The sequence below is a fragment of the Acinetobacter sp. NIOH-H-8 genome, assembly GCF_046635365.1.
Classification (GTDB): Bacteria; Pseudomonadota; Gammaproteobacteria; order Pseudomonadales; family Moraxellaceae; genus Acinetobacter.
This window is the reverse complement of the sequence record NZ_JBHDVN010000004.1, coordinates 1-115,343: the sequence shown is the minus strand read 5'-3', so window position 1 is coordinate 115,343 and position 115,343 is coordinate 1. Positions and strand designations below refer to the sequence as shown.

89 protein-coding genes and 3 pseudogenes (1 of these 92 running past the window's edge) are annotated in these 115,343 nt (G+C 37.0%); 45 read left to right on the top strand and 47 right to left on the bottom strand.

Going from position 1 to position 115,343, the window contains the following annotated elements:
• From ACEWB7_RS03550 to ACEWB7_RS03500, 11 genes are all read right to left on the bottom strand, one after another.
• Positions 1–245, bottom strand: the 5' end (the start) of a protein-coding gene (locus ACEWB7_RS03550) for a hypothetical protein (protein ID WP_033917407.1). It extends 2,938 nt beyond the left edge of the window; only the first 245 of its 3,183 coding nucleotides appear in the window; its start codon is at positions 243–245; its stop codon lies off the left edge, out of view.
• A 57-nt stretch (positions 246–302) separates the two neighbouring features.
• Entirely contained in the window at positions 303–1,505 is a 1,203-nt protein-coding gene (locus tag ACEWB7_RS03545) for a hypothetical protein (protein ID WP_024160951.1), read from the bottom strand.
• Positions 1,506–1,515: 10 nt separating this feature from the next.
• A complete protein-coding gene (locus ACEWB7_RS03540; protein ID WP_024160797.1) occupies positions 1,516–2,403 on the bottom strand; it encodes an HNH endonuclease in 888 nt (295 codons plus the stop codon).
• Between the two features lie 110 nt (positions 2,404–2,513).
• Positions 2,514–2,927, bottom strand: a complete 414-nt coding sequence (locus ACEWB7_RS03535) for a hypothetical protein (protein ID WP_024160796.1) — start codon at positions 2,925–2,927, stop codon at positions 2,514–2,516.
• 167 nt (positions 2,928–3,094) lie between these two features.
• Positions 3,095–3,670, bottom strand: a complete 576-nt coding sequence (locus tag ACEWB7_RS03530) for a hypothetical protein (protein WP_024160795.1) — start codon at positions 3,668–3,670, stop codon at positions 3,095–3,097.
• A gap of 10 nt (positions 3,671–3,680) precedes the next feature.
• A complete protein-coding gene (locus ACEWB7_RS03525) occupies positions 3,681–4,562 on the bottom strand; it encodes a hypothetical protein (RefSeq protein WP_024160794.1) in 882 nt (293 codons plus the stop codon).
• 5 nt (positions 4,563–4,567) lie between these two features.
• Positions 4,568–6,079, bottom strand: a complete 1,512-nt coding sequence (locus ACEWB7_RS03520) for a DotG/IcmE/VirB10 family protein (protein WP_411580438.1) — start codon at positions 6,077–6,079, stop codon at positions 4,568–4,570.
• 21 nt (positions 6,080–6,100) lie between these two features.
• A complete protein-coding gene (locus tag ACEWB7_RS03515; protein WP_005005900.1) occupies positions 6,101–7,048 on the bottom strand; it encodes a DotH/IcmK family type IV secretion protein in 948 nt (315 codons plus the stop codon).
• Positions 7,049–7,061: 13 nt separating this feature from the next.
• Complete coding sequence (locus ACEWB7_RS03510) at positions 7,062–7,745, bottom strand: DotI/IcmL family type IV secretion protein (RefSeq protein WP_005005897.1); 684 nt, start codon at positions 7,743–7,745, stop codon at positions 7,062–7,064.
• Between the two features lie 10 nt (positions 7,746–7,755).
• Entirely contained in the window at positions 7,756–8,043 is a 288-nt protein-coding gene (locus tag ACEWB7_RS03505; protein WP_024160792.1) for a hypothetical protein, read from the bottom strand.
• Complete coding sequence (locus tag ACEWB7_RS03500; protein ID WP_228199015.1) at positions 8,044–9,264, bottom strand: hypothetical protein; 1,221 nt, start codon at positions 9,262–9,264, stop codon at positions 8,044–8,046.
• A gap of 1,087 nt (positions 9,265–10,351) precedes the next feature.
• Between ACEWB7_RS03500 and ACEWB7_RS03495 the strand changes: the two genes are divergently transcribed.
• From ACEWB7_RS03495 to ACEWB7_RS03475, 5 genes are all read left to right on the top strand, one after another.
• Positions 10,352–10,798, top strand: a complete 447-nt coding sequence (locus ACEWB7_RS03495) for a DotD/TraH family lipoprotein (protein WP_411580437.1) — start codon at positions 10,352–10,354, stop codon at positions 10,796–10,798.
• Between the two features lie 37 nt (positions 10,799–10,835).
• The gene (locus ACEWB7_RS03490; protein WP_024160789.1) at positions 10,836–11,645 is read left to right on the top strand and encodes a type IV secretory system conjugative DNA transfer family protein; all 810 of its coding nucleotides are present in this window, start codon (positions 10,836–10,838) and stop codon (positions 11,643–11,645) included.
• 27 nt (positions 11,646–11,672) lie between these two features.
• Entirely contained in the window at positions 11,673–12,968 is a 1,296-nt protein-coding gene (locus ACEWB7_RS03485; RefSeq protein ID WP_024160788.1) for an ATPase, T2SS/T4P/T4SS family, read from the top strand.
• Positions 12,969–13,273: 305 nt separating this feature from the next.
• The gene (locus tag ACEWB7_RS03480) at positions 13,274–14,380 is read left to right on the top strand and encodes a ParM/StbA family protein (RefSeq protein ID WP_024160787.1); all 1,107 of its coding nucleotides are present in this window, start codon (positions 13,274–13,276) and stop codon (positions 14,378–14,380) included.
• Complete coding sequence (locus tag ACEWB7_RS03475) at positions 14,377–15,204, top strand: hypothetical protein (RefSeq protein ID WP_024160786.1); 828 nt, start codon at positions 14,377–14,379, stop codon at positions 15,202–15,204. The genes ACEWB7_RS03480 and ACEWB7_RS03475 overlap by 4 nt, the downstream gene beginning before the upstream one ends.
• Positions 15,205–15,249: 45 nt before the next feature.
• Here the strand turns inward: ACEWB7_RS03475 and ACEWB7_RS03470 are convergent, their stop codons facing one another.
• Together ACEWB7_RS03470 and ACEWB7_RS03465 are read right to left on the bottom strand one after the other, a co-directional pair.
• A complete protein-coding gene (locus tag ACEWB7_RS03470; RefSeq protein WP_024160785.1) occupies positions 15,250–16,311 on the bottom strand; it encodes a ParB/RepB/Spo0J family partition protein in 1,062 nt (353 codons plus the stop codon).
• A 9-nt stretch (positions 16,312–16,320) separates the two neighbouring features.
• Entirely contained in the window at positions 16,321–17,157 is an 837-nt protein-coding gene (locus ACEWB7_RS03465) for a ParA family protein (protein WP_005028640.1), read from the bottom strand.
• Positions 17,158–18,238: 1,081 nt separating this feature from the next.
• On the opposite strand from ACEWB7_RS03465, the gene ACEWB7_RS03460 reads away from it, so the two are divergent.
• The 7 genes from ACEWB7_RS03460 (at position 18,239) to ACEWB7_RS03430 (ending at position 24,819) form a co-directional block, all read left to right on the top strand.
• Positions 18,239–19,768 carry a Type IV secretion system protein IcmP/DotM gene (locus ACEWB7_RS03460; RefSeq protein ID WP_024160802.1) on the top strand — a complete coding sequence of 510 codons (1,530 nt, stop codon included), beginning with the start codon at positions 18,239–18,241 and terminating at the stop codon, positions 19,766–19,768.
• Positions 19,769–19,890: 122 nt separating this feature from the next.
• A complete protein-coding gene (locus ACEWB7_RS03455; protein WP_005028646.1) occupies positions 19,891–20,796 on the top strand; it encodes a hypothetical protein in 906 nt (301 codons plus the stop codon).
• A 12-nt stretch (positions 20,797–20,808) separates the two neighbouring features.
• Complete coding sequence (locus ACEWB7_RS03450) at positions 20,809–21,483, top strand: hypothetical protein (protein ID WP_005028648.1); 675 nt, start codon at positions 20,809–20,811, stop codon at positions 21,481–21,483.
• A gap of 12 nt (positions 21,484–21,495) precedes the next feature.
• A complete protein-coding gene (locus tag ACEWB7_RS03445; protein ID WP_005028650.1) occupies positions 21,496–22,065 on the top strand; it encodes a hypothetical protein in 570 nt (189 codons plus the stop codon).
• The gene (locus ACEWB7_RS03440; RefSeq protein WP_005028652.1) at positions 22,065–22,622 is read left to right on the top strand and encodes a hypothetical protein; all 558 of its coding nucleotides are present in this window, start codon (positions 22,065–22,067) and stop codon (positions 22,620–22,622) included. The genes ACEWB7_RS03445 and ACEWB7_RS03440 overlap by 1 nt, the downstream gene beginning before the upstream one ends.
• 3 nt (positions 22,623–22,625) lie before the next feature.
• The gene (locus tag ACEWB7_RS03435) at positions 22,626–24,182 is read left to right on the top strand and encodes a UvrD-helicase domain-containing protein (RefSeq protein ID WP_005028656.1); all 1,557 of its coding nucleotides are present in this window, start codon (positions 22,626–22,628) and stop codon (positions 24,180–24,182) included.
• Positions 24,175–24,819, top strand: coding sequence for a hypothetical protein (locus ACEWB7_RS03430; protein ID WP_005028658.1), 645 nt, complete (start codon positions 24,175–24,177; stop codon positions 24,817–24,819). The genes ACEWB7_RS03435 and ACEWB7_RS03430 overlap by 8 nt, the downstream gene beginning before the upstream one ends.
• Positions 24,820–24,871: 52 nt before the next feature.
• On the opposite strand, the gene ACEWB7_RS03425 is transcribed toward ACEWB7_RS03430, so the two are convergent.
• The 3 genes from ACEWB7_RS03425 to ACEWB7_RS03415 are packed head-to-tail and all read right to left on the bottom strand — an operon-like array spanning position 24,872 to position 27,757.
• Positions 24,872–25,297: a hypothetical protein gene (locus tag ACEWB7_RS03425; protein WP_005028662.1), complete on the bottom strand. Its 426-nt coding sequence runs from the start codon at positions 25,295–25,297 to the stop codon at positions 24,872–24,874.
• A 14-nt stretch (positions 25,298–25,311) separates the two neighbouring features.
• Entirely contained in the window at positions 25,312–25,722 is a 411-nt protein-coding gene (locus ACEWB7_RS03420; RefSeq protein ID WP_005005820.1) for a hypothetical protein, read from the bottom strand.
• A gap of 22 nt (positions 25,723–25,744) precedes the next feature.
• On the bottom strand, positions 25,745–27,757 hold the full coding sequence (locus tag ACEWB7_RS03415) for a peptidoglycan DD-metalloendopeptidase family protein (RefSeq protein ID WP_099143561.1): 2,013 nt from the start codon (positions 27,755–27,757) through the stop codon (positions 25,745–25,747).
• A gap of 243 nt (positions 27,758–28,000) precedes the next feature.
• Between ACEWB7_RS03415 and ACEWB7_RS03410 the strand changes: the two genes are divergently transcribed.
• Positions 28,001–28,495 (top strand): hypothetical protein, encoded by a 495-nt coding sequence (locus ACEWB7_RS03410; RefSeq protein WP_042893415.1) that lies wholly within the window; start codon positions 28,001–28,003, stop codon positions 28,493–28,495.
• A gap of 61 nt (positions 28,496–28,556) precedes the next feature.
• Here ACEWB7_RS03410 and ACEWB7_RS03405 read toward each other — a convergent pair whose 3' ends face one another.
• Positions 28,557–31,562, bottom strand: a complete 3,006-nt coding sequence (locus ACEWB7_RS03405; protein ID WP_005028667.1) for a DotA/TraY family protein — start codon at positions 31,560–31,562, stop codon at positions 28,557–28,559.
• A 266-nt stretch (positions 31,563–31,828) separates the two neighbouring features.
• Between ACEWB7_RS03405 and ACEWB7_RS03400 the strand changes: the two genes are divergently transcribed.
• Complete coding sequence (locus tag ACEWB7_RS03400) at positions 31,829–32,242, top strand: hypothetical protein (protein WP_005028668.1); 414 nt, start codon at positions 31,829–31,831, stop codon at positions 32,240–32,242.
• 49 nt (positions 32,243–32,291) lie between these two features.
• Positions 32,292–32,693: a hypothetical protein gene (locus ACEWB7_RS03395; RefSeq protein ID WP_005028669.1), complete on the top strand. Its 402-nt coding sequence runs from the start codon at positions 32,292–32,294 to the stop codon at positions 32,691–32,693.
• A gap of 48 nt (positions 32,694–32,741) precedes the next feature.
• On the opposite strand, the gene ACEWB7_RS03390 is transcribed toward ACEWB7_RS03395, so the two are convergent.
• From ACEWB7_RS03390 to ACEWB7_RS03305, 18 genes are all read right to left on the bottom strand, one after another.
• Positions 32,742–34,598, bottom strand: a complete 1,857-nt coding sequence (locus ACEWB7_RS03390; RefSeq protein ID WP_005028670.1) for a hypothetical protein — start codon at positions 34,596–34,598, stop codon at positions 32,742–32,744.
• 97 nt (positions 34,599–34,695) lie between these two features.
• Entirely contained in the window at positions 34,696–35,178 is a 483-nt protein-coding gene (locus ACEWB7_RS03385; RefSeq protein ID WP_005028671.1) for a hypothetical protein, read from the bottom strand.
• A gap of 8 nt (positions 35,179–35,186) precedes the next feature.
• Positions 35,187–35,975, bottom strand: a complete 789-nt coding sequence (locus ACEWB7_RS03380) for a hypothetical protein (RefSeq protein WP_005028672.1) — start codon at positions 35,973–35,975, stop codon at positions 35,187–35,189.
• The gene (locus ACEWB7_RS03375) at positions 35,929–36,501 is read right to left on the bottom strand and encodes a hypothetical protein (protein WP_005028673.1); all 573 of its coding nucleotides are present in this window, start codon (positions 36,499–36,501) and stop codon (positions 35,929–35,931) included. Before ACEWB7_RS03375 ends, ACEWB7_RS03380 begins: the two co-directional genes overlap by 47 nt.
• Before the next feature lie 272 nt (positions 36,502–36,773).
• A complete protein-coding gene (locus ACEWB7_RS03370) occupies positions 36,774–37,205 on the bottom strand; it encodes a hypothetical protein (RefSeq protein ID WP_005005806.1) in 432 nt (143 codons plus the stop codon).
• A 9-nt stretch (positions 37,206–37,214) separates the two neighbouring features.
• On the bottom strand, positions 37,215–44,441 hold the full coding sequence (locus tag ACEWB7_RS03365) for an LPD1 domain-containing protein (protein ID WP_227504984.1): 7,227 nt from the start codon (positions 44,439–44,441) through the stop codon (positions 37,215–37,217).
• Between the two features lie 265 nt (positions 44,442–44,706).
• The gene (locus ACEWB7_RS03360) at positions 44,707–45,366 is read right to left on the bottom strand and encodes a hypothetical protein (protein WP_005028677.1); all 660 of its coding nucleotides are present in this window, start codon (positions 45,364–45,366) and stop codon (positions 44,707–44,709) included.
• An 83-nt stretch (positions 45,367–45,449) separates the two neighbouring features.
• Positions 45,450–52,736 (bottom strand): LPD1 domain-containing protein, encoded by a 7,287-nt coding sequence (locus ACEWB7_RS03355; RefSeq protein WP_044431655.1) that lies wholly within the window; start codon positions 52,734–52,736, stop codon positions 45,450–45,452.
• Between the two features lie 208 nt (positions 52,737–52,944).
• The gene (locus tag ACEWB7_RS03350; protein WP_005028681.1) at positions 52,945–54,186 is read right to left on the bottom strand and encodes a hypothetical protein; all 1,242 of its coding nucleotides are present in this window, start codon (positions 54,184–54,186) and stop codon (positions 52,945–52,947) included.
• A gap of 12 nt (positions 54,187–54,198) precedes the next feature.
• Positions 54,199–55,389, bottom strand: a complete 1,191-nt coding sequence (locus tag ACEWB7_RS03345) for a hypothetical protein (protein WP_005028684.1) — start codon at positions 55,387–55,389, stop codon at positions 54,199–54,201.
• Positions 55,390–55,394: 5 nt separating this feature from the next.
• Entirely contained in the window at positions 55,395–56,231 is an 837-nt protein-coding gene (locus ACEWB7_RS03340) for a hypothetical protein (protein ID WP_099143557.1), read from the bottom strand.
• Between the two features lie 12 nt (positions 56,232–56,243).
• The gene (locus ACEWB7_RS03335) at positions 56,244–57,002 is read right to left on the bottom strand and encodes a hypothetical protein (RefSeq protein ID WP_240904284.1); all 759 of its coding nucleotides are present in this window, start codon (positions 57,000–57,002) and stop codon (positions 56,244–56,246) included.
• A gap of 229 nt (positions 57,003–57,231) precedes the next feature.
• Positions 57,232–58,032 carry a hypothetical protein gene (locus tag ACEWB7_RS03330; protein ID WP_024160804.1) on the bottom strand — a complete coding sequence of 267 codons (801 nt, stop codon included), beginning with the start codon at positions 58,030–58,032 and terminating at the stop codon, positions 57,232–57,234.
• A gap of 9 nt (positions 58,033–58,041) precedes the next feature.
• Positions 58,042–58,470 (bottom strand): hypothetical protein, encoded by a 429-nt coding sequence (locus ACEWB7_RS03325; protein WP_005028693.1) that lies wholly within the window; start codon positions 58,468–58,470, stop codon positions 58,042–58,044.
• Between the two features lie 68 nt (positions 58,471–58,538).
• Positions 58,539–59,432 carry a hypothetical protein gene (locus tag ACEWB7_RS03320; protein WP_125272079.1) on the bottom strand — a complete coding sequence of 298 codons (894 nt, stop codon included), beginning with the start codon at positions 59,430–59,432 and terminating at the stop codon, positions 58,539–58,541.
• 2 nt (positions 59,433–59,434) lie between these two features.
• A complete protein-coding gene (locus ACEWB7_RS03315; protein WP_099143554.1) occupies positions 59,435–63,868 on the bottom strand; it encodes a hypothetical protein in 4,434 nt (1,477 codons plus the stop codon).
• Positions 63,869–64,180: 312 nt separating this feature from the next.
• On the bottom strand, positions 64,181–70,816 hold the full coding sequence (locus ACEWB7_RS03310) for a strawberry notch C-terminal domain-containing protein (RefSeq protein WP_099143553.1): 6,636 nt from the start codon (positions 70,814–70,816) through the stop codon (positions 64,181–64,183).
• A 31-nt stretch (positions 70,817–70,847) separates the two neighbouring features.
• Positions 70,848–72,482, bottom strand: coding sequence for a hypothetical protein (locus ACEWB7_RS03305; protein ID WP_005005782.1), 1,635 nt, complete (start codon positions 72,480–72,482; stop codon positions 70,848–70,850).
• Positions 72,483–74,174: 1,692 nt separating this feature from the next.
• On the opposite strand from ACEWB7_RS03305, the gene ACEWB7_RS03300 reads away from it, so the two are divergent.
• The 6 genes from ACEWB7_RS03300 to ACEWB7_RS03275 all read left to right on the top strand — a co-directional run bounded on the left by ACEWB7_RS03300 (position 74,175) and on the right by ACEWB7_RS03275 (position 80,510).
• Positions 74,175–74,651, top strand: a complete 477-nt coding sequence (locus ACEWB7_RS03300; protein ID WP_005005780.1) for a hypothetical protein — start codon at positions 74,175–74,177, stop codon at positions 74,649–74,651.
• A gap of 167 nt (positions 74,652–74,818) precedes the next feature.
• Positions 74,819–76,609: a hypothetical protein gene (locus tag ACEWB7_RS03295; protein ID WP_005005779.1), complete on the top strand. Its 1,791-nt coding sequence runs from the start codon at positions 74,819–74,821 to the stop codon at positions 76,607–76,609.
• Positions 76,602–77,204, top strand: a complete 603-nt coding sequence (locus ACEWB7_RS03290; protein ID WP_005005776.1) for a hypothetical protein — start codon at positions 76,602–76,604, stop codon at positions 77,202–77,204. The genes ACEWB7_RS03295 and ACEWB7_RS03290 overlap by 8 nt, the downstream gene beginning before the upstream one ends.
• A gap of 124 nt (positions 77,205–77,328) precedes the next feature.
• Positions 77,329–78,174, top strand: a complete 846-nt coding sequence (locus ACEWB7_RS03285; protein WP_024160863.1) for a hypothetical protein — start codon at positions 77,329–77,331, stop codon at positions 78,172–78,174.
• 685 nt (positions 78,175–78,859) lie between these two features.
• The gene (locus tag ACEWB7_RS03280; RefSeq protein WP_005005771.1) at positions 78,860–79,990 is read left to right on the top strand and encodes a hypothetical protein; all 1,131 of its coding nucleotides are present in this window, start codon (positions 78,860–78,862) and stop codon (positions 79,988–79,990) included.
• A gap of 7 nt (positions 79,991–79,997) precedes the next feature.
• The gene (locus ACEWB7_RS03275) at positions 79,998–80,510 is read left to right on the top strand and encodes a hypothetical protein (protein WP_005005767.1); all 513 of its coding nucleotides are present in this window, start codon (positions 79,998–80,000) and stop codon (positions 80,508–80,510) included.
• Between the two features lie 65 nt (positions 80,511–80,575).
• Here the strand turns inward: ACEWB7_RS03275 and ACEWB7_RS03270 are convergent, their stop codons facing one another.
• On the bottom strand, positions 80,576–81,229 hold the full coding sequence (locus tag ACEWB7_RS03270; protein ID WP_005005764.1) for a hypothetical protein: 654 nt from the start codon (positions 81,227–81,229) through the stop codon (positions 80,576–80,578).
• A gap of 164 nt (positions 81,230–81,393) precedes the next feature.
• On the opposite strand from ACEWB7_RS03270, the gene ACEWB7_RS03265 reads away from it, so the two are divergent.
• The 6 genes from ACEWB7_RS03265 (at position 81,394) to ACEWB7_RS03240 (ending at position 85,003) form a co-directional block, all read left to right on the top strand.
• Entirely contained in the window at positions 81,394–81,816 is a 423-nt protein-coding gene (locus tag ACEWB7_RS03265; RefSeq protein WP_099143551.1) for a hypothetical protein, read from the top strand.
• Between the two features lie 5 nt (positions 81,817–81,821).
• Positions 81,822–82,331, top strand: a complete 510-nt coding sequence (locus ACEWB7_RS03260) for a hypothetical protein (RefSeq protein WP_005005759.1) — start codon at positions 81,822–81,824, stop codon at positions 82,329–82,331.
• A 9-nt stretch (positions 82,332–82,340) separates the two neighbouring features.
• Positions 82,341–82,829: a hypothetical protein gene (locus tag ACEWB7_RS03255; protein WP_005005757.1), complete on the top strand. Its 489-nt coding sequence runs from the start codon at positions 82,341–82,343 to the stop codon at positions 82,827–82,829.
• The gene (locus ACEWB7_RS03250) at positions 82,822–83,601 is read left to right on the top strand and encodes a M48 family metallopeptidase (protein WP_099143550.1); all 780 of its coding nucleotides are present in this window, start codon (positions 82,822–82,824) and stop codon (positions 83,599–83,601) included. Before ACEWB7_RS03255 ends, ACEWB7_RS03250 begins: the two co-directional genes overlap by 8 nt.
• Before the next feature lie 15 nt (positions 83,602–83,616).
• On the top strand, positions 83,617–84,516 hold the full coding sequence (locus tag ACEWB7_RS03245; RefSeq protein ID WP_005005753.1) for a hypothetical protein: 900 nt from the start codon (positions 83,617–83,619) through the stop codon (positions 84,514–84,516).
• A 187-nt stretch (positions 84,517–84,703) separates the two neighbouring features.
• Positions 84,704–85,003 (top strand): hypothetical protein, encoded by a 300-nt coding sequence (locus ACEWB7_RS03240; RefSeq protein WP_005005752.1) that lies wholly within the window; start codon positions 84,704–84,706, stop codon positions 85,001–85,003.
• Positions 85,004–85,178: 175 nt separating this feature from the next.
• Here ACEWB7_RS03240 and ACEWB7_RS03235 read toward each other — a convergent pair whose 3' ends face one another.
• Entirely contained in the window at positions 85,179–85,541 is a 363-nt protein-coding gene (locus ACEWB7_RS03235; protein WP_005005750.1) for a hypothetical protein, read from the bottom strand.
• A gap of 60 nt (positions 85,542–85,601) precedes the next feature.
• Here ACEWB7_RS03235 and ACEWB7_RS03230 point away from each other — a divergent pair, with 60 nt between their 5' ends.
• Positions 85,602–86,348 carry a hypothetical protein gene (locus ACEWB7_RS03230; RefSeq protein WP_005005749.1) on the top strand — a complete coding sequence of 249 codons (747 nt, stop codon included), beginning with the start codon at positions 85,602–85,604 and terminating at the stop codon, positions 86,346–86,348.
• Between the two features lie 99 nt (positions 86,349–86,447).
• On the opposite strand, the gene ACEWB7_RS03225 is transcribed toward ACEWB7_RS03230, so the two are convergent.
• Positions 86,448–86,801 carry a hypothetical protein gene (locus ACEWB7_RS03225; protein ID WP_005005748.1) on the bottom strand — a complete coding sequence of 118 codons (354 nt, stop codon included), beginning with the start codon at positions 86,799–86,801 and terminating at the stop codon, positions 86,448–86,450.
• Positions 86,802–86,875: 74 nt separating this feature from the next.
• Between ACEWB7_RS03225 and ACEWB7_RS03220 the strand changes: the two genes are divergently transcribed.
• The 5 genes from ACEWB7_RS03220 to ACEWB7_RS03200 all read left to right on the top strand — a co-directional run bounded on the left by ACEWB7_RS03220 (position 86,876) and on the right by ACEWB7_RS03200 (position 90,341).
• Positions 86,876–87,394, top strand: a complete 519-nt coding sequence (locus ACEWB7_RS03220) for a hypothetical protein (protein WP_005005747.1) — start codon at positions 86,876–86,878, stop codon at positions 87,392–87,394.
• 90 nt (positions 87,395–87,484) lie between these two features.
• Positions 87,485–88,807: a hypothetical protein gene (locus ACEWB7_RS03215; RefSeq protein WP_005005746.1), complete on the top strand. Its 1,323-nt coding sequence runs from the start codon at positions 87,485–87,487 to the stop codon at positions 88,805–88,807.
• A gap of 1 nt (position 88,808) precedes the next feature.
• The gene (locus ACEWB7_RS03210) at positions 88,809–89,576 is read left to right on the top strand and encodes a hypothetical protein (RefSeq protein ID WP_005005745.1); all 768 of its coding nucleotides are present in this window, start codon (positions 88,809–88,811) and stop codon (positions 89,574–89,576) included.
• A gap of 6 nt (positions 89,577–89,582) precedes the next feature.
• Complete coding sequence (locus tag ACEWB7_RS03205) at positions 89,583–89,966, top strand: hypothetical protein (protein WP_005005744.1); 384 nt, start codon at positions 89,583–89,585, stop codon at positions 89,964–89,966.
• A gap of 18 nt (positions 89,967–89,984) precedes the next feature.
• Complete coding sequence (locus ACEWB7_RS03200) at positions 89,985–90,341, top strand: hypothetical protein (protein ID WP_411580435.1); 357 nt, start codon at positions 89,985–89,987, stop codon at positions 90,339–90,341.
• A gap of 27 nt (positions 90,342–90,368) precedes the next feature.
• Here the strand turns inward: ACEWB7_RS03200 and tnpC are convergent, their stop codons facing one another.
• The 3 genes from tnpC to ACEWB7_RS03185 all read right to left on the bottom strand — a co-directional run bounded on the left by tnpC (position 90,369) and on the right by ACEWB7_RS03185 (position 92,763).
• A complete protein-coding gene (gene tnpC, locus ACEWB7_RS03195) occupies positions 90,369–91,973 on the bottom strand; it encodes an IS66 family transposase (RefSeq protein WP_411580434.1) in 1,605 nt (534 codons plus the stop codon).
• A gap of 74 nt (positions 91,974–92,047) precedes the next feature.
• The gene (tnpB, locus tag ACEWB7_RS03190) at positions 92,048–92,383 is read right to left on the bottom strand and encodes an IS66 family insertion sequence element accessory protein TnpB (RefSeq protein WP_180112098.1); all 336 of its coding nucleotides are present in this window, start codon (positions 92,381–92,383) and stop codon (positions 92,048–92,050) included.
• Positions 92,380–92,763: a transposase gene (locus ACEWB7_RS03185; protein WP_411580433.1), complete on the bottom strand. Its 384-nt coding sequence runs from the start codon at positions 92,761–92,763 to the stop codon at positions 92,380–92,382. The genes tnpB (ACEWB7_RS03190) and ACEWB7_RS03185 overlap by 4 nt, the downstream gene beginning before the upstream one ends.
• Before the next feature lie 137 nt (positions 92,764–92,900).
• Here ACEWB7_RS03185 and ACEWB7_RS03180 point away from each other — a divergent pair, with 137 nt between their 5' ends.
• From ACEWB7_RS03180 to ACEWB7_RS03165, 4 genes are all read left to right on the top strand, one after another.
• A complete protein-coding gene (locus tag ACEWB7_RS03180; RefSeq protein WP_411580432.1) occupies positions 92,901–94,145 on the top strand; it encodes an LPD1 domain-containing protein in 1,245 nt (414 codons plus the stop codon).
• A gap of 228 nt (positions 94,146–94,373) precedes the next feature.
• A complete protein-coding gene (locus tag ACEWB7_RS03175) occupies positions 94,374–95,180 on the top strand; it encodes a hypothetical protein (protein WP_010591556.1) in 807 nt (268 codons plus the stop codon).
• An 894-nt stretch (positions 95,181–96,074) separates the two neighbouring features.
• On the top strand, positions 96,075–101,300 hold the full coding sequence (locus ACEWB7_RS03170; protein ID WP_005005740.1) for an AAA domain-containing protein: 5,226 nt from the start codon (positions 96,075–96,077) through the stop codon (positions 101,298–101,300).
• A 3-nt stretch (positions 101,301–101,303) separates the two neighbouring features.
• The gene (locus ACEWB7_RS03165; RefSeq protein WP_005005738.1) at positions 101,304–102,680 is read left to right on the top strand and encodes a hypothetical protein; all 1,377 of its coding nucleotides are present in this window, start codon (positions 101,304–101,306) and stop codon (positions 102,678–102,680) included.
• A 145-nt stretch (positions 102,681–102,825) separates the two neighbouring features.
• Here the strand turns inward: ACEWB7_RS03165 and ACEWB7_RS03160 are convergent.
• Positions 102,826–103,047, bottom strand: a pseudogene (locus ACEWB7_RS03160) (IS5/IS1182 family transposase); the annotation flags it as partial.
• Between the two features lie 82 nt (positions 103,048–103,129).
• Between ACEWB7_RS03160 and tnpA the strand changes: the two are divergent.
• The 6 genes from tnpA (at position 103,130) to dfrA44 (ending at position 107,514) form a co-directional block, all read left to right on the top strand.
• Positions 103,130–103,558 (top strand): IS66-like element accessory protein TnpA, encoded by a 429-nt coding sequence (gene tnpA / locus ACEWB7_RS03155; RefSeq protein WP_000364662.1) that lies wholly within the window; start codon positions 103,130–103,132, stop codon positions 103,556–103,558.
• On the top strand, positions 103,555–103,890 hold the full coding sequence (tnpB, locus tag ACEWB7_RS03150; protein WP_000618090.1) for an IS66 family insertion sequence element accessory protein TnpB: 336 nt from the start codon (positions 103,555–103,557) through the stop codon (positions 103,888–103,890). Before tnpA ends, tnpB (ACEWB7_RS03150) begins: the two co-directional genes overlap by 4 nt.
• A gap of 74 nt (positions 103,891–103,964) precedes the next feature.
• Entirely contained in the window at positions 103,965–105,611 is a 1,647-nt protein-coding gene (locus tag ACEWB7_RS03145; protein ID WP_099143666.1) for an IS66-like element ISAba17 family transposase, read from the top strand.
• Positions 105,612–105,693: 82 nt separating this feature from the next.
• The gene (locus tag ACEWB7_RS03140) at positions 105,694–106,473 is read left to right on the top strand and encodes a hypothetical protein (RefSeq protein WP_031380729.1); all 780 of its coding nucleotides are present in this window, start codon (positions 105,694–105,696) and stop codon (positions 106,471–106,473) included.
• A gap of 123 nt (positions 106,474–106,596) precedes the next feature.
• Positions 106,597–106,905, top strand: a complete 309-nt coding sequence (gene thyA / locus ACEWB7_RS03135; protein ID WP_047939843.1) for a thymidylate synthase — start codon at positions 106,597–106,599, stop codon at positions 106,903–106,905.
• Positions 106,906–107,001: 96 nt separating this feature from the next.
• Positions 107,002–107,514 (top strand): trimethoprim-resistant dihydrofolate reductase DfrA44, encoded by a 513-nt coding sequence (gene dfrA44 / locus ACEWB7_RS03130; protein ID WP_031380727.1) that lies wholly within the window; start codon positions 107,002–107,004, stop codon positions 107,512–107,514.
• Between the two features lie 178 nt (positions 107,515–107,692).
• Here the strand turns inward: dfrA44 and ACEWB7_RS03125 are convergent.
• Positions 107,693–108,402, bottom strand: a pseudogene (locus ACEWB7_RS03125) (IS5 family transposase); the annotation flags it as partial.
• A 145-nt stretch (positions 108,403–108,547) separates the two neighbouring features.
• Here ACEWB7_RS03125 and ACEWB7_RS03120 point away from each other — a divergent pair.
• On the top strand, positions 108,548–108,874 hold the full coding sequence (locus tag ACEWB7_RS03120; protein ID WP_005028412.1) for a hypothetical protein: 327 nt from the start codon (positions 108,548–108,550) through the stop codon (positions 108,872–108,874).
• Positions 108,875–109,020: 146 nt separating this feature from the next.
• Here the strand turns inward: ACEWB7_RS03120 and ACEWB7_RS03115 are convergent, their stop codons facing one another.
• The 4 genes from ACEWB7_RS03115 to ACEWB7_RS03100 are packed head-to-tail and all read right to left on the bottom strand — an operon-like array spanning position 109,021 to position 113,815.
• The gene (locus tag ACEWB7_RS03115) at positions 109,021–110,646 is read right to left on the bottom strand and encodes an SAVED domain-containing protein (protein ID WP_005006366.1); all 1,626 of its coding nucleotides are present in this window, start codon (positions 110,644–110,646) and stop codon (positions 109,021–109,023) included.
• Between the two features lie 2 nt (positions 110,647–110,648).
• A complete protein-coding gene (locus tag ACEWB7_RS03110; RefSeq protein WP_005006362.1) occupies positions 110,649–111,149 on the bottom strand; it encodes a Mov34/MPN/PAD-1 family protein in 501 nt (166 codons plus the stop codon).
• Positions 111,134–112,792 carry a ThiF family adenylyltransferase gene (locus ACEWB7_RS03105; protein ID WP_005006360.1) on the bottom strand — a complete coding sequence of 553 codons (1,659 nt, stop codon included), beginning with the start codon at positions 112,790–112,792 and terminating at the stop codon, positions 111,134–111,136. The genes ACEWB7_RS03110 and ACEWB7_RS03105 overlap by 16 nt, the downstream gene beginning before the upstream one ends.
• A gap of 9 nt (positions 112,793–112,801) precedes the next feature.
• Positions 112,802–113,815 carry a nucleotidyltransferase gene (locus tag ACEWB7_RS03100; RefSeq protein WP_005006358.1) on the bottom strand — a complete coding sequence of 338 codons (1,014 nt, stop codon included), beginning with the start codon at positions 113,813–113,815 and terminating at the stop codon, positions 112,802–112,804.
• 1,039 nt (positions 113,816–114,854) lie between these two features.
• Between ACEWB7_RS03100 and ACEWB7_RS03095 the strand changes: the two are divergent.
• Positions 114,855–115,226, top strand: a pseudogene (locus ACEWB7_RS03095) (SulP family inorganic anion transporter); the annotation flags it as partial.
• Positions 115,227–115,343: the final 117 nt, after the last annotated feature.

Below are 115,343 nucleotides of genomic sequence, written 5' to 3'. Positions count from 1 at the left end.
GTCATCAAACCAATTTGACGGCTGAATGCATCACCACTAATTAAACTCTTAATCCCCTTGTATTCGATGATCGTAATCATTGCACCAGTTTTTGTGACAAACGTATGTTCGTCCGATACTGTTTCTAAATCGCAATAATCCTCTACGTCAGCTTTCATGCTTTGTAGGAATAACATCAATATAATTTCAATCTTGGAGTAACCAGTCTTTTTATAACCAGACTTCTCAGCTTTCTTCTTACTCATTTAAACACCTTTATTCACCTTTCTACGTCTATCTTTGATTAGACATGCCTTTAAGCATTAAGCACTAAAAAACGGTAATTCTCTTAAAACGTTAATCGCACTGTCGAAATCCTTATTTTGAATTGCGACCTCAAGACTTTTTACAGAGGGTTTTAAGCTTGTATCTAAAACCAACCTTAATAAAAGCTCATAGTAGGTACTGTTAAAAGGGATATTATCATTTTTTGAATTAGTAAATACATCAGTTTTAACGGTTTCGTCCTCTTTTAATTCGACATACTTCTTAAAACTATTTAGGTCAAACACTAAACCCTTATTAAGCAGTTGCCAAAACGCCGTTTCTAAAACCTCTTGGCTTTCACCTAAAGTACCCACCTTGAAGTTTAAGGAACCTGTATTTTTAAGTTGGAAGTGAACCTTATCAAGCTCTATGTAGATCTCTTTGTTCTGGTATAAGCCCTGTTCGTGGAAAACTTTAGACACCGATAGCTTTAAGTTTTGGTATATACAAAAAGATTGCAGCGAACTCATTTTTAAGTTGCCCGTATCTATCTGGTTTGTCGCATCTTCTACGGACGTTGGTAGATGTATCATCGGAAAGTAGCGTGTCAGTTCTTCAGACAGTTTCTTTTGTTCCAAAACGCTTATAATTGATAATGGATTGTCAAATCCAAAGTTGGTGCTTAGTAATTTCTTATGCTTCACACTCACACTTTGCTTAACCTGTATTTCAACGTCTAAGCCACTCAGCGCCGTTATTTTGTTTAGGTGTACCAAAGTGTCATCCAACAGCAAACAATCGCTGTTAACGGGGATATTCATCAACAGTAGCGCTTTAATCAGTGGATCTTGAAAATGCCCCGTTGAGTCTTCACCAGTTGTTGTCTGATTCCCTATCGCTATATGTACAACATGGAGTAGCATTAGCGTGTTAGATGTATGACCAGTGTCGCGAGTCGTTGGTATATACAAATCGTTCAGGAAGTTGAAAGCCTCAGTACCTATAACGCATAAGCGAAATATCGATAGCTGATCGTGCGTTTCCTTTGGTAGTGCATCTATCCCAAGTTCCCAATATTTGTAGATGTATGGACCAATAAATGAGTATTCATCATCATTCAATATGTCCGTCTCAAATACGCTATCCAATACCGCTATATCATTCACTATGTCAGGCTTAAATGGCTGTAACACTATGCCCGATATAACGTCTTCTAAGCTCATATCTATGTATTCGGTATCTGTTAAGCATTCTGTCATTTATGTGAACTCACTTATCACCCAAACCCTTAAATACATCTAGTGTTTGGTAGTACTCATACTGCTCGTCAGTAAAGATATTCGGGGAAAATACTATGTAGTGGTTTGGCAGATTAAAGCTCTCGTATGCTTCGTCTGATACCTTTTCCAAAGCTTTTGCGAGTTGATACAAAGAAAAGTTTTTGTTCTCTTTGATGGCATTCAAATACCACTCTTTGTACTTGCGGAGCTGGTCTACGTAATCAACGTTCGCTACCAACATATCTTCTTGCTTGGCTTCTTCATATTCAGCCATTGTGTTGAACTTAATGTCCGTGAAGTACAGTTGGGTATCAATTGTTTGGGTTCGTGTCTTAATCGCATTAAACGCCTGTATATCCTCAAACATATTACGTGCGTATTCTGCTTCAGACATCTTTGTAGGATTAGGGCGTTGATGGCGCTTTAACGGCTCTACAAGCAAGCTTTGGCGATGTCGCCGTGCGAACTTAGCAAGCTCAGGATCTTGGTTGTCAGACTTATGCGATAACACCAGTAATGCACGTTGATATTGATTAAAGATCTCTTGAGGTATGTTCGTACTCAATACGCATATTTCAGCTTTCTTTTCCAGTGATAGTGCAAAGATGTGGTTTTGTGCATGGCATAGCGTACAGACCGCTACAATGTTCTCAGCCGTATGGTTGCTATGATCGCCGTCTAAGTGATGTGGCTCTAAAAAGTATTCGTCATAGAAATCACAAAAATAGCATTTAGCTGGTTGTGAAGACATTATTTGCTTTATTGTCTCATTGGTTTTAAAACCATCATGGATAGTTTTATCTTGACGTATCTCTTGCTTGTCGTTTACGCCGTTAATAGGTCTTAAAATACCAAACTTACGGTTTATATGTTTCACTTAAACCCCTTAATACTATTAAGTAAGGTCTAATTAAAACATGTATATACTATTTTTAAAATAAAAAAAGCGCAGCCTAAGCCACGCTTTTAAACTTATTTATTATTGTATTACGCTTTACCAGTAATAGTGTTCGCAGCAGAGAACATGATGAAGCCTACGATTGATAACGCACCACCCACACCAATACAGATCCAAGCAGTTTTCTTTTTCTTTTGTTGATCTTCTTCTGATGTATACATCATATACAAACCAGTACCAACTAAGCCTAAACCAAGCACCATGAACACTACGATTAAGAATTTATAAACGTTTTGACCTAATGTTTCACCACGGCCTAAGATTTCATTCGCATCAGAACCAGCAGCGTGTTTTCCGTAAGCTGTACCACCTGGGTTCCATGTGCCAGTGTTTGCATATGCAACTTGACCCATTAATGCAGAAACAAAAGCTAAAAACATTACTTTTGCGCGGAATGCAGTCGCTTTTACAGTGCGAACTGAGTGTTTTACTAATGATACCATTGTCATTTTCCTTTTATTTAATATACGGGAGCTAATCTCCGCACTGTAATTAAACATTCTTAAAACCCTATTGCTTTAAGTTGCTTAATTTTAAACTTCTCGTTAAATATCTTCAATATCTTATACAAGGTTTTTAAGAAACTCTCACCCTATTTTAAGAAGATTGTTTAAAATATTGTAAAAAAGGTTCCTCCTATTTGTGTTCCAAAGGTATTAACAAAGACATCGTGTACGTCCTGAACGTATACGCATAATACACCTGTTATAATTAAAACCCATGCTTTGCGGTATGTCGCATTGCCTTGAGCATCAATTTTCTCTACAAAACCATATAAGCCACGAGCTACCGCTATAATCCCTACCAGTTGCGTAAAACCTACAACCGCCGTAACGATATATGCACCTAAATCATTAGCACCAGCATTAGGCAAGTAACTTTGTACCGTTACAAGTTCTATGCCATTACCACCAAACAATGAAGAACCTAGTGCACCAATGATATATCCGTCATATCCAAGTGATGCAAAAGCACCACCGATAAGAATCTTCAACAATGCCCCACCAGTGGTAGGCTCTTTCATTCCATGACCAAAGAACTTTTGTTGAGGTGATGATGCTTGCACTAAGTCAAAAAGCGCCGTGCCAGTAATCACCAACCCCGTTACAACAAAGCAAATGCGTATAAAGCTTAGTAGTGGACCGTATATGTTTAATATCGCTTTAACTATATCTAATGCATCCACGCTATTTTCCTTATTTCACCCAAATGGCTTGTTCGTTTTCGTCAACAGCATAGACCGTGCGATTGTCTGGCATCTTCTGACCTACATAGACTGTATATGTATGGTTTTGAGAATCTGTCATCCAAGCGCGATCGCCTACAACCGCAAAAGCATCCAAGCGTTTTGCACCTTTTGGAATTGATAAGGTTTTAGATCCCGATGTACTTAAAGCCTTTTGCTTAGTCTGGTCTTTAGCTATTTTGATTAAACTAGTCTTTAATTCCTTAATTGCCTGTTCTTGCAATTCAACAAGGTTTTTAAGATCGTCATTTTCAGCTTTCAGTTGTTCATTTTTGATTATGGTTTCTGATTGAGCAACTGCAGTTTGTTCGCCGTTTTGTACTTGCCCATGCGCTTGCTCTTTTTCTTTCAAACGTTGTAATAAAATAAGTGCATTCGTACCCTGACTTTGATAGAAGTTAACTGCCTCTATTCCTAGATCAGAATCAATCGGATACGACATGGATTTGTACATAATCATGTATTGACCAGTGGTAGGATCTTTAAACACAATATTTTCATCAACAATGAACGCCGTATCATCAGCAATACTATTGTCCTTTAAAGGTTGTTGATTTTGGTTGTATGTTGCTTGTGTTTGTTGAATGCCTTGACCAACAGTATCAATGGATTCTGGTGTTTGTTCTGGAGCAACTGCCGTGCTGACGTCTTTTGGTTTACTCATTTGTATCCAAAAGAAAGTACCAATCATAATTAAGGCAATAACACCAATAACAATAAGAAGTTTTGGAGGAATACCACCCTTCGCACTACCTTCGCCTTTTTGGGGTTTGCCTTCAGCATCTTTTAGATTTTTCTTTGCCTGTTCAGCAGTCATTTGATTATCAGACATTTCGCTTACCCCTTATTTTTCGGTGTTGTTACGTCAGCATCAAAAAAGACTTCAAATACTTTTCCGCTGTTAACGATATACGTAGTTGGTCGAACTGTTGATGTACGTGCCATGTTCGCCATTTCCGTACCAACGTTACCAATGATGTTCCCGGCAATTTCTTTATCGTTTGGCTCTTCCTTCGTGCTTACAACATTGCCAGTATTTGTGATTTGGGTTGTACCAATGTTTTGATAGGCTTGTCCGTAACCCTCAAAGATTCCAACAGTAACCATACCGCCAAGCTTTTGCAAAGTGTGTTTTTGGACTTTATCAGCCATGCCCGATTGTTTTGTTCCAAGAGTTAAAGCTCGTACTTGGATTGCATACTCTTCGCCCTTAAACAACATACGGGTAAAGTTAAATTCAATATCCGCAGTATTCAGACCAACAGTACCAATAAGTTTTGCGCCGTTAAATTTACCGCCAATAACAGTAGCAAATAGGTTTTTACCTTTATCAGTATTCACACCTGTATCTAAACGCGCTTTCATTGTTGTACCAGCTTTAATGATTGCTAGTCCTTTAGTAGATTCGCTAGTCGTATTCGCAACGTTCAAGCTTCCAAGGTTTTGTTGCCCTTCCGATGCTTTAGTGTTGTGTGAATATTTATATGTTGAATATCCGTTGACCTTGTTCTTTGTATTAGAAAACGCAGCAAGTTGATCAACAAAAGCAGTTTGACTTAATTCACGCGTTGCAGCATTACGTTCTGCATAAGCAGCTGCTTGTTGGCTATATACACTAGCAACATCATTAGCAGCAGATGAAGCATGTTCATATTGTTGCGCGTAGTTAGTTTGATAAATCGGTGCGTTTTGATTAGCACCGTTTTGTGTTTGTGGTTGTTGTGGTAGACCACCGCTAGTTGGTTGAGGTAATGCACCACCTTGATTTGCCATATTAGCTCTGGCCATCTGGTCAAGTTCAAGCGTAATATTTGGTGTACCACCTGTTGCAGAACCGTTTACAGGTTGCCCATTTGGACCTGTAATAAAATTCTGATCGTTCAGATCGCCGTTTGGATCTTGTGTTGCAACTGTTTTAAATTCGGGCAAATAGCTTTCACCATTTTTGCCAGCTCGAGCAGCTTCTTCAGCTTGTTTTTGACGTTCATATTCTACATATTCAGGAGGGATAACATTTGTACCCTGTCCTTGGATTTCTGGTGTAGCAATAGCAACCTGATTATCTAAAGCTAGTTGGTCACTTTTCCCCATTGGGTTAAACATAAAAAAGCCTAATCCACCAACTACTACCAAACCAATAATTGCAACAACGCGAAAGCGCGTATCTGCAAAAACACGTTTTTTGTTAGCAGTTTTAATACTTGTATTTTTCAGTTTTTTAGGTTGGTCTTCTTCTGAATGAACTTGGTTTGCAGAAATAATAGTTTCATCGGTAGTACCTACTTCAGTGCTACGACTAGAATTCTCTTCAATGTCATTCGGGTTATTTTGTTGGTTCGTTGAATCCATTTTTAATTCTCACTTAATGACTTAAAATGCGTCTTCGAGGTAAACAGTTTTAGGTGTACCGCCAGTCGTTGAAAATGTGATGTACTTCAGATCTTCAGAATCTTCATAACGGAAGATCTTCATACCGTTGTTAGCGCGGAAAGAACTCAAAAAGGCTGGTTGAATAACACCAAAGTTACTACGCACATATATATAGCCACCAAACTTCCAAGCACGGACATTAGGACTATCGGTTCGCATTTCAACAGCACCCTCAGGCGCTAAGCCATCCATAAATTGCAAACTCACACCATCTGGAATAATCGATGTTTGATTGCCTGTTGAATACATAGCTTTGGCTGTTGGGCTTCGACCAGGTATACGTGCGTCTACACGAACATCTAAATCACGTTGGCCAGTAGCTAACATCAAAATTACTGGAGCACCCAATCCCTTTAATGTGACCGTTACGTTTCCGAAAGCAGCTGGATCTAATGGTTCGATTGAAAGGATGTTAGTTTCAGGGATTTCGTCTGGCTCTTTTTCGTTTTGCTCACCTAAGCCATCTGAGAAACGTCCACGGTCCAAAGAAATCTTTTCAATGTTCCATGGATTTCCTGAAGAATCGGTAAAGACAATAGTAGATAGCATGCCAGCGCTTAAACGAATTACTGGCGGTTCCTCACCAGGGTTTAATGAAATACCCAAACTACGGGTTTTCGCTTGTGGCGTATTTACATAAGGACTAGAAAGGCTTCGTTTTTGTTGCAACAAAAGTCCTTTAACTATTTTTGTTTGCTCAGGTGTGAACTGCAAACCAACAAGATTGTGAACCTGTCTGTCAATTTCCGATGCTGTATCAACTACCTCAGGTGCAACCAAAGGAGATTGAGCATCCGCAAAAGTATTCGGAGGCATATCAGCAGCATTAACTATTGTAGTTAATGCAGTAGAAGCAAAAAGAGCCAAAGATAATTTTTTCAATTTCATAAGTATCATCCAATTAACGCGCTGGAGTTAACGTAATTGTCTTAACAGCAATACCGTTGTAGTTCAGATAAGAACGTGGATGCTCAACAATAGTAACTGTCGCAATGAAGCGGTGAGTCTCTTTAGGTTGTTTGTCACCTAAGAAGAATTGAGTAGTGATAGGAACACGAACAGTCCAACTAGGTTCTGCAGCATGTAAATCACGGTTTTCGATTTGTGGAACATCAGTAGCAGTAGTTCGCATCGTTAGGTTGTTTTGTACGATTGTGCCAACTGTTTGTGATTGAGCGATTTGCTTCATCAATGAATCTTTACCGCCCTCAGTGAAATACATTGAACCAGCATTGTTAATAACGTCACGCCAGTTCAAGAAATCAAAGTTGTAGACAGAAAGAATTGCACTCTTACCGAATTCAGAAATAACAACGTCAGTAACGCGAGGGTTTTTTGATGCTTCGATTGGACAGATAACCGAGTTATCTACTGTTTGAACAGCTTTGACTTTTGGGTATGCATTAAAGGCAGCAAAAATAATCATCGCAAGAACAGCACTCACGATAAAAGCGAAAAACACGAAAACAAGCCATCGTCTTAACTTTGCAATCTCCTTATCTTTTTCATCCACCTGTTTTCTGAGCCAAAGACTAGGATCACAAGAACCTATTTCAGCGTTTTCATTAGATTTGTCTTTAGACACAACAGCACTCCTATTTCGCTGGCTGATATATAACAGATGGAATTGGACGATCTGATTTAGAGCTAAGCACACACTTAACTGGTGTGCCGTCATCAAAAACCAAAGATTCAAAATCTGTTGTGGTGAGTTTAAAAGCTACAAAACTAAGCGTTGTTAAAACGGTTAAAATGCACAATGAGGCAAACGTACTAACCAACACTCTTAAAAGCCTTGCGTATTTTCTTTTACCTATTATTGATACTTCAGCGTAAGGAGAACCCCATGTTGAAGTAGTCAAATTAGTTTTAGAGTTATCCATTTAGTCAATCACTAAACCCGACTTTAATTCGTCCTTATAATAGTCGGTATTAAACTCATTTGCTATATTAAGATCAAAATAATAAAAGGTATCTAGGTTATTAGCTAAAAGTGTTTTAACAAATTCATGGCTACCATTAACGTTTTCAATAGAATCTAAAGTAGGCTTTATACTAAAACCACTATGGCCTCTCCACTTTCGCCCATAAAAGTTAGAAGCAGTATCTTTACCAGCATGTCCAAAAGCACCAGCTATCACAAACTTATCAATACCCTTTACCTTAGCATTTGCAATACATTGATGCCTTGTACTGTATAAAGTAGGTCGTTGATCTTCATTAGTTAAAACCTTGCCTCTAAGCTTAAAGTAATTGATATAACTTAAACGTAAACGCTCTTGCAGTATTTTAATAAAAGTCTGTTTTTCATCCCATCCAAAGGTATAGCCACTAGTTTTATTTAAACTAGATACCTTTCTCACATACCTATTTAGCAAGTTCCAATAAAGGTATATCTTTTCTTGATCTTCATGTTTAAGGTCATCAAGTATTAAATACCTTTTAAGTCCATTAGCCCGACCATGTGTAGCCTTGCCATTTTCCACAATCATGATCAGTTTTGGTCCTTTTACTGCACAACAGAATGAAACGGAAAACCACTCAACAGGACGCAATCCAACAACAAGATTGGCATCAACAAAAGCAACCATCATCCGATCAAACTCACTAACCCTGGTGTTACTCTCGTTCTTATGCTCGAATTCTCTTACCAAGTAGTTGTAAAACGTGCGTTCAAAGTACTTTGTTTTCAGCTCAGAAGTACGCTTAGGTTTGTCCTTATTAGCTGTATATTTTGTGTTAATGATTCTTAAATATAATTCTTCTAAAAAATATTCATCAAAACCAGCATCTATATCTTCATCATTAATAGAGCCATTATTTAGCTCATTAAGCTTTAGACCGATTCCATACACTAAATATGCACGATATGTTCTAAATGTAGATTCCGCGTAATAACCATTTTCAGATTTAGTTTTAAATTCAGAATATATGTTTTCATATAACATTTTTAAATCTAGCTCTGAACTATCTAAATGTTTATCAATTTTTTGCTTAAGCTCAATATCATATTTGGTCTTAGTAGAATACGGAAAATCTTCTATACGACTTGTGTATTCTTTTAATGTCTTTGGATAGCTATTAGGATTCTCAAAACTGCTCACCACTACCACCCTTTATCCACATGCAAAACATGAGCACATACTACAACGTTAAACACCTTTCTAAAAGTACTCGTTAAAACGTTTTTCACTTTAAGCAAAATGTTTTTCACTTTTAAGCCCAATAAATGCGAATGTCTTTTTTGACTCCTCTCTTGTTAGTACAGTGGAAAAATCAAAAAAATGAAGTTGAGAAATCATAAAAACACAGTGGTCCTTTTTTACAGTGAAGTGCTTGATATGCATAGTTTCAATAGTCTTTTGCCAGTTGCGATGCCTTAAATTTTTAGGGAAAAATACGACTCTAAGCCTATCATTATTGCAGTTTAATTGGTGTTTAAGGTGTCAAATCTTTATATTTAAGATGCACAGCACTAAACCATAAGATAGGTTTTTATAAGTAGCAGCTTTAATGTCTTTAAACTTTTAAATTAGGAATGGTATATACCAAGATGCATTTTTTCTTCAAACAGTTTTTATCAATTTATTTAATATTAAAGAAGCTGGCTTATAAATAAATTGCATTATCACCAATAATATTTTTAATATTAATTAAAAAAAGCATATTAACATCTTTATTAATATACTTCTATACTGTAAAATATAAATTACAGTATTAATAATATTTTAATTAAAAAAAGAATAAATGTACTTTGTTATTTTCTGTATAAATTATATTCTAAAAAAAGAACAAAAAAGAATAGAAAAGATAATAAAAAGAAAGAATAAGACTATAAAGGAATATAAAAGACGTCTAGCAAACTATAAGAGCTCATTTACTCTCTATAATTGATTGAAAAAAGTACGTTGTATTTCCATTTCAGATAGGTACTACTAAAAAAAAGCATTGTTTTGGACAGACAATGCACTTAAAAAGAGTATTTTTTACAGATTTGTCTTGTTTAGGCCAGGTACGACTGCCTGAAGAACGCCCTTAGATATACGTTAAAGCTTATAAATTAGGTTTAAGCGAGTGCCTAAAAGTCGGCTTTATACCTTTTAAGGGATTTTTTATAATTAATAAAGTGCATTTTAATAGTTTTTATACTAAAATCATTTTGTCTTTATACCCACTTAATCCGGAGTAAAAATGAAGCACAATAAAAAGCTTTTAAGCGTTCTTGTAATTGGTTTAATGATGTCTGGGTGTGCTAGTCGTGATGTAACGCAATTAAACGTAGCAATCCCTTTATCTATTATATCTGAAGCATCTCAAGAGGCTTTAATTGCACAACAGAACTTAAAGAACTCTTCTGCAATTCAAATGCAAACTGTTCAGAAGAAACAAGGTAGCATCAACCATGACCTTTTAAATATCGACTACATAGGCGATCCAATACCTTTAATTAAAAGTATTTCTAGCCAATACGGATACCGTTTTGTAGAAGCTGGTCCTACTCATGAGCTTCCAATTGTTAATTTTAATAAAAAGCGTCTTACTGGTGTAGAAGCTTTACGCGATGTTTCTGCATATTTAAATACTGCTTCGATAACTCTAGATCATCAAAATAAAAGTATTTTATTGACTTATAACTAATACCCTTTAAATCCTTTTATACATATCTGGAGTTTTTATGGACTACTCTAATAATGCTTCATTACAAGAGCTACTAAACCCATCTAACCAGTCTTCTTTAGAAGTTCATGTTAGTAATGTTGAACAGCAAGCTCGTTATGAAGCCATGCTTGAATTAGTTAAGCAAAAAGGTATTAAGTTAGGGATCAATACTTATTTAAGCAACGCTCGTGAGGTCATCAAAAGCCAAGAGCGTAACCTTGATACAATCTTTAACTTTAAACCTTACATGATCAAAGATGTTGTTGTTCCCCCGGTTATTATTGAATCAAAAGATGTAACTGAGACACCTAATGCCATGTCGTACAAGACGACTAAGCAGACTTATAAAATCTTGAAACAAGCTCGTTTCAGTACTCGTGCACCTGATTGGCGTCAGTACCTTGTTTTCCCTACACTTGATAGCAATGTTGATTACGTGACTTTCATTCCGAAAGAAATGTTACCAGCTAACGAACAAGAACGAAAAATATGGAAAGAGACTGCTGCTAAGTCTTATGAAATGGGTTTAGTTGAGGGCCGAAATATTGTTGAAGATGCAGTAGATCGTCTTAAACGAGATTATTTGGGGATGGTTACTTTCCATAAGTTTGTTTTAGAGGGCAAGTTATCAATGCCAGCAATTAGCAGTCAATCACTGGCTGTTTCTTCTACACAAGACACTATTGCTCTTGATATGAAATTGCTTCAAATCCAACAATTACCGCAGTTCAATTCAAATATTGAAACTTGGAAACCAATTCTCCAACCTGAACAAATTGCACCTAGCTATCAAATTCCAAAAATTAACCTTGTTAGCGAACCTTAAGTTCGCTAACTCAATTGGAAGTTTTAAATGCAAATGAAGGTTTCGACATTAAAAGCAAAATCTGCATTATTTGATGTTAACAAGATTAAAGGATCTGAAAATAAGATTCTGACAGCTACCAAAGACATTCGCAAAGACTACGATTCTAGCCGTGGTTTTGGTTTGGCTACATTAACAGCCATAACGACATACAAAGATCCGAAACAAGGGTTTAAAAGTCGCGATGAATTTGAAAGTCTTCTATATGAAGCATTAGCTCATGGTGCTTCAGATATTTTCATTAGTCCAGATCGCCCCATCACAATGATGAAAGACTTGGAGTTATATTCGTTAACACACCGTATTATCAATCGTGATGAAGCTCTACACATCCTAAGAACGATTGCTGATGAAAATGCCTACTTAGTCCTTATTAATAATAAGTTTATTAATAAGGCATATCGTATTCTGCAGAAAGACGCTTCAGGTAAGGAAACTCGTTATAACTTTCGTGTGAACGTATCTCGAACTTCGTATCGTGGATCTGGAGATTCTTTTCAGATAACGTTACGTACAATTTCTGGCATTCCCCCTCACTTTTCAAAAGTGGGTTTAGATGAAGATTTCATTAAAAGATCGCTACCTCACAATGGTTGCTACATCATTGGCGGAATCACTGGTTCTGGTAAAAGTACAACACTAGCTTCAAATATTCGCTATGTGTTGGAAAATAATACTCATATTCGTGGAAATATTTTGACTCACAACGAGCCTATCGAATACGAGTATGACGCAATTGAAAGCACACACAGTATTGTTAGTCAAAGCGAAATCCCCAATAACTTCGAGACTTTTGCGGATGCAAATAGAGAGGCGATGCGTAGACGTCCTGCTGCAGTTGAAATCGGTGAATTGCGAGATAAAGAAACAATTTCTGCAGCTCTAGAACTTTCTTTAACTGGCCACCCTGTTTTTGCAACGGTTCACGCAACCACCGTAGACAAAATTATTCCACGTATGTTGAAGCGCTTTAAGCATGAAGAACATCTTCAGGCTGCAGCTGACATTATTGGTTCAGTTTATACATTGATTGCTCAACGTCTTGTTAAAGATGTGAACGGCAAGGTATTTGCTGTAAGGGAACACTTAATTTTATCACCTCAACTGAAAGAAGAATTGCTTTTAATTGATGATATTCATGCTCAACAGAAGTTTATTCGAGAGTTAATGATTAATTCTGATGGTTCAGATCCAAACATCAGTAAGAGTTTCAGGAAACAAGCTGACGATCTACTCAAAGCTGGTCGTTTGCATGAAGACTACTATTACAAACTGATTTATTAAGAGGCGAATATGGATGATCAATATGCACACTGGTCGCAATTTAGATTAAATCTAATCCTATGGGGCGGTTTAAACGGATATTTGTTTATACCTTTTCTAGCTGTTGTTATTAAGTTTTCCTTGTTCAAACTTATGCTTTTCATCGGCTTGATAGTAGCAACATTGGTTATTGAAAAAGTATTTAAATACAAATACAGCTATATCCCCTCTGCTCTTAGACGCTTAGTTTTTGGGGGCAATAAATACACTAGACGCGGTAGAAGACGTTACTCGTTGTAAATCTTGAAAAATTGAAAGGTAAACTTATGAAAAATACTCAAAATGAAAAACCAGCGATTGAAGAACGTTATATTGTTCTAGGTATTGATGATGGACATGGCGGTACAAAGCTTTATGCTGGTCTAGATCAAGATGGAAATGAAATCAAACTGACTATTCCTAGTATTGCTTATTCAGGAAAAGTCCTCACTGGCGAAGAGGATTCTACTGACTATTATGTGGTTAAAGTAAATGAAAACTTTTATACAGTTGGTAAGAAGATCAATAGTAGTGTTCCTCTGGATACCAGAACAGACGAATACCCGACATCTGAATATAACAAGGCACTAATACACCAGGCAATTAAGGCCTATATTGACCATATCGGAACATATGATGGTAGAGCGTTTGCAATCGCTACTTCACTTCCTGTTAGTCGCTATTACACACCTGAAAAAACCAAAAACATGCCACTTATTGATATGAAAACTAATTTTCTACTCAATGGTGATGTTTGCTTCAACTTAAAAGATCATAAAGCTGGTAAACCGCTTAATATCATTAAAAGACATATTGTTAAATGTGAAGCTCAAACAGCTTATTTTAATGAGATTATTGATGTACACGGAAACGGTTCAGAAGATAGTGATCTTTTAATAAGTTCTGAATGTGCTGTAATCGATATTGGCGGTAAAACCACTGATATTGTAGTCACATTAGATGGAGGAAACATGCTTGATGGCCATCGTTCTACATCACGTAACCTTGGTATTCTTACCATCTATGAACGAATCACTAGCTTAATTCTTGAATCTGGCTATAAAACAGTTAACGCTAACTGGCTAGATTTCGCACTAAAATCTGGAACTTATGGTATAGGATCTCAAGCCAAAGATATTACAGGTTTAATTCAGCAAGCTAAAAACGAATTCATGATCGAATTAAATAACTTTATCTCTAAACAGATCGGTGGAGGCGATGATTTAGCATTAGTATTATTTTGTGGAGGCGGTGCAGCTTTTCTTGAAAAAGAGATTAAAGAAAAGTACGACTTACCGAACGTAAGAATCGCTGAATCACCAGAGTACGCCAATGCTAAAGGTTTATATAAGTTAGCTAAATACATGTATAAAATGTACGCAGAAATCAAATGACAGATTCAAACTACATACAACTATCCTATCAATTAATTCACTTAACAAGAGAAGATCTTGATGTGATTAGTAATGTTAATAGAAATCTACCAGGTCTAGACTTAAACGCTTTTAGTTTAAGTCTGCTGTATTTAGGATTTATCTTTTGTACTGACAAGCAGAAGATTTTTCTAAATGCGCCAGTGCAAAATGAAATAGACGAGACGTTTGCACAGCCTGTACGAATGAAAATAGATAAAAATGCAAATCAAAAACTATTTAATTCAATTAAAAAACATCCTCAAGGAAAGCTTCGTAGAAATTACATAACTGCTGTTTTACATGCTGGTATAGCGGTTCTAATTGAGCTTTCATACCTTTATAAGTTGTATGAAGTTAATGAGGATATGGCAAGCCTATATTCTGTCAATTCTTTCCTATTAAGGTTTGGCTTAAGTACTTGTGTTGAAACATACACCAAGTTTAATACTGCTTACTATGTGTACGATATTGAATATCTTGAAAAAAAGTATCTTGATCATATATCCATACAAATACCAGAAAGTAGTAAGGAGCAAATTGAACAATCACCTAAAAAGCCCGTAACTAATTCTATCAAGAGCAAGGAGGTTCCTGTTCAAAAAGCAGTTAAGATAAAGGAAGCTAAACATACTGAACATAAAAACATTCAGGACCACTCCCCTACCGTTGAAACATCTCAAAATACCGAAACGTCCGAAATTAACAATGCTAAACCAAGTCAAAACGTATCTGAATCAAAACCAGTAACCAATCCAAGTAGTTCGGATTGGCTTAACCAGACTTTTAATCCAGATCTATTATAAAAAAAACCGGCAATGCCGGTTTTTTTCATTCAAAGTTTTGAAACTTCAATCATTCAAGCTCTTAAAAAACTCTTCAATTTTTCTAGCTTTCTCTTCTGTAATATCTGCATCCAAGGCTACTCGCAACTTAAGTACACTCTTACCTTTGGTACCACATTCAGAACTCATAGAACCAAATTTAACGCCCTTATCTGTCTTAAAATCGAATTTAATCTTACTCGGTTGTTCTTCAGTAGTAGCTTCTTCAGTTTTTTCAGGCTTAGTCGCCTTATTTGCTTTTTCTTCTTCACTCAAAATAGCTATAAATCCTTTATGACGCTTGCCCGTGGATTTAAATTCTTCAACGTATTTATCCCATTCTGGTCTTAACAAGTCGAAAATTGCTTTTTCAGTTTTAGTTTCTAAAGCTTTATTTATTGCGGTATTCACTTCTTGAGCAATATATCCAGAAATTAGCTCAGGATCTTCGTTCAAAGAGTCCAAAATGAACTCAGGTAAGTCTAGAATATATTTGAGACGGAAATACTTCGACTTATCAATCGCAAATTTTTCAGTAACAAATTCATAACTTTCAAAAGGATAACCAAACTCTTCACATAATTGCTTGATTTTTAATATGCTTTCAAAATCTGAAAGATTTTGTCTAGCAGTATTATCCAATAAAGCTGTTATAGCAGCTTTATCATCATTCATAGATGTTTTAACTAAAGCAGTAATTCTCTTGAGCTTTAAAATCTCTTTAATTGCTCTAAAACGTCTCTCACCAGCAATTAACTCGTAACGATTACCCTTCTGTCGAACTGTAATCGGGTTAATTTGTCCATTAGTTTCTATATCAGCAGCCAAAATTGGCAACTTCTCATATACACGTTTATTCATGATACGTGGTTGATAAGGTGATGGATCAATTAAATCAATGTCGATTGATTCTAAATGAGATCCGCTAACAATATTTTTTGTTTCTCGCTTAGCTAGTGGGTTAAGACTCCCCTCTTCTATGGTTGGAGTCGCTGTATTTTCTTTTACATCAGTAACTTGAGCATCACTCCCTGTTGCATTAGCAACAGATGTTTTTTTCATGCTTTTTACTTTATCTTTAAAGTTCATATCAGCACCTTATAATTTTTTGTATTCAGAAACCATTAGATCTACAAGTTGATTAATTGCTTGTTTTGCTGGTGTTTCTTTTCCAGCATCCAGATCAAATACGGAACACTTAACATATGATGCTTGACTAAAAACCGTAGCATTTGGAATACAGATTAATTCCTTATTTACCAGTTTTTCTTGCAATTTTGGTTGAGCATATTCATTGCGAATATCTTCAGCCAAGGTAAGATCCACTGTATTACGCTTGTTATAAAAGTTTAGTACTGGCGATAGAATTTTTAAATCTGGATTGCTTGTCTCTAAGTCATCCATAGAGTTAAGTATATCTTCCAAACCCTGAATACTGTATTCACCCTGTAATGGAATTAATAAACTGTTTGATGCTAACAAAGCATTAAAAGTTAGAGTTTCCATTCGCGGTGGACAATCTAACAAAATAAAGTCGAAATCCCCTTTTATCTTTCTTAATACACTTCTAATAATTTCATTAGGAACTGGACTAGAACGCTGAATATTGATTTCAACATCACGAATGTTATTAGCACAAGCAATCAAAGACACATTTTCAAAGTTGGTTTTATCTGGACCTTGTATAACATCGTGAATGTTAATTGTTTTATAGTTTTCAAAAATATCTTTTAGAGTGCCATCTATATCGTTAATATCTGGAACATTTGAAATATGTTTTGTTGCATTACGTTGGCTATCTAAGTCGATTACTAAAACCGTATAACCTAATTTTCCAAGCTTAGCAGCACAATTCACCGTAGATGTTGTTTTGCCCACACCACCTTTAAAGTGGATGCTTGTACAAATATAAGTTTTTCCTGAGTTCTTTTCCATTTTTCAATCACCTTTCAAGTAAAGTCAAACAATACAATATTTGAAAAATATTTAAAATACTTTTTCACTTTATTTTTAATATATTTCAACTTTTTCAATCTATATGCCTAACATGTGTCCATATCTTATGTGTTTTTCATTATCAGACTGATAACAGCTTTAGATTCCTTGGCGTGGATTTTTTCATTATCAGACTGATAACAGCTTTAGATCCCTTGGCGTGGTTTTTTACATTATCAGACTGATAACAGCTTTAGATTTTTAATCGTGGATTTTTTCATTATCAGACTGACAACAGCTTTCGATTTTTAATCGTGGATTTTTTCATTATCAGACTGATAACAGCTTTAGATCCCTTGGCGTGGATTTTTTCATTATCAGACTGATAACAGCTTTAGATCCCTTGGCGTGGTTTTTTTCATTATCAGACTGATAACAGCTTTAGATTCCTTGGCGTGGTTTTTTTCATTATCAGACTGATAACAGCTTTAGATCCCTTGGCGTGGTTTTTTTCATTATCAGACTGATAACAGCTTTAGATTCCTTGGCATGGTTTTTTTCATTATCAGACTGATAACAGCTTTAGATCCCTTGGCGTGGTTTTTTCATTATCAGGCTGATAACGGTTTTTCGATTCTAAATCGTTGATTTATTCATTATCAGACTGATAAAAATGGAGTTGCCAAGAAGAGGGGAGGGCTTACTACTACTTACAGTTAAATAAATGAGTAGACGTTGTGAAATGCACAACTGAAAATGATCTATATTAGCTGAGTAGGGGAGTGCCCTATTCAATAAAAAGACTACCAACAATATTTATAGAGAAATTTATTATATAGGCGGTTAATCCACTTAAATGTCTAGTAGGGGAGGGCTTCTTATTCATTCTTTTTAGTATTTGACCAAGAATACTGGCTTAGTGTTGAGATTGACCTGATTTAAGCTTTAAAAGGTATTAAATGCCACTTTAGTCAAGAGCTTAAAACCAGACTTAAAATCCTTAAAAGGTTTAAGGGGAATTAGATTAAAACCAATATTAACTATATAATACCCAACAATACACATATTAATAGGCTATAAAATGGCAGATCCAAAAGATAAGCTTGTACATGAGAATCATATTTATATATTTACTGTTGTTATGGTTTTAGTGGCTTTTTTGGCTGTATGGTTTGCTTATAAACCTCAAATTGTAGGGTTTTTAGTATACACAAAAGGCATTTTAATTATTCCTCTATGGTGGATACATAGCATATTCAAAGCTATCGGGCTTAACTACGTGCCTTTACTAAGTGAGTTGGTGTATTCAACAGAACACCTATGTAAACCAACAAACAATTGGCTTCCATTATTTTGTCAAAATAAGTTTAGCGAAGTCACTATTTTTCAAATTTCAAAAGCCAGTCAAGCATGGAATTTATTAATATTTTTGCTGGCAACACCTTGGATAAAGAAAGCTTATGACCGCTTCAACAGCGAGCATCCAGCACGGGGCTTTATCAAAAGCATGAACCTAGAAGAGTTCATAGAGGAACAAATTCCAAACCAAAGACACTTACAGGTTTTTGGTCCATTAGACTTGTCAAAATATGATACGAACAATGGTCATTTTAAAGCGCTAGATTCAACTTATGAGTTTGCAAATAGGCATGAGTTAATTACAGGAACTAAAGAGCGCCTTGTGAACATTACAATCAACGGAGTAACGAAAGAATATAATGATAAAAGTGAAACAGTACCTATCATAGATGAAGAGAAGTTTTTAAATGTCTTACGTGAACAACTAGGGGATCTTTGGATAACCCTTGATAATTCAAAAGAAACATCACCCGATGAATTATCGTATTTATCCGATGTTGATACAATTTTGCTAGCTTTGTATTTACCAGTAGCATGTGCAACCGATGAATCTATGGATGATGAAGAGTTCCGTAAAATCAAAAAAGATTCAACAACATTAATTAATTACTATTGGGATATTTGCACAAAAAATATACCTAACAACCCATTGTTTGCAATTGAAAATCAGTATGTTGAGGGCGATCGTAAGCTTGTAGGGTTTAATTTTGATTTCCTTAGAAAAAGAATTCACAAATACATTAAACATCCCGTTGCTACTAAGATTTTTAAAAACCATGCATATGTAAGAACTATTTTGTGTGAGGTTGTATTAACAGCAAGACAACTAGGTGTAATGCCACCAACAGATATACGCTGGTTAAAACTATACAATCGAACTGCATACGCATTCATACAGAATATTGGTAGACCGTCTTTGTTTAGTGAGGGTTTAGGTCCAATCTCGCATTATCTAATTGAGGTGAAATTAGGGAAGCCATTAGAAGAGCCAGACTTTAACATTGGCCTTGTTGGTTTTGAATACGAATTATTGAGTTTTGCCATGACTGAAGCTAGACAAAAAGCTGCTGAAGATGTGAACAGTATTATTCGAGTAGTAGAGTTTACGGACAAGGAATTAAACAACGGATCTTATAACTCTAAAAACAATGATAAAGATGATTTTAAGTATAGTGACGATCATGTTTTTGATATGGTGAGCGTAGAAATACCACAGGATGAAATACAAAAAAACAAGCAAAAAGGGTTTTAGTCTTAAACTTATAAGTTATAATTGACCGGTATTAAAACACCGGTCTTTTTTATTTAACTATTTTTTTAAAACCATATTTTAACTATACTGCTAAAACATGGCTTAAAAGGTAATACTCTAAAATGCTTTTAAATAATTTCACTAAAATAGTAGCAAGTTGCGCTATTAGTATTATTACAATCTCTACTTACGCTGCACCATCTCAGGACCTTACTTCTAAGATGCAAAAAATGGGCAAAGTAAAAGAAGTTAAACCCTTTAGTGGAGGTTTAACTTCTTGGATTCTTGAGGCACCTAATGGGAAAAATGCGGTGTTTTTTACAACATCCGATGAAAAAGTCATCTTACATGGTACAGCTTGGGATTCTGCTACTAAAAAAAATATATCTGAGCCTCTTAAATTAACTGCAAAAAAAATGAATACACCAGCACGACAACCAACAGCTTCCGTTGGGAATTTGGCCAGTGCATACAATCATCCAGTCTTTAAAGCTGTAAAAACGCTTTCAGGGTTTAAAGAGGGGAAAGCGAATGATAACAACACTGTTTACATCATTTACGATCCACGCTGTAAATATTGTCACGAAACATTCAACCTTTCTCGCTCATACGTTAAAAGCGGTGCAACTATTAAATGGATTCCAGCTTTAGTTCTAAACCAAAGTGAAAACGGAAAACAATTAGCAGCTGGAATTCTTCGTAAACCATCTGAAGATACTATTAATAAAACCTTTAATGGAACAGATGAAGAAATTAACTCAATTAAAGTGATTCCTACACCACAGGAACTTGCTGAGTTGGATAAACACTTAGGCGCTCTTCAATCTATCTTCTTCTATCACGAAGATATTGTTGCAATGCCAAAAGAAGATCGTGAACAGCGAGAAGCAATTCGTAGCGCTGGACAAAAGCCACAGCCACTAACTGCTGGTGTACCAGTTGCTATCTTTGTAAATAAAAAGACTGGAAAAGTTGAAGCTCGTAGAGGAACTTCAGAAACAGCCACTCTTGACTATATTTTCAAATAAGAGGGAATTGAGATGAACAAAACTCAATTGAAAGCTTTCCAATCGATTGTCGGAAACTTTTCACCTTATTTCTCTAAGATAAACAATGAGTCTATGTTTTTAGATTCTGACCTTTCTGGAGATACGGATAGAAATCGCCAGGTGAGCATCTTCAATATAGATGCAAAGGCCACGGATCTACTATTAACGATCAAAGGATTTGATCAGGTCGAGAATAATTTGTTTAGAGGACAAGTTTTCTTAAAGTCTGACGAAAACACAGAAATTCTTATAAGTGAGCCATGCTATTACTTAAACAAAAGCAAGGTTCGTTTCAGTACATATGAACTTCAGAGCTACATAAAGGAAGTTTGGCATCAAGCTCTAAATGAATATAAGGCTGATGTTACAGACAGCCCTATACGTTCTAATGAAGAAAAATACAGCTTATCTTTAGCAGATAGATTCTCTAGTTTTAAAACGTCTTGGCCAGCTATGGGCATTGTAGCTGCAGTAGTTGTTTTTGCTGGAGGCGGTTACTTTTTAGGTTCAGGTACTAATGAGAAAAATGCATCTTCAGAAACAAGTTCGCAACAACTAAGCACATCTGATAACCCTGAACTTGACGGTAAAGCCTTGGCTCTTAAAAACATGGGGTTAGATCCTAACTCAATGGCTTTTGATAACTCATGCTTTCAAGAAAAATAAGGTGAAATATCTATGAGAGCTAGACGAATAGAAAACCTTGAAGCATTACAGCTAAAGGCCTCAGAAATAGCACAAATAACCGTTAAAGAGTTGGAAGCACGACACTATTTAGTTTGGTGGTTGAGCTCATATGACCGAAACATGAAACGTGGCTATAACAATGAAACCATTTGCTTAAGCACCTATCAGGTGAATGAGTTTTGTTTTTCATATGCAATCACAAGCGAAGTTGAAAAGTTTTATTTACTAATACAACCCGAAAATTGGTTTTTAAATGATTTAACTTTCGAGTCTGCTTCTATAGATGAAAAAGGCTTAGTTTTAAATTTAGCTGAAGTAAATGATCAGTTATTCAAGCTGTATATATCGCGAATGCAAATCAGATTTAATCTTGATGAAATTCATGCTGAACGTTTAACACACGCAAAGAAATATGCAAAAGAACTGGTCTTTATTCAATACAACCCACAGAAAAATCAGGTCATGAATGTAGGTGTTTCTATCAATTTAGAAAACAACACAATCACTCGAAAATCATCAAATCAAACGGCAAAAAATAAGCGCTTGAAAGGGGCATTCTAATGAAGAAATCAAACTATTTTAAGGTAATTGGTGCAATAGCAGTTTCAACAGTTGTTTCACTTGCTTATGCTGGCTTTACTGAAATTAATAGTTCTGGAGACATTGTATCTAAAGACAGTGCAAATGCTTTACGCACCAGTTTTTCAACACCAAATCAAAATATACCAGCGCCATTACGCACATATTCACTATGGGATAAGATCTCAGAGACAACCAAATATAATGGCACAGTACAACCAAAGCCAACACCTGTTGCAATTGAGAGTACATCTTCTCAAGCACAAAATATTCAAAGCAAGAGCAATATTAATGTGGCTAACATAGAGAGCCAACAGGAAATCAAAAGATTACAGGCAGCACTAAAAGAGAAAGAAACTGAGAATAACAAGCTCAAATATTCAAACCTTGAGATGCAAGTGCAAGTAGTTGAACTAAAAAGCGATATAAACGAACTGAAGCAACAAGTTAACTTTTTAGCAAGCCAGATGCAAATTGTTGAAAGCGATGTGCTTGTAATGAAAAACAAAAAACCAAGTTCTTTTTTAGCACGAAATTAAGCAATGGTTGTGAAGAAAATTACTCAAAAACCTACCAGTGAACAGCAACGAGCAATTGATAAAGCAACACGACTAAAAACCAGTTTTAAATTGATTGCTTTTGCTGGTACTGGTAAGACTACGACATTGATCCATTGTAGTAGTGCTTTGCAACAACTAGGTAAGCTTGGACTATATCTATCATTTAATAAAAAGATGGCAGATGAAGCTAATCAAAAATTCGCTGAATATGGGCTGAATTCAGTCACATGTTCTACATTCCATTCTCTAGCTTACAGAAATATACCTGGTTGGCTGAAAAATAAGATTAACAAACCTACGTTACTTCCTAAAGATATTGTTCAAAAGTTTAAGCTTGAAAACATTCGATTTCAGTACAACGGGAAAAACCGACAACTCACCGATCTAACATTAGCGCTGATTATCCTTAATACATTACGTTATTTTTGTATGACAGTGGATCAGACTGTTACCAATGATCATGCTTACATAGCTTTAAAAGAACAAACATCAATTAAGCGCAATGACGTTCTTGAAGATAAAATCACTTCAATTGCGAAAATGATCTGGAATGATGTAGTTGATCCAAACGGTGATTATGGTATTACACACGATTACTATCTCAAGTGGTGGGTACTGCAAAAACCACAACTTGATTTTGATTACGTGATGGTAGATGAAAGCCAAGATAGTGACCAATTAATACTAGACGTACTCAAACGTCAAAAAGCAAAAGTTATTTTTGTTGGAGATCCATACCAAAGCATATATGGCTTTAGGGGTGCGAAAGATATTTTACAGAACCTAGATCTTGAAGCATTGTACTTAGAACAGTCGTTTCGGTTTGGTAATGCAGTTGCAGATATAGCTAATCTACTTCTCAATAAACTTTTTGGTGAAACCAGACAGTTAAAAGGTTTACCAAGTAAAACGTCAAAAGTTACCACTTTCAGTACATCAAGTTATGCACCATCTTCATTGAACGCGATTATTTGTAGAACAAATGCTACGGCTTTTGAATACTTTTTTAAGTTTCATGGCTACCTTAATGGCGAAAAGAAAATACGTCTTGAGGTTGATGGAAAGCGCAGTAAAGATATTTTCAGTGGGATTTTTCAACTGAGAGCAAATAAACGGCCAACGTGTAAAGAGCTTCAAAACTTTTCTTCCTACCAAGAGCTTGTGGACCATATACAAGTGTTTGGAGAAGTGGAGGGGGCAACTACAGAATTAAAAACCTTTCTGGATCTAACAAACCAATACTCATGGCAAGTGATTGAGTGGGCGTTAGAAAATAGTATGGCTGATGATGAAACTGACCCAAAAAACACTTTGGTCATTAGCACATCACACAAGAGTAAAGGTTTAGAGTGGGATAATGTCCTAATCGCAAAAGGCTTTAACTATAAAATTCTCGATAAAAAGCTAATGATTTCTGCAGATGAAAAACGGCTGTTGTATGTGACCGTAACACGAGCCAAAAACATATTATTTACAGATGGCATTAATGATTTATTGGAACACTTAAATTCAAAAAATACGGAGATTTCAAATGCCTAATCAAGTTGAAGTTCTGCAAAATAGAGTGTTTCAGGCATGTCACAATGCTAGTTATATTCGCGGAGAGTTTCATCACGAACCGTATATCATGGAGCTTGTTAAGAAAAAGGGCTCACAGGTCGCAGATATAATCACACCACTTCTTGAAATGTTTCATCTAATTGAAAAGGAAACAAAGTCAATCTTTAGTTTCACGGAAGATTTTAATTTCAAGCAACGCCATTTTGAACCAGGTGTTTATCTCAAAACTAAAGAGATATTAAATGGTGTAGAAACGTTCGATGGCCTGGCTATCGTTGATATTCCTTCAGGATCTTTTAGAAGCATTGTCATAGATTCAGGCGGTGGAATTGCTTCAAGTAAACATACAATTGAGCAGTTTAAGGAATTAAAGGGGAGATATTTAATTCCATTTTATTTTGATGGAATATATGTGCACCCTCACTGTTATACATATTTTTTCATCGAAAATGATATTAAGAGGGTGATGCCCCTTGAGGCTTATGATTCAAGCAAAGTAGGAAATGAGCAAAACATGGGCTTGCATTGGGTAGAAGAAGCAATTGAATACGGTAATCTTCACTTTGGGTTTGAAGTTGAAACACCAGATACCGAAACAATTATAGAAAAAGTCTAAAACCAAACGACAAAAAAGGGCATCTTATAGATGCCCTTTTTATGTTTTGAAATTAATAAGAAAGGTCGATTGCCACTTGTGCTAAAGATGTAAAAGCAGAGGATTCACACATAAAAGATTGACGAATAAAAAACGATGGATTGTATGAGCTCACCATAGTTTGACTATCACAGTTTTGGCTAAATTTAATATGTTGTGTATTGATTGCTTGCCAAGCTGCAGCATTCTTTTGACTTTCCGCACGAACGTCTTTGATGAAACGTGTTAATGATTGGTTGTATGGTGTATTGCACTTAAGTTCTGGTGAACCGTACTCAGAATCACGCGCTTCATTATAATTAAACACGCATTTTTGATACTCAGCTTGTACCTTGTTATAAGCTTGAATAGCTTCAGCTTTGGTCTTATAACCAGCGTTGGCAGATGACGTAATAATGGTAGCAGCACATAACAAAGCTAAACTTAAAAACTTTTTCATAACCTGATCCTTTATTACTTCATTAATGCCGGAATAAACATTGCCCAACCTAATTTATTGGTCGCTTTACATTGCATGCTTAGTGTTTTGTACTTTGCAGTCTGGCCAGCGTATAACTGATCGCAGTTAGCAAGTAACTGAGTAAAGTTTCGATTGTGATCAGCTAGAACACGCGGAGCTTCTTCATTATTAATATATTTAGAAGCAAGGCTACCAAGCTGACTTGCGCGGTTATAAACATTTGTATAGCAATTTAGGTGTTTTGCATCAAATGGATCGTTAGAAACCGCAGCACATTTAACGTTTACTAAGCGCAGTTTTTCAAGTTCAGCACGAATAGAGTCTGAGCTAGTATTAGCACTAGCATTAAAAGATGCACATGCTAAAAGGCTAAAACCCAATAAAGACAAAAATCTGTTTTTCATAATATTTCCTTTAATTGCTCTATTAAGGGTATTCAGAATAGTAAGGGCATAAACGCATAACAATACCTTCAAATGTAACGGCTTCAGCTAAAGTCACAACACCATCTCGAGGGTTTCTATCGAGGTTTCTGTTCGCATTATATTCACGACTAGGGCTTTTATATGGTCCACCTAAAACTAGAGCATAAAACCCAGCTATTGTTTTATTATTATAGTCGCTTTTACGTTGTCGTGCTTTTACTGCAAGATATAAATCTAATAATTCGACTTGTTGTTGAGCACTCAGTGTAGTGATTTGCTTAGGGTTTGATTTAATTGAAGCTGGTATTCCTCTCGCTGTTAAATCTGAAGCATTAATATCTGTTATACCAATTTTAGTCCATTGACTTAAACCATATGCACCAGCGTTGTTGTCAATTTTAAGATTAAAACCGGCAGATTCAAAACCAAGAATAGCTGCAACGTCATTAGGGTTATAACCATGTTTTAAAGAAACACGTTTAATACCATCTTTAACCGCACCAAAAGCACCTGGTATACCCCAACCACATTTACGATCTGGAGTACCTTGTCCACCTTTTAAGATTTGTGCATCTGAATAAACTTGCCCGTTTCCACCTTCCTCAAAAAGCTGTTTCATTTCAACTACTGCTACTTCAGGAATAACAGTTGGTTGTTCAGCTTTCGTATAAAGTTCATCTACACGGCCAGAATAGCGTTGAGTTTCTGACGCTGTATAAGCTGCCAAAAGAGCCTCTAAGCGTTCATTTTGTTTATGGATCTCTTTAGTCAAATAGTTTTGTGCATTGATAATGTTTAGCTTTTCAATCAAAAGCCCCATCATCGACATAGTTGCTAATTCATTAAACCATTTAGAGTTGCCATAACGTCCAGTACCAATGTTTTCAATTAATTCTGCTGGCGTAGAATTAAGTGCACCAATATCAAAACCCACATCATCAGCCGTACCACCAAAAATAGTTCTAGGCGGTGCATATTGAGCAACATCATTTGCATAAATGGTACCGCTTGCAGCTGCTTCAGGTGAGATAGTACCGTCAGCAATCATTTGAGCGACTTGCACTTGTGCAGATCCATAAGCATCCATCGAAACATCGCCACTAAATGCAAGTGCTGGAAGCTTTTTGCCTTGTTTTACTGCAATGCCATCTACCGATGAAGAAACGGGGAGGGTGATTCCTGTTGATGATGAATATAAGGCATTCCATTGAGTCCTAATGGTGTTACCCAAGTACGGTGTGTATTTGTTTTCTAATGCTTGTCCTTGTGGCGAGACACTAATCACAACGTCTTGAGGTAAATATGGCGTAGGATCTGTTAACTTATATTCAGAACTACCCACATATGGCGCAGATCCTTTAACGCGTTGCTGAAGTGCAATGGATGGATTTTTAAAAACTTGATCTAAGTTTTTATTCAGCCAAACATCTAGCCCACGTTTTGCCTTTACACCATATTCAATGTGCAAATGCACGGCACATGAACCACAGCCTTTATTTGACATGTGTGCGATGTTTTGACCAGCTTGAATACGTTGACCAGGGTAAGCGTTATATTTTTTTTGATACGATGGATCAGTATGGCGATACATGATTCGATCGCCAGTATCCATCTGCATAATTAGTGGGTTAGTGGTTGATTGGTTGCTTGCACCAGATGAACGTGTGTCATAAGAGATAATAGAACCTGAACCAATTGCTTTAAGTGTAAGGTCATTAGGATTCGCACGACTAATATCAATACCGTTATGACTACCAGCAGCGCCCCCTCGCAAACGAAATTCACCAAAACGACCAGCACTACGGCGCCCATCATTCGGCATGATCGAATATTTATGGAAAATCATTTTTTGAGCGTTGTTAGGAACTTTTGCCGTATTAGCATTTGTAGCGGTTACGTTTTCAGAAATAGGATCGGCGTTAGCGGTATAAATAAAAGCCGAACAAGTCACTAAAATTGCGACTTTAATGCCACAGCTCAAGGGCTTTAATTGAAATGAGGGTTTAAATTTCATAAGTGAATCGCCAGGCTTAAAGGAAGTTCTTAAAATAAATTAACTTCTTATTAAATGTCCCTAATAGCTAAGTGGACGGATTAAGTATATACGATTAAATACTTATTTTATACTTTAAAAAAAGTTTTTAGGTTTTGTTTTAAGATAGTATATACATATAGCGTTAATCTTATTGATAGGTTTAAGAATAAGGTTACATGGTTTTAATATTTTAATTTAATAAAAGTAGTGAGGTATCTAAATATGTTAAATCACGCACACGTTTTAAGCGCTACTTTCGACCAAGCGATTGACCGTGCTTCAATGGGATTAGACTTTTTAATCCAAAACAAAGTACACATGAAGAATGAAAATGCCTTGTTAGCTCACATTGAAATGCTAGAAAACAGAATCAAAGGTATTACAAATCAGTACAACGAATTGGTTGCTGAAGCGAACGCACACATTGATGACGTTACAAGCAAGCACAATGAGCTGGCGAACAAGTACAACAATGTTTGCGCCCAAATGAAAGCAAAAGACATCGAGCTTAATAACAAGCAAATTGAGTTAGAAGAAGAGCGTATCAACAACTTTGACTTACTTGTGCAAAACCGTTCATATAACAATTTGAACCGTGCTTACAGTCATGCAGTTGGTCAGCTAGAGAAAGATCAACAGCAACTTGTTAATATCGGCGTTCGTAGATTTATTTTTAACTCTACAAACAAAAACAACATTCAGAAAATCAACTTTTAATTATGAATATTTTGATAAAAAAAATGGTGCTTATAAAGCACCATTTTTTATTGTCTAGATTTTAAGGTTTACCTTTAAACTTAGACAGAGTTGAACTTAAACCTGAACGCACACGATTAGTCATAGTGCTACGGCCAGAAATATTAGATTTCTTGGTTGCACTAGAACTAGCACCAAAACGTGCATTAGGAGTCGAACCAGTACCATACGTATAGCCAGTACCACTTGCAACATTCACACTACCGAAAGTAGAACCAGTCTTAGATGCTGATGCTTTAGCTACACCACGATTAAACGTAGAAGCTGTTTTTCCGTAAGCATTTGCACCATATAGACCACCACCAGTAGTAGGCGTATTATTTGTACCACTTACACTTGTAGCACCCATACCGAATGTAGATTGACCTTGGCTTGGGGTAGGTGATGTTGGTTTAGCACCAAGACCAGTTCTACCACCCGTACCACCAGTGACACCACTTGGAGTAATACCACCTGTACCACCAGTTGCAGCGCCAAAAGAAGCGGATCTAGCTGGCATGTTTACAGGGCTATATGCAGTCGTACTACCAGTACCGCCTAATGTATTACCACCTGTACCACCATTGCCACCACCACCACCTTTCGGATTATTTGGACCACCCTTACCACCATCAGGACGTCTACCAGGCGGTAAAGGACGGCGAGATGCTGGAGATGGACCAGACAACGTACTTGCAGCGCCACCAAACTTTTGAATAGCTTCTTTTGAGTTTGTTTCACCCCACTGACCGCCATTCAATCCAGAACCAATCCATTGTTGTACTTGGTCAGCAACACTAAATACCAACCCGTAAATCAGGTAGATCGCTGAAGTCATCAAGAATAGATATAAGAAGAACTTCCAGATAAACGTAATCAGCTCAGTAAAGATAACTGTAAACGTATTAGATGAATAAGCGATGCTCATTGCACCTTGGTAGCTAAAGAACATATCAGTAAGCGTAACAAGAGCTGGCCCGATAATAATTTCAGCCATCCAGAAACCAACAATGATAAATATTGGTCGCATGAACAACGTTAATACCGTGACATAACCTTGTGTTTGGCTACCGACAAAAGTACGCTCAGGGATCATGTGCATTAGCGCCCATAAAGGCAAACCACACACAGCGTATAGGATATGGATGATCCAACCTACACAAGCTAGACCAAAGAAGATCATTGGCATATATGGAATAACAACCGCCATCCACACACCAAGAATCGTCAAATACGTTACTAGCTGACCAAGGATAGGAGCAAAGATATTTTCAACGGCATATTCTAAAGCGTTGGTGCCTTCTTCAGTTACGCCCTTAAGCCCTGGTACCCATTGAACAAGAGCAGAACCAGAACGAGCAGTAAGCACGACTAATTTCATGCCGACAACAGTACCTTGAGCCACAGCTTTATAGACTAAGATTGCTTCACCAGTATCTTGAATATTACGGATAACATTCGTATTGCGGTGCAATGTAGTAGGGCTGATATTTGAGCTTGACGAATTATTATTTAATAATTCCGCATCGCCTTTTTCACCGACCAATACACCCATTACCAATGATTTAGTAATGTTTGTTGCCCAAGCAGAACCATATGCCGAAAACTTTTGATCGATGTTGGATACTTTGTTTGAGTCACCACCATCGGTAGACATTGATATTAAGTTGGTAGAGTCGGCAATATCGCCGTTTGCCACCCAATTATTGTTGGATGTAATGCTACCAACAGCATTATCCATTGCAACATAAACGGTGTTATAAATTGCTTCACCTTTTGAGTTGCTCATGATTGCTGAATTCAGTGTAGGAGGGCTGAACGTCCACAAAGGTTCAGTAATATACTTCTCAACAATAGCGCGATATTGACCTACTTTAATACGAGCTTCAGGCGTCATCATCCAACCGCGCTGATTTAGCGTATTAACAACAGTTTGAACCGCAGTATAGCCATTTTCAGAAGTCAGAACATTATTCGTTACGGTATGACTCTTATTCACATAATTATCAACTAGCGCATTGAAAGCATCCATAGCAGCTTTACTAATCGGGAATGTTCCTTCCTGTTCAGTGGCATTAGGGCTTACTTGATATGCGATATACCACTTTTCTAAATCGATAAAGAATTGACGATATAGATTGTTCTTTTCTTGTTGTAACTTAGCTTGAACATTTGCCAAAGCAACGTTGATCTTGTTTTGATCTGATTGGCGAAGTTTATAAACAGGAATGTCCATTAACTCAGCATTAACCGCAGCTGGATTAACAACGTTCATTGAAGCACCGCCACAGATCGGCTCTTTTTTGCCCCCAACTTCTAAACGGCTGTCAGCGTAAGCGAAGTTATAAGTAACAGATGTCCAGTTACTTGCAGTTTTAGCGGTTTTATCAATGTAGTTTTGCTTTTTCTCTACTGCAGTCATGCTAACACCAGGATTAGCATTCGCCCCATAAGCACCATCACTAAAATAGCGCCCGAATGCTGGCGGTAGAGTATAAAACTCTTGGTTTAGAACGTTAATACAATGCAACTGGCGAAGCATAACAGGCGCATTTTTCCTAAATCCAAAGATGTCACGCTGATGATCGTGCGTATCTGACAAACTAGCCGAAGCCATTAAGGATTCGCCTAACGTTCTATTATTAATTGTATTGGATACATTATTTGACCATAGCACCATACCTAGCACGACTACTTGAATGAAACAGTAGCCGGACGCCGTAGGTAAAAGTAAAATAATCGAATATAATATTCGGGAAAACATCGTAGTGACTTTTGAATCTTTCCCGAAAGCTTCACCGTCCTGGGCGCTTTTCAAAAGTGCTGTTAAACCAATACCGATCGCAAAAACCAAAACCAACGACATTGCCACACTAGCTACACCGCCTAATAATATATTAGTGAGTAAACCTGATGATGGTACTGTCGAGGCTGGTCCAGACGCATTGATAAACGCATTGATGAAGTCGTGTCCAAAGATAGATGAGAGAAGAGTAACGGCTTGGTCGCCATCACAATTCGGATTTGTCGATTGACAAAATAAACTCATAGCTAACTCACCGTTTTTCTTAATGCTTCTTATACATCGCTTACTTAAGACGACTAAAAGCAAAGTGTTATAAATTACAAGTTAGACGTTTAACTAAAAGGCTTAATACCTTTTAACCAAAGAATCATTAAAACCATTTTATTACAAACAACAATGGTTTTTAAATTAGCAATAATGTACCACAAAACTGTTATTGGTATATACAGAAAGTTTAAACATGACTTGCTAATTGTTTTAATGATTTAGTTTAAATACAAGAGACTATTATGGATAAAGCAAAGTTTACATCTCACTTAATTTTACTGTCGGAAATTAAGAAATCTGTATCTAAAGATATGGGGAAAGATATAACTGTTTTAGAGTTATCCTACATACTCAACCAAAGCATAAATCCTTTAATGGCAATAACTTATAAAGAAAAACTAGATAAAATAAATACTTTTGAATTAGATCCTATTGAAGTTCTCAAAAAACGGAAGAACCTAAAAATATTAAAAGTATTAAACCTCATGCTTACGTTAAATCTAGACAAAACCATTAAAAAAGACGATATAGAAAGTTACAACGAGTATAAAGACAAGTTTTTAGAGAACATCGCAACAATAGGTTTAGACAGATTAGAGCAAGAAGCGTTAAAGGTACAAATTGAAAATTTATTGAAGTATAATTGGGTATCTTAATACATCTCTTAATTTTAAGATTCTGACTTTAATAAAGGGTTTAAGCCAAATGGAAAACATACAGAACGAAGAAGATATACTTCAAGACGCGACCAGAGCCGTTTTTAATTGTGGCACTAGTTTTAGTGAAGCTAAAGTAGTTTCCCTTACTGACGAGTTTAACCCACAACCTACACTACAAACACAACGAACCAACCTAAAATATATCTACGACAATAAACTACCGAATGAAATTGGACGTCAATTAGCGCAAGAACCAGAATACCAAGAAGAAACACGTTCATTACTTGTTGGTCACTTTAAAGAAATGGCTCTAGAAGATTTAATTGAGCAGCAAGATTACCAAAACCGCTACAAACAAACAGATCCAGAATTGGACCAAGACAATGAATCTGAAAACAATATGGATAATGAATACACATCACGCCCACCAGAGCCTAGACCTTGGTAAGCCTAACCATTAAAAAGAAAATGCCCGAATGATGGGCATTTTTTATATCTACGTAATATCTAGCTTCAAAAGTTCAGATGGATCTATGCGCTGACGGAATGAACATGCGAGTTCTTTTACAATTTGATTTTGATATTGTTTGCGGTCGAATGTGTCAAAAGCTGAAACCTCAATTTCAGGATCAGTGATTGCATTTAGAAGATCCTTGGTTGCATTGAGTGATGCTGTAGGACAAACATAGATAAGGTTAAGCACTGAAGTACGAAGCAAAATATCTAATAAGTGATATTTGGGCGGTTCCAGTTCCTTATCTACATTAGAAAAGTAGTTCACAAGATAAATGTCATTTGATAAATGCAGATTGATATTGTCAATGAGATCTTTGGTAACACCGTCAAGAATGCCATTCACCTTCAACAAAAGTTCAGTGTTTTCTATGTCTTTAATTTTTTGCGTATCGACACGTTCATTAAATAAGTTGTTTAGATTTCTCAAAAACTTTGGTTGTGGCGCCGTAGTTTCAAAATACATCTGATTTTTAATACGGTTCTTCATGTAAGTTTGGATCATCTTAGCTTCAGAAGAAAGAAACTCAATCTTAAACGTGTCGTATGACACTAGATCAATAAATACTTGCTGGCCAGCACCCGACTTAATATCAAACCAGTTCATAAAAATACTGGCTTTGAGTGATTTCAATTGTTTAAGAATAGCCGTCTTCTCAAAATCATTCATATTGAAGTAGCTACTTGAAAAAGTATCGAGATAAAACTTCCATTTATCTTGCACTATATTCCACGCTTGATTAATAGAAATGATTGGAGCATCTATAATTTCATCTTTGATGAATTTTGACAGCTCATATAATTCATTTAAACGTGCTTGGTAGTTGAAGTCTTGAGTAATCACATTCTTTTCTGATGTTGTGGACTCAGAATCCTCAAGATCCGCACCAACCAATAAATAAGCATCGGTTACTTTTGGTGTTTCCTTATTTGACGGTGCTGGTACTGGAGCACTAGAAAGTTCAGTGGAAAAAGTTTCATCATCTTCCGCTGGCGTATACGGCGGTGTAGTCTCTTCATTAGGAGAACGTGCGTCTGTACGTTCAGCAAAAAAGTAAAACAATTCTTCTTGCGGTGCAACTTTAAACGGCGTCACATTATTATTGATGATTGCTTTTACAATATGGTTTGCCAGTTTAAGCGTGTAGGATAGGGCATGTATATAAAGCTCTAATGTTGCAAAGTTACTGGTATCAACTTCATTAGCACCAAACCAAGATAGGTTACGCAGTTCAAGCCAGCTCGTGAAAGAAGCGTGAGAGCTATTAAAACTTAGATCTACGGTCTTGGACAAATAGATAAAAACGCAAAACAAAAACCTATTTTTGTACTCATACTTAAATACATCAGAATCGGTCCAGATCTTATTCTCAATGAGAGCAAGAATGTAATTTAAAAGCTCATGGTGTTTAATCGAATCGATTAAGTTGTCTGGTAATACTTTTAGTTTATTAAGGTGTGGTTTTACAGGTGCATCATTGGATGGTTTAAGGAAGTGGTAGAACAAGTTAAATGTTTGCGTATCATCTATATCAATTACAGGTTCATAATCATCTTCATCTACGTTATTTAGATCCTGTTGAATATCGACTATTTGCCCGGTGTGACCTTCTGAACGGTCAATCTGGCAGATACTAAAAAGAACAGGCAAAACCCCGACAATATTACGGTTGTCAATTGTTTGATAGTGGGTATCAAAAAATATCGTATCAGCTAAAAACGTACCTTTATGATAGTTGAGAAAGAAGAATAGTACGTTATTTAAAGAACGGTGATTTTCACCAGAAGAGGTGTTAGAAGTAGCGTTAAAGTCATCGAAAAAAACTAAATTTGTATCCATCTAAAAATACTTTAAACCACACCCTTAAACTATTACTAATAAGCATATAAGTTTTAAGAGAGGGTTTAAAGTTAATTTTAAATATATTTAATGGAGTTTAAGACATGGGGCTTTGTAAGCGCTCTACATTTGATGAAAGGTCAGAAACATCTTGCTCTAAAGTCATTGCCTGGTCTATCGCACGTTTCATTAAATATTCTTGATTAATTTCTTTAGGCTCTTTACGAGTAGCATTCTTTTGTTCTTCTTCTAATTTGAAACGTTCAAAAGCGAAAATAGAACGAATAATACATAAGCTATCTTCAAGTAGGTCTGAATGCACTTTAGGAAAAATTAGATCAGGATCTAAATCAGATGCGACTTGGTTAAACAGCATAAATTGATCGCGATGTTCGATAAGAAATTCATCATATGTACCGAACTCAGATTCGATCATATCTGGACAATTTGCGAGAGTAGAGACTTTCGTATCTTGTGATAACAGAATTGAATCACCTGATGGCGCAACTAAAGCATGAATAGGTTGTTCTGCAATAGGAGCCAACAACACTACAGTAAATGGGCGTGTTTGGTTTTTCATGGTTAGTCCTAATTAATATAAAAAAAGCTTTGGCCAAAAAGTCTATTTTGAAATTTTGGTAGGTTAATGGAATCGAATAGAAGGTCCGTCTCTTTAGTACACTTCTGATTAATTAGATAAATGATATTTTGAAGAAGTGCAATTAATTTAAATGGACTGTTGTATTCATTGAATATGGGTGCAGCAATGCAAAGAGTCTTTTTTCTATCGGTTGATAATGCCCATGGGTTCACCAGGGTAAAGCTCACCTTGGCATTATTATGTTCAATTGGTCGTGCATAAATATCAAGAACATCGGATAAAGTAGATACCTTTAATTCTTTTGAAATGTCAGTAAGAATCTCACTGACTTGAAGCGCTGTTTTATCATGAATATCGCTTATAGTGATGCAAACACCACTATTACTATTCATTAAATTTGCATAAAGAACTTCAATAACCATGGACTCGTCTTTGGATAAATCCTTTAAATTGGCATTGACTAAATCTATGATCCGATCTGATTTTTGTTCAAGTTTAATTTGAAGCAAAAGCGGTTCATTCTTTTTTGAAACAGGGAGTACTTTATAATCGCTAAGATTGTAATTTAACCGCTTCATTTCAGTAATCAGTGTTTCTTTGGCATTATCAAAAAGCTTCTGATCTCTCTTGGTTAAACCAATAACAAAATTTGTAGACATGAGTATATTCATGATCCACAAAGCAGTAGATAAGGATAAAACACTATCCTTAACAACTTCTGAATCTGAATCAGAAAACCCAGATATTTGCTTGATTTTGTCGGTTATCGAAATCATGTGAACCCTTGTTTAATTCGGCATTTTCATCTGAAACTTTGTCAAAAAGATTAGTTTGATTAAGTACGTCTTGGATATTTTTTTGTGGATCATCACTGAGTAAACATTGGAATAGGGCGCTAATTAAAGTAGCAAGTGATGTTCCATAGTCATTGGTACACTTGATTAACTGGCCAGCATCTAAGCAAATTGGTGTTTCATCATCATAAAGCAAGTGTAATTCTGGTGATTCAGCATAAACCAACTTTACATGAGTATCCGTGATGATTAACTCAACTTCTAAGTACTCATTATTTTCAACAAAATATTTAAAGCGCAACATCAATGCATCATCGCCACGTTCTATATATACAATTTGTCGATCGGTCGTATTGGTATGGCTGACGAATCTATTCTCTTTTGTGATCTGATCAATGTAGTTCAAAAAGATGGTTTTGAGTGACGCACTTAAAATACCTTTGGCAGCGAGTTCACTTTTCAAGTAAGGCAGAAAGTTTTCAAGATTTTCATGCAATGGTTTTTGCATTCGATCATCTCCAATGGGATTAATAAAAGGGCATACACATCAAATGTACAGCGACTCAGTTATGACTATTTCGTTACAACAGTTACTTAAAAGACTGCAGACTGTTTGACTTATAAAACTGATACTTTCGCCACACTTTTAATTCAGAAATATCTAACTTGTTTCTAAATCAATATGGCTTTATTTGATTATAAAGCCACATTGAAAGTTTAAATATTTAAAAATTATTTTTAGTATATACCTAAATCTAAGATTTAAAATGGATCTAACTTTTAACTGGCAAACTTTGTTGCTTTGGTTAAAAGGGTTAAGTCTTCATGGAATTGATTTTTTAAAAACCCATAGTTAAAAACGTAACTAATAAAGGTGAAAAACTCTAATTGGTTCGGTATTTTGTCTTCAAGAATACTGACCTCTAATTGCAATGTTCCTGTTGCACGTTTCTTAGAATGAAACTTAAGACCATCAAATGTTTGACCGTAATAAGTTGATATTTCCAAGAAAACTAAACGGAAAAAATAAGGGAAGATTTGAGAAACAACACGCTCAGGATCATCAATTTGAGTTAAACGTCTACCGTTGTGATATTTAAACTTAATACCATCAGCCATACTTTTTTCTACCAACAGGCGAATATAGGCATGACTACGAGTAATCATGCTTTTAAGTGGCGTTTTTGCTTCATGAATATTTTCGTATTGCATTTAGTTATCTCACATCTCAAGTCTTAATTGGTCAGCTTCATTTTCTTTTTCAATCGAAACTTCAGCAATAATTTTTTGGGTATTTTCGTTTTGCAGATCTTGATCAAATATTTCATTCACACAAGTTTCGACTAATTGTTCAGTCAAGTTTCTGCAGATCTCAAACTCTAAACCTTTAGGTTGTACGGTAGGGTAGCCGTCAATTAAAAATGAGTTTTTCATTTCATTTTCATTTGAAACTTTAGAGTACAAATAAGTCTCAAAATAACGAGCAAACATTTCGGTACTGGTCGCGTAATACGGCGTTGCACGATTTTCAGCACTGTCGATATTTAAACAGTCCTTTTTATAACGCGATAGATTGTCACTAAAACGAATATCACCTACGTTAACTTCAACGTCTTGCGACTTATCAAAGAAGTTTTGCATTTGAGTATGAGGATTTTTAACTCCCTCAGGCATGTACTTCTCTACCAGGTTATAGAACTTGTATTTAGATGACTCTATCAAGTATTCAGATAGGTTTTGCGATAGTGTTTTTAAATCCACATTCGCTGCGTTCGCAACACCTGTAATTTTTTCTTCCAAACCGGTTGTAGGTAAATGATGTTCTGGCTGGCGCATATCATTAAGTTTTTGCTGATAGCGCTCAAACGACTTAAAGCTTATAGCATTAATGTCAGTGTTAATTTTAGAGACAATGACATCCACCTTGTCTTGAACTGTACTGAAGAAAGATAGGTTTGTATCAGCTTTATATTCACGCTCATACTTCTTCAAGTACTCTTCAATTTTCTCAAACTGACGGCGAATGAGATCTTCATAGTGCTTTTGGTGCCAGTCAAAGAAGCTGTTTAAGGTTTTGCGCGTAGAATTAGGATAATTCTCTTTATTCTTAATCACTTCATCATGCATTGAATCAGCAACAGTGTGGTACGCCTTGATTGCAGTCTCAGCATTCTCATGAAGTACTTGACCGTAATTTTTCATTGGCTGAACTGGCTCATTCATCATCGCACGATGTACCTTTTCAAAAGCACGACCGGACTCAGTAACAGGGGAGTATCCAGCATCCAACATATTTGATAAGAAGTGTCGTGCACCTGGTATCTCAAAATTAGGGATGTCTTCATAATAGTCCTGAAGTACAGAACGATTCATTTGAGCGTGATTTTTATATACTTCCGCTTTTTCCAACATTCCCAAGTGTGCATCTAGCGCATGGCCATACTCATGAGCCAAACTTCCAGATCCGCTATCACGAGTTAAGTTAACCACGTTCTTAGACAGTTCAAAATGCGCTGCAGATCCTTTAATTCCGCGTGAAGCCAAAGCAACACCCAAGTTCAATAAACCATTGTTTGATTTAAAGCCCATGAGTTGTTTTAAGTCAGCCAATGAGTCATACACGGCATTAACCAACTGTTGAGCCACAGGACTAACTTTATTGCCTACTTCAACACCACGGATAGAAAAGTCATCTTTAAGCTTGAATGAATCCACATCGGCACCTTGGCGATGATCAGGACCAGTACGAGAGTAATTTAACAATCCGTAAATACTTGATTGGACTTTTTCAGTCACAAAGCCATTTTCAAGTTTTTTCACTTCACTGGTAAATGACGGCAAACGTGGTGCTTTAGGTGTATTCACAGCTTCAGTCGTTGCTTCTATAACTGGTGCAACAGGATCTTTAACATAAATAGGTGCAGATTCAGCTTTAACTAAACCACTTTCAATCGCACTTTTCAGAACGTATGGTTCAAGCACAGTTGAATATAAGCCAGTACGTTGCATGTTGCTGATCGCATCGCTCACATCTTTAGTGACTTTCGACTTACCGTAAAAATCAAAGATCTTACCTGTTGATAGAATCTCACTGAGTTCTTTATCAATCGTTTTTTCGATGATTTTCTCAAGCTGAACACTGATACCGCCTGTATGTTCTGGCATAATGTAGTACTCATTCAAATTGCTAAGCAATTCGAAGTAGTTTTTGTAGTTGTTCTTGGTACCTTTACTATAAAGCCCGATATAGTCTTTACGTTGGCGATCAGTCATACCAAGACTTTCAGCAGATAAGCTTTTATTGTTTCTTACCGCATGAATCAACTCTTCTTGAGTATCTACCATCAAATTTCTGATGTTAGAAACAACAGCCACATACGCACGTAATTCTGTCGCTCGTTGGCTATCAAGCATCAACGCATTTTTAGAGAATAACGGTTTAGTTGGGCAGTAGTCATACATTGCCTTTACGAATATTTTGTCATCAATACCGAGTGGCGTATTGGTGTACCAAGCTTGGAATTCTTTATTTGCAACGATTTTTGCTTTTCGATAGTCCGTAGCTGTTTGATCGGCTGATGTCGCTGAAATATATTCCAATGAAATGTATTCACCGTAGCGATCTTTATGTGCACCGCCAAACTTGGCACCTACATCACCTAAGTACATAGCAGGGGAGTCACTTGGCTCTACCTTTACATCAACAGGCACATATTTGTCTTTTGGTACCAATTGATCGATAAACGTGAAGTCAGTAAACACACGGTTTTGAAGTTGTAAGACATCTTCAACTGAGCGCATACTTTTAACAGGAAAAACGCACAGAGACTTGTAATCACCGTGAATATCGGACTTATCACCAAAAAGTTTAACCGATGCATATTCATTGTCGGTCGATGGCTTGATGGCCAAAAACAATTTGTGATTTTCAGTTTTGATATACGGCTTTATGTGTGCGGTTTGATCGTATAGAGCACCAAGCGTATTCGTAATCAAAGTTTGGAAATGCAAACTTGCTAACTGTTTATTCTCAAAGTCAGTTTTGTGTTTAATCTGAATTTCAGGCAAGTTAGATAGTGCTAATTGCTCTAAAGTGGTACCGAAATTAACCTTAGATTCGATAGCATTTAAGATTTCGTGACTAAACTGGTCTACATCATCAAAACCAGTAATCAATTGATACTGATAGTCATGAGACGGTATACGAAGAAGCACGGCAGTTAATTGAGGCTCATAGTCCGTATCAACCATAAACAATTGCGGTGTTTCATCTTGTTGAGATGATTTGTTTAGCAACTTGTATTGGTGAACTTTAGGGTTGGAACCTACAAAATGCTCAGCATAAGCCTGTTTAATCGTATCTTGTAATGCTTTGACATGCTCAAGCATGACGGCATTGACTTCATTTAAAGCGGTTAAGGTTTTATATTTTTCTGCAAACGCCTCATTCACGGCGATCTGCTCTAACATAAATCTAGGCTGAATATCCTCAAGTTCTGGATTACCTACACGGTTTAATACAACACTAAATTTGAGCTTATTAATGAACGGATCAGGTTCACCATTGATACCATTGCTAAAAAGTTCTTTAAGATCACTTTTCTGAAGTTTAGAGTTCACCAAATCAAACGGATGAACTTCTTCAAATGCCTGAACATCAAAAACTTTGGTTAAGTTTTTAGGCATGATTGCTGTCTGGCCATCTACATGAGCGATAACATAGGTGTACGCTGGAGAGATGTTGCTCAGAAGCTCAGTGACTTCATTCGGTTTTTTATCGTAGCTAAGATCCTCAAACTTTTCGTATGTTGCAGAATTAAGATTGCTGATGAAATCTAATTTAGAGTTGAAATTAGATGGATGATCAGAAATGTACTGGAACATCTTGTTTGGTAAAGACGTAAACACTTTATTGATTAAAGTTTGCTGACTATCTTTAGCTTTGAAGAAGTTGAGATCTGACTCGTAATATTTTTCAAAAGTGAACTTAGCTGGAGGCATAAACGTCATGCTGTTGCGTGAAGTCGATAACTTAAACAAAGCATTCGCAGACGTTTTAACCGCATCTCTATCATTAAAGCCAGTAGCCTTATGTATATTGGCATCTAGGGAAACTGAATGCCCAATAAACGGCGCATTTTTGTCTTTATGATTGTAGAGGCGTATATACTGAAGATCATTCTTTTGAAACACAGTTATAAACAAATCATGATCAGGGATCTTGATTGCGCCGTGGTGATCTTCATAGTGCTTTACAGCATTTTCTAGCTGAGTGTTAAAGTATTCAGATTCACTATTGAACTGTACGTTCTCTTCTTCAGCTGTTAGAGAAAAATATTTAACGTTATTCTGAAAAGCTACATTAGGTTTGAGAAGATCCTTAATCACCTCAAATTCTTTTTGTACTTCAACATCAAATTTGCCAAAAACTGTACGCTGATTAATATCAATCAGGTTCAGATAGTTGAATAGCTGAATGTTGTTGTAGTTGTGGTTCGGTAGGGCAGTTTTGTTTAACTGGAGCTTACCATCTTCTAACTGCATGCTTTGGACTTGCTTCAAGTCATCTGCAGTCAGCTCTACACCAAAGACTTTCTTAGTTTCTTGTTTGAGCTCTTTATCTTCACCAGCAATCACTAAGGCAGCTAGTTTTTGTGCCTTGTCATAATCGCCATCTTCTAGATATAGGGTTTTTTCAACAAAATACTTGGCAATGTTCGCATACGCTTGATTTGTTGCTTTGTAGCCATCGGTAGACAATGAAAAATGTTTGTTTTCATCAAATTCATTTGATTTAACGGTTTTAACTTTTAAATCGTCAATGTCACCCGTTGGTTTAATCTGAACATAGATTTCATCTGCAGCGAGATCCATGTTCGAGACAAATAAGGTCGAATTTTTAGAATAAAACTGACGTTCGATACTCGACAACAGATCCTTTGCATCTTTACGGTCTTCTTCCATGTCAGACTGCATATCTTCAGCAATCGACTTGATGTTTTCGCCACGGTCATCCTTTGTGATAAATGACCAGTCTTGTTGCGGATATTTGGCTGTTAATGCCTTTTGGAAGCTTTGAACTTCAACAAAGCGATTGAACTGACGGTCCAGACTAAACCCATCTGTATGTGATGAAGTTTTAGCAAGAATATCCTCAGGAACAGAATCAGATTTAGTCTTACGATTGAAGTTTTCACTTGCATTTGGCACCAATAAATTACGGAATAAAATCTCATTTACACCGTTCTTTAAGAATGACGCACTTTTAGTTTGTGATAGAGATTGTTTTAAAAATGCTTCATCAAAGTTTGATTCATCAAGAAGCCGAGTAAACTCTTCAAAATACGCTGAAGCTAATTTATCGTTATTAGCAAGATCAGCCGTGCACAGATCGCTTAACTCTAAACGCTGTACATCTTGCTCTAGCTCTAAAGGCGCAGAAAAATCACCAGCAACAAAATCATTGATATTTTGCTCAACATAATTGTTCGTGCGTGACATCAACATATCAACTGCAGTTTCATTATTCACAAATTCCTGAAGCTCAGGCGTGTTAATTGAAACCAATTGATTGTCGAATTGCTTAGATAGTAATTTGAACAGATCCGCTTTATGTTGATTGCTTTCTACTTCAGATTCAAAACCTACAAATTTGCCGTTTTCATCTTTAGCGTAGTAGAAGCTGTTTTTATTAAACAAAAAGGTATTTGTTGCAGACGTAATGCCAGATACCAAAGTTTCACTTTGCCATAAGACTTTTTTAACTTCATTGTACTGTTTTGAGATCTCAACATTGTGTGTGTCGATTTCGTCAGAGATCGCTTGAATATCATCTACGCTGAAGTTTTTTGTTTGTGTAGCTGAGCGCACGACATCTTGAATTTCAGCATATTTCTGATTTAGATAATCACTATATTGCTTCTCAATTTGTTGAGCTTGTTCAGTAGCCTTAGGAATGACATAGACATCCAAGATCTGTCTAATTTCAAGCATAGACGGCGCGAAATCACGCACCTTGTCATTGCCTCTTGCATCCAATAATTCTTCAGGAAACTTTAAGAGCTCTTTAAGTACGGCAACATCATCAATTTCTGGAGTAGGGAGGTCATTTGCAATGTTGAGTAGATCAGACTCAGTAATAGATGCCTTCTCAGTTGCCTCAAAATTAACATCAAGGTCATTCAAGATCTCGTTAACATTTGATTCATTGAGTTGTTCTTCTAGTTTACGCTGTTTGATTTCAGCAGATTGGTGATCATAGAGCGCATTAAACTTAGGAACGATGTTTACAGAGAATTCAGAGAACTCTTGGCTCAGATCGGCAAAGAAAACTTTACCTGTTGGCATCTGGCGTACCATTTGTTGTAAGACATCATGGCGAAGCATGGCAGCGTCATACACCATCTTATCTACAAGGCGTGTTTCAATACCTTGTTTAGACGCCATCCATGTGCCGTGTTCATCTTTATAAAAAGCTGGAATACCTTGTTTAGCTGATTCTAATAGCTTTGGATACGGCAATTGCTGTTGATTAAACACACGGTCTATCACAACAAGATCAGAAGCTAATTTTTGTACATAAGCATCAACATCTTTAAAGCTCATGTTAAACATTCTGTTGCCACGGCCATGCTCAATCAGCTGATTAAAAGTGGACTCGTATTCATGAGCAAAATGCACCAGGTTAATATTGTCATTTAACCCCAATGCTTCATACGGATCATGAGCAAAGATTTCAGGAATATGGCGCAAGTCATCAATAATCAGTAACGAACCATCTTTTTCGTAATTGACGGGTACTGCAAATGGAGACAACTTAATTTTGGCTAGATTATCTAGACTTTCGCCACTGGCCATCGCCGATTCTTCATCTAGATAGACTTTAGAGAAGATATTTTCATAGCCATAATCTTGAAGACGATTAAAAGGAATTTTTGAAGACTGAAATTGAGCCAAGTAGGATTTGTTCGATTCCTGAAGACTGGTTTTCAGCGTATCAAGGATATTAGATCCATTGTTTAGCTTACTGACATACACTTCAGGGAAAGCAGAAAGGCGTTCGGTCGCTGATGCGAAGTAACTTTTCCAGTTCGGAATGTTCTTCTTAAACGGTAGATTGGTGAGATAAATATCTTCTTGCTTAGTCGGTACTTTCATATCGTTGGTAAACGCTGGAAAGACCTTCTGAAGATCGTTTAGATCGATACCAGACTTTGCCGGGTTCTTATAGTAGTACGCATGAATACCATCATCATTTTGCACTTCATAAAAATGGGCATCCATTAACACTTGTTCAAATTGCTTAGAACTGTTTTGTTCAATAGATTTTTTGAATTGCTCAAATTCATTAACAACAAGCATCGCCGTTTTTGGGCGAAAATTGTTGGCTGGCGATACTACAAGACGCGCACCAAGACCAGTTAAATTAGGCCATTTAACTTCATTCACTTTATAGTCTCCTACTTGGTCACATAGCATGATCCAAGACTTTAAAACGACTCTTACGAGTACTTATATGTGCTTATATTAAACTAAAAAATTAACTTTGAGGGAGGGTTTAGGCGTTATTCTTTAAAATAGTATATACCGAGTAAATAGCACTGTTTAAATACCTATCATTTTTAATAAAACCATCTAAAACCGTGCACTATTCTTTCTTTTTTTATAAATAAAAATGCCACCGTATAGGTGACATCTTGCTTAAAGCTGATGGTTACATTTTAACAAATTCGTTTTTAGCGAGTTCGTCTGGTTGGGTGCCATCTTCTACACCTACAATAATTCCAGTACCACGAATAAAGTAGCCACTATTATTCGGATATTGGACCAAGGTAACATTATGCTCAAGGTTACTTTCTAAAAAGGTAGTGCCGTATCCCCAAAACTTATTTAATCCTTGCCATGGAGCATCCTTAATATAATTGTTTTGGGCATATTGAATGGTGTATTGACCAATTGGAAGAGATATATTGACAGTTTGCTTTTTGGGTACCTGAACAACGGCTCGTAACCTTTTAGTGGCCTTATCTCGAATGATAAACACAGTATCAACATTTTGAGATTCCATTGAAACAGGACCAAAATGTTGTGTGTTTTCCATACTGGAAACATTAATCACTTCTTTTTTAAATGGCATGGCTGCACTATTGGCTACCATTTTTTGATGTTCAGCATAGTCTTTTGCCATTTGTAGACCGTTTTCAGGTTCATTCGGTTGGCCTGGATTGGCTGACTCTACTGATTGAGCTTGTTTCGATATTGCCCGTGTAGCACTTTGAGCAAAGAGATCGACCAATCCGAAATGATTAGCCACAGATATAATTGCAACTGCTAGACCAAAACCAGCAAATTGCTTTGGAATTGCTATTGCCATAGTGCCCCCTGATTCCATTTATAAGATTTAAATAAAAAAAAGATGCCACCCACAGGGGATAGCATCCAAGATCTCAAAATTGCTTATAGTGCCAATTCAGGATCGCTATTCTTTTGTTTGCTTAATTCTGGATCTGCTTGTACTTCAATGTTGGTCATGAGCTTAGTCCAATATTCATCGTATTCAGCTTGTGACATCTCATTAATGACTTCATTCCATTTAACTAGGTTCTCATGTTGATCTGTACCCGGTTGGAAGAAGTGCATTGCATTTCTGACATACTGCTGATGATCAGCAAAACGCAGTTCAGCAATATTTTCCTGAATATAGTCCAGGCCTTTCACCGTAAATTCGCGAATCTCCTTCATGATTGCATCTTTTTCTATACCATGCGGTTGAGTTACAGAAGATGAACCACCTTCAGGACATGGGTAAACAAGCCAATCATTACGCAAGTTCATTTCTGCTAAGGTCACTTGTAAGTACTGCTCACCACTACGGGCAAACATTTCATGTGCGGTCGTCCAATACGGCTTCTTAGCACTTGTTAAGCCCTCTAATACCATCGCATTTTTGTAGAAATCAGTTTTTAGCTGAGATTGATTAGTTGATGTTAAGCGATCGTTCGTCTGTAAGCTTAAAGAAATTAACTTTAAGTGTTCATCTGACAATGGTTTAGGGCTGTTTTCTTTGATGAAGTCGAGTGCACATATCGCAAACTGACTACGCAACATTTGTCGATAATCACGGAATACAACTGATCTAAAGACTGTACTGTTCGCTGCACCAAGTACTTGCGCTGCAAAGACACGATCATGATCAATTTCAGAACGAGATTGCGAGATATATTTGTTGAGCTCAGTCCGTGGGATTGGATACTCATTTTCAGACAAGAACTTATGCAAGCCTTGGGCAACGTGCATATAACGTCTATGTTGTATGGCGTCCTTTTGGAAAAGTTCAGGATCTTCATGACGATTAGCGAAGTTAATCAATGAAGATAGTTCAGTATGCAACTTGCCACGTTCCGCAATAAACGTATTAATTTTCTCTTTTATGCTGTCTCTATCTGGCGTAAACAAATCAACAATGTCAGGTTGATCTACCAATGTTTTATCCAAAATCGTTTTGATGCTGGTTTCATAAAACTTGACTTGATTCTCAAGATTCGTGCGAAGTACTTCTATCGAGTCATCCTTTTTCATTGGCAAGTAATACATCGCTTGATTTACTTTGGCTGCAGCTTGCAACAAATCTTGGTTAATGTTGGCATACTTCTCAGACTTAATGTTATTCAATTCTGCAAAACGAGTTAGATAAGGCTGTACGTTTTCCATCATCATTTTTGGTTGATTGCGTGTCATCGCACTAAAAATGAGATGGTCATAGGCATGGAAAAATTCATGACCAAACGAGCCAAAACCTGAATTCTTGGTTAAGTTAATCACACGGTTAGATGGCTCGTAATGTGCCATCGCAGCGGAACGTCCACGCGAACCAAAAGCAACACCCAACATACCGTTAAAGCCAACAAATTTCGGATCTATATCAAGTGCCTTAGCAAGAGCGAAACAACCGTCATATGCGTTATTTAATGCGATTTGACGATCGCTCTGGTTCAAGTACTCGCCAAACTCTACGGCTTTAAATCCAAAGGTCGCTTGCAAGGTATGTGCTGTAACATCTTGGCCATTACGTGAAGCAATGTTTTCCGTCACAACCACATCACTGAGCTTGAATGCCTTACGCATAGTACGAGGCTTAGCATACTCTTTGAATAGGGCATCTAAGGTACTCGCCGTGTCATCTACAATGTGCGATACATTCTTTTCAGATAACGAGACTTCTTGAGTATCATCATTCTCTGCAGTTGCGTCTTTGGTTTTTTTAGCAGTTAACAGATCCATGACCTGTTCAGATAGACCAGCATCAGATCTGCTAAATAGCGTACTCGAATCTATAATGTTGCCACTTCTAAAAGTAACAGTCGCTTTTACTTTGTCTTGGAACGGTTTGGCATCAATCGCACTACGTATTTTTTTATAGATAGAGTAGGTGCCTTTAACTGGCGGTAACTCTTTCCTTAAATGATGAAGTGCTTCAGTGAGCGTTTTACGTGCTTCACTACTATCGGTTTTCGCCAATTCAGAACTAATAATCATGTCAGTGGCAGCATATTCAGCATAGCTTTCTACCAATGAAAATAATGACCGATCTAATGATTTAAACGCCGTGAACAGATCTTTGTCTTCATTCAAACGAACGTATAAATCACATGCATTAGGAATAAATTCACGAACTGTTTTTGCTTCCATTAATGCATCACGCATACTTAAAACAGCGTCATAGTATCCAGCACCTACTTTTTTAAACTGTTCTTCAGTGGCATTTTCAAGCGGATAACGTGGCTGATCATTCGTCATCTTACGTACAGCGTCAGTCAGCAAGTGAATGTAAATATCTCGACCAGCTTCTTTTGCTTGTAAAACCGATTCCTTTTTCCAAATTTTGTCACGCGTAATTAGGTTTTTGACTTGCAAAAGCGACATATCTTGAATCTGACTGAGCGATAAACGTGGACCATACAGATCCTTTTTCGCACCAGGCATTTTCATACCCGTATCTTCAATAAGTCCAACTTCAGAACGTGGCTCAGTGGCTTTCGGTTTGGTTGTTTTTGGCTCTTTTGGTGCTTCAGCTTCAGGCTTACCCTCAGACTCAAACAGTGATGTTTGTTCTGGAGCAACTGGCTCAGTCGGCTCTACAACTTCTACCGTTGTTTCCTGTACTTCTGGTTCAGTAGGCTTTTGAACTTCAGGCTCAGTTACGGTCGGTTCTTCAACCAATGGTTCTTGGGCAACTTCTACAACAGGTGCGCTTTGAACCATATGTTCAGGTTTATATACTTGATCGCGAGACTTAAATAATTCTGCTTTTTTGAATGATTTTGCAAAATCAGTAATTAAGAAGTTCTTAGAGTTCGGGTGCTTTGGCGTAGGAAGAATTTTATAGCCTTGATCAACAAATTGCTGATGTTCGGCATTATTCACAATGGCCAGTTTTAACGGAGCTTGATCATCGGCAACTTTAATCGCGAGATCGAACCGGTCTTTAGATTCAAGTAGCTTTTCACCAAAGGCAAAATCAATTTTATTGACCAATGTTGAAATATTAACAGCCACAATCTCATTAAGGCCTTTAACATCAATATTTTCAAAACTTGGTGATAATGGCACCTTGATTGTCTGCAGTATGTTTTCACGTAACCCAAGATCATTTAATACTTGGTCCACAAGATGCGCTTTTATCCCGTTTAACTGGAAGTCTTTAAACAATCCACCACGCTCGTTGAATTTAGCAAACTGCTCAACATTATCAAAAACCCGTAATTGATCATGCTGTAAAACTGGTGTGTCTTTATCAATGACAGAAATCACTAAATCAGCACCGTCATTGGCCACAATAATTTTGGAGCCGTTTTCAAACGCTTGATCCATTTCTTTTTGATTGATGTAGTCGGTAAAGACGTTCATCAAATCAACATTGGTCATCACATCATTGCTTTTCACAAAATCGATTAGATCTTGTTTCGCCGTTGGATCGATGTATTGATTATCGGCATCACGTAAAGTTAATGCCTTGTAATCGTCCAACTCAGGGTTAAACAATACCTTTTCTTTAAGGTGTAGGTTTTCGATCGACTGGAAGATCTGATAGCGTTTTTCTAATGAGTCGATCAAGTACTGCATTTGCTCTTGCGTACTTAAAACTGAATCATTGCTAAGCGTCAAAGCTTTAAACAGCGCCTTATCGTCTGCAGCTAAGTCATTCAGACTTGATTTAACGATTAAGCGATCGGTAGACGGAATCTGTTCACCGCTGAAATATAAGTTAATCGCACCGTGCTTTTGTTCATCAGCTGGTGAAACCGTGAGATAAATATTTATCTCAGGAAACTCAAACTCTTTAATGCGTTCAGGATTGGTGATAATGCTTAAAAGAGATCCCGTTTTTGTCTCGAGGGATTTATTTTTTAGTGCCGTCCATTCTTCAATAGAACGATTTTCAAATGACTGCAGTAGGGCAGAATTGATTAAATCACGGTTGAGGTTAAATCCATTCTTGAGTGAGTCTGGAGTCGATTGTAATGCTTCAAGCACAAGCCCATGTTTAAAGAGATTGCCAAAGTCATTTTCACTGTTAACATCGGTCTTTTCAAGTGGCAAGAAACTTGATGCATGCTCATAGACATTCTTAACTTCAATATCAAGCTTTAAGCCTTTTTCATATTTCGGTACCGCTTCCTTGGTCAAAATACGATTAAGAATTACATTCTTAAGGTCATCATAGGTCAGCTTGTTTTCGCTGATCGGATTAGAGCTCAGGATATGTTCAAACGAAGAAGCACCATTAATCATAATGGTTTTTTGCTTTTGTAATGAACTAACCTTTTGACCTAGATCCATCGGTAGTAAGCGAATGAAGTTCTGATCAGATGCTATCGTACTGCTATACACCGCCAAAGAACGTGCGCTAACTTCAGGCTCAACCATCAAAGCGTTACCTTCAGCTAGGTAGGTTTTTACCGCTTCTTCAGTCAACGTGACGACATTTTCAATTTTCGAGTCTTTTGGTGCCGTGACTTCATTGTAGGTCGGTGTTAGATAACCTAGTGCCGTCAAAATATGCTTGTGCTCATTATTAATAATGGCAATAACCGCCTCAGATTTAGACTCTTCACCCACGGCATTTTGATAAAAGTCTTGTAGATAGCGCTTATACGCCATACTTACCGCGACCTTTTTATTTAAGGCAAAAAGCTGTTCTTGTGTATTTGAGTTGAAGTGGTCTTTATGTATCACCTTAGGCAGATAGTTTTGAAAGCTGTCTACCACATAGATTTCATCTTTTTCGAGTGTTTCTTTTAAAGACAAAACTTCATTGGTCGCAGCAAAAACAATCGCGTTGGCCAGTGCATTACCAGGATTCGTGCGTACACGTAATTCTTCATTTATCGCATGATTGAGTTGCGACCTAATATCAGGTAATCGGTTAAGGATAGGGGAGTCAGGATTGTTGCCAATATTGCTACTCAGCTCAGAAAGCACATGAGCCACATCGATGCGCTTATTAAAACCCTTGTAGTTACCGTCCTGTTCTAACAGGTTATAGAATCGCTCTAAGCTTTCATCTGATAAATATTGTGATGCAATGCTATGGGCATCACCATCACCAAGCGCCGTAAATTGGCTATTAATACTATGCAGTTGTTGAAGAATACGAGGCATTTGCTGATGAAATGAAAAGTAGTTTTTACCTACATTTTCAGCACTGGTCGCAATCATGTCCTCAATACTGTTATCCAGCACTGATACAGCATTCGAGAACACCATATCGTTAAAATCTGGCATTGCAGATTCTTGAGATGGTGAATATCCCAAAATAGAATATTCAAACTTTTCGACTGCAGATAACTCTTGATCTTGTTCATCATAATAATGAACCACATCAAACTGGTTAACAGCTTCATTCCAAAGCCCGTTCGGTTCTTCACCTAGATCAACGTTGAAATGATAAATGTCAATGTCATTTGAGGTGTGAGTAGCTTCAAACTCGTTCGCTTCATCCAATAGACGTTGCATTTCATCTTGCAATTCATCATCGGTGACAACGCTTTGTAGGAAGTTATCAAGATCCGTGCCGTATTCTTCACGGTCTATCACTGAATCAAAAAAACTATCATAAAGATTGTTCAGACGCGTAGAAGCAATGTTTAACTGACTTAATGCCAATTCCATTTCATAAGCTTGATCGTCATAGGCTTGCTGATCCAAAACATACGCATTTTCAGTAGCAACAGCGACTTGAATCGCAACCGCTTTTTCAATACGCTCACTGATGGTATGTGTTGCTTTCGCTTCAACAATGGCTTGACGTTCTTCTTTGAGCTTTGCAATTTTTTGTAGGTATTCTTGCTTAATTTTTCGCATTAAAGCGAGTTTAGTCAAAGAGTCCTTAATGACTGGTTCTGGAATGTTCGGCTTAAACTTGGTGTGTCTAAAAAAGTGATCAATTCGATTGAACAAACGTTTTACTGGAACCTTAGGTTCAGGCGGTATGGTTTGCTTAATTTGATTGAGATCCAAGCTTTCTAAACTTGTACCGATGTCATCCAAACTTTCAGAAATTAATTCACGATCAAAACTGCTATCACCAATAGAGTAGGGATCAAATGTTCTTAAATTATTAATATTATTTTGAACGCTTTGAATCAGGTCCTTAATCTTATCGGCAAGGTCGAATTCTTCTACATCTAAAGTTTGGTTGTTGTATTCCCAAACTTTCCAATCATTGTCCACCAGCTGTAACGCAGTTGTTTCTATACCAAATGGTGCCAATGCTGACGGAATGCTGTTTTCTTCGTATGAATACAAACAGTCATTGATTTTCGTGACTAAGGTTTGAAGCTTGATCAATCCTTGGTGATTAACGGCATGATCATCCGATCTGAGCGCATTCACAATTGGATCAATGCTCGTATTCAGCCCCTTATTCAGCTCTCGAATATCAATAAATTGCTTCGGTAAGCTGTTATACGCTGGCCATGCTGGATGTGAAGATATTTTATAATTGGTCAGCTCAGGGATTTGCGTAATATCTTTTAGGGCAAGTACTTCACCGCCTGAATTAACCGAAATCACTAGCTGTTTGCTTAGTTCAATAGGCTCTATCGTATCTTCTATGAGTCCAGCATTTAGCGCTGCTTCTTTATCAACATAATAACGAGTCAGTGTTTTATCTGCTTGGTACCCGTAATTGTCTAAATCAGCCAACGGCAATGGATCTACGGACTGCAGTAATGTCGGTAGCTTATTCCAGCCTAAATCTGCTTTATTGAATTGTTTAACCGCACCCATAATGGTTGTATTTGGGGCAAACGGTTTTTGCTGTTTTGCTTGGTAAAGCACAACGGACTTTTGATTATTGAGTTCAAATAGGGATTGCCACTGGTTTTTTTCAGCACTACTCATTGGGTTTTGCAGATATATATCTGACATATCCATTTCAATGAGGTCATTTTTAGAGTCGTAAGGAAAAACAGATTTTATGTCAGCAAGAGAGAGACTATCTTGCGAACTCTTATACATAAAACTAAGGTCGTTATTTTGCTCATTGGTGATATAAACAAACTTTCCAGTCTGTTTTAAACCTGTTAAGAAGCTGTTTAAGGATGTGTTCAACTTTTTCTCTAAAAGCTCAACATCTTTAATCTTAATAATGGCTGCTTGGTTTCTTAAATCAGTTTTAGGGGTTACTACAAGTTGAGCGCCAAAGCTACTCAGATCCAACCATTTCTTTTTAGTTGACATATAAACTCCATGGCAATATGTATAAGCATCTTTTAATTAAAATATCAAAGCACCATCGGTTACTTTTGAACGGTATATACTAAAGATTATAAGAGAATTTATATAAAGAAACTATCTAAAAGGGTTTTAAACAAAGAAAGGGATGGCTTAAAACCATCCCTTTTTTTTAAGTTTTTTTCATTATCAGCCTGATAATGAAAAAATCAGGCTATTTACTTGCCATTGCTTGTGAAAGTGCAATCCTACGAATGTTACCCGTAGACTTAGAACGATCAGTCACTTCAATTGAGCCGTCAGTTAATTTGCTTTCAGCAGAAACTAGCGCAGCCAATACCGCTTCTTTACGTTCATTTGACTTGTATTGTTGGTATTGCAAGTTCAAGCGTTCAGTACTTTGAATTAAACCATCGACCATCAAACCACGTTCATCTTTAATCGCTTGTGATTTAGCAAAGTCTTTGTAATCTTGCCCTGAACCTAAATAACGAGAGACACTTTTTTCCAAGTGTTGCATCGGTGCAAGTTTGGTACTTGAATCATGACTATTGGTACCACCACCAGCAACAGGGGAGTATTGCGCTTGAATTGCTTTCAAAGAGGTAATTGCTGGAGAAGTTAAAGCATCTTTCGCCAGTTTAGCCATCACATAATCTTGACCAGCAGATGTTTTCGCAATTCTACCGTCAATTGGAGCATCAGGTAGACCAACCATGTTGTTGATCAATGCATTTTGAGCACGAGCCATCGCCGTGTCTGGCGCTGCAGTCGTGAATAAAGTTGAAGCTTGTAAACTTAGACCAGCATTTTCACCAGCAGCACCACATAGTCCAGACGCAGCCTGAGAAGTGGTACAAAACTCATTATGAGCTTGTAACATAGCTTCTTGTGCTTTGTGAGGGTTCATGTAGACACCAGGCGCAGCAACCACTTCAGAGCCAACTTTATTTAAAATTGAACTATCAGCAGATTTATTGTCTTGTTGAGCTTGTTCACGATCGCCTAAAACTTCACACGCTTTAAATGCTTGGCCATGTGCACCAAACTCAAATTGAGCTTTTTTCATTTGCTCACTTTGTTTAACAGCTTGGTACGCCGTTACAAGACTTTGTGCGTTTTTATGTGCGTTATCTGAAATACCTTGAGCAGATACAGCCTCTTGTTTCGTCAGGATCTTAATCGCTGCCGTCACATCATCTTGTTGCTTTTTAATGCCCAAAGATAAGTTTGTGTCCAACGCACGTAACGCAGCGCTTTCCACCGCATCAGCCTGTTGAATAAGCATATTCAAGGTATTTACTGCCATCGGGTTGCCCACGGAAGCACAGTAATAAGCAGATGCAGAACCGCTAATAATGGCGAGGGTTAAACCGAGTGCACTAATTTTTGAACGAGAGCCGTGCGCTTGTGGCGCTTTCATAACTTTACGTGATGTTCTTTTCGGAGTACGCATTATTTAGTCTCCTTAAAATTGAGGCATAGTTTGTGAAAGCTTAACTTTCACTGACTGGCCGTATTTCGTTTTCACATCATCTTTTATCGGCTGAGATTTCGCTAAAAGTAATGCAGACAATAAACCTTCTTCACGCAAACTTTGCTTGTAAGTTTGAAGATCTAAATAAACAGAAACACCGTTAATGATATTGGCTTCTTTAAGTAGACCGCGTGGATCTTGCATCGCCATCGCCATTTGCCATTTTTTAGCTTCAGGACCACCGTAGTAACGTGCGATTGTTTGGTCGATCAAATCGTTGGCAGACACCATTTTGCCGTCAATATCTTTGAATGATTTTGTATTTTGCGCGTCAATAACCGCCAAGCTATACGCTGGCATAGCAAGTAAAGCTGTTTTTTGGTTTGTTGCTTGCAAATAATCTCGACCAGCTGGAGTACGTGCCGTTGCATTAGACAATGATTTATCTGGTGTACCTAAAATGTTTTCACGCACGTAATGTCTTGCAAGAGCTTCTTTTGAACCAGGTGCAACAGACTTAAACAGTAGGGAAGCATTGGTATCGCCACCCGGTAATTTAGACAACGTACATTGACCAGCTTGTGCTTCAGCAACCGTACAGAATTCAGCTTTATGCACGTTTAGGCGTTGATTAATCACTTCCTGTTGAGAGCCAACTAATTTACCGCCGACTTGAGAAGTTTGAGTCGCCATATCAGCTGCTTGATCAATCACTTGACCAGATGCACTCGACATATTTGTATTTTCAGCCAAAACCTCACAAGACTTAAAGCCTTGACCAGTATTGGCGCCATAAGCAAATTGTGCTTTTTTCATGGTATCTGACTGTAAAAGCGCTTGAATACCAGAGGCAATAGTTTGGGTGTTTTTAGTTGTCGCATCGGTAATTTGGTTAGCAGCTTGCGCCTTTTGCTTCACCGCAACTTTAAGCGCTGCAACGATGTTTTCAGTCGAATCATCTAACTTTCTACGGGTACTTTGAGATACTTGTTGAATATCATTTGCTTGGTTGCTTGCATGCTTAGGAATCTGAGAAGACATCTCGCTCATAATCGTACCCAAACCAACCGTAGCCCATTCAGCAAAAACAGGACTACTAATCACCAAAGTTGCACCTAAAATGACAGGTACAAACTTTGATTTTCCTTTAGGCTGTCTTAAAGTATTTTTACGCTTTCTCATAGTCATTACTCAAAGAATTTGGCTGAAGCATTGGAGTTTGGTGTAGTGCGTTGCATCACATTATTAGCCACCGAATAGTTAGCCAGTGATGAAAGAGTACTTCCAGCCATGTATTTATTTTGAAAATCAACGCAAGTTGATGAAGAGCATTCCATCAATCCGACTGGAACAACGTTGTTAGATGCAATTGACGAGTAGTTCAATGCAACAGTCGCTTGCTGTTCAGAAAGTCGAGAACGAGAAAAAACAAAAGCAGTATCAATGTCGCCATACTGCAGACCATTTGGAATCAAATTACAGACACCTATTTTTGCTTCTTCTACGCCACACGAGGTCGCCAAGTGAAACGCATATGGTGAGGTTGCTTCATCTGTTGAATTTGAGAAAAGTTTCCCTGAAACATCTTGCATGTATTTAGAAACGTTAAAGTCTTTTAAGTTTCTATTGAGATCGGTTTGTTCACGTTCTTCAAGAGCCGTACAAAAAGCTGAATCAGGGAGGGCAGCATTCGTACCAGAATTTAAAATCGCTTTTTTGATCTCAATATTTTTATCGACACTTTGAATACCAGCAACGATCATTTCTGAATCACGCGTTTGGTTATCAACAATTTGATTTGCACTGACCGCTGTTTGTTGAGTAGATACACGCACAGCAGAACGTACCATCAATTGCTGAGCTTGTATTGCAAGCTCAGAAAGGATAGTGCCAAGACTAAAAGCATTGGTAAAAAGTGGTACGGATAATAGACCAACCGTTAAAGTACCCACCGCAATTGCTTTAACAGGTGAAAACTGATTAACAGTAATTCTTCTTTTACGCAGATTATTTCTATTTTTCATACCACCCCCAACTTAAGAGAAAAAGTCTTTAATTGATTGGGTGACAGAAGTAGATTCTGAACTTGAAGTTTTTGCGTTAGACGGTGTGCTAGTACTGGCTTTTTGATCAGTTGAATAAGAAACTGGACTAGTCGAGCTACTACCATTGATTGTATAAGTATCTCCACCCTCAAAAGCACCGCTAGGCATAACTAGACCAGGATCAAGTTTACCAAGTTGACCATTCACAGCAGTACCAAGCGCACCCGATACATCAGTATATTGACCAGCTTTGTTGATTTCACCTATAACATCATTCAATGGGCCAACAAGTTCAGTACTTGCAGTTTTCATTGCGTCACACGCTTTTTTAGTCGCGTAATCGACAACCATTTGTTGCGCTGCATTGATGATTGTATCAAGTGATGGAATAGTCACAGAAAGGTCAATGATTTTACCGATGTCAGCAAAACAGCCACCTTGACTAGCTGGACTGAACATTTTGTTAATATCGATTGGACGACCCCAAACCGTCATTTGTAGATCTAAGTTGTCTTTAACGACTTTACCGATCCCATCAGTTGCACATGATTCAATATTGGTTTGAATGTTTTGAGCAGCTGCTTGTTCACCTTTTTTAACCGCCATGAAGTTGTTTTCAGCAGCAGTAGAGTTGAATGACGAATTAGAACTGGTAGACGAATAATATCCGCTATTTGAATTCGACAAAGGCGTATCACCACCAGAGCTACTTGCAATGGTCGATGATGTTGCGATGTTTAAGTTACCCATGTTTTGAGTATTACTGGTAACAGAAGCAACGGAACTTTGTTGAACTGCAATAGCACTTGAACACCCAATAACGGTAGCAACAAAAATGCTTAAAGCACTTTTAGTTTTAAAAACTGGCTTAACATTTTGTAGATTAGGGTTAGTCCTTAAAGTCTTGCCCCGAACTTGTTGTAGCCTTTTAGCTTTCTTGTGATTGTTACGCATATCTAGCCCTTTAAAAGAGTTATGATTAATGTTTTTTAGAAGCAAGTTCGCAAAGCACTACAACATCTTTTACTACAGCTTCACTACTTAAATATAAGGTAGCTATAAGGTGTTTTAACTCATATATCCTTTTAGCGAACTTATATATAGAATCATAATACCATTCTTCACCATATTGTAGTATATACTTCTCATTGGTTAAACATAGTTTTATGAATTCTTTTAAAATAGGACGCTTAAAAATAATAGCTGTCGTAATATATATAAACTGAGTACTAACCAAACACATTAAAGTATTAATTAGCTCTACTTCCTCTTTTAAGCATTCCTGTAAAACCGATGGCTTTAGGGTTTTAGAAAAACCTTCCTCAGTCACAATATCTTTTAAAAAACCTGAATCCGAGTACTTATTTTTCAGAAAATTACTTAATTCATGCACGTTCTTTAAGTAAATATTGATCTGATCTTTAGACGCAGTTTTGAAATGTTCCTCTACACGTTTTGGATCGTTTAACGTGATGTCGAGCATTTCAGATTCATTATTTTTTTGATTTAAAAGCACAAAAGCGGTGAAGCTGGTAACTTTGCGTGTTTCGCCAAGATAGCCACTACTGCAAGCATTCAAAAAAACAAGGCAATGCTGTTCAGTAAGATACAAGCCGTATTCTTTTGGTGTACCTGGTTCAAAGAAATTGAGTGAACGCTTATCAAAATGAAAAGTGTTCTCTAAGGTCTGACAAAAGTAGTTAATAGAGTGTACAAAAGCTTCTGGTACAAAGGTTGTAGGCTCTTGAGACAATGCTATGTTTTGGCTTTCTATGCTCATTCCCACGATTTAGTCCTCTTTGAGAGGTAGGGCGTAATAGCCCATTTGACTTAAAACACGTAAAGGAATATCAAAGTTAAGACTTTGCGTTAGACCAGATTTAGGGTTAAAGGTTTTAGCTGAAGCTATAAACAAAGTTTGCTCATTAATAAACACTTGAATGCTATTCGTGACTTTTTGTTCATCAAGTATGACGCCACATACAATATCTAATTTCACATCAAACGTATAAGCATCCATTTGAACGTCTATTGATTCCCAATCGATCGTCATGAACAAGTTTTGGTTTTCAAATTCCAAATTACCTTCTTCAAGAGCTTTATGGATTAATCCCTTTTCTAATAATTCCAAGTAAAACGCATGTAAAGGCGTTGCATCTGCAAAACCATGAGGATTAAACGGCGTTCTTGTCGGTTCAGTGATTTTAGTTTGAATCATGTTTAACTCCATTAAAGGGTATTTAGATTCTATCTTAAAACACCCTAAATGTTTTTATTTAAAATTAATTAAAACCCATTGCTATAAGTTGAAGCGCTTTCTTTAGTTTTAACGTTTTCAAGATTGCTTTGCGTAATAGTATCTTTGTAATGCTGACTAAACGTATTTTTACCCGTTTCGTTTATGTTCTTAAGCTCATTTTTAATGACCTTAAGATAGTCTTGATATTTTGGTGACTGTTCTACATAAACTTCGGTCGCTGCAATTGAGAACATGTTCTTATCATTGGTTGCGATCGGAAATAGGGCAGTATAGGAAGCATCTTGCTTGAGCTGGTCTACAGTTGTTTGTTGCTCAATGATCTTCGCCTGATAGTCCAACAATGTTTTATTGATATTTTCATGACTATGGATAACGAAATTCAACTGTCTGTCATTCGGACGTTCAAGGGTAAACGGCTGATCGATACCAGAAAGCTTATTACAGATCTCCATATTGTATCGGTAGGCTTCAAACGAGTCTGAAAAGTGATTAAAGTCTTTTCGGAGAGCATTATTGTTTTCTAAGTCTTGCTGAAAGTCTTGAAAGCATTGCAATACATATTCATCTTCATTTTTCTCAACGAATAATTGAGCGATGTTGGAGCACTGGTGCCGTTCGCAGAGATCCGCAAGCTTTTGAATGCTTTTAACCTCATTTTTCTTTTCTAAGATGTTGCGTAAATGTAGCTGAGTTGCCCGATACTCTTGCATCAACATATTGTGATGCTCGACAAATAGCTCATAATCGCTTTTAAGGTACGGACTGGCACCTTCAATCTCACGCTCTACCTTTTCATGCTTAGAGTTGGTTTGAACACGCTCACGCGTGGTATTCACTGTATTTTGACCAAAACCACCTAAGATTTTATCAAAAGTAATCATCGCATCGATGTCGCCAGTTACGTTTTTATAGAGATCCATGATTAACGCCCCAATGTTTGATCATTGTCATGATCGTTTCTACGTGCGACTTCTAAATCTATATGCTTATCAAGGTCACTCAAAAATTGAGATGTCGTATTTTTCTCAAGCTTTACTTGGTCTAAGTAGTTTTTAGTATTGAGATTCAAACCATCTTGGAGCGCTTCTAAGCGTAGGCCAGTTTTATCAAAATCAGCCTCAAGGATCTGATTCACTTCTTTGATTTTGTCCATGTCTTGCTGTTCTAGACGGTGTAACTTCACATCTTCATGAATCGCAGCGATATAGTGATCGGTTAAGATCTCTTGCTTTAAGTGCTGAAGCGCAATTTCCACGTTTCCTGTTTCAGCAATCACGGCGTTGAAGCTGTCAAAGATTTGACCTGTTTCAGCCGAGTTTCTAAATTCAACAATACGAGGCTCAACACTATTAAGGTTTACAAACTTGGCATCACCATACGCAGTAGGTAGTACTAGATGATCATCCATACATTCAAAAAGTTGCTTATATTCAGCATTCATAAGATTTGATGCTGCTTGAAGCTTTAAATCTTGTTGTAACGTGTCTAGGCGTTGGTTGAGATGTAGAAAGCTTTGAACATACATCTCGTTTTGAGAGTTTTCAGGCGCAACAACGGTTGAGGCCATACCTTTAACAACATTTTTCAGTTGCGTATTTTGAATCTGATCAGCAATTTGATTAAGCGCGTTAATGTGATCGGCTTTCACAAGGTTATTGTTTTTCAGTTGTTCAATAAATTGATTTTGTTCAATCACTTTTTCACTTTCCTTTTCGCTGAATAACGAATCTTTAATTTGTTGTTTCACCTGGTCCAAGTTAGAGAAGAGGTGAAGTACTTCTTGTTCATTGCTGTTATTGACTGCATTTAGCAATGTAACAAACACATCATGGCTGATTAGTTGTTGCTGATTATTTTCCGCATTCTGAAATTCAGCAATTTGGCTACGGCTAATGACTTCAACACCAACATCATTGATATAGCTTGCACCAATCGGGGAGAGTTGATTATCTGGAGCTTTTACGGCGTAGTACTCGCCTGATTTGCCATCATCTTTGGCGCATAGACCAATATATGTATTGCCATCTTGCGTAATGATTTTTGAACCGATGCTATTGAGTGCTGCAGAGGGTTGTAACGTACTCAAGGTTTGAATCAATTCTTTTTCGCGATTTTGATGAATTGCATTACTTACTGCTTGGTAAACTTCAGGATCTAAATAAGTCACCTGATTGGCAGATTCTTCATTGAGCGCCGTGACAGTATTCCACTCTAAAATATCTTTACGCGGTATCGTTGTAATACCGGCATTAATAATATCTTCCGTGGTAATTTGACGATCAAGGTTGGTAATGGCCACGGCGTTGTATTCGGGTGCAATTGATTTATGACCTTCCGAATCTGAAGTCAGTACCACGAATTGACCGTAATCCGTTTTCACCATAGCACCTACAACACTGAGCTTGCCTTCCAAAATCATTTTTGAAAGTTCAAGTTCACGTTCGGCAGATCTGGCGTAAGTATTAGTCTGTTCTGCAGTATTGTTGATGGTATCGGCTTTGAGCTTGTCTAAGTATTCGCTTGAAAATTTACCAAGCGCATTTAACTCGTCTATCGGCTCGACAGACTCCAGCTCATACAGTGGAACGGTAGAGGATTCATTCACGATGTCTTTAAGATAAAGCACATCTTTTTCAGTGATATTTTCGAGATCTTCAATCACCGAAAGAGGCACAACGATCGCACGTTTATCCAGATTATCGGAAGCTATATCCAAAACAACCATATTGGTTTGGGTTGTTTCATCTTCATAAACCATACCGACAAACTGTTCAATTTCAGCATTAGAAACATTGTTGTGACGGTCTTTAAAGAATGCTTCTAAGTCAGAATCATGATCAACATAAATACTGTCATAAGGGTTCATTGGTTTACCGTCATTGTTTTGGTCTTGGCTTTGCGGTGCTGATTGAGTTGCCGACTGTTCTGCAGTATTGCCTTTAAACTTACCCAAAAGGTTTGAAAGTTTAGATTTGGCTTTCTTTACTTGATCCGAAATCATTTGACCTGATTGATAGGCACGTTGAATAAACTGATCTTTGTATGAAGCTTTGGCTTCTTCAGTCATTTGTTCTGGATCTTGCCCTAATGGATATTCGGCACCAAGGAACATACGTGCTTGTTCTAAATACTGAGAACAAATGGGTTCAAAAAAGCGACCTTCAAACTCATGGATCTTTTCAGACTTAATGCCTTCGTGCAGTTCTTCAATTGAGAGAAACGTTACTTTGTCTTCAATCGTTTCTAAATAGAACGGCGTAATCGGGGTAGGTGCATCGCTACCTTCCACTTGAGGCGGTAAATCTGCTTCCTTAACCAGTTTGATAAATGGGGTAGAGGATTCAACACCTTCGACAGAATCCTTACCGACTACATCAATCACGATGTATTGTTCACCGTCAATGGCATAGACTTTAGCGACATTTAGATCGAATTCTTCTAAGGTAACGCCGTCACGGTCTTTATTCAGTTGAGTGGTATATGGATCGTTTAAAAGAGGCAACATTTGCTCTTTTGAGATCGGTTTTAAAATATCGGCATTCTTACCAGGTTCAGTCAATTTTGATTTATCGGCTGTATTGGCAAGCTGTTCGGGTTGTTGTGCGTCTGGATGGTTACTTTTAACGGTAACATCAGGATTGATTGGTTTATCCCAAATATTTTTCAGGTTATCAAGGCTTTTGTTCTTGTTGAACATGGCCATAATCGCTGCAATGATCAACTTGATTGTTTTCTTAACCAGTTCAATCATGACTGCAATCATTTTTGCACTGAGCGCAGCGAGTTCATCAGCGACCGTGCGTGGATGGCCGTGGCTATTTTCACGCGCTAAAGGAGGACGTTCGTTACCTTCCTCATTTCGCATATCCTTAAAGCTTTTAGAGGCAACGCTACTTGCAGCCAAACTTGCTTTGTCTTGTGGACCACCAGCAATGTTTAATGTGCTCTTTGGTGTACCTTTTGGTGCATTCGGATCAGCTGATTCAACATCTTCCTTTACTGTCTCTTTAGTCTTCTGATTTTCTTTATGTTCTTTCAAAAGTAGAGCAGCTTGCAACTGGTCGCTATGTTCACGGGTTTCTAATAACTGAATTACTTCCTTGGTTAACGTGTCCGTATTGAATTCAAGATAGTGAATCTCAAGTTGTTCAAGTCGAGCAGCTGTATGGTCGCTATTCACACGCCATTGATCCATGACGATAGTTTTTGGCACTAAGCCAAGTTCTTCAGCTTCAATCCCACGAATTAAGCAAAAGTCACGCACTTGGCGCATCAATGCGTTAATTTGGTTTTTATCGGTTAATTCACCTGAAAAATAGGTATTCGGTGCACCCGTAACTTCGTTGTAGATCTGCTGCTTTGCTTCACGCACGACTTGGTTTTGGTTAATCAAGCCTTCAATCGCGAATTGACGATTACTCAGGAAGTTGAGGGCATTTTCTTTAGTTGCACCCTTCAGGCTTAAACCATAGTAGGGCTGAGTGACAAAAGATTTTGTCTCAAAGTTAAAGAGGGTTTTTTCAGCCACTTGAACGGCTTCAAATGGATTCTCTTCTTTGGAAAGGAGGAAATCAGGATCATTGTCTGATAGGAATAATTTAGAGTCTGCAGTTGTATATACACGGTCTTCAACTGGCAATGAACTGTTATTTTCAGCAATATTGCCTAATCCTTGGTCCAGTGCGTTTTTAGTCTGGATTTTATTCAGATCCGCAATAAACTTAAGATCATCATCATTCTGCAGATCAAGCCCGATGTCTGCAAAGAATTCTAATTGACTGGCTGGATCTCTTTGCTCAAGTGCATCAAATACTTTACCAATCAGAACAGGATCAAGTTCAGCTAAATCATTGACAGTGACAGCGGAAAGATCAAACGTGTTTTCAGGAATGATGGACCGTTCATTCTCGTAATTCGGGTAACTACTACGCTCATAATCACCTTCGTCAAAAAACATCGGTTCATCATCGTTCAACCGAGTATCTTCAAGAGGGGGAGCGTAATCATAATCTGGGTGCCCAGGAGGTACAGAGTTACCGCCCATAGGCTGATCATATTGTTCATACTGATCATACTGATTATTTTGATACCCATCATCTTGCATGACTGGCGGTTCTTCCATTAATGGAGGTTCAGATAGGGGATCATTGGGATATGGTTCAGACTGGTATTGTTGCGATTGATCTTGTGCAACATTGTTTTGTTGTGGCGTAGGCTGGATGGATTGAAATTCCACGCCGTCCAAACTTAAATCATCCCACTGTTCCAGGCCCTCATTGAAAGTTAATGATTGGCCGTCTTGCAGTTGATCAAGTGTTTGCTCGTCAAAATTATCTTGTTTAGGGCTTTGGTCCATATTTGATCCTTATGACAGGTGGCCTTCCTGGTTTTAAGAGTCCTTTTTAGAATCTGTATCAACATTCCAAATAAAGTCTTCTTTAAAGTCAGAATTAAAACCAGTTGTGATGTCTAATTCACTGTCAAAATCCACTAAATCTGAGTTATTAGAAGATTCCTCTAAGGGATTAGAGTTGCACATAAAATACCTGTATTTGTTTTTTAAAACGTCAATGTGATCGTCACGGATATGATACATGGTATATACGAACTAGACCACACGTAATTGTTATTCACGTATGGTCTGGTATATACCTTTTAAGGGAGGGTTTTAGAAAGATAATTGCTGGATTTCTTGATCGTTATCTAAGGTTTTACCCTTAGGTAACTCAGCCTTATAAGCTGGCTCTTCTGGAGGATTAAGCATACGGTTAATTTCATTTAAAAAGTAATCATTACCATCAGGAAGCTTAGATTTTAAATCCAAAAAGGCAGCTTCAATTTTGGTTGTACTGTCCAGCTCGTCAACAAAGCGTTCAACATCCTTGAGATCAAGCGCAAATCTAAACTCATTACGGCCTGGCTCAGTAAAGTGGATGTTCAACGATTCATCTGTTTTACCGCCTTTAGGATCATGGAATACGTTGGTATTCGACATAAAGCGATTGAACTGTTTTGCAACAGATTTCACCGTCACATTAAAGCAGTCTGACCCGTTGTAGTAGAACTCAATACTTGCTTTCTTGTACGGGAAATTAACCTTAGTACCCACATAGTTATTGCGGTTGAAATCAATGTTTACAGGCAATTGATTAAAGAAGTTCGCAATCTCTTTAACTTGCTTAAACGTCACTTGGTTTTCAAGAGAGCTTTCAAACAAGTCAGTTGGTGTATTTGATGGCAATAATAACGCACGGTTACGCATACCATCAGCATCGGTAAATATAACGGTTGAATGTCGTAGATCTAGTGAGCTGACAATCTTATGTGCCTTGAACATATTGCCCGTTAAGGTAATCGCTTGTCGTGTGACATCACCAGACGGCGCTTTCTCAAAATAAGTACGCGTATAACGGGAATAATTGTTTTGTTCAGTAAATAAGTTCACCAAGGGTTGACGATCCTCAACATGACGTCTATTCACATCAGCATAAGAATAAAATTCAGGATTGAAGCGTTTTAGGATAATACGTCCTTTTTCACTCACTGGAGCTACCCAATCCAAGTCTTGCTTGGCATTTTGCATGGTGTAATTGATCAGTGGAACTTTAAACGACTTCTTATCACCAGGGTAAACCAAATCAAGCTTAACCGCATTCGGTGTGATTGCACCTACACGTAACGGCGGTAGGTCTAGACGTAGCAAAGCACCTGTTTTGTGATCTGGCGTCACTTCATCATCAAAAAGACTAGGTTTTGAGATAAGGAACAATAACCCATGCGCTGAATGACCTTCTTTTTCGTTCCTTTCCATAGAACGAGCCAAGAATTTTAGATCCTGAACAATTCGATACATGCGATCAAAGTTAGAGGTCAAAATAGGATCATTGGCAAGATAAACCGCTTCAGCTACTTTTTCAAAAGCATCTGCAGAGTGATCATCAGGTTTACGAAATTGAATATCATCAATGTGTTTTACATTGGCTTCAACAACACCGAAATGATCAAATACTTCGTGTCGATAATCACGAATCACTTCACCACGCATTTGCCCATTTTTGAAAAATAACTTTTGCTTAGCAAAGCCTTCATATTTTTGGTACATCAATGCCTCAAAGTTATAGGCATAGTGTAGTAGTCCGTGTACCGTTTCATTGATGTTTTCATTGATACGTTTAAATTGACGCACCAGATAATCATCACTTTCTTTGAACATGAGTTTTAGATTGTCAGCACGTAATGGCTCAACATGTTCAATGTATTGCAGACCTTCAAAACGCACAGGTAGATCAAAGGTATTGATCTTGGCTGCTTCTGTTTCTGAAGTCACGGTAAAGAAGTTGTCCTTCACTTCAAACTCACGGACTTTTTTAGCTTTCCAGTCTAAAAAGTTGGTCTTGAGAGGGTTACGACCCAACAAGTCTAATTCACGGATCTTATCGTTATAGTCAACAACCAAGTCTTGATAAACCTGTTCTTGCTGACTAATCGGCATCAAAATCAGTTTAGATAGCAACTGGTTCACATGATAGTTTTGCGCCGTGCGATATGATGGTCCTTTTTCATCATCCGAAATATCAATATCAAGTGTGTTCGCCAAGTTTACGTTATTTTTTAAATAGTCCAACGCTACCCGGTTGCCAATGTAGTTGAGCATGTCAGGATAATCGTTTTCGTTAAACTTGGTTTCTGAGTTGGCAGAGACGTTCGCTGATAGGGTAGACAGTTTACGCATCATCATTAAGTGCATACGTGTTTCTGCTGGAATACCCGAATCTACTGTCGTCATAATCGGATGTGATTCTTCACCACGGCGACCCACACGACCGATCATCTGAATCGTATCGGTAGAGTTCTCAGGTTTTTGCAAGAAAAACAACTCACGTTGGCGCAAGTGATCCGATGGAATTGTAGGATCAGGGTTTTTGGCTGCATGTAGAGAAATACCCGTACAACCAGAGCGAGTCACAATAACAACATCGATTTCACCAGATTGGAATTTTGATTGAACCAAAATCTTACCTTGTGTCGTATTGTTCTCTTGTTTATTAACCTTCCATTTGCCGTCTCTTGTTTCCGTTAAGTGGATCTGACGGCCAGAGATTTCATCAATCTTGAAGCCAGCTTTTGTCACCTTGTTACGTAGTACGTCCAAAGGCATCAAAGGTAGGTCAGGGAACTTTTGAATCTTTTCTTTGATACGATCCAAAATGATTTTATACGGACTTACCACTGGATCGCCGTTTTCATTAAATGTCACTTCCGTACTGAGCTTCTTAACGAACGAGTTACCGTAGTTATCTTCAGCTTTCACCACATCGATGCGATCTAACATCACTTCAAGCAAGTCACGGAATTGTGGGAGTTCATCTAAAACAGAAATTTGACTTTGCAGATAGCTACCGCGCTTATCTTCAAGCTTAGTCAATTCCTTTTGAATATTTTTCGCTGCTTTTTCATCGCCAGCGTCACGGTTTTCTTTGATCATGAGTTTTTGAAGCTCACTTTCAAGAAATTCAATTTCTGACGATACCGACTTGAAGTTATTAAACGCTTTTTCTTTTTCAGGCGAATCAGCGGTAACGTCTTGCGCCGTATCTGCTTTTAAAATCGCTTCCATGCGACTTTGCATCAAAATGTTGAATAGACTCTCACCCGTATTTTCCAAACCAATCACGGGCTTTCTACCCTCATGTAACGCCTGAATCACAGCATCACTTGTAGAGTCAGTTTTCAATGCCAATAGGAATTGCTTTTGGATCTGGTACATTCGAGATCCAAAGTTCATCACACTCAAACTTAAACGGTTTTTCGGATCGTCTGAATCCTGATGAAAGTCTAAATTGGCAACAGCATCATCATCATTGGCAATGTTTTCTAGCGCATCGAGGCGAATGTCTTTAGAAAATTTCACCATGTCCGTCAAGATGTCAGAAAGAACATCTGAGTAATTGTGAAATTTCTTAATTTCCTCTTCAGTTGGCACAAAGGTTTGAATGGTAATGTGCGAGAGATCTTGCTCTCTACGAATCATTGCAGAGCTATCTACCAAACCTTCAGAAATAAACTCCAAAATTGGACCATCTGCATTATCGATAACCTTTTGTAAGTCATTACGAGATACGGATCGAGGGAACAATTTATGGAAGAATTCAAGATTTTCAGGTTTCTTAATTGCCGATGCAGACTGGAAATTAATTAGGTTGGTCTGATCAATAACATCTAAGAAAAATTGACTTGTAGCTGATTTCAAGGATGCTGCACGGTGCGTTTCATCCATCACCAAAACAGTGTCTTGATTAATAAAACGAGTCAATAACGCACGTTTACGGTTTGGTCGGTTAAATTGGCTATACGTTGCCAATACCAAGTCATGTTGCGCTGGAATATCTTCAATTTCCTTAGGCAGATCTTGGCCAGTGAATAAAACCTCTTCAGTACCAAAGCGGTTAATCACAGCATCCGAGTTAAAGATAAACGGATCTTTAAAGAACTTGTCACTGTCTGTAGCAACAATATCACGCCAAATGTCGTTCAAGAGTTGCGTTGTATCTGTAAGGAAAACAGGGGGCTTTCCTCTTAACGCACTATATCGTAAACACGCAGCTGCAATACGACCTTTACCTAAACCCGTCTGGTCGCCAATAAGCACAGGTAAGTTTTGGTCAAAACGTAAAATGATATGGGCAACCGCATCGACCTGTTCACATGCAAAAGCGGACTTTAGTGCATCAAAATTGTCATATTGCAATTTCTTAGCGACATAGGCATCAACAAGAGTAGGGTAGTTACCATTATCGACTTCAGCTTGGAAATTGATACCCCCAAAACCTAATACATTTTGGATGTGTTTAGTCAATTGAGCATTTGCCTGATTAATCGCTTTAATCTGGTTTTTAGCCACTAAAGCAATTGGCTCAGATGCCATGGACATCGGTATATACTTAACTTGGTATATATTTTCCGGAGTTGGTTCTGTTGTGTTTTCAGCATTAGGAACAGGAACAATCGGCTGTAAATTTGATTGGTCAGATTCAACAGTCGGTTCTTCTTCTTTTTGCTCAGTACCGATCGCTAATTCAGAATTTAACTTAGCAATCTCTTCAGCAGTTAAACCCGGTTCCTGTTTTACTTGCTCTACCGCTGGTTCTTCAGCTGGTGTTTGTTCAGGTGTTTCACCCTCATTGGTCGCCGTGGTATCACCTACTTGAAGATTAACGTCATCGTCAAGGTCTTCATCCTGATTTTGGTTCTCGTGCGGATTCTTTACCTCAGGCACGAAATCATTGTCATTTTCATTTTCAAACGTTGGTGTAGCTTCAGTTGGTGTAGGTACATCATCATCTGAACTGGTTGTTTGCGTACTAACTTCAACGGTTCCGAAGTCAAAAGAAACTTTATTCGGTTTTGATTTAGGTTTACGACCAAACATCGGTTTTGGTTTGACAGCTTCCTCTTGCTTAATCTCTTCTTCTTTAGCGACCACGACTTCATCAAACATAGTGACTGCAGACGTAGGCGTTACACTTGATGCAATATCTTCAAGTGGCGAAACAGGCTGTTCATCACCTAGACTGGCAAACAAATCGTCATTTTCTTTTTCAACAGGCTTAACCTCAACAACAGGTTCAACCACTGGTGCTTGTTGTGCTTGTTGCTCAACTGGAGTCGGAGTAGTTGGCTTGAAGTATAGATCCTTATTCGGATTCAAACGTTTATAGATTACGTTATTAGCCCATCCCCAAAGTTCGTCATAGTCCGTTATGACTTTCAACTTATCTGGTACCACAGAAGATTGGTAAGTTTGTAGTAACGCTTGTTCATTTTTACGATTGCCTACCACCAACATACGAACATTTTGATTAGCGCCGTTTCGTGCATATGCATTGCCGTGGATTTCTACAACCGCCTCAACTTCATAATGCTTATAGAGATAATTGAGTAAATTCTTTGATTTACGCTCAACCGTACCATCTGAAATCTGTTTATCTGAGCCAATAATGAAAACTGAACGCCCTTGATCGTTTCGTGCGTTTAGTGATTTAACCAGAATGGCATGGTCCAATTTATCCGTACTGAACCAGACGTTTTCTGATGGATCTACCAATAATGGGTTTGGATCTACGCCGTTACGCTGTTGAACCAAAATTGGTGCAACACGTTCTAATTTATCCATAGCACCAAAAGGAGGGTTGGCAATCACATAGTCAACTTTTTGCTTAAACGTTTGCTCAAAATCAATTTGTGTAGCATCTGCAGTAACAACCGTGCATTCATAATTTTGAGTCAGTGCTTTTGTACGTTCAGCACGTTTGGGATCTAACTCAACCGCATAGACAGAAGCATTACGCTCTTGGGTTAATAAACCGATTAAAGATCCATTACCCACAGTTGGCTCGAGCACGGAAAAGTTTTGTTTTGTTCGGTTATCACCCTCAATCAATAAGCGCTGAGCCACAAGTGACATCGGGATTGGAGTCGAATATTGCTGTAACATACGAATCGTATTGTTTCGCATGGTCTTAGTCGGCATGCGATTGTATAACGCTAAACTCGTTTTAAATGAGCTCTCAGTAAAATCAAGCTCACCTAACTTTTCGACCATCACTGTTTCAAGCGCTTCTTCTGCAGTATGGATCTGTTTATCTGTTACCTTGGATACATCAACGTCAGCATTTTTGGCTTGCGTGATTAGAGCTAAAAACTTTAAAAAGTCCTGGTGATTATGGCTCTTTGTTTCATGTTCTAATTGATAGATATAGCCTCTTAAGCATTCTTTTAAATCTTTTTGCTTGGTCGCACGTAAGTACAGACTAGACGGCTGATCATTAGGACCTTCAGGTATTTGCGTACCTTGGGCATTCACGTAAAAACGGTTATGAGCTGAAGCATAGATTTTGTTGCCATCAGAGTTATAACCGAGTGGAGTTGCACTATTCAACGCAACGTTCAATCGTTGTGGCACCAATGTTTTTGCTTGGGCATTGAACAAATCATGCAATTCTTGGCGAGTCGCAAGCACACTACGGATAAATTCTTTTGGAATACCCAAAACTTCATGAAACAGTCTTGGTTTGATCGTTTCATTCAAATTGTATTGATACAAGTGACCGTCAAAGTGAGGATAAGCCTCAAACTTCATCGGTGTAAAACCAATGTTATTCAAATTTTCTTTAGATAGTTTTTTTTGAACGTCCAATAAGAGTAATTGGCTATCCGTCTGGCCAACACGCCGTACATCGAGATATACACCAGCTTGTGATAAGTCGATCCATTTAATTTTTTCGTTTAAATCATGAGTAGTCATAGCGAACCTGAAGAAGAATTATTAAATTTGATTAAAAAGTCATGTCGTTATAGACATCAGAAGTCGCAGCCTTTTCTTGGCTTTTCTTAACATCCATTTCTGGCTGTCTGACTTTCATCATTAACTCTTGTGGATCAGGTAAAAGATCGTGGTTGAAGTTCTTAGATAACGGACTATCGATTGAAGCTTTATGTTGCTGTACATGCTCTACCGTAATTTCTGAAAAGTTCAACGCATTCATACGGGTTTGAGTAAGTTCAACAGGCTCGATAAACGAGACAAAACAATTATTCGAGTTCCGTTGGTGTGGTTGAATAACAATAAACGCTTCAGCAAATTGCTGTTTTGCATGCGTCAATTTATTCATGGTCTGACGATCAACTTGACTTAAAAATTGAGGATTTAAGTCGTGCGGTTTTGGATTGCCGTAGTCATCGGTAAATTGATTCACTAGGGGAGGTGCACCAACACCACGAACACCCTCACCAGTACGTAAATCTATTTCTGGATCTACCTTGCGAAAACCAGCGTGAGGCGTTTTATTGTTGAAAAATTTCTTTAAGAACGTGTCTTTGTAAAGCGCACCTAGTTGTAGTTGTTGGCCATGATAAACCTCAGGCAGTAATTTTTGACTCACCAAGCCAGCGTAAAGACGTTTTAAATTTTGATTTTTTTCTTTGTCTACATCTTCATTGTAGAACACTTTAATTTGTCGATCGCCAAGTAATGCAAACAGGGCAATACGGGCCTGGTCCATAACATAAACGTTCTGAGCCTGTTTATCGAACTGGTCTTTTTCATGCTGGTTGGATGGTACAAAATTTGGATCAAAAGTTGCGGTGTGAAAGTCATTGCCGTTCAAAATATCTTTGATACTTTCAATCGGATCTTTAGCAACCCGATAAGACTTTTTAGTTTTATCAATACCGCCACGTTGCATCAACGGATCTGGCTTAGCGAATTGCTTAACACTTTCACGATCAGCACTGTCATAGGTTGGAATCAATGGGATTGTAGTTAATACAGAACCAGACTCATAGCGCACAACAATTTTTGAAAATGGAATGCGCTCAGGTTGGTTGTCAGTACTATTCGATAAAGATTTAACAAGAAGCTGTAAATTATTTTTAATAATAGCGTTATGAAGTGCTGGAGAATTAATTTTTACATTGGGCACTTGCATATGTGCTGCATCTTCAATGATTTGAGCTTTAACAAAGAAATCGCCGTTTTTTTGTTGATGCACATTGATAGAAGTGACTGCTTTGATTAATTGTGAATTCGGGTTGTTACTCATTACGTTGCACCACTGAGCAACATAAGTTTTATAACCGTCAAGAGATTCGTAGGGTGAGTCAACACATTTGTCAAAACAGATAATTCGACCACGGTTAGCACCGCGATTATGTGTGTCTAATGAAGTACGTTGGTTACGTCCAGAATCAAATTTTGCGTGGACTTCATCTACTGAAACATTCTCAGTATGATGCTTGTTGAGTTTATTAATGATCTTCGTGAATTCTTCAGATGAACTCATTCGTATGCGAACTGGTTCATTGGTAGACATATCAAAGCCGTATGCATACAGCTCGTCTTGTTCATCATGTTTGTAAAATTGATCTACAGTCATGACGATACGTTTAATCGTATTATCACTTTTACTCATTTCTTAAATTCCACGCTTTATATTTTTGATTGCTGGTCATTGACTCAAGCTATTTATAAAATACTACAAAACCTCATTGGTATATACTAAGGAGGCAAATAAAAAATTAAAAAATATATTAAAAAGTTTAAGAGTAAATTTTTAAAAAGAAATTTTTTGTTTATTATCTTTCTAATTAAGGGAAGTTAATTAGGGACATTTTTTATGCTTATTTTTCATGATATTACAGGATTAGTACGGAAAAACACAAATGGTACGAGCGAAAATCAAATTCATTTGAGCGCAAATTGAATTTGAATTTTTAGAAAATAAGGCGTTTTTAGCTGGTTTTTGATGTTTTTATCCACTTTCCTATTAAATTCTATCCACAAATTAAGTTCTTGTATATTAGAATGAATTTAAAAATATGAGTAAAATATTGTTCATTTTTTAGCTTTTTGCAATATTGGAAATTTGCAAACTAGCAAGTGTTGTAAGTCGCTGTTTATAATAAAATTAAATAGAATAAAAAATACTTCCAGCGCAAATTAAATTCATTTGAGCGCAAATTAAATTCAAAACGTTGCGGATAACTTCTCCAATTTCCTGAGAGCCTTGATAATAAAGACTTTCAGATTTTATGAGGAATAGCCCTTATATATGACCCAACGATCGCTATTTAGCTTGTTTTACGACAAATCAATAACTTACGCCATTAGGACGCAAGAAAGTTTACAACCCATTTATAAAAAACTTTCGCTGAGTTCAGACTATAACAAAAAATCAATGAGTTACGCCATTAGGACGGAAGAAAGTTTACATCCACTTATAAAAAACTTTCGCTCGTATTTTGACACAACTATAAATCAATAACTTACGTCATTAGGACGGAAGAAAGTTTACAACCCATTTATAAAAAACTTTCGCTGGAAGTTAGGTACAGCCAAAAAGTTATAACCTAACCTTAAAACATACTAAACATACTATCTATGATAGTTGAGCTATTGGATCTGGACAAAAAAGTAAAATCAATAACTTACGCTATTAGGACGGAAGAAAGTTTACAACCCATTTATAAAAAACTTTCGCTCGTATTTTGGCACCACTATAAATCAACAACTTACATCATTAGGACGGAAGAAAGTTTACACCCACTTATAAAAAACTTTCGCTCGAAATTTGCCAGCAATATAAATCAACAACTTACATCATTAGGACGGAAGAAAGTTTACAACCCATTTATAAAAAACTTTCGCTCGAAATTTGCCAGCACTATAAATCAACAACTTACATCATTAGGACGGAAGAAAGTTTACAACCCATTTATAAAAAAGTTTCGCTCGAAATTTGCCAGCACTATAAATCAACAACTTACATCATTAGGACGGAAGAAAGTTTACAACCCATTTATAAAAAAGTTTCGCTCGTATTTTGGCACCACTATAAAACAATAACTTACGTCATTAGGACGGAAGAAAGTTTACAAACCATTTATAAAAAAGTTTCGCTGGGTGCCTATCTTGAGCACATATTTATTTGATCAAGTATTACATTGGTTAACTTACATTGTAATTGTGAATATTACTCATATAAGGCACTGTTTTTCATAGTCTTATTTATTAAGAAATTACTGTTAAAAATGCTTTTAATCGTAGTCTAATTAACGAATTGATGCTATAATGTCTACTCAGAATGCCTATGGGAATTCGAGATATGCAATATCAATCATTTAGTCTTAGACATCAAAAAATACTCATTGACTTCAATGTGTTTAGCTCTGGCTCGTCTGATATTTTGCTAAAAGGTGTTTTATCTGCCGAATTGCTTATTCTAGTTGATAATTTAAATGCATTTTATTCTGCAGAAGACGGTAGATACGTTGTATCAGCTGAAAAAGTTAACCACGTTACAGGTCTAGATTTTAATAAGAAAACTATCAACCAGATCATGCGTGAAGCTTGTGATTTATCATTTATGATTGATACAGATGCGAAGCAAGCTGCAGCACCTATGATTGACGAAATTCAAATCTTATCAAGTGGCGATATTACTTTTAAACTCACTAAAAGCTTTGATTTTTTTAGAAATTCTCTTAGTTTTAAAAGCATATATGAGAAGCTACCATACAGGTTCACTACTTCTAAACTAGAGTTACCGCAGATCGGTCAACAAATAATGTTAATTGCGTAATTAAGCCTCTGACGAGGCTTTTTTATTGTCTAAAATTTAGTTAGTATATACACAGCTTTAAAGCGAAAAGACTACAACGTTAGTTGGGTTGCAAATATATTTTTATTTTTATTTTTTAATTCAATCTCAGGCAATGTACGTTGTACGTTGTCTAAAGTGGAGCAGTTATGCAAGATTCTTCACAAGTCTGCATAAGTAAAGGAATTTCAGAAGATGAAATTTTTGGACTATCGCAGTCAATCAAAGACTCAATTATTAATGCCGAAACAAAAACCATGGATCTCTTGGGTTACGGCAACAAAATCAGTAATTTCATAGTCGAATGTTATCTAGATATTCCAGTTGTTGATCAATTCATTTTTTACTTAATGTTGGTGAATGCCAAAAATAAGTATGCACATCAGCTGCAGCGCGTTATCGCTGAAAAACCTGAATTATCCCAAATTGAAGCATTACAACTAGCGAACAACTTTGTTCTGAATTTTGAATACATCCGTCAAATTCTTTTATTCAAAAATAAAGCTAATTACCTTAGCAATGGCCGTATCAAATCTTTGGCATGGAATACGCTAAATAGTGTTGGTAAAGTGATGCTACCAATGAGCTCTTTACGCCAAATGGACAGCGAACCATTTTCAAGAAATGACGTAGACAGCGTAACTCATAAAAGAATGTTTGCCAGTACGGGCTATTTTGAATTAGATAACAATGCGTTTATTTGCTATCAGCTTGAAGAAACGTTGATTGCCAATCTATCTGAATTAGATTTTGATAAAAAGGGGCGCTACACAGTTCTCGACACTTTAACGGTTCTTGGATTTAAGGACCGTTTTGATCTTTATATGTATAACTTGATGAAGATCAATGAGTTTCGTGGCGAAGTGGTTATTCCTTACATTGACTTCAAAGCATTAACCGAGTTTTCAGTAGAATTTAAATACAAAGCAAGTGATTTTTACCGTAAACGACTTCTTGTTTCATTAGAAAGACTGAATAACAATCCATCTATTGAATTATTTATTTCTGTTAAGTATGAACCATGCAATAAGCGTACACCAGATCGTGACAATTTTTGCAATTATCGTTTTCAGATTCAGTTGAAGTCCAACTATCGTAAAGCGCTTAATACATTAAATGAAATGTGTGCAAAGGTTCAGGATGAACAGGGCAATGAGCTTAAAATCAGTAATGCGCTCTTCACTTCAGCAATTCGATTGAATAATGGTGAACCTGAAAAAGTAATAGAACTTGTTAAGGATCGTTTAGCTGCTTATACAACTAAGAATGGACCATCATATTTAGCTAAAAATCTTAATTTGGTTGCGTCTTATGTTACGCGAGCTCTAGAAGATCTATATAAAAGTAATCACTTCTTTGAAAGATTCCTAAACGATATGAAGCAAGCAGATAATTTACTTTATCTGAGAAATCGTGATAAGAAAGTTGAGATCGAAAACAAAAGTGCATCTACTTTCTCAAGCGAATTCATTAATATTCGCGACAAAGTTGATGTTACCACTTGTGAAATTCTTACAAACGCTGAGTACATTTCAAAGAAAACGGAAGCTACTGTAATTATTGATTATGCTTTCATACGTAATTCTATTTTTATTACACATCCTCATTTGCGCCACCAGCGAAATGCAGACGAGAAAAAATACATAGATCTCGTGTGTGAAAGCACAAAGCTTTGCCAAATATTCTTTGGTACGGGTAATGAAAATAAAAAAACGTTAACTCAAAACTATTTAACAGAACTCCTGTTTGAACATTTTTTTGATGATAATTTCCACTTGAACTCAGATGTATTAAAGAATCTTCTAAAAAAAGATAAGGACTATTGGGTACAAGAAAAGCAAAAGACATTTATGCGGTTGTGGAAACTTGCAAATGAGTTCAGTTTAAAAGCTATTAGTCCAGCGAACTACAACGGTAAAGAGAGTTCAGACAATGAATAATAAACTTTATTTATGTGCAATTTTTACGGCTACTATATTGAGTAGTAGTGCAAATGCCGATTTTAGTGATTGGTATAAAAAAGCAACTTCAAATGAAGATTCAACTCAGCAAGTGCCAGCTCAACAACAGCAAGCACCTGGTCAAATTCAACAGCAAGCACCAGTTCAGGTTCAGCAACAGCCGATACAGCAAAGACAATATAATTCTAATCGGAACACCACAGCTACGCGTTACCAAAACAATAATGCAAATGTCACTGGTGATTCTGGCCTTGAAGCACGAATGAATAACTTGAATTCGACCATTGAGAATCTAAACAAGTCATCAAAAAGTGGTGACAACCTCACGAATAACTATCTAAATATTGTTCAATTCATAGTGATAAACGAAGAAACACGTAAATTGGATGGTAAAGACAATACATCACTGATCAATAACATGTTGGCTGGTATTGTGAGTTGTCAGAATAAATACAAAGTCGATGTTATACAAAAAGTGAATAATCAACTCCCAAGAGATGTTGCTAACACCGTACAACGGTATTTAAGCCAGAATGGACGCTCTATTGGTGCAAACGGCAACTGTTTATACTAATTAAACCCCCTTTTAAAACCGTCCTTAAAAGGCGGTTTTTTTATTCTTAAAACATACCTATTTATTTTAAAACCACATTCTATATACTACTAACAGTTTAATGAATATTAATGTGGGTTTTATCATGATCAGTTCTAAAACAATATATGAACTATATCAATTGCTGAATCAATCCGAAGTACAAGAATTAAAATCATCTATAACTGAGACTTTTGGTGCAGATGTGGAAAGTGAAGTTGATAAAAGCCCGGTCTTACAGCAAAAGATCAATTATTTTATTTATCAATATATACATCTCAAGCATCCAGAAAGAACAGACAAGATCTTATTCGATGCAAATGAGTCGGCTCACGAGGTTGTAAAAACAGAACACCTTAAAAGTGAGCCAGTACCCTTATTAAAAGATTTTGTATCAAACAGCAGCAATAAAAGTTTAGCACCTGAAGAACAAAAAGATGTAATTGCAGTCACTTTACCAGCCGAATTATCTGACATTCCTGTTGAACCAACAAATCAAAACCATACAGGAAATAATGAAGTAAAACATGACTATAACATTATCCTTGATGGTCGAACTAAGCTAAATATATTGCTCGAAAGATATTTAAGTGGTGTTGATGATGTGGCTCGTGAAATCATTGTGAAGTGCTTTCTTGTTATCTCTATATTTGTAGCACTGATCTCTCTTGTTATGGTTCTTCTGAATACGACCAATATTAACCAGATCCAAGAAATGTATGATATTGGCCATAAAACATTCCTATTCCAATATGCTGAAGTCTGCAATGTAAATGTTGAAGTTGCAAAAGCGAATCCATGTGTTATCTCAGAAATCAATAAACGTATTTCTGAACTATCAAATAGCAGATTTTGGAACACGTTCGGGGTGGTGCTTTTCTCACTTTTATCGTGCTTTTTCTTCTACCATATCTCTACTTACCGTGATTCTAAAGATAAGCACAACGGCTAGTCTTAAAAGGAGGGTAGGGTGTTTTAAAATGGTCTTAAAAGGCCATTTTTTTATTTTAATAACAAAGTTTTATAGTTGATAAAAGGTATTCTAAAAGTATAATAGATACACTCTTAAAACTGGAATGCGTTGTGCTTTTTAAAATTCCAAAAACGGGTGAGATTGATTCAAGTGAACAATCGATGACAGGCCTGGTACTCAAATCGGCATACAACTTAGTTGCCATTTTCAATATTTGCTACATCTTTGTAGTTGTATTCTTTGTGTTTGAAATGTTTTTAAATACAACGATATACAAGATTAAATATCTACCAGAAACCCTCAATACTCCATCATATATATTGCAAATCATCATATTCATTTTATGTTTTTCTTCACTTCTGTATGCGATAAACAAAATGTTTGATGAAAAGTATATCCCTACACGCAAAGAAATCTATCTATTCCTTATCTCTTTTACTATCAATAGTTTATCAATGTTTAATTTTTTAGCTACCAAATAACACTGTAATACCAAGTTCCCACCGTAGCCTAAGCAAAAGTTACCTGTTTTTTTGGGTTTTAAAAGCAGTGAACAAGGGCAGAATTAAAACACAAAAAAATAAAATTAATAGTTTTAAAAAATATTTTTTAAAACTAAATCAGTGATAATATGTAACCAACGTTAAGTTTAAGAAAGTATATTATGTCTGATATTCGCAGCATCTATTTTTACGGTAATAATAAAAGCATCAAATTGGGTAAAAACCCAATCTTAAATACTGTCTTTGAAATTTTTCCAGCCACTAAAACCCCTTTAAAGCGGATTCTTAATCATAACCACCAGTGGGTTAGTAATTGCGCTTTTTACGTGCCTAACGATGTGAAAAGTGAATGGGTTAAAACGGTAACACTTTCAATTTTGACAATCTCAATTATGGCTTCCTTCCGTAATGCAATTGCACAGCAAAAAGGGTTGTCACCAAACGATGAAGCACTTGATGAAGAGGTAGAGAACCTTGTGCCAGATTCGTTATTCAATTCTGCTATTGAATTATCGGATCTTAAAAAAAGTTTATTAGAAGTTCTGCCAAATTTAATGAGCGAATACCTTGCACAAAACTTTGGTGAATACGAAAGCATTATTACAAACGGTGTAGCTAAGCTTTTTATTGATAACCATGAATTTTTGGATAAGCAACTTGATTCTGATGCTGGAACAGATAATCAGATTTCAATGTTAAATTTTACTGACAATGCAGATGAATTATTTCACACAACAAACTATATTTTAGTCCGTATTGCTGATTCAAATGAAAACTTGAAAATCAACTTTACTAACAGCAAACCACATGCAGAACACTTAGGCCGAATTCTGCATACATTGTTGGGGGATGAAAGTTTTGAGATCTCAAAAGGTTCAATTGAGATACCTAATGACGAAGATGGCCAAGAAATTTTCATCTTTGAAAAAGAAACGAACTTTATTGATTTTTACAATTCATTATTGCTGGAAGTTAGTTTTTTTCTAGATCATGCAACAGTCTTAGAGCATATAGAAAAGTATGCACCAATTAACCAAACACTAAGCAGTTTGAGTGAGAATTTAGAAAAGAATATTAACTTTGTCATTTCTTCATTCAAAGAAACTCGCGATCTATCTGCATATTTAGAAAGCCGTGCTCAAATCATAGGGTTAATTCATGAAGCTGCACAAATCGCCAGCATTGAAATACAGCCAGTTGCTCAGGCTAAGGACCTTAAATCGTTAATTGAATCGCATCACCTGGTTACTTTTAATGATAAAGACACCTTTAAACAATTTAATTTATTTTGAGGTGAATATGAAATTTGTTATTAAAAATGGCATTGGTACACGTAAAGTCGAAGTGGATCTCGCATTAGATATACCATTGGTGCTACAAAAATCCATTTCTGTAATTGAGTATGAAGATTTCTTTAAATATTTTAGTGAGCAACATTTTCACATTTGCAAATTTAGAACGTTGAACTTTAAAGATAATAGCGTAGAGGGAAGTAGTAAGGAATTAAATCGCTTTATCTGGCTTGCTATGGCACATCAAGCTTATATGGAGCGTAAAGCTTTACTACCAAGTAAATATATTGCGGATCTAGAAGCTTCAATTTCAAGCATGTTTAATTTAGAGAGCGAATCGCGAGAATGGTACCGAGCTATTCACAAAGCCATAGATGCTTACCTTAAATCACAATTTCCTGAAGCAATAGAGTTTTTACCTTCCAACATTGCACCACTGGATGAAGTGACTAAAATTCTTATGCAAGAAGTACAGCCAGTGATACCAGTTGCAGACGAGCCAGCGAAGCTTTATAGCTGATTCTAGAAATAATTAAGACATAAAAAAACCATCTAAAAATTAGATGGTTTTTTTTGTTTGTGTTTTTATAATTTTGCGAATACTTCAGGATTGTCATTCATAAACTGTTCAATGAAATCATTGTCTAATTCGACATGTTTTGGAAGCTTCTCATGTTCACGAACAATGGATTTTATAGATTCAATATTTTGCTGATTGAAAACAGGTGTTGTACGGCTCTTATAGCCAGTATCAGCCATCGCATAGCGATCATCAAACATACCTGAAGAGGTATTAGAATCGACTTCTGAGTCGCTTATAGATAGTGTTAAGTTGCGGTCTTCAGCTAACTTTAAAATGAATTCGTCAGAGATAAAGTTACGTAGCTCATGCAGCATAGATTCAACTTTATTGTGTTTAAAAAGCACCTTTGCAATTGAACGACAAGATAAGAAACCTTTTGTGATGTTTAGATCTAGTAATTTTTGAGGAATGATTGGATCGCTTTTCTTGTTGCTATTCGCGATCTGTTCAACTTCTTCATCAGTCATAGAAGCTATAATGTTTTTAAAGAAATTGCCATATTGAAACTTTTCAATTTTCTCCAGCATTGTCACTTGTTCTGTATCTAATAAGCAAAAAGAAATAGGTTTAAGCTTGCGTTGGTCGGTTTTGCTTAAACTGCCATTTTGGTTTAAGCGGTTCTCTTTGGTTTTAGCGTTAGTTTTAGAGTTAGTCATTTTAAACACCTTTCAATATGTTTTAAACTTTGGTTAATACCAATAATCATATTATAAGTGGTTTTAGCTAAAATACAAAAAATGAACATTTTGTTTTTTTAAAAAAATCTTTTAAATGTTTTTCGTATATACTATAAGAATATCTATCTTAAAAGGTATAACTCGTGATTAAAACTGATACAGGCGATACGGTTGGAGGGGGTTTAACGAATCCTCAGGATGAAGTTCTAGCATTGTTAGAAGATTGCTTAAACTCTGAACAATATACAGCTCGTATTACTTATATTTGTGAAGATGGCGGTCAATTAGTAGGTAAAAAGGCAGCTTTAAAGATTTTAAAGGAACAAGAGGACAATGGTTTAATGCTGGTTCCAATACCAGTCTTAGGAAAACAACTAAGAGTCTGGAGTGGTTTAAGTAAAACCAAAATGTCTAGTCACACAGGATTGTACAACAATATACAGTGGTCAAACTTTGAAAGTGGCGAAAAGTTAATAACAAAGCAAGCGTGGACATTACTTCAACTTAGACTTGGGGTTCATCCAAAATACAAATTGGTTTTAAAAAATGAATTAGATGTCGAGTGAATTATATGTTAGTGAAATTAGCCCTTAGTGGTCATGCTTCTCCAGAAGCTTTAAGTAAATTTGAACGTATCAAAGCGTATGTGCCAGATAGCGCACCTGTTTTGGTCACATACTTTAATAAACAAGTTTTATTAAGTGATCTACTGGTTAATTTTTCTAATTTTTTACCATCGCTCGAAATCACAAAAGATAAAGACATGCTGGTTACGATTAGAGGAAATGAAACACCTTTAGTCGAATTTATTGTCAATTTAAAACTATACAGCATGAAATTAGGCAAACTTTTCTTTGAATTTGAGAATCAATTTAAAGAAAAAGAGCAAGACTTTAAGGGCTTTATTAAACGTCACAAACTTAAAGGTTTTGATCATGCCAATTTTGTTAATTACGTGAAACTAGGTGCATATGATAGTGCTTTAGACATTATCAAACACCAGTACGAAAGCGTTAAAAAAACATTCTTTGTACTGTTTAAAGATCGTTTCACCCTATTAGAAAGCAAGGGTTTTATTTAAGGATATTCTATGGAAATGTTAGATCCATCAAACACAAACCCTGGGCTCTTTTTAGTCATAATGGCTACGGCAATTGGTACCATACTTTTTGGTTTTTTAATTGTCGCTTTAATTGCACGATATAAGTTCAAGATTAGAGTTACGGTATCTAGTTTTATAGCTGCAGTTACTTTATCTGTATTTAGCTTTATATGCTTTGGTTCACTTGGTCCGATGGAACCTAAATACAGTACTTCAGTTGTTCAGCTTTATGCGTTGGGCTTACTGGCTGGTACTTTAATATTAAATATAGTTCTTCTGAAATTATTCAGCCCTAAAACTATTGAACAGTTAGCTTTGAAAGGTTTTAATAAGTCAGAAAATGAACAAAAAGAGCATTACAAAAACATCTTAAAAGAGTTTAAATGTATTACTGATTTGGAAGATAAAAACAAGCTTAATAAGCGCAGTTTTAACTTGTTAAATGTTTTTAAACATAAAGGAAAACAAAATGTTTGATTTTAAGATGAAATCTTTGTGTGTTTTGGCTGTTGCCGGATCTCTTTTAACTGGTTGCGTATCTAGTACTATTGATGGAATGGGTTCTAAACGCAAACAAATCATGTTGTATTCTGAAAAAGAATATCTTCAGCAAAGTACTCAGTCTTACAACAACATCATCACGACTGCTAAACAGCGTGGATTGATTGTGAATAACGCTCAAGTAAATAGAGTAGCAAAACGTCTTATCGCACAAGTTCCACATTATCGAGCTGACGCAGCAAATTGGAATTGGGAAGTTAATACAATCCGAGATAATGAAATCAACGCGTTTTGTCTATCTGGAGGCAAGATCGGTGTGTTGACTGGTTCTATCACAAAAATTAATGCAACTGATGATGAATTGGCTGCACTGATCGGCCACGAAATTGCACATGCTTTACGTGATCATGGGCGTGAAAAGGTAAGTAAAAAGCTTTTAACTGGTTTAGGTGTGCTTGCAGCTAGTTCGGCTGGTCTTGGTGACATGGTTGTATCTGGCACAAGTTTACTAGGCGATTATGGGGTTAACTTACCTGGTTCGCGCAAACTTGAAAGTGAAGCGGATCTTCTAGGTGTTGATATTATGGGTCGTGCTGGTTACAACCCACAGGGCGCAGTCAGCTTTTGGAATAAAGTAGTAGCCCAAGAAAAACAGGGCACTAAAATTGATTTCTTATCAACGCATCCTACTTCAGAAAAAAGAATTGTAGCGATCCAAGAATACATCAACCAAAATTACAGGAAATAATATAAGGAGCTGGTTATGGATATTTACACAGTTATCCGAGTGAGCAAAAAGTTGTTTGACCACGGTTATGTTGTAATACCAGAACACAAAGTAGATTTTAAATCGGCTTTACTGCTCTTAAATGAACAAACCGTTGATGATCGATTTCTAATATCTAAAGATATAGTAGGTGCTGAAATCAGAGGGAATTTTGCCTTAATTGAAAAGGAGGGGAAGTTTCAATTGTTTACCAAAGGAATAGATTACTTTTGTTTGAATGTTGAGCCTGAAAAATCCAGTACTGATCCTAAACCTGAAAAAGAGGTAAAAAAGAGTAAAGTAGTTCTCAAAAACCGTTATTTATATAAAAGTGGCGTGAAGAAGATAGGGGAGCTGGACACGTACAAGAAAAGAAGCGTCAAGATTACGAATGTAGGAAAACCATTTGTACTAAAACAAAAATTGCATGACGTTCCAGATTGGCTTTTTGAAAAGCTAAAAGACCAAGATGTATGTTGGATCTATTTTGAATATGCTGAAGAACAATTATCAGAGGCACCAATAGAAACTGCACCAATCAATTTAAAAAGTGACATTGAAAGTTGTGTTAAATACTTTAAGTTACATGGTGAAAAAACAAGAAAAAAACCAATTATCAATGCTGAAGCACCAGGTAACGTAAACCTATTCAGATATTGTGATTTACGGCGCATTGATCAGGAATTAAAAGTCTTATTTGTTTGTAGTGAAAACTATCTTTGGTTACTGGAACAAAATAGACAAGATCCACTACCTAACATCAAATTAAACAATATTAGTTTTGGCGGTTGGATCATTCCCAAGACGACAAACCAAGATATGTTGAATAAGCTAATAATGTTAGATAAAGAATTAAAAACGAATCCAGATGCTTATCTTCTAAGTGTACGAGAGTAAAGTACTCTCGTACAATAACTATTGTAATGCTACTAATTAAGTTGCTTAAATCTAAATAATTAAACATAGCTGCAAACATGAATCTCAATTTTTTATTCGGCTTTATCATAATTATTGTTGGCGGTGGTGCAGCAATAGTTGCGCTTCGTTCAATGTTAGAAAATGAAATTTTTATGAAGGATAGTATATGGCTATGAATAATTCTAAATTCGATAAATACTTATTGCGCTCATTTTTAAAAAATACTGGACTTGCAATAATTTCAATTAGTGCAATAGCATTGGTTATATTTGCATGTTATGTGGTTTATATAGGAATAGGAAAAGCATCAACTTATGTATTCAATAACTTTGTACTAACTCTAAAAACTATTGGCTATATCGTATTATTTTTAATCGCTTTAAATTTAGTTATCTGTTTTATTGAAAATGTTATCAAAGAAGCCAATCAAAAAAGGAGTGAAGATAGTTCAGAAGATAATGTATGAGGGTAATAAAAAGTATCATACTGGCTTACTCTCAACACTTTGATTTTTTGGTCTTTATCTCCATCAAGTGTATTTTCTAAAATATAGTATGAATCTTTTACCCTCATACACTAAGGGGTTAAGAAAGGTTTCGGCAAGAAACGCCCCTCAACAAAACACCTACGATAAAAAAGTTTTAGTGATCGTGGTGATCTGTATCAATTACGTCATTATTGTTTGCATTAAACTTAGCCTGCTCTTTATAAAAATTATAGTCGGCATTGTCGTATACAAGCTCTTTTGGGTAAGGGATACCCATTTCATCAAGCTTTAAAGCGTAATAATGCGGTATTGGCTTGGTTGGATTGAAGTATGGTTCAGGGTAGTACTGAGTAACGACTTTAGCGGAGTAGGAATTAACGAGTTGATCTACATCGCTTTCTATTGTTTTTTGTTGGTCATTGTAATAAGAGTCAACAAGCTCTTTGTCTGAGTGGCTTGCTGCACAACCTGAAAATATTAAAGGTATTAAAATAGCGATAATTCTATAATGTTTCATTTTAAATAGGCCCAGGTGTAGTGTATATTTAATGGAACGTTAAAATACTTTTGATTATACATGACTTTTAAAGATGCTGTAACACCACCTTTTAGCAGAGGAAAAAGAGAACATAAGTTCTTGGCTAAAATGTTAAAATCTGAAAAAGATAAGATTAAGCTTTATACCAAAAGTTTAAGAAAAATTACTTTTAATGAGCTTTTAATTAGAGCAACTTTAATTTTAGTTGTGGTTTTTGCGTTAAGTTTTTGTATCTTTGGCGTATACCTATCTTTGAACGGTTTATTCTCAAAAGATGTGCATTTAGGAATGATTGGCATTATAGGTGATAGTAGTAGAATAATATTATGTACCATCTCAGCTATATTGTGCGCGGTTACAGCTTTCAAACTGTTTAAGAAAGCAAAAATTGACTGGAAAGAACATCAGTCATCAAAACGATATGCCAAAGCAATAACGAAAGAGTACCAGTCATTAAATAATTTGATTTTGGAACAGATTAAACAAGATAAAACAGGCAGTTATTGGCTGAACAGCAAAGAGATCCTGAGCATAACAGAGCAATACGAAGATAACATAAATGAAAACACAAAAGATTATCTGGTAAGTTTTACGCAAGATACGACTAAAAAGTATGTTAGGTTTTACATATATAATAATTCGCATATCTCTAATGGGTATACCAATGTTTTACATATACACTCGACTACTTTAACAATTTATTCACACTGTCTAAGTTATTCGGATTCGTTGAGTGTTAAAGACCTTTTAGATATTTCTGTTAAAAGTATTTGCATAAATTATTAGTTTTACTATAATACTTTTAAGAACAAAATTTAAATGTTTCTTACGACATTAAAAGAATGGGAGGCTTATAGCTTCCCATTTTTCTTTTTAAAATAACTATTATTTTTCTAAAACATCATTTGCCTTTTTCTCAAAACCCTTAACTTCTGCTAAAAGTTCTTCATTTTGGGCCATTGTGTCAGTAAAGGTCTGTTTCGAGAATTTAATGAATTCCAATGCATCATTGATCGATTGCTCTTTGCTTGGCTTCACGTACTTCGGGAGCTTATTGAATTCAGTATCCACATTTCTTTTGATCGCAGAAAAGTCTTTATCAAGCGACTCGAATGCTGCACTGGTTGACTCAAGCTGTATACGTTCAGAAACTCTATGGTCGATGTTTTGGAACACCAGGAACACACATACAAAAACTAAACTAGCAATTAAACTATTTTTTAGAACAACTGTATCCATTTTAAAACCCTTTAACATTTCTTTGATATTTTTAGTATAATCACTTTAATGTCTTTAAAATTTTTTTAAAAAATATGTCTAAAGCCTCCAACGTTGAGCTCTTAAACTTTTATAGTCTTGTTAAAGTACCTTTTAAATATGCTCACAAAGAGGTGTTGTTCTCCATTTCTATTTTATATTTTAACGGTAAAACTAAATCATACGTTCATTATCACAAATTTGAAGATGAAGAATTGCAGACTGTTCTAGGGTATGTGGTTTCGGAGAGTCTGGCGTGGACCTTTGGATCTTTGAAAACTGATAAATTCACTGTTAATCAGAATTTTATTTTCAATACTGTGCAAGAAGTGGAAAAAAGCCTTAAAGAACAAATAAATGCTTTATATAAAAGCACGGGTATAAATGCTAAGTTTTCCATGCAATATGCCTTAAAGGATAAGCCATCTGCAGAAAACAACGACTTATTAGAGAAGATATTTGCGATTGATAAAATGCTACCATTTGCTTTTACATTTAATAATAACGGCGGTTATGAAGTTGCATTAAAAGAATGTTCGTTAAAACTAATTAATGATATTGGGTTTTTCGCTTAAAAGTCCTTAAACTATTAAATACCACTTCATTAATACCTATTTTTAATTATAATGTGGGGTATTAGTAGTTTTAAGTTAGGTCATTAATTAGTGAATAAGAAAACCCTTACCATAGCGATATTGTCAGTTTTGCTATTTGGTTGTGATAAGTTAAAGCCTTCAAATACTGATACTGCATCTCAAGAAGAACAAATAGATCCCATTGAAAAGAAAGTTGAGGAACAAGTTCGCAAATATGATGAACGTGTTACCACTTACAATCCATCTAACTACAAATTACCTCAATCAAGCCTTTCTACCACCAGCCACAAAGTAGCGTGTAATTTTGGTGTAGGGGGAGATCTACCAGCTTTGGCATCAAATGGCATGTTCTCACAGCCGTTATATCGTATTGAAGCTGAGCAGATCATGGATAAAGTTCAGGGCGATGTGATGTATGCCCCTTATTCAATCGCAACATCTGTTGAGGGTGATGTTTTATATGAATCTGAAATTGATAGCTTTGATCGACAGTTAAATACATTACGAAGTTATCAAATTAAATCATCTGAACAAAATATCATTTCGTCATCTGGCTTTTACACCAATTCAAACAAAGCTGTTCGTATGGCACCTATCCGCAGTTACCCGGTTGCTTATGTGAAGCGCTTGGACGGCGATATTGTTTCTACATCTATGTTTAATGATGCATGCGACAAAGAAGTAGGTGTACGTAACTACAAATGGCGCGAAATTGATGTGTCGGGCAAACCATATGCAAGTTTAGCATCCACTGTATCTGAGCAAATTGTTCGGGTGAATCAGTTTGGCATGTTCACCAGTGCATCAAATTTTTACAGCTACTTCAGTAGTGAGTTTGGCAACTTCTTGGATGCAAATAACAAGTTTAGATCCGCATTGGAGAAATCAGGACGTTTCCCTAAAGGTTCAAAAATCTACGTTCCATCTGAGATTAAAACGACTGATGAAACACTGGTGATTACGAAGAACCCTGAGCTTGAAATTACAGACTTCCAAAAAGACAAGGTTTTAGAGGCATACAACAAAGAGGCCAAAATACGGAATCTTGGCCAGATCGTATTCAAGGTCTACAACCTCAAAAACAATACTGTTTTCTATACACCATGGAATGAAACCAAGCACCGTGAAGCGGTCGAGTTTGAACCTATTGTTGTTATCGATGGCAAGGCTTATTCAGCAGTTTGGCATGTTCCTAATACTTTGACATTCAATGATTCGACCAGTGCTGGAAACTTAACGTATTACAACGCTACGGCGCATAACGCATTCGTCAATGCTGTTAAAGGTATATACCAAGGTCAGCAAAGCATGGTTGGTACAGAGCACGAAGATGATACCGAATATTCAATGAAGACTGCAGTTGAATACCAGAAAGCCCAGGCAGAGAAATAATATGGAATTAAGCACTATTGAAAAGAATACCGAAGCTCAAGACATTCAATCTGATGCGTATGACCAGCGTGTACATTCAGTATTGATAGTACCTGAACATGCCCTAAAAAAAATTGAGTCGATGATTTTGGCTACTGGTCATGTACAAAGTGACAGTACCAATCTTTTAGAAGTTTTAAGGCCAATGCCTGAAGAATTCAGAAAAGACGTTGATAACACCGAATTTACAGAAAAAGAAAACGGCGACATCGGTGATGCAGCCGTGGTCATTGTTGATGGTTTGATTCACGACACAAAACGCGGTGTTTGGATCTCTCAAAATTGGGGTTGTGGTAGTCCTAAATTCACCAAGCTTATTCAGGCTGGAGCTGAGCCACCAATTGAACTGATTGCCAAAAATAAGGGGGATAAGTTTAGTGCGACTTTAACGCACGAATTTCAAAAAGCGTATGAGCGAATGGGTTATACCCAAAAACAGGTCGGTTATATACACATCCTATCAAATGGTACACCAACGACTTTCTTTAACTACCTGAGTGACGAATTGCTGTGCAAACTGGAATTCATATCAGTAGACAACAACCGTTTAAACGCCTCACAAACTAACTTTTATAGTGCCGTAGAGCGAGGATCTGTTTCAGATTGGGGAGTGAGCTATCACAGAAAACCTTTTAACTTAGAAAATTACCCGATCAATTCTCTATTGGTGTCGGGATTAACAATAACTTTTATTTTGTACCTGATTTACAGCTATCTCTTTGGAGCTTAATACCAAATGAAATATTTAAACAGAACATCTCAAGATCGCGAAAAACATCATTACTTTAATCAACAACAGGGCGACAATAGAAAACAGCACAATCCGAACCATCGTCACCACTCTATTAGCTTAAATGATGTATTTCGGTCGTTATTAGCCCTTACTCAACTAGACAAAGACATCCCGACATTGATCAAGCTTTTTGAAGAACAAGGGCTTGAAATATGCGAAACGCGTGTACGCACTTGGTCAACACCCGTGCATATCAACAATAGACCAATACCACACATTATTTTTGTTGGTTTTATGAATTTACTTGAGTGCATCAATGCTGAAGCAAAACTCAAAGATATTAATCTGTTTGATCTGTCAGAAATCTTGGACGATATACGCAACTAACAATTATGTGGTTTAGCTATGACTGAAGAAATAAATAGTAATGAAAAAAAAGATGGTCCTATTACGGATGTAGGTAAAAAGTTTGCTGGTGCACGTAAAGACAACCCATCACCAGACTTCTCAGGCAACATGAATGGAATTAAGTCTGACAGCCTAGTGACTAAAAAGGAATATTGGCAAAAGCCTGATTTTAGAGCTGATGCCCAATCTGGCCATAAACCTGTAAAACATGCACTATTATTTTCTTTGGTCTATGCAAACTTAACCAACAAGCCTTTAGGGGGCGGTTGGTTTAGCATAGGTCAAAAGCAATGGGATGATGCCTACATTGCTACGCTACACTTCTTAAAAAACAAATATGAAAGCTCACAGTAAGCGTCCGCTGAATCCCATACCTATTTTTTAATTCGATTTAGGTTTCCAGCAGTGTGGCAGCAATTCTTCAATTTGGGTCACTTTGTGTGTCGGTAACCTTTTCAGCACATCACTTAAATAGGCATACGGATCCAAGCCATTCAGCTTTGCTGACTGGATTAACGTCATGATGTTTGCCGCTCGCTGACCACTGCGCAGCGAACCTGCAAACAGCCAGTTCTTGCGCCCCAACGCCCAGGGACGCATCTGATTCTCGACCCAATTATTGTCAATCGGTAGATTGCCATCATCCAGATAGCGGCTTAAGGCTGGCCAACGCTTCAGAGTGTAATTGATAGCCTTGGCGGTAGGAGAACTCGATGGCACTGTCAGATGATGTTGGTTGAGCCATTCATATAGTTGTTGCATCACTGGTTGACTATGCTGTTGTCGGTATTCGCGGCGGTCTTCCGCTGTACCATCGGTCTTTTTCCTGAGTTCTGCTTCTATCGCATACAGTTTCTGAATCAGCACTAAGGCCTGTTCAGCAACCTGACTTTTCCCGGTCACATGCAGTTCATGGAATTTACGACGTGCATGGGCCATGCACCCCACCTCAATCACCTGGCCTGATTTAAAACGTGCTTTATAACCACTGTAATCATCACAGACTAGATAGCCCTGCCAGCCTTTCAAGAACTCTGCAGCATGCTGGCCTGAACGACTATCCTGAAAGTCATAGATCACCGCCTGAACTGGATTGTACTGTGTGGTGGCATAGGCCCAGACATAACCTTTCTTCGGTTTTTTATTATTCTCACCCATCCGCATGATGGTGACCGGTGTTTCATCTGCATGCAGCACCCGCTGTTGCAGCACCACCTCTTTTAAGGCATTGGCCAGAGGTTCCAGTTCTACACCGCAGCGACCTATCCAGTCAGATAAAGTTGATCTAGAAAGTACGATTCCCGCCCGCTGATAGATCAGACGTTGACGGTACAGCGGCAAATGATCGGCATATTTCGATACCAAAACATGGCTGAGCAGTTCAGGTGAAGCAATGCCTTTATCAATCACATAGGCGGGCATCGCTTGCTGAGTCAGAGTGTCACACTGATCACAGACCCATTTACCACGCACATGCTGTTCCTTATAGAACTGTGCCGGTCTGAAATGCAGTTTTTCACTGACATCTTCGCCGATACGACGAAGTTGGCAGCCACAAGCACATTGGGTTGATGCAGGTTCATGCTCAATACGGATGGTGTGTAGATGATCTGGCAGTGGTCGACGTTTAGGTTTATTGGTTTTGGCTTTGTGTGTCACTGCATCGGTTTTATCTGCATTTAGCCGTTCCAGTTCTAGATCAACCGCGGCAATATCTTCTTCAACCGCTTCATCCCACAGGTGGATTTGTTTTGCAGTGAGATGTTCGTTTTTACTGCCGAATTTATGCTTTTTAAACAGCGCCAGTTCATGCTCGTATTTTTGATTGAGAATAGAAAGATGCTGAACTTTGGCATCCAATTGCTGGTTTGATTTTTCTAATTCTTGATTTGATTGTGCCAGAGACTGATGCTGCATCGCCAACTGCCTGGTGAATTCCAGCAGTTGTTCATGGGTCAGTTGGCTTAAGTCAGGCAGCGTATTCATGACCGCAGTATGCCTGAGGTCATGAAGAGAATGAAATAGAACGTTTGGAGGATGGCAGAATGGAACAGCCTGGTTTAAAGCATCGTCACCACCTGCTGTCGTCCAATGCGCTGCCAGGGCAAACCTTGGATCAGTGCCTGTAACTGTTCCGGACTGATCGCCATGCTTTCACCCTGGTGAACCTGCGCCCAGTGAAATTTACCCTGTTCCAAACGCCGGGCACACAGCCAGATGCCCAGTCCATCATGTACCAACACTTTCATACGATGACCACGTTTATTACAGAACAGGTAGGCGCAATGCGGTTTGATGTAGCCAAAGGCTCTCACCACCTGAGCCATGACAGTATCCATTCCTGCTCGCATATCCATGGGCTGGGTAGAGAGCCAAATTTCATTGATACGGATCATGTTGCCAGTGCCTTGAGTAATTCTGCCAAGACAGGTATTTCTGATGTCTGCCATTTTAGCTGAATATCATTATTCGTATGAGGCACGGTGATACACAACGTGATCCGCTCATCAATAGGTTGGCTGATTGCAGCAGTGTAAGGCAAAGCAATAAATGCTGGATTCACATGAGTAGGATCCTGCACGGCACCCTCATGATGGCTGAAGATCCTGATCCAACGACTGACAAGGTTGGCATTAATACTATGTTGCAGTGCGACCGAAGCGATCGAGGTATTAGGATTTTTGCAGGCATTGACAATACTGAGTTTGAATTCTTTGCTGTATTTTCGGCGTTTTTTAGCAACAGGAGGTGTTGCTGAATATATATCCATGTTCATGGATTAAGTCCCCACTTGTTTTTAGGTGGGAACTAAATTAAGGCTTATAGGATCGCTTGGTAAGGCTGTGTTAGCCGGATGCTTACAGCTCACACTACGAACGTTTAGAACAACTGACAGACGACTTTAATGCGTACATGACCGTTAAGTTTGGTGCTGGACGAAGTGAAAAAGATATTTTAGAACGCTACTCAGCTGGACGACATACCAATCGCAGAGTTAAACACCCACTATCATTTAGTTCAGACACACGTTTACGCTTAAAAAACTTAATCCCTTTAGGATGGCCAGACGATCGTGTACTTGATACGGATAATTATGGTGCCAAAAAATTATTAAACACTGAGACTGGTCAACATAAGTGGTATGCCGTTAAATCCATTTCAGCAAAGCGGTTTCAAACACTAGATGATTGGACGGAATACGACACATTCAATGCAGCACTAGAAAAAGTAAAAACATTTTTTCAGCCAATTTTAGATGAACGAGTCATAGAACCCAAAAAAGGACGCGCAAAACCACCCAAAAGACCGCGCTACGACAGAGTTGAAGTGCGCGAGGGTAAGGACCATCGAAAGGGTGAAAACATCGATAGCCAGTTGCTTATGGACTATTTCAAATTTTCTGGAGTCGAGTTCGGCAATTGGGTAAATCAAAAGGAACGTGCATGGTTTCTGAATTGCACGTATGACTCACTAATGGATCTTGTCGAACTTCTAGGTCTACCCGTTACGTTCGCATCTTTAGGCGGTAAGCTAGGAATAGCATTCGGTTCGCGTGGCACAGGCGTTGATAGCGCAGCAGCTCACTTTGAACCAGGTAATATGCTTATTCATTTGACCAAGACGCAAGGTGTTGGAGCACTAGCCCATGAGTTCGCGCACGGATTTGATTGTGTTTTGGCAAAACGAAACGGACTCAATAATAACTTTTTTAGCGAATACTTTCTTTACACCAGTAAAGGGCGTTACTCAGTACAGAATCATCAAGAGTCAGCATACAAACATCTTAAAGATGGCCAGACTGCAGATAAGTTTATCAAGCTGGTTAATTATCTTACTTTTAAGTCAACCAAATACCTTGATTACGAAGAAAGACAAGGCGGTACGGGCTTTATGAATAACGCCATGCACCTAGATCAATCACGGTCAATGTATTGGTCACAGCCAACAGAAATCTTTGCCAGACTGTTTGAATGTTGGGTGACGGATAAGCTGGCTGAAAATGATCAACAAAATGGGTTTTTGGTGCACGGCACAGAAGAGTCGGCAAATAGTTGGAATATGAAGTTAAGCGCATATCCAACAGGCAGAGAACGGGCAATTTTAGTTGATTTGATGGATGATTGGCTAAAAGCATTAGTGAGGTCGTGGACGAAATGAATGCAATCACTAAGACCTCAAAAAAAGAACGGATCTTATTCAATAATCCCAAAGCAACACGACTTTACAGGGAAGCAATAACAGAGCTTATTGCGTTTAAACCTTGGGAAGTTAACGCCACTGAGAATATGCTTACGATCTGCAACACCTACCGCTATGTCGTGAATAAACGTTGTTGTTTAGGGTACGAGTTTTGGTGTTACGACCGAAGCGAAAAAGAATGGGTACGTGTTAAGCCCTCAAGCGGTCGCCACAACTATGGGAAAAACTGGTGCAAAACAAATGACAAAAACAATGGTCTACAAGGCAGTAAAACGAGCAGATTTTGAGTATTCAAACGCAGCGCGTGGATACGTGTATCGGGGAGAGAAAATATCTGATGCTGAAGCGGAAAAACTAAAGCATAAATGGGCTAAAAAAGACCTGATGGACAATGCAAAAAAAGATGGATCGTTCACACCAGAATCATTAGAAATGTTCAAAACCTTGGTGAATCATGTATCACCACGGGAGTTGACCGCCAAACAGCAAGCTTTGACATACCATAGCCTTAAACGCTACACAGATTGCGTATTTAACCTTTATGAAGTCACCGCTAAACAAACACCTCCAGCAAAACTAAAACGACCGTACAGCATGCCTAGACTGGATGGTACGGATAACCCTTGGAACCAAGGCAAACGAGAAAACGATGTCTATATATACAAGGGGATTGAGTACAAAGGCATTGAAGCGGAAACAGCAATGCATAAAGTGGTGATTGCATCAGAATTAACGGCAATTGCCGGATTGGATAATCAGTTAGCGAATCTGGCCAACGAAACAGGTGTAGCGTTGTTTTCAGAATTTATTGAAGTTGCACACCAGAACAATGATTTAAAGGATTTAACATATGTAGTTTTTGATTATGTAAAACATCTAATTGTGACGATTGATCGCTATTTTGATTTAAAACTGAAATCTAACGTGTCGGTCAGTATTTCAGTGAACCGAGTAGCTGGCTATTCAAGGTATAGCATAGTTCAACGGAAATAGACGCACGAACGCAACCAGTGACATTACATGTGTCGTCAATGACAGCTTATGTGTCTCGAACGTGCACGTAATTTTGGATTGATTGGTTTGAATGCAGAAAATGTAAATTATGCAAAGTAACACCATGAATATAGCTGATGATTGTACGGTAGTACGTAGACCGTATCAAAGAATGACGACAGCTAACATGCTTAAGATTTGTTATAATAAACAAATTGTTAGTATCTAAACGACACATGAGCTGTCATTTTTTGGAAATTGCGACTACCCTATTCATTTTAATTCGAACTTTAACTTATGTTCACCTGAAGTCTAGTTAATAAAACTTTTAATAATTTTATTTATTATTTTCAATAACTTATATAAATAAAAAAATAATTATAAATTTTTGGTTCATGAACCTAATGAATTTATTGATACTTTTATAAAATAGAGTTAATTTGTCCGAGAGATATGGGTAGATATCTATTTTTGGTCTTTTTAGTGATTAGAGATATGACCATTGTCATCAAATTTTAAGGAATTCCTTAAGTTTTTTTCTTATAATTCAATAAAATAATTTTGAATACTCAAAAATTAAATGTAATATAAGTCACATTATGAACCGTTAAGTGAAATACGTTTTGCTTAAACGAATGATTGAGTTAGATCATCTAAATGATGATCGTGCTAGAAGACTCAGGTTTTACACCAAAATATTTGGCAGACTTTATTTTAAATACAATCCTAAACTGAATATAAAAAACCTTCGGAGGGCTTATTTGGCCAAACTAACCATCAACCTGAAAAAACTAAATTCTTACGCTAAGTATTTTTTCTAAAAGACACCGTACATATAGCATTACTTTATGTTAATAAAAATTTAGCATCATTTTTGACGCTTATTTGTTGTATGTGCAAAAGCAAGACATTTTAAATAAAGAATCTTTTAATATGAAAGTTACATATCCAGAGACAGGTATATACGAGCACGAACTCAAAGCAATTGATAAGATTAAAAAGGTCTTTGATCGTGGCGAAAAAACTAAAAACTGGCGAGCATATGCTGGTTTTGAATTTATGCATAAAAATGGAAAAAAAGCAGTAGCGAAAGGTAGTTCTGAGAAATTTGAATATGATCTCCTAATTATTACTCATGCAAACATTTTGGTCATTGAATTCAAGGACTGGAACGGTAAGGAAATTACAAAAGTTGCAGGAAAATGGTACGTAGGTAATAAAGAGCAAGATTCATGCCCTGTAGCTAAAAATGTAAAAAAAATGCAAATTATAGTTAATAAACTAAAGGATAAAGTTTCAGAAAAGAAAGCTAAGGGCATTACATTTCATTACCAAAGTGTTTCTCACTTTGTTGTCATGTGTGGTAAAGCAGATTATTCGCGCCTGCCTCCAGAAGATTTAGAGCACATTCTTTCGATAGATGAGTTTATACAATTAGCTCAACAGAAGAATTTTAATAATATGTTCCGCAAGCATCTGGAACGTGATGGTCGCATATATGATATTAAAAAAGAATATCACGCCATTATTGATGAAATTTTTGCGCCTGACCAAATTCAACCACGCTCTTTGATTATTAATAATCATGAACGAGGTGACTTGATCTTACCGCATCCTAAAAAGATTTATAGCGAGTATAAAGCGCATTCATTGACCATCGTTGGTGAAAAATCTTTAATGCGTTGTTGGGATTTTAATGAATTCAAGTTGAGTAACTCAAGAATGAGTCAGCCTCAACATCGATTCAACTTGATCTGCAATGAGCGCCGGGTTTTCCAAAAAATTAAAACAGAAAAGCCTGATCTTTATCAAAGTTGTTTGCACCCGATTACAAACCCAAGTCTTGATGACATGACATCAAAATATAATGAGTTGTATGAGTTGCCTGAGAACAGCTATCGAGTCAACGAATTCATCGGCGCTTATGCTGAGAAAATGTCTGAATCTGAGAAATTGGATTTATTCCAGATTTTGCTTGGTAAATTTAATCACCTACATCAAATGGGAATTACTCATGGTGATGTGGGTGATCATAGTGTGTGGATCTCTTATAAAAAGGAGATATTGCTATCCAATTTTTCGGCAGCAAATGATCAAACACAGCCCTCGAAAATTGACCCTGAACTGGCTAACGAACTCCCATTTTTGAATACAACAGCTCATCTTCCGAATCTTGCGCTGACAGCTGCACAAAAGGATGTGTATTGGTTAGGGCAGTTAATCCTTCATATTTGGAAGAATGCTCGACTGAGCCCACGTTCATTGAAAAAATTTAGTCTTGAGGAGCGAGATCAGAACCACTGGTTAGAGCGTATTTTAACACGAGCTTTGACAGGGAAATATGATAATGCATGTGCAGTATTCCAAGATTTCTTAGCTCAAAAACCTGCTGAACAAGTTAGTTATGAACTTGATGCAGATGTACTGAATCCATATTTAAATCAGACAAATACCTATATCAGTTACCCGATATTTGGCGCGCCTATTGATGCTAACCAAAATTTTACACTCTATGCATCAGGCAACATGTTAGTCAAAACATGGATGGGTAAAGTTGCATCTGCAATGACAACTTATCAAAAGAGTTGTTTTAAGCGATTCTTTGAAGAACTTAAAATGACGCAGGCTCTCAATTTGCCATACCTTCCTAAGATTATTGATTTTGGTTTATCAACTAGCACAGCATGTGTGTATCTAGTAACTGAAATGGTAAAGGGTGAAGCTTGGTCAACGGTTATTGAGGGCTTAACTGAGGATGAAAAAAATGAACTTTCACTTCAGTTATTGCATTCTCTGAAAAAATTTCATGAGCATGGCTTTCAACATGGAAACTTGGATGATGAAAAGATTCTAGTAGATAAAACAAACTTGAAAGTTAGTTTTAATGATTGCTTCCATCCTGAAGTACCACAACCTGATTCTTCTAATGCTTATTTCCCATCTGATATTGAAGATCCAACAGTCATTCAGTGTGACAACTTTACTGCATTGAAATTAATCGCAGATCTATACGATATAGACTTGGCTGTGGATGATGTGGCTTCAATGGATCCTACTTTATCCTGGCTAAATACAGCCTTGAGCATAGAAGGAATGGAAGATCCAAGTGTACGCTATATTGATAATTCTCGCTTTATAGAGGCATTTGAATGTAAGGGTGCTATTGTAAAAGAAGCTCCTCAGATTAGTATTTATACAAGTAAGGTTGAGACGCCCTTTACGATTTATCCCGAAAACGGCAAAGTTTATATCCAACTTGAGGCAGCAAGTGAGGGGGATTTTCGATTTACACTTAGCGGAATCAATGGCATGTTAAAAGGGTTTTATAAGCCCCATGAAAATCAATTAAGTTTCCTTGATTTTGTCAAAAAACAAGACCTGTGGTGGAAGGCTAGTAGGGATGCAGATCTGACTATTGATGTTAGCATTGAAGTCCACCCGATATCTGGGATGAGTAAGCGTGACAACATTGTAGAGTTAAATGACTTCTTAGCAAAAGATCAAAACTTTAAGGATGCTATTGAACAGTTTAAGCAAGCACAGCTCAAAAGGACTCAAGAGAAAGAGGAAACATTACGGGCTCTGCGTGAACAAAAAGCATTACAAGAAGAGATAGGCGATGTTATAGCTACTGATGAGCTTATGGCACAGCCAATGAGTCATCTGCCTACACATAGCCACTTAATTGATATTGAAACGAAAGAGTTGTGGAAAAAAGTCATGGCGACTGAGCGTCATGCACATCCTACAATCACTCTGTCTGAGCCGTTAAAGATAGTTTCGAGCAAACATTTTAAAGATTCAAAGAGTGCTATTGCATACTATGACTCTGCAGAAGATGTTTCAGCTAAATTTTCAAAGACCGATAAAGTCGATGTAATGTGCACTAAAGAAACTGGGGCGGGAGGTGATTACACTTTCTGCATAGGTACGGTGAATATTGCGCAATCAAAAGTCGGAGAATTGTGGATCGATTTTTGTAAAAAAACAAATGAAGTTCCTGAAGAAGCAACACTGTTTCTACAAAGCAAGGCAGATAAGTCATCTAATCGGAAACGTGCAGATGCTCTGACAAATATTCTGAGTAATAAGGCTGTCATTGAAAATCTCGTAGATTACTTTGAACCATCATTAGTGATTGAAGCAAAAGATTATGAGATTGAAGTGCCTGATGAAGATCTAGATCACTATAACAAATACAAAAATGGGGAATTGGTTAAAGCCCTCAATCCATTACAACGTAAAGCGTTCCGTAATGTGCTTAAGTATGGACCTGTATCACTATTAAAGGGACCACCAGGAACCGGCAAAACTGAATTTATCTCTATACTGGCTCACTATCTCTATGATAAACAAAATGTATCTAACATCTTAATTGTTAGTCAGTCGCACGAAGCTGTAAATACAAGTGTTGAGCGTATACGTCAGCTATGCACAGAGTATGACACACCATTAAGTATTGCTCGAATAAGCAATAAAGAGAGTGCTGTGTCTCCTGAATTAAAAGATGTCTATACAGGCTCAATTATTACGAGCCAGATAGAGCTGTTTAAGTCTAATATTAAAGAAAGAGTGCTTGAGCTTGCAAAAGATTTATCACTTGAAGCTGAATACTTGAGCGATCTTTATGAAATCAGAGTCACTATTTTAAATAGTCTTAAATCTGCGTATCAGTCAATCGACCAAGATGATCTTGATCAAAAGTTTAGTTTCTCATTAGAAGAGTATACCCAGGCTTTCAAATCAGCAATGCATAAGCTGAAGAGCATGTTTGACGGAAATCAAGACTTTTGGGATCAACTGGAAGACTGTATCAATGATAAAGAGATAACAGTATTAAACCAGTTAAATAAGATCGACATGATTACGTTCGCAGCACTTAATCAATACTACGGGGTATCTAATGAGGAAGGACTTAAAGCGAAAGCCTTGATCAATATTGCCCTAGATTATGAACCATTAATTGAAAGCCAAAATGCTAATTATGAAAGTTTTCTGGTCAAAACAAGGCAATTAGTCTGTGGCACATGCGTTGGTGTTGGCCAACAAAGTATTGGAATCGCCAATCACGTATTTGATTGGGTGATTATTGATGAAGCAGCACGTTCAATCGCTTCAGAATTGGCAATTGCAATGCAGTCAGGTGCACGTATTTTATTAGTTGGGGATCAAGACCAACTTCCTCCACTATATTCGAGCGATCATATAAAGGCTTTAGCTAAGCAACTTAAGATATCAGATGATGATTTGGAAGATAAATTACAAAGCGACTTTGGCCGTATCTTTAATTCACATTATGGACTAAAGGCTAGTTCAGAACTCTTGTCACAGTACCGAATGAGTCCGAGCATCGGCGAATTAGTTTCAGACTGTTTTTATGAAGGAAAACTTGAAACTGAAGTTGTCGATTCTCGTGGTTTAAGTGATGAAGAGCTGAAAGAAATTAAGTTAAAGCGGATTGTGCCTGATAACTATGCATCCGACATCGTAATAGAATTGAATTCAACAGTTACTTGGGTGGATACTGGGAATGCTGAGCATTTCAAAATGGAGAAAGGTAGTAGTATTTATAACCCACATGAAATTAATGAAATTATCGATTTTCTTCAGCGGATTGACCAAGACAAACTCTTGTTAAATAAATTAGTGCCAGAGCCTGATTCCCTTAAAGAGCCTGCTATTGGTGTAATTTGTACCTATGCTGAGCAAAAAAACCGGTTAAGAAAAGCCTTCTCTTTGTGTGAAGTGTCAGATGCATTGAGATCAATTGTGCGTATTGATACGGTGGATAGTTATCAAGGTAAACAGAATAAGATCATCATTCTCTCAGTTACGCGAAATGATCCAACTAAGTTTCCTGCATTTTTGAAGTCACCAAATCGTGTGAACGTGGCTTTATCTCGCGCAATGGATCGTCTTGTAATCTTTGGTGCGTCAGAAATGTGGCAAGGAGTCAACAGTAACTTACCTTTAGGACGCGTATTAAATTACATCAAGTGCCGTGAAAATCAGACTTTAGAATATCGATATATTTCAAAACGCGCCATTGTCAAAATAGTACAAAACAATCCGCACATTAATAAAAATAGATCAAAAAAATATAGAAAGGCAGGGGTATAACTCATGGAAAATTCACTAAGAAGCTATCATGACGTAGATGTTACATTGCCATCACAACTATTCAATGTGGCATTTAGCTATACCACAACAGATACCTTAGATTTTATTGATTCTATGGTATTGCGCCTATTGGTAATTGCACCACTTTCTGCTGAAAAAATAGCGCGGTTCTTAGGGTTATCTAATCATGAAACAGATGTGCTATTAACTAAATTATTAAAACAAATGCAGATAAAACATCTTGAAGATGATCGATTTGCTCTGACTCAGCGACTTGAGAAAGCATTCTCGGATGTTTGTGCAATTCCTTATGTAAATAAGATTGAGGACAATATTCAAAAGATGAGTTTTGAGATGATTGGCTTGAATCCTGAGCCAGTTAATCCCAACGCATCTGACAATGGGGCAAATTCAATTAAATTAGATGCTTCTAACCAATACCTTTCAAATGGTGAGTCTTTGGTTAGTAAGGAGTTTCAGAAAAATTTTCGATTTTATTTCAGCCAAGGATTAGTTAAGTTGAATCCATCAGTGGATGAAAAGAAGCTGCAACTGTATAAAATGAGCCAAGTGGAAAAATTGCGAGACCATTCTCGTCGTTTTACATTACCATTGACGCTTGATGAGAATTATACACCTACAGAGATTAGTGATTTTAATCACATGGAAAATCTTAACAAAATCGAAGATTCTCTTTACGCTGCTCTTAGATCAGCTAAGAAGCCACAAAATATTGAGGATATTCTAAAGGTACTCCATGAATTAGATATGGAGGATACTTTTTCAGTTGAATCTATTTTTAGCGAGAATAAGCTTAATTTAGATCGCTTATTTAAGCTAGAACACAAATCCAATGAATACTTTATCGGGCCAATATATTCTAAGGAAAATTCAGACCTGTTTTTCAAAACAATCAAACAATATCAAGACCAGAATAATGATGATAAACAGCTGTATTGGTTAGCTCCATCAGATGAATTTTGGGGTAAGTCAGATAGATTTAGTGATTTTATTGATCGTTTATCGACAACCACAATTACCAAAAACTTTAAATGCTTCTTACCAGTGGCATACAGAAATGATAAACAATCAATCGCAAGTTATAAAAAACTAATCACAGCTGAGGCAGGAGCCAAGCACTTTCTAACGTTTAAGGAAAGTAGTGTAGTTTTTGACGGTAATTTTGAGCTTTTGGTTATGAAAGACTCTTTTTGTGTTTTGATTATTCACGTTAGTGATTCATCCACAAATATTTTAACAACAGTGCCTGTGGGTATTATTGTCAAAAATAAGGCTATTGCCCAATCGTTTTATAAGTTTTTTGAAGACTTAGAGAACGATGGAGAGAACTTCTTTGGTTTATTAAATTCTAAAAAATAGAATAATCATCTTAAAAAGCTAGCAGATTTGCTAGCTTTTTTAAACTCAAATTAGAGTGGCAACAATCCAGACCAGACATTTCTACTTTGAAGTGGCTTTGTTGCACAAAGATTTGAAATGCAAAGCGCCCCTAATTGAGCCAAATTTAAGGCGTAACTTGGGTAAGTGGTCGACCTAATTCCGTAAATCTGTTAAGGACTGCTACACGTGCATGGATCTCATTCACTTGGCTATCAAAACTCCTTGCACTGAGTTTATCTCCTAATAATTTGATGCAATGCATCTTAGTTTCAACCAAACTTCGCCGATGATAGCCTGACCATTTTTTCCATAGTGTCCTGCCTAAACGTTTAATTGTTCGAAGTAATGTAAGCGTCCGCTGAACCCCACTTTTTCTAACTCATTAATACCGCGATAGTGTCCACTTAAATTTAAGTGGACACCTATTTATGGATTTAAAGACAGTTATAGACAGTGCACCAACGCTAAAAAAGCCCCGTCGAACCTTCACAGCTGAATTTAAACATCAACTTATTCAGCAATGCCAGCAGCCAGATACATCAGTGGCCAAGGTAGCAATGCAACATCAGATCAATGCCAATCTGCTACATAAATGGATTCGTCAGTCCAGATCAATGCCCCCTGCATTAAAAACCCCATCCATTCCACAGACTGACTTTCTTCCGGTCATTCTTCACCCGACTCCAGTCAAACAAGAAGCACCTCTACCACCTGTGCCAGAGAAGAAAGCTGTCGCTCATATCAGGATTCCATTACATGAGGCACCAAGTTCCGCAAGGGATCAGATGATCGAGATCGACTGGCCGGTGGAGTCAGTAACTGAATTACTGTTGCTGATCCAGGGTTTGACTCAATGATTCGTATTGATGAGATCTGGTTGTCTACCCAGCCGATGGACATGCGTGCAGGGATGGATACAGCCATGGCTCAGGTGCTGAGAGCCTTTGGCTACATCAAACCGCATTGCGCTTACCTGTTCTGTAATAAGCGTGGCCATCGTATGAAAGTGCTGGTGCATGATGGACTGGGTATCTGGCTGTGTGCCCGGCGGCTGGAACAGGGGAAATTCCACTGGGCTAAAGTTCACCAGGGTGAAAGTATGGCGATCAGCCCGGAGCAGTTACAGGCACTGATCCAGGGTTTGCCCTGGCAAAGAATCGGACTGCAGCAAGTGGTAACAATGCTCTAAACCAGGCTCATCCATTCTGCTATTCTCCAAACGTTCTATTTCCTCTGCATCATGACCTCAGGCATACTGCGGTCATGAATACGCTGCCTGATTTAAGCCAACTGACCCATGAACAACTGCTGGAATTTACCAGACAGTTGGCGATGCAGCATCAGTCTCTGGCACAATCTAAACAACAACTGGAACAATCAAATCAGCAATTAGATGCCAGAGTTCAACATCTTGAAGTCACCAATCAGCAATTAGATTCTAAAGTTCAACATCTTTCTATTCTCAATCAAAAATACGAGCATGAGCTTGCACTATTTAAACAGCATAAATTCGGCAGTAAAAACGAACATCTAACCGCAAAACAAATCCATCTCTGGGATGAAGCGGTTGAAGAAGATATTGCAGCGGTTGATCTGGAACTGGAACGACTGAATGCAGATAAAACCAATGCAGCTGCACAGAAAGCCCCAGTCAACAAACCTAAACGTCGGCTGTTGCCAGATCATCTACACACCCTCCGTATTGAGCATGAACCTGAATCAACACAATGCAGTTGTGGCTGTACCTTGCGTCGTATCGGTGAAGATGTCAGTGAAAAACTGAATTTCAGACCGGCACAGTTCTATAAGGAACAGCATGTGCGTGGTAAATGGGTCTGTGATCAGTGTGACACTCTGACTCAGCAAGCGATGCCAGCCTATGTGATTGATAAAGGCATTGCTTCACCTGAATTGCTTAGCCATGTGCTGGTGTCAAAGTATGCCGATCATTTGCCTTTGTACCGTCAACGTCAAATCTTTCTACGCGCAGGTGTTGATCTGTCTAGATCAACGTTATCTGACTGGATTGGCCGCTGTGGGGTGGAACTGGAACCTCTGGCCAATGCCTTAAAACAGGTGGTACTGCAACAGCAGGTGATCCATGCAGATGAAACACCGGTGACGGTCATGCAGATGGGTGAAAATGAGAAAAAGCCCAAAAAAGGTTATGTCTGGGCCTATGCCAGCACACAGTACAATCCAGTTCAGGCAGTGAACTATGACTTTCAAGATAGCCGTTCTGGCCAGCATGCTGAAGACTTCCTGAAAGGCTGGCAGGGTCATTTGGTCTGTGATGATTACAGTGGTTATAAAGCACGCTTTAGATCAGGTCAGGTCATTGAGGTGGGCTGCATGGCACATGCACGTCGTAAATTCCATGAACTACATGTGACCAAGAAAAGTCAGGTCGCTGAACAGGCATTAGTGCTGATTCAGAAATTATATGCGATAGAAGCAGAATTAAGAAAAAAGACGGATGGTACAGCGGAAGACCGCTGCGAATACCGACAACAGCATAGTCAACCGGTCATGCAACAACTATATGAATGGCTCAACCAACATCAGCTGACGGTGCCATCGAGTTCTCCAACCGCCCGGGCGATCAATTACAGCCTAAAACGTTGGACTGCTTTAAGCCGCTATCTGGATGATGGCAATCTACCCATTGACAATAATTGGATAGAGAACCAAATGCGTCCCTGGGCCTTGGGGCGTAAGAACTGGCTATTTGCAGGTTCGCTGCGCAGTGGTCAACGAGCTGCCAATATCATGACTTTAATCCAGTCAGCAAAGCTGAATGGCTTGGATCCGTATGCCTATTTAAGTGATGTGCTGAAAAGGTTGCCAACACATAAAGTGCCCCAAATAGAAGAATTACTACCTCACCGCTGGAAACCTGAACCCCGTTAAAACTTGGCGATCGCGTTCAGCGGATGCTTACAGTGAAACTGTCAGTAGCAAAGGAAATAACTCATACTTTTATTATTATGAAATGCCTCAATATGCGAATAAACTACTCAAACATAATAATTGGCGTATTCCTCGTAGAGTCATAAATCTTTTTTGTGCAAAACAAGGTGGAACAATACGCGAGGGAAATAAATATTATTTTGAACCTTATGTACTTTTCCCAGATGGAGAGTATAAGTCTCAAGGTACTTTTGCTTGCAAAGTGAATAATGAATTTGTTTGGGCTGTATTGGCTAATGCAACACAGGTTCAACCTGACGGTACACCAAGTGAAAGATATAGGTATCGTTTTAATCTGACAGTTCTCCCTGTCGAGCAATATGCTCAAAGATTCTTAGAACCTCAAACAAATGAAGAAATAGTATTAAAAAATAAAGTAGATCCAACCTTTGCTGCTAAAGAACAACAACGTTTAGATGAAAGGCGCAAAGAGAGGGATGCAGCTTTAGCTAAATGGAAAGATTTTGATAAAAAAGCTATCGCAAATGCGCCCACTAAAAATGATATAGGTAAAACCATATGTACTGATTCTAAATATATAGAGGCGATGCCTGATAAACGAATTGTAGATAATGTTTATATGACCAATTTGGCCGCTGCTAGATTTGGTGACATTGTAGCTAAGCTTGAAGATGTTTCTCCAGATGGTAAAAATATCAAGATTAACTTACGTGGAATTGGAGACAGTTCTACTGGACAAATTAAGGTAAATGATAAATGGCAATACAAAGGTATGGAGATTAAAAACGGTACTGTAACTTGGGAACCAAGTTATAACTGGCGTGTATGCTCATATATTTAATTCATTAAAAAAGACTAATCTCAAAATCAGTCCTTCTTAAGGAATTTTTTGACAAGCTGAATGTGCAAAATAAAAAATGCACATTCAGAGTATGGATCTAATCACTAGCTATCCAAGCATATTATGCAAAAAATTAGGGGCATAAAGTTTTTAGGTGTCCCTTTCAATATTGCCAGCTACGCTCTGCTCACCCATATGATCGCACAAGTCTGTGAGCTTGAGGTCGGTGATTTTGTCTGGACGGGTGGTGATACGCACCTGTATGCCAACCACTTTGAACAAGCCAAACTTCAGCTGAGTCGTGAGCCTTTAGGTCTATGTCAGTTAAAACTGAATCCTGAAATTAAAGATCTATTCGATTTCAAATTTGAAGATATTGAAATTGTCGGCTATGAATCCCATCCGGCAATTAAAGCGCCTGTCACGGTTTAATTTTTCCCAAACCCAAGAAAATCAAAATCCCACTTTGCTTAAAGTGGGATTTTGCGTTTTAATAGGAACAATTTTTACTTGTTTTTGAGTGTGGGTATGGCATTTCAGGATTTAGAAGTCGTTCATGTCGTTGCAATGGATCAGCAGCGCTGTATTGGTAAGGACAATGACCTGCCTTGGCATATCTCAGCAGATCTAAAACATTTTAAGGAAATCACCCAGGGCGGTGTAATTGTAATGGGACGTAAGACCCTTGAATCCATGGGACGTGCCTTGCCTAAACGTGTCAACTGGGTCATTACCCGTGATACAGACTGGTCTTTTGAAGGTACTAAAGTCGCACACACGATTGAAGATGCCTTGAACCAAGCTGTTGCAGATGTAAAAGCGTCAGAAAAACCGGAGTCTATTTATATTATTGGGGGTGGTGAAATCTTCAAACAGACAATGAGTATTGCTGACCGTCTGGAACTGACCCATGTCGAACTGGATGTACAAGGTCATGCCTTCTACCCGGAAATTCCTGCTGAATTCAAAAAAGTTTTTTCCGAACAACATATCGACGACAAAACTGGGATTGCTTTTGAGTTTGCAACTTATAGAAAATGAAGAATAATTTTTAATTAAAGATTCAATTATGCATATACTCCTGAGCTAATTTTTCTTGACGTTTTTGTTCTTCTTCTAAACGTTTTTTATATGCGATTCTGTCATCAGAAGATTCTTTTTTATATTGATTAAAAGAGATCTTCCCTTCAACAAGGTCATGTAAAGTATTCAGATTATTACGAAGTAATTCATTTCGCTCTAGCGAGCTACTCTTTGTATCTTTCCATTTTTTCTAGGTGGAATCACCGCATGCGCTTGCCGATCTGCAATGACCTGACGGCATTGCTTGGTGTCATAAGCCCCATCGGTATAAACAGAGTCAATCCGCTCATCTTGTGGAATCTGATTAAGTAAATCACCAAGCACCTGTGAATCACTGACATTATTGGTTGTAAGCTGAACTGCTCGTATTTGTAGGGTTTTAGCATCTATACCAATATGAAGTTTACGCCATTGGCGACGATATTCAGGTCCATGTTTCTTGCGTTTCCATTCGCCCTCACCTAGAAACTTCATGCCTGTAGAGTCCATGAGTAGATGCAGCCCATCGCTACTTTTTTGGTAGCTGATTACAATATCAATATGCTTTTGTCTTCTACAAAGCGTGGTGTAATCTGGAGCTATCCAATTTAATCCGCAAAGTTTAATCAGACTTTGCACAAAGCCAGTGACCATACGTAAAGACAGACGGAATAAGGATTTAATCATTAAGCAGCATTGGATGGCTGCGTCGGAGTAGATTTGATTTCGCCCTTGTTTGCCTTTTGATGGAGCATATCATTGCGTAGCAGGATCAAACCAAATGGCAATATTTCCTCGACTCATGAGTGCTCGGTTATATGCGGGCCAATTGGTTGTGCGGTAGATTTTGTGTGTAGGCTTCTTCATTTGAAAATTATATCGCTGAAAAACCCTTTACAGATAGGTTTGTGCAACAAAGCCATTCAGAATTGAAATAGAAAAATTTAAAAATAAATAACTTGGAAATAGATTTTATGATAAAATTCAATCAGCTATATTAATTTCTACACTTATGTCTGCACTACAAAAAATTAATGAAGATATGATAGTGAATCTTCCTAAGGGTGATTTACACGTTCATTTAAATGGAGCTATTCCAACAAATTTAGTTAAGGAATTATTAGCAAAAAATACAAATGGAATTCCCTCAAATTTTGATATTAATAAAGATTTAAATATTCTCGAACCACAAAAAAATCTGCAAGATTATTTAAAACCATGGAAAGTCTTAAATTTAATACCTAGATCGCAGAGTGATTTAAATAAAATAGTATTACAAACATTTTTTAGTTTAAAACGGCTTTGTTGTATAAACATTCTTCAAGATACTGATTTTTAAGGATTTGTTTAAATTTTAATCCAAAAATAAATTAAACAAAATCATAGTCTTAGATATTTATGCAACAAAGCCCCATTAGAGCTAAACTCCATTTACTAATGTCATATTTAAATCTAATGGTATGAAAGTACTATCAAATATACTGTTTAAATTACAGCGATTTCATTCTTGCTTCCATTATTTCGAATTTGAAGTCTTGGAACCATTGAATTATTTAAGTAATCATAAATAACCATTTCAGGATGATGCAGATCAAATGCTTGTCCAAACCATATACAAGCAGCATTGGATGCACATGGTAAGACATGAATTTTGGTAATTCCTTTATCTGTTAGACTATGAAATAACGCATGAATATCTTGCATGAAACTTAGTCCTCGTTCAGGATTTCTTATTGCTCCATTCCCCATATATTCTGGTTTAGCAGTAATATTAATTACCGGATGTCCTAATTCAACAGCCTTATTTTTAGAGGTTTCTGGATCAGCAGTGAGATTCAATCTAATAGTAATTTCAGTACAATCTTCTATTTCACTGAAATTATTAATTTCATACGCTTTGGTTGTACATATAAGATCAGGCCACATCCAACAACTTCCATCCCTATACATAAGCATAGGTATAAATTTCCCTTTATTTCCTAATTTACTTCCTAATGCTATTAGGCATGGCATAGGGCCGAAGCCAAAAATAGCTACTCTCTTATCATCAAATTTAGTTTCCCTAAGTAATTGTTCTGTTTGAACTTCAAATTCTTCTAAAAAATACTTTTTATAGAACTCATCAGCTGAAGCTCTTAAATGAGCTGGTAATGGTTCATGAATTAGTGTCTTATCTTTATGCAAAATAGATTTTAATGGGAGAAGGCAGCTTGCAATATCACGTCGTGAAGGAGACTGAGGAATATTGCGATTCACGGGCCAGAAAAATAAATACACTGGCATAGGAGTAAAGCTTAAAGAATCTAATAAATCTTCGCATTGTGCTGTGAAATTACTTCTCATTTGCGAGAGTCTTGAAGCTGTATATTCTGCGCCAGCAACTTTATCAATTAACCTATGATGTTTTTCACATAATAATAAAATATTCGTTGGATCATCTGATAGTTGATATGAGAAGAAGGGGATACCGCGAGTAGAATTTTCTGATGCTGCAACATTATGAGCTAAAACGCCATATGTACCTTCAAATCCAGTTATTTCATCTATGTTTAATTTTGCACCACATCCTTTAAACATACATCGGCCATGACTTGAGAGATAAATCTGGTTTTTATCTTTTTCAGATAAATCGTTACCCCTACCTGTAAGATGCTCAAAATCAAAAATTCTTTTTATGAAATATTCTAATTGGTTTACAGGGTTTGGTTTTTGTTTAGGAATCTTTCTAGGAACAAAATCTACATCTTTAACTTCGCTCTCTTGAGAGGAGGTTAAATTCCATGTTTCTTTTAACTTTTCAAAATCATGTAGAGTGTGGGCATCAATTATGTGACCTTGAAGAAAGCGTGCATAAATGGAAATTTTTTTGGCAAGCAATCTTCGGACAAAAGTTAAAGTATCATCATAATTGAGAATTATACGGAAAAAACTTTCAGGGCTTTTATTTTTCAATAAGACAAAAATTATATTTTTACGTTCTTCATCAACTAATACACCTAATGAATCTATACAAATATGCTTTAAAATTTCTTCTATATATTTATTTGCATTTGATAAATCATCTATTGCTGATAAAGAAGTCTGTAAACTTAGGGATGGGTCTAGTTGCATTTTCAATTTAACTCAATATAACCTAACAGTTTGATTTTAAAATTTTTTCTACCAATCCAGATTCCAGTTTTTACTCTTCCGATTATTAAATATAAAACTGGGTCATTAAGATTGGTAATGCCATTTAGAACAGTATCTATATCCCTTAAATCGGTTGGAGAGGGTGTTGGTACATCTTCAGGATGTGTATGCCATAGGCCTTGAAAATTATAGAATTTTTTAGATTCGTTCCAAGCTTGTATTAAAGCATATTGGTGGGACTTTGACCTAAAGAAAGACATACGTGTTTGACAGTCTCCTTCCATAGGAGAGGTAAAGCTTTCAATGATTTTAGCTTTAGTTTCTATGTCTGTTCTTCCAATTAGAATGCCACCCGATTCTGGAGAATCTGATTCTAATTGTATAAATTGCTTTAAACTCTTTAAAACATTTGCTTGAATAATAAAGACTTGGCCTGTAGGTGTGTCACATTTAATCCTCCCTTGAGTTATGTATTGCAACATGGGCATACTTCTTTATAAATTTCTTTTAAATTCAATATATTAATTCCATTTGAATTATTTACTGAATTATAAAAAGGGGTAGTAATTATTCCATTTTTATTTGCATTCTGATTGTCGCCAGAAATAGAAACAAATCCTAATTGTTGATTCAGGACATATTCAGAAATATAGCTTGCTAGCTTCATGCAATTTAAAGAAGAGAAGGGGGTAAATGCACCAGCACACCCTGTAATATTTTTAGCAATTAGCTGTCCAGATTGTACATATTTATACATAGGGGTAAGACTTTTATTTGATTTTTCATCAAAATATAAGCAGTTTAAACATCCTACATGTTTATTATTGAAAGAAATAAAATGTCCACCTAAATCATAAGGTTCTAACCAGCCTATTATTACTTGAATGTTTGCACTTATTTCATAAATAGTTTTTACGAGAGAAATCTCAGTAGGAGTATGGCCAATTGCTATGATGATAGTATCAATATCTTCAGTAATTTTTGATTTTATCCAGCTTTCACCATGGCTTACGAATGGAAAAATAGTTAATCCGGGCCTTTCTATTAAAAACTTATTAGCTAAAGAAGTAGATTTATAGGTATTAACATACTGCAAACCTAAAGAATGACGATAAATATTATCTGTTTTTAAAAGCTCTGGATCTATGAAAGAAAATTTATTTACGCCTGTTTGAGCTAATATCTCTGCAATCTTTGAGCCTAAAGCCCCACATCCGATAATCGCTATATGTCTTGTTTTTTTCTCTTGCCCCGTTCTATTTAATAAATAATCTATCCACGCTCTTTGTGTTAAAGAGACTTTAAAGCCTTTGAAGGATACTTTTTCTTTGAAAGAATACCAAATGGCATAATAAAAAATCACATAAGCAAATCCATGTTCATTTGGAATTCCCACTAGGGCATAATGATTGCCTTGTTTTAACAAAGATCGTTTGTTCTCATTAGAGAGGGTATTAACAATTTTTAGAAAATAGTCCTCATTAAAATAATCTCCTATATCTGGTATGGGGAAAACAGAAGCATCTTCTAATAATATCTTATGAATTTTTACTTTTGTGAGCTGGTTGTGGTTTATGTAAGAACTATCGCCATCATCAATATGCTCTAATATTTGATGATTCCCTTTTGATGATTTTCTTAACCAACCATATAAATTAAATGTAGAAGTAGGGTCGCAATGTAATATTACATCCTCATTTATATTTTGAGTGCTGCCTAAATATCCTTCTAGTTCGTTATACAAGCTTACTCGGTTGTTTAATTGAAAATTAATAAAAGATTGCTTGAGTATATCTATAGCCCTTTCAAAGAATTCAGTAATAAGTTCTTTATGTCTATAGCCTTCAAAGTTTTCACCTTGATGATCCGTAGTACAAATTTCCCCACTTTGACTCACATGATCTAAGGCAGACATTGGTCGTGTCAATATTCTAAAAATGGGAGGTATCGTCCAATTAGCTCTATTTTGAAAAATTAGACCAAGGCAAACCTGTTGTGTATTAATGAGAAAATCAAATTTTAGATTAACCCAATCCTTAGTAATAGAAGTGACATGGATATTTTGAGCTCCATGTTCACTTAATAGCTTTTCAATATTGTCTAACTTTGGGTTATCAAAAAACATTGAGTTTTCCTAAGCAGATTTTCCTTCTTGAGTGTAATAAGTTTGTACTACTGGTTCGGACACTTCTTGTATTTCAGGGATAGGGAATTGTCTTCCAAAAGTTTTATTTAAAATTTTGCAAGCTTCTACTGTATCAGTTTCCTCATTTACAGCTTCTAAAGATGATTTTAAATCTTCAAGTTTTGATTTTAAGTGCTCCATTTGTTTTCGGGTCAATTTTTCGAGTAAGTCTACACCTTGATGTGCAGGTAAATTAATTACGAGTCTGAAGTAATACTCGTTATTTTCTGGATCAATGCTAAAGGTAGTGAATTGATCTAATACATTATTTACTATAGAAAGTAATACCTTATTATCATTCTCATAATCTTCAGCTGTTATATGCTCATATACAGCTGTAGTGATAGCAATACTCTTAAAAAAATCTAGACCTTTCTCATTTCGCCATTGTTTCAAGTAGCGAGTACATCGTCTAAACTGATGACGTAAATCTGAATCATCTTCAAATTTTCCCAAAATTGTATCGGTAAGTTCAGTAGGATTTGAAATATCCCAAGTCTTAAGGTCTTCAGAGGAGAATTCCTTACCTCGAGCTAGATACATATTGCCTTTGTCGTCTTCAGCGTAGATGGGCAGATCTACATGATAATCGGGACTACCATTTTTGAGATAAGTGACAGTTACGCAAGGTCGTTTGATCGTTACAGTTCTATTTGAATGAGTTAAAGCATCTCTAACAATTTTTTTAATTTCTACTGAGCCATATTCCTCTTTGTCACAATCTAATAAAACTCCTACATCAATATCATAATCTCCATTCTTAGGCTTAATCCCTGTGCCCAAGGCATAACTACCTTGATTAAAGTATTCAACAAATTGAGGACCATTTGGATCCTTTTTGAGTTCATCTTTTAAGGTGCTAATCAAAAGGTCACGTTTTTCACGTAATGTACTTTCTTCGTCATAACGACCTAATCGAATATTTGTGTGGAACTTAGCATAGTGTTTTTGTGGATTCGCCATATTGTTGTATTCCTGTAGTGCTTTTGTTGTTATGGGGATCTCCTATATTAAATACAAGTTAAGACATTAAAAAAAATAGAATTTTTAAAGGGAAAATTTAATCAAAAAATATTTAAACAAACGATGAGATGTATCAATCTCCAATTTTTAGCATTCCTTCCCAACTAAAATAGTTTTGAGTCAAATTCTTTCTGGACATCGCCCATACACGACCATGCATCTTGCAAGGTCCAATTACGGCATCGCCACCACAGAGTAAAAAGAATGTTCAAAATAAACAGTCTAAAAATTCTGAATAGCCTTTTAGAACAGAGAGTTAAGGCACACAATTTAAAATAGTCAGTGAGCCTATCAAAATCCTCATGTATGAAACCTAAGAAGTTCCACATTTTTCTGGGTATACAAGCCTAAATTTTATGGAAAGAATTCATATGCTGCTCCTTTAGCTAAAAGAGTATTCAGCTTACGATTCGTGGTTATTTTCAACAGTGCCTTCTGGTAAGGGTCGGCACCTGCACATCAAAAAAATCTCCCCCCAGAGTACGGCTGTTTCTATCGGGGGTAGAATATTCATTCTGTTACTTTAGACTATGCTCTAAAGTTACACTAAAGTGTTGATCTAAGAAAAAGTATCAATTTTTATCTACCCTTTGTAAAATTTATATCACTTAAGCGCAATCCCAATAAAATAAGCATGTACAAAATAAAAGTAGCTGTCTTTAACTGCTATTTTTGATGGTTGTTCAAATCCATTTCTTCAAGGGAACATCATTGACTCAAATTTTTATTTGCAGAAGTGTCCTATATTTTCTTTCAAATTGCGGCTAGGGTGGATATAAAAGGACCTAGCTGCTATCATTGCCCCCGAAATCCTCCAAAATAGATATCTTTCTTAATATGACACTTACGCCACCATAAGTTTATTTACCTCTTAATTCAGTAAATAACTCATCACTGTCTAGTGATGTGGTGTAGTAGCTTGTGTGTCATATATCACATCACTAGCCTTTCCTAAAATTTAAAAAAATAGGCTATTTTCATGTTATCCACTATTCGAGAACAATGGTTCTCCAATATTCGCGGGGATGTTCTTGCGGGTATTGTTGTTGCTTTGGCTCTAATTCCTGAAGCAATTGCCTTCTCCATCATTGCAGGTGTCGATCCTAAAGTCGGGCTATATGCTTCATTCTGTATTGCAGTTGTGATTGCTTTCGTAGGTGGTCGCCCTGGTATGATTTCTGCTGCAACTGGTGCAATGGCTTTATTAATGGTCACACTGGTTAAAGACCATGGTCTGCAATACTTATTAGCAGCCACAATTTTGACAGGATTTATTCAAATCCTAGCAGGTTATCTAAAATTAGGTGCTCTGATGCGGTTTGTATCAAAGTCAGTCGTGATGGCACTGTTGCAAATAACCACGAATGGTAAGCTGAAGACTGTTTTAGCTAAAGGTGCAGCATATGAATCCTTTCCATGGTCGGCATTTTCAGGGCGAAATCATTCTTTGGGCTGTGCGCTGGTATTG

What these genes read in the sequence shown, in the direction of transcription:
- ACEWB7_RS03545 (WP_024160951.1), bottom strand. Translation starts at nt 1,505, where the DNA reads ATGACAGAATGCTTAACAGATACCGAATACATAGATATGAGCTTAGAA.
- ACEWB7_RS03535 (WP_024160796.1), bottom strand. Translation starts at nt 2,927, where the DNA reads ATGGTATCATTAGTAAAACACTCAGTTCGCACTGTAAAAGCGACTGCA.
- ACEWB7_RS03525 (WP_024160794.1), bottom strand. Translation starts at nt 4,562, where the DNA reads ATGTCTGATAATCAAATGACTGCTGAACAGGCAAAGAAAAATCTAAAA.
- ACEWB7_RS03520 (WP_411580438.1), bottom strand. Translation starts at nt 6,079, where the DNA reads ATGGATTCAACGAACCAACAAAATAACCCGAATGACATTGAAGAGAAT.
- ACEWB7_RS03515 (WP_005005900.1), bottom strand. Translation starts at nt 7,048, where the DNA reads ATGAAATTGAAAAAATTATCTTTGGCTCTTTTTGCTTCTACTGCATTA.
- ACEWB7_RS03505 (WP_024160792.1), bottom strand. Translation starts at nt 8,043, where the DNA reads ATGGATAACTCTAAAACTAATTTGACTACTTCAACATGGGGTTCTCCT.
- ACEWB7_RS03495 (WP_411580437.1), top strand. Translation starts at nt 10,352, where the DNA reads ATGAAGCACAATAAAAAGCTTTTAAGCGTTCTTGTAATTGGTTTAATG.
- ACEWB7_RS03490 (WP_024160789.1), top strand. Translation starts at nt 10,836, where the DNA reads ATGGACTACTCTAATAATGCTTCATTACAAGAGCTACTAAACCCATCT.
- ACEWB7_RS03485 (WP_024160788.1), top strand. Translation starts at nt 11,673, where the DNA reads ATGCAAATGAAGGTTTCGACATTAAAAGCAAAATCTGCATTATTTGAT.
- ACEWB7_RS03480 (WP_024160787.1), top strand. Translation starts at nt 13,274, where the DNA reads ATGAAAAATACTCAAAATGAAAAACCAGCGATTGAAGAACGTTATATT.
- ACEWB7_RS03475 (WP_024160786.1), top strand. Translation starts at nt 14,377, where the DNA reads ATGACAGATTCAAACTACATACAACTATCCTATCAATTAATTCACTTA.
- ACEWB7_RS03470 (WP_024160785.1), bottom strand. Translation starts at nt 16,311, where the DNA reads ATGAACTTTAAAGATAAAGTAAAAAGCATGAAAAAAACATCTGTTGCT.
- ACEWB7_RS03465 (WP_005028640.1), bottom strand. Translation starts at nt 17,157, where the DNA reads ATGGAAAAGAACTCAGGAAAAACTTATATTTGTACAAGCATCCACTTT.
- ACEWB7_RS03460 (WP_024160802.1), top strand. Translation starts at nt 18,239, where the DNA reads ATGGCAGATCCAAAAGATAAGCTTGTACATGAGAATCATATTTATATA.
- ACEWB7_RS03455 (WP_005028646.1), top strand. Translation starts at nt 19,891, where the DNA reads ATGCTTTTAAATAATTTCACTAAAATAGTAGCAAGTTGCGCTATTAGT.
- ACEWB7_RS03450 (WP_005028648.1), top strand. Translation starts at nt 20,809, where the DNA reads ATGAACAAAACTCAATTGAAAGCTTTCCAATCGATTGTCGGAAACTTT.
- ACEWB7_RS03445 (WP_005028650.1), top strand. Translation starts at nt 21,496, where the DNA reads ATGAGAGCTAGACGAATAGAAAACCTTGAAGCATTACAGCTAAAGGCC.
- ACEWB7_RS03440 (WP_005028652.1), top strand. Translation starts at nt 22,065, where the DNA reads ATGAAGAAATCAAACTATTTTAAGGTAATTGGTGCAATAGCAGTTTCA.
- ACEWB7_RS03435 (WP_005028656.1), top strand. Translation starts at nt 22,626, where the DNA reads ATGGTTGTGAAGAAAATTACTCAAAAACCTACCAGTGAACAGCAACGA.
- ACEWB7_RS03430 (WP_005028658.1), top strand. Translation starts at nt 24,175, where the DNA reads ATGCCTAATCAAGTTGAAGTTCTGCAAAATAGAGTGTTTCAGGCATGT.
- ACEWB7_RS03425 (WP_005028662.1), bottom strand. Translation starts at nt 25,297, where the DNA reads ATGAAAAAGTTTTTAAGTTTAGCTTTGTTATGTGCTGCTACCATTATT.
- ACEWB7_RS03420 (WP_005005820.1), bottom strand. Translation starts at nt 25,722, where the DNA reads ATGAAAAACAGATTTTTGTCTTTATTGGGTTTTAGCCTTTTAGCATGT.
- ACEWB7_RS03415 (WP_099143561.1), bottom strand. Translation starts at nt 27,757, where the DNA reads ATGAAATTTAAACCCTCATTTCAATTAAAGCCCTTGAGCTGTGGCATT.
- ACEWB7_RS03410 (WP_042893415.1), top strand. Translation starts at nt 28,001, where the DNA reads ATGTTAAATCACGCACACGTTTTAAGCGCTACTTTCGACCAAGCGATT.
- ACEWB7_RS03405 (WP_005028667.1), bottom strand. Translation starts at nt 31,562, where the DNA reads ATGAGTTTATTTTGTCAATCGACAAATCCGAATTGTGATGGCGACCAA.
- ACEWB7_RS03400 (WP_005028668.1), top strand. Translation starts at nt 31,829, where the DNA reads ATGGATAAAGCAAAGTTTACATCTCACTTAATTTTACTGTCGGAAATT.
- ACEWB7_RS03395 (WP_005028669.1), top strand. Translation starts at nt 32,292, where the DNA reads ATGGAAAACATACAGAACGAAGAAGATATACTTCAAGACGCGACCAGA.
- ACEWB7_RS03390 (WP_005028670.1), bottom strand. Translation starts at nt 34,598, where the DNA reads ATGGATACAAATTTAGTTTTTTTCGATGACTTTAACGCTACTTCTAAC.
- ACEWB7_RS03385 (WP_005028671.1), bottom strand. Translation starts at nt 35,178, where the DNA reads ATGAAAAACCAAACACGCCCATTTACTGTAGTGTTGTTGGCTCCTATT.
- ACEWB7_RS03380 (WP_005028672.1), bottom strand. Translation starts at nt 35,975, where the DNA reads ATGATTTCGATAACCGACAAAATCAAGCAAATATCTGGGTTTTCTGAT.
- ACEWB7_RS03375 (WP_005028673.1), bottom strand. Translation starts at nt 36,501, where the DNA reads ATGCAAAAACCATTGCATGAAAATCTTGAAAACTTTCTGCCTTACTTG.
- ACEWB7_RS03370 (WP_005005806.1), bottom strand. Translation starts at nt 37,205, where the DNA reads ATGCAATACGAAAATATTCATGAAGCAAAAACGCCACTTAAAAGCATG.
- ACEWB7_RS03360 (WP_005028677.1), bottom strand. Translation starts at nt 45,366, where the DNA reads ATGGCAATAGCAATTCCAAAGCAATTTGCTGGTTTTGGTCTAGCAGTT.
- ACEWB7_RS03355 (WP_044431655.1), bottom strand. Translation starts at nt 52,736, where the DNA reads ATGTCAACTAAAAAGAAATGGTTGGATCTGAGTAGCTTTGGCGCTCAA.
- ACEWB7_RS03350 (WP_005028681.1), bottom strand. Translation starts at nt 54,186, where the DNA reads ATGCGTACTCCGAAAAGAACATCACGTAAAGTTATGAAAGCGCCACAA.
- ACEWB7_RS03345 (WP_005028684.1), bottom strand. Translation starts at nt 55,389, where the DNA reads ATGAGAAAGCGTAAAAATACTTTAAGACAGCCTAAAGGAAAATCAAAG.
- ACEWB7_RS03340 (WP_099143557.1), bottom strand. Translation starts at nt 56,231, where the DNA reads ATGAAAAATAGAAATAATCTGCGTAAAAGAAGAATTACTGTTAATCAG.
- ACEWB7_RS03335 (WP_240904284.1), bottom strand. Translation starts at nt 57,002, where the DNA reads ATGGGTAACTTAAACATCGCAACATCATCGACCATTGCAAGTAGCTCT.
- ACEWB7_RS03330 (WP_024160804.1), bottom strand. Translation starts at nt 58,032, where the DNA reads ATGAGCATAGAAAGCCAAAACATAGCATTGTCTCAAGAGCCTACAACC.
- ACEWB7_RS03325 (WP_005028693.1), bottom strand. Translation starts at nt 58,470, where the DNA reads ATGATTCAAACTAAAATCACTGAACCGACAAGAACGCCGTTTAATCCT.
- ACEWB7_RS03320 (WP_125272079.1), bottom strand. Translation starts at nt 59,432, where the DNA reads ATGGATCTCTATAAAAACGTAACTGGCGACATCGATGCGATGATTACT.
- ACEWB7_RS03315 (WP_099143554.1), bottom strand. Translation starts at nt 63,868, where the DNA reads ATGGACCAAAGCCCTAAACAAGATAATTTTGACGAGCAAACACTTGAT.
- ACEWB7_RS03310 (WP_099143553.1), bottom strand. Translation starts at nt 70,816, where the DNA reads ATGACTACTCATGATTTAAACGAAAAAATTAAATGGATCGACTTATCA.
- ACEWB7_RS03305 (WP_005005782.1), bottom strand. Translation starts at nt 72,482, where the DNA reads ATGAGTAAAAGTGATAATACGATTAAACGTATCGTCATGACTGTAGAT.
- ACEWB7_RS03300 (WP_005005780.1), top strand. Translation starts at nt 74,175, where the DNA reads ATGCAATATCAATCATTTAGTCTTAGACATCAAAAAATACTCATTGAC.
- ACEWB7_RS03295 (WP_005005779.1), top strand. Translation starts at nt 74,819, where the DNA reads ATGCAAGATTCTTCACAAGTCTGCATAAGTAAAGGAATTTCAGAAGAT.
- ACEWB7_RS03290 (WP_005005776.1), top strand. Translation starts at nt 76,602, where the DNA reads ATGAATAATAAACTTTATTTATGTGCAATTTTTACGGCTACTATATTG.
- ACEWB7_RS03285 (WP_024160863.1), top strand. Translation starts at nt 77,329, where the DNA reads ATGATCAGTTCTAAAACAATATATGAACTATATCAATTGCTGAATCAA.
- ACEWB7_RS03280 (WP_005005771.1), top strand. Translation starts at nt 78,860, where the DNA reads ATGTCTGATATTCGCAGCATCTATTTTTACGGTAATAATAAAAGCATC.
- ACEWB7_RS03275 (WP_005005767.1), top strand. Translation starts at nt 79,998, where the DNA reads ATGAAATTTGTTATTAAAAATGGCATTGGTACACGTAAAGTCGAAGTG.
- ACEWB7_RS03270 (WP_005005764.1), bottom strand. Translation starts at nt 81,229, where the DNA reads ATGACTAACTCTAAAACTAACGCTAAAACCAAAGAGAACCGCTTAAAC.
- ACEWB7_RS03260 (WP_005005759.1), top strand. Translation starts at nt 81,822, where the DNA reads ATGTTAGTGAAATTAGCCCTTAGTGGTCATGCTTCTCCAGAAGCTTTA.
- ACEWB7_RS03255 (WP_005005757.1), top strand. Translation starts at nt 82,341, where the DNA reads ATGGAAATGTTAGATCCATCAAACACAAACCCTGGGCTCTTTTTAGTC.
- ACEWB7_RS03250 (WP_099143550.1), top strand. Translation starts at nt 82,822, where the DNA reads ATGTTTGATTTTAAGATGAAATCTTTGTGTGTTTTGGCTGTTGCCGGA.
- ACEWB7_RS03245 (WP_005005753.1), top strand. Translation starts at nt 83,617, where the DNA reads ATGGATATTTACACAGTTATCCGAGTGAGCAAAAAGTTGTTTGACCAC.
- ACEWB7_RS03240 (WP_005005752.1), top strand. Translation starts at nt 84,704, where the DNA reads ATGGCTATGAATAATTCTAAATTCGATAAATACTTATTGCGCTCATTT.
- ACEWB7_RS03235 (WP_005005750.1), bottom strand. Translation starts at nt 85,541, where the DNA reads ATGAAACATTATAGAATTATCGCTATTTTAATACCTTTAATATTTTCA.
- ACEWB7_RS03230 (WP_005005749.1), top strand. Translation starts at nt 85,602, where the DNA reads ATGACTTTTAAAGATGCTGTAACACCACCTTTTAGCAGAGGAAAAAGA.
- ACEWB7_RS03225 (WP_005005748.1), bottom strand. Translation starts at nt 86,801, where the DNA reads ATGGATACAGTTGTTCTAAAAAATAGTTTAATTGCTAGTTTAGTTTTT.
- ACEWB7_RS03220 (WP_005005747.1), top strand. Translation starts at nt 86,876, where the DNA reads ATGTCTAAAGCCTCCAACGTTGAGCTCTTAAACTTTTATAGTCTTGTT.
- ACEWB7_RS03210 (WP_005005745.1), top strand. Translation starts at nt 88,809, where the DNA reads ATGGAATTAAGCACTATTGAAAAGAATACCGAAGCTCAAGACATTCAA.
- ACEWB7_RS03205 (WP_005005744.1), top strand. Translation starts at nt 89,583, where the DNA reads ATGAAATATTTAAACAGAACATCTCAAGATCGCGAAAAACATCATTAC.
- ACEWB7_RS03200 (WP_411580435.1), top strand. Translation starts at nt 89,985, where the DNA reads ATGACTGAAGAAATAAATAGTAATGAAAAAAAAGATGGTCCTATTACG.
- tnpC (WP_411580434.1), bottom strand. Translation starts at nt 91,973, where the DNA reads ATGAATACGCTGCCTGACTTAAGCCAACTGACCCATGAACAACTGCTG.
- tnpB (WP_180112098.1), bottom strand. Translation starts at nt 92,383, where the DNA reads ATGATCCGTATCAATGAAATTTGGCTCTCTACCCAGCCCATGGATATG.
- ACEWB7_RS03185 (WP_411580433.1), bottom strand. Translation starts at nt 92,763, where the DNA reads ATGAACATGGATATATATTCAGCAACACCTCCTGTTGCTAAAAAACGC.
- ACEWB7_RS03180 (WP_411580432.1), top strand. Translation starts at nt 92,901, where the DNA reads ATGACCGTTAAGTTTGGTGCTGGACGAAGTGAAAAAGATATTTTAGAA.
- ACEWB7_RS03165 (WP_005005738.1), top strand. Translation starts at nt 101,304, where the DNA reads ATGGAAAATTCACTAAGAAGCTATCATGACGTAGATGTTACATTGCCA.
- tnpA (WP_000364662.1), top strand. Translation starts at nt 103,130, where the DNA reads ATGGATTTAAAGACAGTTATAGACAGTGCACCAACGCTAAAAAAGCCC.
- tnpB (WP_000618090.1), top strand. Translation starts at nt 103,555, where the DNA reads ATGATTCGTATTGATGAGATCTGGTTGTCTACCCAGCCGATGGACATG.
- ACEWB7_RS03145 (WP_099143666.1), top strand. Translation starts at nt 103,965, where the DNA reads ATGAATACGCTGCCTGATTTAAGCCAACTGACCCATGAACAACTGCTG.
- ACEWB7_RS03140 (WP_031380729.1), top strand. Translation starts at nt 105,694, where the DNA reads ATGCCTCAATATGCGAATAAACTACTCAAACATAATAATTGGCGTATT.
- thyA (WP_047939843.1), top strand. Translation starts at nt 106,597, where the DNA reads ATGCAAAAAATTAGGGGCATAAAGTTTTTAGGTGTCCCTTTCAATATT.
- dfrA44 (WP_031380727.1), top strand. Translation starts at nt 107,002, where the DNA reads ATGGCATTTCAGGATTTAGAAGTCGTTCATGTCGTTGCAATGGATCAG.
- ACEWB7_RS03120 (WP_005028412.1), top strand. Translation starts at nt 108,548, where the DNA reads ATGTCTGCACTACAAAAAATTAATGAAGATATGATAGTGAATCTTCCT.
- ACEWB7_RS03115 (WP_005006366.1), bottom strand. Translation starts at nt 110,646, where the DNA reads ATGCAACTAGACCCATCCCTAAGTTTACAGACTTCTTTATCAGCAATA.
- ACEWB7_RS03110 (WP_005006362.1), bottom strand. Translation starts at nt 111,149, where the DNA reads ATGTTGCAATACATAACTCAAGGGAGGATTAAATGTGACACACCTACA.
- ACEWB7_RS03105 (WP_005006360.1), bottom strand. Translation starts at nt 112,792, where the DNA reads ATGTTTTTTGATAACCCAAAGTTAGACAATATTGAAAAGCTATTAAGT.
- ACEWB7_RS03100 (WP_005006358.1), bottom strand. Translation starts at nt 113,815, where the DNA reads ATGGCGAATCCACAAAAACACTATGCTAAGTTCCACACAAATATTCGA.